Source organism: Mesorhizobium sp. M0848, assembly GCF_040319805.1.
In the GTDB taxonomy this organism is placed as follows: Bacteria; Pseudomonadota; Alphaproteobacteria; order Rhizobiales; family Rhizobiaceae; genus Mesorhizobium.
The window spans coordinates 57,077-169,003 of record NZ_JAMYOM010000017.1; the positions used below are offsets into that span (position 1 = coordinate 57,077).

At 63.3% G+C, this 111,927-nt stretch carries 96 protein-coding genes and 1 tRNA gene (1 of these 97 running past the window's edge); 46 read left to right on the forward strand and 51 right to left on the reverse strand.

Going from position 1 to position 111,927, the window contains the following annotated elements; genetic code table 11:
• The 7 genes from NKH95_RS20085 to NKH95_RS20115 form a co-directional block, all read right to left on the reverse strand.
• Positions 1 to 310, reverse strand: partial view of a hypothetical protein gene (locus NKH95_RS20085; RefSeq protein ID WP_023811594.1) — the 5' portion only. Its footprint begins 140 nt before the window's first position; the window shows 310 of its 450 coding nt (coding positions 1-310); it begins with the start codon at positions 308 to 310; its stop codon lies beyond the left edge, outside the window.
• A 13-nt stretch (positions 311 to 323) separates the two neighbouring features.
• Complete coding sequence (locus NKH95_RS20090; RefSeq protein ID WP_352612494.1) at positions 324 to 1,766, reverse strand: GMC oxidoreductase; 1,443 nt, start codon at positions 1,764 to 1,766, stop codon at positions 324 to 326.
• Between the two features lie 92 nt (positions 1,767 to 1,858).
• Positions 1,859 to 3,190: a UDP-glucose dehydrogenase family protein gene (locus NKH95_RS20095; RefSeq protein WP_127267657.1), complete on the reverse strand. Its 1,332-nt coding sequence runs from the start codon at positions 3,188 to 3,190 to the stop codon at positions 1,859 to 1,861.
• A 67-nt stretch (positions 3,191 to 3,257) separates the two neighbouring features.
• Positions 3,258 to 4,115, reverse strand: coding sequence for an endo-1,3-1,4-beta-glycanase ExoK (gene exoK, locus NKH95_RS20100; RefSeq protein ID WP_127289886.1), 858 nt, complete (start codon positions 4,113 to 4,115; stop codon positions 3,258 to 3,260).
• 148 nt (positions 4,116 to 4,263) lie between these two features.
• On the reverse strand, positions 4,264 to 4,659 hold the full coding sequence (locus NKH95_RS20105; protein ID WP_023811590.1) for a single stranded DNA-binding domain-containing protein: 396 nt from the start codon (positions 4,657 to 4,659) through the stop codon (positions 4,264 to 4,266).
• Between the two features lie 282 nt (positions 4,660 to 4,941).
• The gene (locus NKH95_RS20110) at positions 4,942 to 5,964 is read right to left on the reverse strand and encodes a glycosyltransferase family 2 protein (protein WP_023811589.1); all 1,023 of its coding nucleotides are present in this window, start codon (positions 5,962 to 5,964) and stop codon (positions 4,942 to 4,944) included.
• Between the two features lie 95 nt (positions 5,965 to 6,059).
• A complete protein-coding gene (locus NKH95_RS20115; RefSeq protein WP_352612492.1) occupies positions 6,060 to 7,190 on the reverse strand; it encodes a nucleotidyltransferase family protein in 1,131 nt (376 codons plus the stop codon).
• A 512-nt stretch (positions 7,191 to 7,702) separates the two neighbouring features.
• On the opposite strand from NKH95_RS20115, the gene NKH95_RS20120 reads away from it, so the two are divergent.
• From NKH95_RS20120 to NKH95_RS20145, 6 genes are all read left to right on the forward strand, one after another.
• Complete coding sequence (locus NKH95_RS20120) at positions 7,703 to 7,855, forward strand: lasso peptide (RefSeq protein ID WP_013891488.1); 153 nt, start codon at positions 7,703 to 7,705, stop codon at positions 7,853 to 7,855.
• Between the two features lie 136 nt (positions 7,856 to 7,991).
• Positions 7,992 to 8,291: a PqqD family protein gene (locus NKH95_RS20125; RefSeq protein ID WP_352439759.1), complete on the forward strand. Its 300-nt coding sequence runs from the start codon at positions 7,992 to 7,994 to the stop codon at positions 8,289 to 8,291.
• Positions 8,275 to 8,868: a lasso peptide biosynthesis B2 protein gene (locus NKH95_RS20130; protein WP_352439760.1), complete on the forward strand. Its 594-nt coding sequence runs from the start codon at positions 8,275 to 8,277 to the stop codon at positions 8,866 to 8,868. Before NKH95_RS20125 ends, NKH95_RS20130 begins: the two co-directional genes overlap by 17 nt.
• A complete protein-coding gene (locus tag NKH95_RS20135) occupies positions 8,865 to 10,787 on the forward strand; it encodes a lasso peptide isopeptide bond-forming cyclase (RefSeq protein ID WP_352439761.1) in 1,923 nt (640 codons plus the stop codon). The genes NKH95_RS20130 and NKH95_RS20135 overlap by 4 nt, the downstream gene beginning before the upstream one ends.
• The gene (locus NKH95_RS20140) at positions 10,784 to 11,770 is read left to right on the forward strand and encodes a phosphoenolpyruvate carboxykinase (ATP) (protein WP_352439762.1); all 987 of its coding nucleotides are present in this window, start codon (positions 10,784 to 10,786) and stop codon (positions 11,768 to 11,770) included. Before NKH95_RS20135 ends, NKH95_RS20140 begins: the two co-directional genes overlap by 4 nt.
• Before the next feature lie 8 nt (positions 11,771 to 11,778).
• The gene (locus tag NKH95_RS20145) at positions 11,779 to 13,620 is read left to right on the forward strand and encodes an ABC transporter ATP-binding protein (protein WP_352439763.1); all 1,842 of its coding nucleotides are present in this window, start codon (positions 11,779 to 11,781) and stop codon (positions 13,618 to 13,620) included.
• 97 nt (positions 13,621 to 13,717) lie between these two features.
• Here the strand turns inward: NKH95_RS20145 and NKH95_RS20150 are convergent, their stop codons facing one another.
• The gene (locus NKH95_RS20150; protein WP_023811582.1) at positions 13,718 to 13,993 is read right to left on the reverse strand and encodes an exopolysaccharide production repressor protein; all 276 of its coding nucleotides are present in this window, start codon (positions 13,991 to 13,993) and stop codon (positions 13,718 to 13,720) included.
• A 601-nt stretch (positions 13,994 to 14,594) separates the two neighbouring features.
• On the opposite strand from NKH95_RS20150, the gene NKH95_RS20155 reads away from it, so the two are divergent.
• Together NKH95_RS20155 and NKH95_RS20160 are read left to right on the forward strand one after the other, a co-directional pair.
• Positions 14,595 to 15,272 carry a sugar transferase gene (locus NKH95_RS20155; protein WP_023811581.1) on the forward strand — a complete coding sequence of 226 codons (678 nt, stop codon included), beginning with the start codon at positions 14,595 to 14,597 and terminating at the stop codon, positions 15,270 to 15,272.
• Positions 15,273 to 15,372: 100 nt separating this feature from the next.
• Positions 15,373 to 16,638 (forward strand): polysaccharide biosynthesis/export family protein, encoded by a 1,266-nt coding sequence (locus tag NKH95_RS20160; RefSeq protein ID WP_164892842.1) that lies wholly within the window; start codon positions 15,373 to 15,375, stop codon positions 16,636 to 16,638.
• A 355-nt stretch (positions 16,639 to 16,993) separates the two neighbouring features.
• On the opposite strand, the gene NKH95_RS20165 is transcribed toward NKH95_RS20160, so the two are convergent.
• From NKH95_RS20165 to NKH95_RS20185, 5 genes are all read right to left on the reverse strand, one after another.
• Entirely contained in the window at positions 16,994 to 18,307 is a 1,314-nt protein-coding gene (locus tag NKH95_RS20165) for an O-antigen ligase family protein (RefSeq protein ID WP_352892677.1), read from the reverse strand.
• A 201-nt stretch (positions 18,308 to 18,508) separates the two neighbouring features.
• Positions 18,509 to 19,336, reverse strand: coding sequence for an SDR family NAD(P)-dependent oxidoreductase (locus tag NKH95_RS20170; protein ID WP_352892678.1), 828 nt, complete (start codon positions 19,334 to 19,336; stop codon positions 18,509 to 18,511).
• Between the two features lie 57 nt (positions 19,337 to 19,393).
• Positions 19,394 to 19,888 (reverse strand): acetone carboxylase subunit gamma, encoded by a 495-nt coding sequence (locus tag NKH95_RS20175; protein ID WP_352892682.1) that lies wholly within the window; start codon positions 19,886 to 19,888, stop codon positions 19,394 to 19,396.
• Positions 19,885 to 22,089: a hydantoinase B/oxoprolinase family protein gene (locus NKH95_RS20180; RefSeq protein WP_352892683.1), complete on the reverse strand. Its 2,205-nt coding sequence runs from the start codon at positions 22,087 to 22,089 to the stop codon at positions 19,885 to 19,887. The genes NKH95_RS20175 and NKH95_RS20180 overlap by 4 nt, the downstream gene beginning before the upstream one ends.
• 13 nt (positions 22,090 to 22,102) lie before the next feature.
• Entirely contained in the window at positions 22,103 to 24,262 is a 2,160-nt protein-coding gene (locus NKH95_RS20185; RefSeq protein ID WP_023811575.1) for a hydantoinase/oxoprolinase family protein, read from the reverse strand.
• 112 nt (positions 24,263 to 24,374) lie between these two features.
• Between NKH95_RS20185 and NKH95_RS20190 the strand changes: the two genes are divergently transcribed.
• On the forward strand, positions 24,375 to 25,151 hold the full coding sequence (locus NKH95_RS20190) for a helix-turn-helix transcriptional regulator (RefSeq protein WP_352612477.1): 777 nt from the start codon (positions 24,375 to 24,377) through the stop codon (positions 25,149 to 25,151).
• Positions 25,152 to 25,200: 49 nt separating this feature from the next.
• Here NKH95_RS20190 and NKH95_RS20195 read toward each other — a convergent pair whose 3' ends face one another.
• Both NKH95_RS20195 and NKH95_RS20200 read right to left on the reverse strand, forming a co-directional pair.
• Entirely contained in the window at positions 25,201 to 25,500 is a 300-nt protein-coding gene (locus NKH95_RS20195) for a type II toxin-antitoxin system RelE/ParE family toxin (RefSeq protein WP_352794276.1), read from the reverse strand.
• The gene (locus NKH95_RS20200) at positions 25,497 to 25,778 is read right to left on the reverse strand and encodes a type II toxin-antitoxin system ParD family antitoxin (protein WP_023811572.1); all 282 of its coding nucleotides are present in this window, start codon (positions 25,776 to 25,778) and stop codon (positions 25,497 to 25,499) included. Before NKH95_RS20200 ends, NKH95_RS20195 begins: the two co-directional genes overlap by 4 nt.
• Before the next feature lie 279 nt (positions 25,779 to 26,057).
• Here NKH95_RS20200 and NKH95_RS20205 point away from each other — a divergent pair, with 279 nt between their 5' ends.
• From NKH95_RS20205 to NKH95_RS20215, 3 genes are all read left to right on the forward strand, one after another.
• Entirely contained in the window at positions 26,058 to 28,232 is a 2,175-nt protein-coding gene (locus NKH95_RS20205) for an alpha-ketoacid dehydrogenase subunit alpha/beta (RefSeq protein WP_352612475.1), read from the forward strand.
• An 84-nt stretch (positions 28,233 to 28,316) separates the two neighbouring features.
• Positions 28,317 to 29,879, forward strand: a complete 1,563-nt coding sequence (locus tag NKH95_RS20210) for an ABC transporter substrate-binding protein (protein ID WP_164892841.1) — start codon at positions 28,317 to 28,319, stop codon at positions 29,877 to 29,879.
• Positions 29,880 to 29,997: 118 nt separating this feature from the next.
• A complete protein-coding gene (locus NKH95_RS20215) occupies positions 29,998 to 31,227 on the forward strand; it encodes an aminotransferase class III-fold pyridoxal phosphate-dependent enzyme (RefSeq protein WP_352794275.1) in 1,230 nt (409 codons plus the stop codon).
• Between the two features lie 33 nt (positions 31,228 to 31,260).
• On the opposite strand, the gene NKH95_RS20220 is transcribed toward NKH95_RS20215, so the two are convergent.
• A complete protein-coding gene (locus NKH95_RS20220; protein ID WP_127289852.1) occupies positions 31,261 to 31,998 on the reverse strand; it encodes a GntR family transcriptional regulator in 738 nt (245 codons plus the stop codon).
• A 131-nt stretch (positions 31,999 to 32,129) separates the two neighbouring features.
• On the opposite strand from NKH95_RS20220, the gene otnK reads away from it, so the two are divergent.
• Together otnK and NKH95_RS20230 are read left to right on the forward strand one after the other, a co-directional pair.
• Positions 32,130 to 33,506, forward strand: a complete 1,377-nt coding sequence (gene otnK, locus NKH95_RS20225) for a 3-oxo-tetronate kinase (RefSeq protein ID WP_352612472.1) — start codon at positions 32,130 to 32,132, stop codon at positions 33,504 to 33,506.
• A complete protein-coding gene (locus tag NKH95_RS20230) occupies positions 33,506 to 34,144 on the forward strand; it encodes a class II aldolase/adducin family protein (protein ID WP_352551171.1) in 639 nt (212 codons plus the stop codon). Before otnK ends, NKH95_RS20230 begins: the two co-directional genes overlap by 1 nt.
• A 170-nt stretch (positions 34,145 to 34,314) precedes the next feature.
• On the opposite strand, the gene NKH95_RS20235 is transcribed toward NKH95_RS20230, so the two are convergent.
• The 5 genes from NKH95_RS20235 to NKH95_RS20255 are packed head-to-tail and all read right to left on the reverse strand — an operon-like array spanning position 34,315 to position 39,589.
• Positions 34,315 to 35,586 (reverse strand): CaiB/BaiF CoA transferase family protein, encoded by a 1,272-nt coding sequence (locus tag NKH95_RS20235; protein WP_352892687.1) that lies wholly within the window; start codon positions 35,584 to 35,586, stop codon positions 34,315 to 34,317.
• Positions 35,587 to 35,625: 39 nt separating this feature from the next.
• Entirely contained in the window at positions 35,626 to 36,657 is a 1,032-nt protein-coding gene (locus NKH95_RS20240; protein WP_352612468.1) for an ABC transporter ATP-binding protein, read from the reverse strand.
• Positions 36,654 to 37,730: an ABC transporter ATP-binding protein gene (locus tag NKH95_RS20245; RefSeq protein ID WP_352551177.1), complete on the reverse strand. Its 1,077-nt coding sequence runs from the start codon at positions 37,728 to 37,730 to the stop codon at positions 36,654 to 36,656. Before NKH95_RS20245 ends, NKH95_RS20240 begins: the two co-directional genes overlap by 4 nt.
• 3 nt (positions 37,731 to 37,733) lie before the next feature.
• The gene (locus NKH95_RS20250) at positions 37,734 to 38,576 is read right to left on the reverse strand and encodes an ABC transporter permease (protein ID WP_502895274.1); all 843 of its coding nucleotides are present in this window, start codon (positions 38,574 to 38,576) and stop codon (positions 37,734 to 37,736) included.
• Positions 38,576 to 39,589, reverse strand: a complete 1,014-nt coding sequence (locus NKH95_RS20255; RefSeq protein ID WP_128302838.1) for an ABC transporter permease — start codon at positions 39,587 to 39,589, stop codon at positions 38,576 to 38,578. Before NKH95_RS20255 ends, NKH95_RS20250 begins: the two co-directional genes overlap by 1 nt.
• Before the next feature lie 184 nt (positions 39,590 to 39,773).
• On the opposite strand from NKH95_RS20255, the gene NKH95_RS20260 reads away from it, so the two are divergent.
• The 5 genes from NKH95_RS20260 to NKH95_RS20280 all read left to right on the forward strand — a co-directional run bounded on the left by NKH95_RS20260 (position 39,774) and on the right by NKH95_RS20280 (position 45,948).
• Positions 39,774 to 40,583 (forward strand): IclR family transcriptional regulator, encoded by an 810-nt coding sequence (locus NKH95_RS20260; protein WP_352612466.1) that lies wholly within the window; start codon positions 39,774 to 39,776, stop codon positions 40,581 to 40,583.
• A 134-nt stretch (positions 40,584 to 40,717) separates the two neighbouring features.
• Positions 40,718 to 41,470, forward strand: a complete 753-nt coding sequence (locus NKH95_RS20265; RefSeq protein ID WP_352612464.1) for an SDR family NAD(P)-dependent oxidoreductase — start codon at positions 40,718 to 40,720, stop codon at positions 41,468 to 41,470.
• Positions 41,471 to 41,681: 211 nt separating this feature from the next.
• Positions 41,682 to 43,031, forward strand: coding sequence for a glucoamylase family protein (locus NKH95_RS20270; RefSeq protein ID WP_023811557.1), 1,350 nt, complete (start codon positions 41,682 to 41,684; stop codon positions 43,029 to 43,031).
• A complete protein-coding gene (locus NKH95_RS20275) occupies positions 43,021 to 44,553 on the forward strand; it encodes a mercuric reductase (protein WP_352892692.1) in 1,533 nt (510 codons plus the stop codon). Before NKH95_RS20270 ends, NKH95_RS20275 begins: the two co-directional genes overlap by 11 nt.
• Positions 44,554 to 44,883: 330 nt before the next feature.
• A complete protein-coding gene (locus NKH95_RS20280; protein WP_352892694.1) occupies positions 44,884 to 45,948 on the forward strand; it encodes a glycosyltransferase family 4 protein in 1,065 nt (354 codons plus the stop codon).
• Positions 45,949 to 46,048: 100 nt separating this feature from the next.
• On the opposite strand, the gene NKH95_RS20285 is transcribed toward NKH95_RS20280, so the two are convergent.
• The 3 genes from NKH95_RS20285 to NKH95_RS20295 all read right to left on the reverse strand — a co-directional run bounded on the left by NKH95_RS20285 (position 46,049) and on the right by NKH95_RS20295 (position 49,365).
• Complete coding sequence (locus NKH95_RS20285; protein ID WP_352439775.1) at positions 46,049 to 47,023, reverse strand: hypothetical protein; 975 nt, start codon at positions 47,021 to 47,023, stop codon at positions 46,049 to 46,051.
• A 235-nt stretch (positions 47,024 to 47,258) separates the two neighbouring features.
• A complete protein-coding gene (locus tag NKH95_RS20290; protein ID WP_352719537.1) occupies positions 47,259 to 47,834 on the reverse strand; it encodes a DUF1349 domain-containing protein in 576 nt (191 codons plus the stop codon).
• 91 nt (positions 47,835 to 47,925) lie between these two features.
• The gene (locus NKH95_RS20295) at positions 47,926 to 49,365 is read right to left on the reverse strand and encodes an aldehyde dehydrogenase family protein (RefSeq protein WP_352751718.1); all 1,440 of its coding nucleotides are present in this window, start codon (positions 49,363 to 49,365) and stop codon (positions 47,926 to 47,928) included.
• 268 nt (positions 49,366 to 49,633) lie between these two features.
• Here NKH95_RS20295 and NKH95_RS20300 point away from each other — a divergent pair, with 268 nt between their 5' ends.
• From NKH95_RS20300 to NKH95_RS20325, 6 genes are all read left to right on the forward strand, one after another.
• Entirely contained in the window at positions 49,634 to 50,293 is a 660-nt protein-coding gene (locus NKH95_RS20300; RefSeq protein ID WP_352751717.1) for a TetR/AcrR family transcriptional regulator, read from the forward strand.
• 212 nt (positions 50,294 to 50,505) lie between these two features.
• Positions 50,506 to 52,917: a GcvT family protein gene (locus tag NKH95_RS20305; RefSeq protein ID WP_352751715.1), complete on the forward strand. Its 2,412-nt coding sequence runs from the start codon at positions 50,506 to 50,508 to the stop codon at positions 52,915 to 52,917.
• Between the two features lie 82 nt (positions 52,918 to 52,999).
• The gene (locus NKH95_RS20310; protein WP_352892699.1) at positions 53,000 to 54,253 is read left to right on the forward strand and encodes a sarcosine oxidase subunit beta; all 1,254 of its coding nucleotides are present in this window, start codon (positions 53,000 to 53,002) and stop codon (positions 54,251 to 54,253) included.
• Between the two features lie 8 nt (positions 54,254 to 54,261).
• The gene (locus NKH95_RS20315; RefSeq protein ID WP_352751712.1) at positions 54,262 to 54,528 is read left to right on the forward strand and encodes a sarcosine oxidase subunit delta; all 267 of its coding nucleotides are present in this window, start codon (positions 54,262 to 54,264) and stop codon (positions 54,526 to 54,528) included.
• Positions 54,525 to 57,410 carry a sarcosine oxidase subunit alpha family protein gene (locus tag NKH95_RS20320; protein ID WP_352892703.1) on the forward strand — a complete coding sequence of 962 codons (2,886 nt, stop codon included), beginning with the start codon at positions 54,525 to 54,527 and terminating at the stop codon, positions 57,408 to 57,410. The genes NKH95_RS20315 and NKH95_RS20320 overlap by 4 nt, the downstream gene beginning before the upstream one ends.
• Positions 57,403 to 57,942, forward strand: a complete 540-nt coding sequence (locus NKH95_RS20325; RefSeq protein ID WP_352892705.1) for a hypothetical protein — start codon at positions 57,403 to 57,405, stop codon at positions 57,940 to 57,942. The genes NKH95_RS20320 and NKH95_RS20325 overlap by 8 nt, the downstream gene beginning before the upstream one ends.
• A gap of 11 nt (positions 57,943 to 57,953) precedes the next feature.
• Here the strand turns inward: NKH95_RS20325 and NKH95_RS20330 are convergent, their stop codons facing one another.
• The 15 genes from NKH95_RS20330 to NKH95_RS20400 form a co-directional block, all read right to left on the reverse strand.
• Positions 57,954 to 58,439, reverse strand: coding sequence for a hypothetical protein (locus NKH95_RS20330; RefSeq protein WP_023811545.1), 486 nt, complete (start codon positions 58,437 to 58,439; stop codon positions 57,954 to 57,956).
• Between the two features lie 116 nt (positions 58,440 to 58,555).
• Positions 58,556 to 59,116 carry an FMN reductase gene (gene msuE, locus NKH95_RS20335; protein WP_023811544.1) on the reverse strand — a complete coding sequence of 187 codons (561 nt, stop codon included), beginning with the start codon at positions 59,114 to 59,116 and terminating at the stop codon, positions 58,556 to 58,558.
• A 72-nt stretch (positions 59,117 to 59,188) separates the two neighbouring features.
• Entirely contained in the window at positions 59,189 to 60,436 is a 1,248-nt protein-coding gene (locus NKH95_RS20340; protein ID WP_352892709.1) for an SfnB family sulfur acquisition oxidoreductase, read from the reverse strand.
• Positions 60,437 to 60,460: 24 nt separating this feature from the next.
• Complete coding sequence (locus NKH95_RS20345; RefSeq protein ID WP_352892711.1) at positions 60,461 to 61,267, reverse strand: ABC transporter ATP-binding protein; 807 nt, start codon at positions 61,265 to 61,267, stop codon at positions 60,461 to 60,463.
• Between the two features lie 80 nt (positions 61,268 to 61,347).
• Positions 61,348 to 62,685, reverse strand: coding sequence for an ABC transporter substrate-binding protein (locus NKH95_RS20350; RefSeq protein WP_352797513.1), 1,338 nt, complete (start codon positions 62,683 to 62,685; stop codon positions 61,348 to 61,350).
• Between the two features lie 83 nt (positions 62,686 to 62,768).
• The gene (locus NKH95_RS20355; RefSeq protein ID WP_352892719.1) at positions 62,769 to 63,809 is read right to left on the reverse strand and encodes a branched-chain amino acid ABC transporter permease; all 1,041 of its coding nucleotides are present in this window, start codon (positions 63,807 to 63,809) and stop codon (positions 62,769 to 62,771) included.
• A 3-nt stretch (positions 63,810 to 63,812) separates the two neighbouring features.
• Positions 63,813 to 64,712 (reverse strand): branched-chain amino acid ABC transporter permease, encoded by a 900-nt coding sequence (locus NKH95_RS20360; protein WP_352892721.1) that lies wholly within the window; start codon positions 64,710 to 64,712, stop codon positions 63,813 to 63,815.
• Complete coding sequence (locus NKH95_RS20365) at positions 64,709 to 65,644, reverse strand: ABC transporter ATP-binding protein (RefSeq protein ID WP_023811539.1); 936 nt, start codon at positions 65,642 to 65,644, stop codon at positions 64,709 to 64,711. Before NKH95_RS20365 ends, NKH95_RS20360 begins: the two co-directional genes overlap by 4 nt.
• Before the next feature lie 114 nt (positions 65,645 to 65,758).
• The gene (sfnG, locus tag NKH95_RS20370; protein ID WP_352794261.1) at positions 65,759 to 66,862 is read right to left on the reverse strand and encodes a dimethylsulfone monooxygenase SfnG; all 1,104 of its coding nucleotides are present in this window, start codon (positions 66,860 to 66,862) and stop codon (positions 65,759 to 65,761) included.
• A gap of 165 nt (positions 66,863 to 67,027) precedes the next feature.
• Positions 67,028 to 68,488, reverse strand: coding sequence for an FAD/NAD(P)-binding protein (locus tag NKH95_RS20375; RefSeq protein WP_128302821.1), 1,461 nt, complete (start codon positions 68,486 to 68,488; stop codon positions 67,028 to 67,030).
• The gene (gene ssuD / locus NKH95_RS20380) at positions 68,485 to 69,657 is read right to left on the reverse strand and encodes an FMNH2-dependent alkanesulfonate monooxygenase (protein WP_128302820.1); all 1,173 of its coding nucleotides are present in this window, start codon (positions 69,655 to 69,657) and stop codon (positions 68,485 to 68,487) included. The genes NKH95_RS20375 and ssuD overlap by 4 nt, the downstream gene beginning before the upstream one ends.
• A 238-nt stretch (positions 69,658 to 69,895) precedes the next feature.
• Complete coding sequence (locus NKH95_RS20385) at positions 69,896 to 70,834, reverse strand: sugar ABC transporter substrate-binding protein (protein ID WP_128302819.1); 939 nt, start codon at positions 70,832 to 70,834, stop codon at positions 69,896 to 69,898.
• A gap of 13 nt (positions 70,835 to 70,847) precedes the next feature.
• Entirely contained in the window at positions 70,848 to 71,843 is a 996-nt protein-coding gene (locus NKH95_RS20390) for an ABC transporter permease (protein WP_127322263.1), read from the reverse strand.
• Positions 71,843 to 72,841 (reverse strand): ABC transporter permease, encoded by a 999-nt coding sequence (locus NKH95_RS20395; RefSeq protein WP_352439787.1) that lies wholly within the window; start codon positions 72,839 to 72,841, stop codon positions 71,843 to 71,845. Before NKH95_RS20395 ends, NKH95_RS20390 begins: the two co-directional genes overlap by 1 nt.
• Positions 72,838 to 74,340, reverse strand: a complete 1,503-nt coding sequence (locus NKH95_RS20400) for a sugar ABC transporter ATP-binding protein (protein ID WP_352892726.1) — start codon at positions 74,338 to 74,340, stop codon at positions 72,838 to 72,840. Before NKH95_RS20400 ends, NKH95_RS20395 begins: the two co-directional genes overlap by 4 nt.
• Before the next feature lie 338 nt (positions 74,341 to 74,678).
• On the opposite strand from NKH95_RS20400, the gene NKH95_RS20405 reads away from it, so the two are divergent.
• The 4 genes from NKH95_RS20405 (at position 74,679) to NKH95_RS20420 (ending at position 78,261) form a co-directional block, all read left to right on the forward strand.
• Positions 74,679 to 75,353 (forward strand): GntR family transcriptional regulator, encoded by a 675-nt coding sequence (locus NKH95_RS20405; protein WP_128302817.1) that lies wholly within the window; start codon positions 74,679 to 74,681, stop codon positions 75,351 to 75,353.
• 19 nt (positions 75,354 to 75,372) lie between these two features.
• The gene (locus NKH95_RS20410; protein WP_128302816.1) at positions 75,373 to 75,702 is read left to right on the forward strand and encodes an L-rhamnose mutarotase; all 330 of its coding nucleotides are present in this window, start codon (positions 75,373 to 75,375) and stop codon (positions 75,700 to 75,702) included.
• A 232-nt stretch (positions 75,703 to 75,934) separates the two neighbouring features.
• A complete protein-coding gene (locus NKH95_RS20415; RefSeq protein ID WP_352892731.1) occupies positions 75,935 to 77,446 on the forward strand; it encodes a UxaA family hydrolase in 1,512 nt (503 codons plus the stop codon).
• A 68-nt stretch (positions 77,447 to 77,514) separates the two neighbouring features.
• Positions 77,515 to 78,261, forward strand: a complete 747-nt coding sequence (locus tag NKH95_RS20420; RefSeq protein WP_023811528.1) for an SDR family NAD(P)-dependent oxidoreductase — start codon at positions 77,515 to 77,517, stop codon at positions 78,259 to 78,261.
• A gap of 14 nt (positions 78,262 to 78,275) precedes the next feature.
• On the opposite strand, the gene NKH95_RS20425 is transcribed toward NKH95_RS20420, so the two are convergent.
• The 6 genes from NKH95_RS20425 to NKH95_RS20450 all read right to left on the reverse strand — a co-directional run bounded on the left by NKH95_RS20425 (position 78,276) and on the right by NKH95_RS20450 (position 85,243).
• Positions 78,276 to 79,181, reverse strand: a complete 906-nt coding sequence (locus tag NKH95_RS20425; RefSeq protein ID WP_352673263.1) for a dihydrodipicolinate synthase family protein — start codon at positions 79,179 to 79,181, stop codon at positions 78,276 to 78,278.
• Positions 79,182 to 79,188: 7 nt separating this feature from the next.
• Complete coding sequence (gene araD, locus NKH95_RS20430) at positions 79,189 to 80,901, reverse strand: L-arabinonate dehydratase (RefSeq protein ID WP_352892734.1); 1,713 nt, start codon at positions 80,899 to 80,901, stop codon at positions 79,189 to 79,191.
• A gap of 14 nt (positions 80,902 to 80,915) precedes the next feature.
• Positions 80,916 to 81,695: an SDR family oxidoreductase gene (locus NKH95_RS20435; RefSeq protein ID WP_128302811.1), complete on the reverse strand. Its 780-nt coding sequence runs from the start codon at positions 81,693 to 81,695 to the stop codon at positions 80,916 to 80,918.
• A 15-nt stretch (positions 81,696 to 81,710) separates the two neighbouring features.
• Positions 81,711 to 82,661, reverse strand: a complete 951-nt coding sequence (gene araH, locus NKH95_RS20440; protein WP_352892737.1) for an L-arabinose ABC transporter permease AraH — start codon at positions 82,659 to 82,661, stop codon at positions 81,711 to 81,713.
• Positions 82,662 to 82,671: 10 nt separating this feature from the next.
• Positions 82,672 to 84,183: an L-arabinose ABC transporter ATP-binding protein AraG gene (araG, locus tag NKH95_RS20445; RefSeq protein ID WP_352892739.1), complete on the reverse strand. Its 1,512-nt coding sequence runs from the start codon at positions 84,181 to 84,183 to the stop codon at positions 82,672 to 82,674.
• A 70-nt stretch (positions 84,184 to 84,253) separates the two neighbouring features.
• The gene (locus tag NKH95_RS20450) at positions 84,254 to 85,243 is read right to left on the reverse strand and encodes an arabinose ABC transporter substrate-binding protein (protein WP_352892743.1); all 990 of its coding nucleotides are present in this window, start codon (positions 85,241 to 85,243) and stop codon (positions 84,254 to 84,256) included.
• A gap of 200 nt (positions 85,244 to 85,443) precedes the next feature.
• Between NKH95_RS20450 and NKH95_RS20455 the strand changes: the two genes are divergently transcribed.
• Positions 85,444 to 86,190: a FadR/GntR family transcriptional regulator gene (locus NKH95_RS20455; protein WP_352774471.1), complete on the forward strand. Its 747-nt coding sequence runs from the start codon at positions 85,444 to 85,446 to the stop codon at positions 86,188 to 86,190.
• Between the two features lie 8 nt (positions 86,191 to 86,198).
• On the forward strand, positions 86,199 to 87,347 hold the full coding sequence (gene dgoD / locus NKH95_RS20460; RefSeq protein WP_352892745.1) for a galactonate dehydratase: 1,149 nt from the start codon (positions 86,199 to 86,201) through the stop codon (positions 87,345 to 87,347).
• Between the two features lie 192 nt (positions 87,348 to 87,539).
• On the opposite strand, the gene NKH95_RS20465 is transcribed toward dgoD, so the two are convergent.
• Positions 87,540 to 87,615: transfer RNA gene (locus NKH95_RS20465), tRNA-Ala, on the reverse strand.
• Between the two features lie 173 nt (positions 87,616 to 87,788).
• Complete coding sequence (locus tag NKH95_RS20470; RefSeq protein WP_023811519.1) at positions 87,789 to 88,178, reverse strand: TIGR02300 family protein; 390 nt, start codon at positions 88,176 to 88,178, stop codon at positions 87,789 to 87,791.
• A 206-nt stretch (positions 88,179 to 88,384) separates the two neighbouring features.
• Here NKH95_RS20470 and aroA point away from each other — a divergent pair, with 206 nt between their 5' ends.
• From aroA to rpsA, 3 genes are all read left to right on the forward strand, one after another.
• Positions 88,385 to 89,743, forward strand: a complete 1,359-nt coding sequence (gene aroA / locus NKH95_RS20475; RefSeq protein ID WP_352892748.1) for a 3-phosphoshikimate 1-carboxyvinyltransferase — start codon at positions 88,385 to 88,387, stop codon at positions 89,741 to 89,743.
• 256 nt (positions 89,744 to 89,999) lie between these two features.
• Complete coding sequence (cmk, locus tag NKH95_RS20480) at positions 90,000 to 90,650, forward strand: (d)CMP kinase (RefSeq protein WP_352774466.1); 651 nt, start codon at positions 90,000 to 90,002, stop codon at positions 90,648 to 90,650.
• A gap of 209 nt (positions 90,651 to 90,859) precedes the next feature.
• The gene (rpsA, locus tag NKH95_RS20485; RefSeq protein ID WP_023811516.1) at positions 90,860 to 92,557 is read left to right on the forward strand and encodes a 30S ribosomal protein S1; all 1,698 of its coding nucleotides are present in this window, start codon (positions 90,860 to 90,862) and stop codon (positions 92,555 to 92,557) included.
• Between the two features lie 114 nt (positions 92,558 to 92,671).
• Here the strand turns inward: rpsA and NKH95_RS20490 are convergent, their stop codons facing one another.
• From NKH95_RS20490 to NKH95_RS20500, 3 genes are all read right to left on the reverse strand, one after another.
• Positions 92,672 to 93,379 carry an SDR family NAD(P)-dependent oxidoreductase gene (locus tag NKH95_RS20490; protein WP_352892752.1) on the reverse strand — a complete coding sequence of 236 codons (708 nt, stop codon included), beginning with the start codon at positions 93,377 to 93,379 and terminating at the stop codon, positions 92,672 to 92,674.
• 186 nt (positions 93,380 to 93,565) lie between these two features.
• On the reverse strand, positions 93,566 to 95,167 hold the full coding sequence (locus NKH95_RS20495) for a 5-guanidino-2-oxopentanoate decarboxylase (RefSeq protein WP_352892755.1): 1,602 nt from the start codon (positions 95,165 to 95,167) through the stop codon (positions 93,566 to 93,568).
• On the reverse strand, positions 95,164 to 96,012 hold the full coding sequence (locus NKH95_RS20500; protein ID WP_128302804.1) for a dimethylarginine dimethylaminohydrolase family protein: 849 nt from the start codon (positions 96,010 to 96,012) through the stop codon (positions 95,164 to 95,166). Before NKH95_RS20500 ends, NKH95_RS20495 begins: the two co-directional genes overlap by 4 nt.
• Before the next feature lie 244 nt (positions 96,013 to 96,256).
• Between NKH95_RS20500 and NKH95_RS20505 the strand changes: the two genes are divergently transcribed.
• The 8 genes from NKH95_RS20505 (at position 96,257) to NKH95_RS20540 (ending at position 103,026) form a co-directional block, all read left to right on the forward strand.
• Positions 96,257 to 97,072, forward strand: a complete 816-nt coding sequence (locus tag NKH95_RS20505; protein WP_023811512.1) for an ABC transporter ATP-binding protein — start codon at positions 96,257 to 96,259, stop codon at positions 97,070 to 97,072.
• Positions 97,073 to 97,126: 54 nt separating this feature from the next.
• Positions 97,127 to 97,927, forward strand: coding sequence for a transporter substrate-binding domain-containing protein (locus NKH95_RS20510; RefSeq protein WP_023811511.1), 801 nt, complete (start codon positions 97,127 to 97,129; stop codon positions 97,925 to 97,927).
• 202 nt (positions 97,928 to 98,129) lie between these two features.
• Positions 98,130 to 98,795, forward strand: coding sequence for an ABC transporter permease subunit (locus tag NKH95_RS20515; protein ID WP_032909264.1), 666 nt, complete (start codon positions 98,130 to 98,132; stop codon positions 98,793 to 98,795).
• On the forward strand, positions 98,795 to 99,604 hold the full coding sequence (locus NKH95_RS20520) for an ABC transporter permease (RefSeq protein ID WP_023811509.1): 810 nt from the start codon (positions 98,795 to 98,797) through the stop codon (positions 99,602 to 99,604). The genes NKH95_RS20515 and NKH95_RS20520 overlap by 1 nt, the downstream gene beginning before the upstream one ends.
• Positions 99,605 to 99,783: 179 nt before the next feature.
• Complete coding sequence (locus NKH95_RS20525) at positions 99,784 to 100,785, forward strand: Ldh family oxidoreductase (protein ID WP_164892839.1); 1,002 nt, start codon at positions 99,784 to 99,786, stop codon at positions 100,783 to 100,785.
• 240 nt (positions 100,786 to 101,025) lie between these two features.
• Positions 101,026 to 101,307 (forward strand): hypothetical protein, encoded by a 282-nt coding sequence (locus NKH95_RS20530; RefSeq protein WP_023811506.1) that lies wholly within the window; start codon positions 101,026 to 101,028, stop codon positions 101,305 to 101,307.
• Between the two features lie 195 nt (positions 101,308 to 101,502).
• A complete protein-coding gene (locus tag NKH95_RS20535; protein WP_023811505.1) occupies positions 101,503 to 101,955 on the forward strand; it encodes a DoxX family protein in 453 nt (150 codons plus the stop codon).
• 93 nt (positions 101,956 to 102,048) lie between these two features.
• On the forward strand, positions 102,049 to 103,026 hold the full coding sequence (locus tag NKH95_RS20540) for a complex I NDUFA9 subunit family protein (RefSeq protein ID WP_352892757.1): 978 nt from the start codon (positions 102,049 to 102,051) through the stop codon (positions 103,024 to 103,026).
• A 28-nt stretch (positions 103,027 to 103,054) separates the two neighbouring features.
• Here NKH95_RS20540 and NKH95_RS20545 read toward each other — a convergent pair whose 3' ends face one another.
• Positions 103,055 to 104,422, reverse strand: coding sequence for a cytochrome P450 (locus NKH95_RS20545; RefSeq protein ID WP_023811503.1), 1,368 nt, complete (start codon positions 104,420 to 104,422; stop codon positions 103,055 to 103,057).
• A gap of 177 nt (positions 104,423 to 104,599) precedes the next feature.
• Between NKH95_RS20545 and NKH95_RS20550 the strand changes: the two genes are divergently transcribed.
• From NKH95_RS20550 to NKH95_RS20565, 4 genes are all read left to right on the forward strand, one after another.
• Positions 104,600 to 105,169: an NADPH-dependent FMN reductase gene (locus tag NKH95_RS20550; RefSeq protein WP_023811502.1), complete on the forward strand. Its 570-nt coding sequence runs from the start codon at positions 104,600 to 104,602 to the stop codon at positions 105,167 to 105,169.
• 91 nt (positions 105,170 to 105,260) lie between these two features.
• The gene (locus NKH95_RS20555; protein ID WP_352439797.1) at positions 105,261 to 107,879 is read left to right on the forward strand and encodes a caspase family protein; all 2,619 of its coding nucleotides are present in this window, start codon (positions 105,261 to 105,263) and stop codon (positions 107,877 to 107,879) included.
• 161 nt (positions 107,880 to 108,040) lie between these two features.
• On the forward strand, positions 108,041 to 110,512 hold the full coding sequence (gyrB, locus tag NKH95_RS20560; protein WP_352892758.1) for a DNA topoisomerase (ATP-hydrolyzing) subunit B: 2,472 nt from the start codon (positions 108,041 to 108,043) through the stop codon (positions 110,510 to 110,512).
• A gap of 232 nt (positions 110,513 to 110,744) precedes the next feature.
• Complete coding sequence (locus NKH95_RS20565) at positions 110,745 to 111,662, forward strand: hypothetical protein (RefSeq protein ID WP_023811499.1); 918 nt, start codon at positions 110,745 to 110,747, stop codon at positions 111,660 to 111,662.
• The last annotated feature ends 265 nt before the right edge of the window (positions 111,663 to 111,927 follow it).

A 111,927-nucleotide genomic window follows, 5' to 3' on the forward strand; every position in this document is an offset into this window, starting at 1 on the left:
AATGCAGCAGATCTTCCCGCTTCCGCTGGGGCAGCAAGCGGCGCGCGGCCCCCAGTTTGAGCTCCTCCACCAAGGTGACGGCGTCACTCAGTTTTTCGCTCGGAAAGTTCCATGGATTCCTGTCGCGGAACGCCAGCACGAACTGCTGCAGATGCTCGATGCGGATGTTCAACTTGCCAAGGTATTTTTCCAGCGTGACGCGCACCAGATCCTCGTCCGAGAACGAGGAAACGGCGGCGTAGGCGACCCCTGTCGAAACCACTCCGCCAGCCATGACGGCCAGGGCCGAGCGTCTGGAAATCTCGATCATGCGATACCTCCTTTCACGCGATCCGGCTCGCCGCCCGCAAGGACAGCGCTGCCGCGGTCAGGCTCGGGTTGGCGCAGGAGCAGCTCGGATAGGTGCTGGTGCCGACGACGACCAGATTTCTGAGCTGGTGGTGGATCATGCCGCTGTCGATGACCGAATCAGCTGGGCCCGTACCCATCCTCAGCGTGCCCTGGACGTGCGATTCGCTCGGCCGGATGCCGCGATCGAAGAGCTTTTCGACCGGCAGCGGCGCCAGAAGGCCCGGCAATTTCTCCAGAGCGCGCGCCATGCCCTTCACCGCATAGTCCGATGGCGCCTTGAAGCTGACGAAGGCATTCTCATCCTCGTCAAGCGTGACGAAGTTCTCGGGATCGAGCAAGTCCTCGGTGACCACGACAAGCGGCAGCGCCTGGCGTAGCCGCCCTTTTTCGGCACGCATCCCATGCTGCCACCGGTTCTCGAAATAGACCAATGCCGCCGCATGCTCCGATCGGTGAGGACCATCATAGAGACCGAAATTCAGGCCTGTTGTGATGGTGCTGCCGTCGAAATTGTCGACGCCGTCTAGATAGACCTCGAAATTCCAGCCGTAGGATTCATGCAGGCCGCTGCCGACGAATTCGCCGCCCAGGCCGGATCGCAGCATGATCGCCGCGCTCTGGATGGCATTGGCGCCGAGAATGAAGAGATCGCCGCTGACCTGGTATTCCTTGCCGTCATGGCTGAACGTGACCGAACGGACAGCGCCGCCGACGTGATCGAGCCGGCGCACTTCCGCACCGAGGCAGACCGAAACGTCGGGATGCTCGAAGACGTGCATCAAGCCGTTGTTGACGGTGAATTTGGCGTCGACCGGACACAGCCAGCAACGCAGATTGGCACAGCATGAGGTGCGTTGCGATGTCGGCAGCCGCGCCCGCGCGGTTGGCATGACGAAGTGCTGGCCGGGCTGCGCCGCCTTCATCATCCTGTCCGGTGTCGACATGCGATGCGGCGGTTGCGGAAACGGCTTCGAGCGGGGCAGCATCGCCGCCATGTCGGGATCGCCGGAGATCGACATGATGTCTTCCGCGTCGCAATAGAACGGCTCGACGTCGTCATAGCTGATCGGCCAGTCATTGCCGATGCCGTAGGTGCTTTTCAGCCGGAAATCATTGGGATGAAATCTTGGCGTCTGCGCGAACCAGCAGTTCGTCCCGCCACCCAGTCCGATCGTGTAGTTCCACGGCTTGTTGGAATTGGTCTTGTAGGTCGTCTCGTCTTCGATGTCGGTGTTGACGTTCTGCTCGAGCTGCCATTCATGGGTGTTGTGGCGTCCCCACTCCAGCACCAGAATGCGCGCCTTTCGGCGCTTGGCGAACTCATGCAGGAAGAAGGCCGAACCGAAGCCGGAGCCGATCGCAACGAGATCGAAATGGTCCTTGGTGATTTGCCCCGGCTTTACGTCCAGCACCATCGGCTACAACTCCACACAGAAATACGCGCTCAGTCCCAGCGCCCGCAGGCCATGTGCGGACCGGTCTTGCATCCGTCTGCCAGGACCTGGTCTCATGCCGCCATTCTGCCGATCGAGTGATATTCGATGCCGTGGCGGGCGATGACCTTGGGGTCATAGAGGTTGCGGCCGTCGAAGATGACCGGCGTAATCAGCGCATCCTTCACCGCATCGAAGGAGGGCGCACGGAAGCTCTTCCATTCCGTGGCGATCAGCAGCGCATCGGCGCCGCGCAGCGCCGCCTCCTTGGTGCCGCACAGAAGCAGGTCGTCGCGCAGTCCGTAGATGGCCTGGCATTCCTGCATCGCCTCGGGATCATAAGCCTGCACATTGGCGCCGGCCTTCCAGAGCGCTTCCATCAGGACGCGCGCCGGCGCCTCACGCATGTCGTCGGTGTTGGGCTTGAAGGCCAAGCCCCAGAGCGCAAAGGTCTTGCCTTTGAGGTTGCCCTTGAAATAGCGGTCCACCTTGTCGAAGAGAACCGATTTCTGTGCGTTGTTGCGCTCCTCGACGGCGCGCAGCAGCTTGGCGTCGAACTTGACGCCTTCGGCGGTCTTGATCAGCGCCCGCACGTCCTTGGGGAAGCACGAGCCGCCATAACCCAGACCCGGATAGATGAAATGGTAGCCGATGCGGGGATCGCTGCCGATGCCCTTGCGGACCTCCTCGATGTCGGCGCCGAGCTGTTCGGCCAAATTGGCCATCTCGTTCATGAAGCTGATCTTGGTCGCCAGCATGCAGTTGGCGGCATATTTGGTGAATTCGGCGCTGCGCACGTCCATCACGATCATCTTCTCGTGGTTGCGGTTGAACGGCGCGTAGAGTTCGCGCATCACAGCCTCGGTGTCCTCGCTGTCGGTGCCGACGATGATGCGGTCCGGCTTCATGCAGTCGGCGACCGCGGACCCCTCCTTGAGGAACTCGGGATTCGAAGCGACATCGAAAGCCAGGTCCTCGCGGCCTCTTTTCTTCAACGTGTCGGCGATCCTAGCTTTCACCTTTTCGCAGGTGCCGACCGGCACCGTAGACTTGCCGACGACGATCTTGGGTTTGTCCATTTCGCGGCCGATGGTCTCGGCGACGGCCAGCACATATTTGAGGTCGGCCGAGCCGTCCTCGCCCGGCGGCGTGCCGACCGCGATCATCTGGATCTCGCCATGCCTGACCGCGGCGGCGGCATCGGTGGTGAACTTGATGCGGCCGGCAGCATGGTTTTCCTTAACGAGGTTTTCCAAACCGGGTTCGAAAATGGGAACCAGGCCCTGGTTGAGCCGCTCGACCTTGGCGGCGTCGATGTCGACGCACACGACCTGGTGCCCGACTTCGGCAAGGACCGCAGCCTGCACGAGGCCGACATAGCCAATTCCAAACACCGTCAAATTCATTCGGTTTCATTCCCATGCAAGGCAGCGGACCGTTTTCGGTCCCGCCGGTTCAAATCGACTTTCCCAACTACTTTACACTGCATGCCAGCGATTCCGGAAATTGACAGGGTTCGCCGAGCGCCGTGAAGGCAACCCGCTCGATCTGCAGGGAAAGCTTGCGGCCCGGATCCGCGAACGCTCCCATCCAACCCTTCATCGTATCGCTGCCCCAAAAACTGAAGAATATCTTCTGTGCATGGCTGGGCAGCTTCGCCGGGTCGGTAATCGTGTTCACCAGCTGGCCGTTGACGTACCATCGCAAGCTGTCCTTCTGCCAGACGAAGGCGTAGTCGTTGAAGGCGTTCTCCGTGCCGCCCGGCACGTCGACGAGCTTCTCGTTCTTGCCCTTGCCCGCGATATAGGCATTGACCTGCACCTTGGAGGTGTCCTTGGTCAGGACCTCGAAGTCGATCTCGTCCCAGGGCTGCTTGTCGCTGGGACCGATATAGGTGAAGAACGCCGCGTTGAGGCCGGAGCCGGTATCGGTCTTCAGCCGTGCCTCATAGGTGCCGTAGCCGAAGCGCTGCTTGGTCTGGATCTCGCCGCAGACGTAGTCGCGATCCTTCAACGTCTGCTTTTCGAAGCCGAGCGACAGCACATTATTCGACAGTCCGACCATGCCTTTCGACCAGGTGCAATTCTGATGGCTGCCGTTGTTCCAGCCGTCGGAAACATACCAGCGCGCACGATCGAAGCTTTTGAAATCATCGACGAAGGACGGCGATGTCGGAATGTCCTGGGCGTAGGAAGGGGTTGCCACGAAAGCGCCAAGAGCAGCCAGCAGCAACGCACCGAGCGACCCCAGCCGCCGCCGGGCGGCTTGCCCGGCCCGATATGAGAGAGACGGTGCGTCAATTGCTGTCGTAGGTTTCGGATTCGAATTCATACCAAACTCACCTTTGCGCTGTGTGTCCCCAACCCAAAGTCGACGTTCGAACCGCTCCTGAACGGGCCAACCTTGACCTCCCTTGTGACCCTCTCGATTGCTTCCCGCCCTGCATCAAATCTGTTGCAACAGTTCCGAGCCTTCACGTTCAACCTCTGCCTGCACCTGCCGGCCAGGCGAATTCCGCCGAGGTGGCCGAATCGGCATTCTCGTCGAAGACCATATCCAGCGAATGACGGAGCTCTTTCATCATGCCGTCCTGGCGCGACAGCGCCGCGATGCGGCGTTCGCAATTCAGGATCGACTGTGTCAGTGCGCTGACTTCCGAAGACCGCTTGTCGGAAGCTGAGCCGTTTTCCATGGCTTCGACCAGGAAGGCGGCGTTGGTCGACGTTGTCCGGTAGCGATTCTCAAGCCCGGTTCTCTCGGCCTCGATCTCGGCCGCAATCTGCTCGAACAGCTTTGCCAGACGATCAAGACGTGAAACATCGGCCTGCCGGTCGCGGGCCGGATCCCTTGATCTGAAACCGAATATCGAGGCCATGGACTCAGGTTCCTGTCATCGCCGGCTTGTGGGCCGGGCTTCTGGCCGATCCCCGCAGCCGGGGCTCAAAAACTCGTGTTGCGTTGTCCTGCTCCGGAGAGACATCAGACCAATCCGATCGGGGGCCAGTTCGGCTGGTCGTCCACTATGCTGCACCGCAACATAGACTGCCATCGTCGGAGCCGCGAGGCAACCACCCAATTCGTAAACTCATAAATCCGGCCGAAATGGTTTCCGTGATGACGTGCCGCGAGGACAAATTGCAAGCACCGGGGTCCGCTCTCAGCGTTCCTTGCCCATGCTGGTTCCGGCCATCAGAAAACGCCGCGGCGGGACATGTTTTTGGCTGGACATAAGGCCGACGCGACGAAACAGCGCCTCGAGCTTGTCGGAAGCCACGCCCTGGACGATGGGGACGAGGTTGGACAGGCTGGCGAAAGCGTAAGCCGCAGCCGATGCCAACCCCCGCTCAGCCTTGACGTCAAGGAAATTGCGCAGCCGATATTTGTCGCGCACGTGCCGTTCATGCCGCCTTAGCACCGCCTTCGAGCCTTCTGGCAGACTGTCTATCGCCAGCAGCGCCAGATCCGCATCGGCCAAACGCTTCAGGTCCTGGGTCTTGTGGCGGCCGCTCAGAGAATCGGCGCGGACGACGGCGCCGTAGCCGCAGGAGCGAATGACCTTGAACCGTGCCCCGCATGCGACCGCGCGGGCGTAGAGTTCATAGTCCTCGCCCAGCCGCAGGCTCTCGTCGTAGCTCAACCCGTGGCGGTCGAGGAAGGCACGGCTGATCACCGGCTTCAAAAAGCCCAGTTCGCCCCTCTGCACGCGGCGCCTGGAGATGTTGCCTTCGACGAAGCGCTCGAAATCGAGGAATTCCGGATCGGCGGCAAATTGCGGCGCGACGATTTTCGTCGCGTCGCCCGTCGCATCATCCCTGATCAGCATGATGTTGTCGGCTGCGAAATCCCAATCGGCGCCGGCAAACAGGTTGCGAAACCGGCCTTCGAGGAAGAAATCGTCGGCATCAAGAATGCTGATGAACGGCGATTTCGAGCCGGCGATGGCTGCGTTGCGGGCAAAGGAGGGGCCGCGATTGACATCGAGGCGCATCACGGAGAGCCGCCCGCTGCCATCATCGGCGGATCGTGCGACATCGGCGGTGTGGTCGGTGGAGGCATCATCGACAACGACGACCTCCGCCACTTCCGGTTCGCGCAACGCGGATGCGATGGCGACGGCGATTGTCGCTGCGGCGTTTTTTGCCGCGATGATCACGCAGACCTCGGATTTCGTCATCGACATGGATTTGCCTCTCGTACAGGTAATATCGATTTGCCCTCGCCCCGTACTCCTTCGATGCCCTACAGAATTGCCATCAGCACCCGATTTGCCTTCATTCAGCGACTCCCCGGCCGCTCGAAGATACGGCGGCTGATATCGGCGGACGCCGCCCAGCCGGCTTCGGCCAGATAGCGGACCGGCGCGCGGCCGCACAGTTCCCACAGCACCGTTCGCCGCTGTGGCCACCGCAGCGACGGCAGCCACGGCGCGATGACCATGCTGAGCAGATCCTCATTGCCGATGCGCGACAGGATCCTGGTCGCGCGCTGCGACAGCAGCGTGCCAGCACCGCCGAGTAGCACATCGGCGGCGCGCAGGCCAAGCAGCAGCGTGTCGTCCAAACCTTGCACGGTTGCGGCATCGAGCAAACGCTGCTGATCCGCCTCGTCGAGTCGGCCGGCGCTGGCGCTGATATCACAGACGTAGCCCGCGCAAGGTTCCCGGTTGAAAAGTGCCTTGGCAACGCTGATGCAGGACAAAAGCAAAGTATCGGCAACCGAGGTGAACGGCACCGTCGCACCGGCGATTTCGACCTGTCGTTTGCGCCGCAGGAACCCGTCCGCGTCGCGCGGGCTTGGCGAGCCGGGCTGCTGGAGGCGGTAGTGGAGATCTACCGTGGACGACCTCGGCCCGTCGTCCCGGGTCATGTGCTGTTCGCCGAGGAAGCGGACCCACCAGACGGAGTTCGACTTGCCTGATACCTCATAACCGATCTTGCGAAGGGCATCACGCGCCCTGACAAATCCGAGCGGCGAAACCAGAATGTCGACATCGCCGGACGGCTTCATGAAGTGGTCGTCGTAGAGAAGCTGCTGCTGGAACGGACCCTTCAGAAAAACAAAATCGATCTCGCTGGCGCGCAGCACATCATGGACCGCCATGGAATCCATGATGCAGGACGCGTTCATCGAAACCGTTCTCCTGCGGTAGGTGTCGAGCCATCGGAAAAGCTCAGGCGGCCTCTCAAGCGCGGGTGCGCGCGAAAGGGCCTTGAGGACAAAGGTGGCGACCTTGTTCAGCCTGGCGATGTCGGCAATTTTGGCACCGTCCAGATCACGCATCGAAATGTCGCCCGCGCCGGCGTGCGGCCCGGCAAAATAGAATCGCAGGCAGGCCTGCACGTAGGCCACCTCGTCGGCACAGCCGGCGGCGCGCAATCGTTCGTATGAGCCGTCAGGCAATGCCATTTAGCGCACAATCTCCAAAGAAAGCGGTTTGCGCGAACACTTATGCTGCATGTGCGAAGCAAACATCACCAAAAACCTCGGTGCCGTAAAGCCTTTCCTTTTGCAGTGCGAATTTTTGCAACCGAGCGCCTATCGAGATCGCGTCGGAAAGAAGTGAGAACCGCGGCTGAAATGTCCTTGTCAGGTCTTTTGCCGATCCCCGGCCGAATTTTCCAAACAGAAAATTCTTTCCATTAGCGACGCCTAAAAATAGGCACAAAGCAAACGACTTATGCAAGCAAAATCACATGCTTAAAGAATCAGCGCGGGCGCTGCCATCGTGCCCAAGGAATCGGCTAAAAAGTGACAAGTTTTAGGCATGGCCGCTCATGTCCTGACGCCAGCAACGTAATTGATTAACGGAAGGTAAAACAGTCTTGACTCATAAATGCTGCCGTGCAGCTATTGCATTGCAGCATAAAAGTGCTGACGGCACTCGACAGGCCGTTTCCAGTCCTAAATCGGAGAGTAAAATGGAACAGAATGTTGAAAAGCATGAATACGAGACACCAAGCCTGACGGTTCATGGTTCGATTGAGACCATCACCCAGGGTGGCGGCGGCAACACGGCGATCGACGCATCGTTCCCCGCGCACACGCCGATCGGCGACCTGACGTTCTCCTGAGACTTATAGCCGTTTCCAGAGTGACATTTCGGGACTCTGGATTCAAAAGCAGACGTAAGAGGGTCGGGGGGCCAGCCTCCCGACTTCTCCTGCGCCAACCGGAGATGTCGAAGCGTTTTGTCAGTGAGGTGCGGGGATGAACCATGATCTGGCCGACCACGATAGCGTGAGTGCGACCAAGGATGCCGTGGCTTGCGAGTTCGGCGATGGCTTGGCGCTGCTCAATCTCAAATCCAATGTCTACTACAGCCTGAATGGCGTCGGCGCCTTCATCTGGGACTTGATCCAGGAGCCCCGGTCGATCGGGGACATCCGCAGCGCCGTGCTTGCGCGCTATAATGTCGACCCGGTGCGCTGCCAGGCCGATGTCGACGCATTGCTGAAGGGCCTGGCCGAAAATGGGCTTGCGAGACGGCATCATGAGGCACTTGTCTAAGCCGACCCAGCACAAGGCGCTGGTTTGGCAGGCCATAGTTTCGCGGGCCCTGGTTTCGCGGGCCCTGGTTTCGCGGGCCCTGGTTTCGCGGGCCACGGCTTTACGGCAGGAACCCGCGAGGGAAACAGGCCTCAAGCAGTCGAAGCGCGGCGGAAGCCGGCACGGGCTGGTCAGGATTTTCTCCCTGAGCGGCTCGGAAATGATCTTCCTTGGCCATTGCCTGCTTGTGGTGGCGACAGTTCGGCTGGGGCTGACCCTGCTGTCCTACAATCGTGTACGCAGCCTGGTGACGCGGCTCGACGCGCGGCAGTGCGCCTCGATGGGCGAACTGCGGCGTGTCGCCTGGGGTGTTGCCGCCGCGGCCCGTTCCGTCCCTTACGCTACGTGCCTGACCCAGGCGCTCTCCGGCCAGTATATTCTCGCCCGCCAAGGCAATGAATCGACGATACGCATCGGCATCGAACGTGGTACGGGCGAGCAGTTGAAAGCACATGCCTGGCTGGTCAGCGACAACCATATCGTGCTTGGCGGATCGATCGACGGCTTCGCCCATCTCGTCGACCACGGCAGCCGATGAGCGGCGTCGCCGGAATCCTGCTGCGCGGAGCACACGCACCGGCGGTCGCGGCGGCAGACATTCAGCAAATGCTGGCGCGCATGCGCCATCGCGGTCCCGACGGCGGTTCATGGTGGCTGGACACCAGCATCGCCCTTGGCCACGCCTGGCTCAACACATCGGATGAGGTCGGTCCAGGCCCTTTGACGATGGCTGGCGGCCGGCTCGCCATCACCGCCGATTGCCGGCTGGACAACCGTGACGAGTTGCTGGCCAGGCTCGGTATCCGCGACCAGTCGGTGGCCGACGCGATCGTGCTGATGCGGGCCTATCTGCGTTGGGGCGAAGCCTGTCCGGAGCATCTGCAAGGCGATTTCGCGTTCGCCATCTGGGATGACGAGCGGCAATCGCTGTTTTGCGCGCGAGATCATTTTGGCGTCAAGCCGTTCTACTACCACGCGGCGGACCGGCGTTTTGCCTTTGCGTCCGAGATCGGGCCGATCCTGGGCGTCGAAGGTATCCGCGCGCGTGTCAGCGAGCGCCAGATCTCCGGTTTCCTGGCCGGGCTTCCCGACGACCCGCAGTCGACCCCCTACAGCGATATATTCAGCCTGCCGGCCCGCCACAGCCTGACCGTTACCGCGCAACAGGTGATGTTGCGTCGATACTGGCAGATCGAGCCGTCGGCGCGGCCCTTGCGGTCGGATGCATCGGAGGAATTCGCCCATCTGTTCTCGCAATCGGTGCGCAGCCGCATGCGAGGGACCTCGGCAGTCGGCGCAATGCTGAGCGGCGGCCTCGATTCCTCATCTATCGCCTGTGTCGCCGGCCTGCAGAATGCCGCTGCGCGCAGGCCGAAGCTGCCGACCTTCTCGCTGATTTTCGAGAGGGGCTCGCCGATGGACGAGCGGCCCTTCATCGATGCCGTTCTCGACCAGCAGAAGGTCGACGCGACGCTGATCCCGGTCGGCAACTATGCCCCATTCGCCGAATTCGAACGCGTGCTGGAAGAACAGGAAGGAACGTTCCTGGCGCCGGGCCTGACGCTCACCCGCGGTATCTACCGGACTGCCGGCGCCAAGGGCATCAAGGTGCTGCTGGACGGCCATGGCGGCGACGAGGTCGTTTCCCAAGGCCATGGTCACCTGCACGAGCTTGCGAATGGCGGCCGATGGATGGATCTGTGGCGCGAGGTCCGCAGCGCCTCCAATACCTATGGCGACAGCACGCTTGGCCTTTATCTCCAGTTCCTGACCCTCTACGGGCCGGCCTGGCGCATCGCCAAGCTGAGGCATCTGGCCAACCGTGCCCTGAACAGGATCCGCAAGCCCGCGCACGCGCAGCGCGCACGAAGCTGGCGCGACCTGATCAATCCGGACCTTGCCAAGCGCACCGAGCTTGTCGACCGGTTTCACCGGGCCGGCTATATGCCGCCCGGCGTTCAGGCCAGCGACGCCTTGAGCCATCGCTGGATCCTGTCGAACGGCTATGTCCCGCATGCCTTCGAGGTTCTCGACAAGGCCGCCGCCAATTTCGGCGTCGAGCCGCGATACCCATTCTGGGACAAGCCGCTGGTCGAGTTCTGCCTGGCATTGCCGGGCGAGGAGAAGCTGAGCCACGGCTTTGGTCGCTATGTGCTGCGTCGCGCCATGCAAGGCGTATTGCCGGAGGCGGTGCAGTGGCGGCGCGACAAGATCGACTTCACCGCCAATCTCGTCAACGGCATGCTGCGCAACCATCGCGACCTCCTGGAACAGCTGCTGGTCTCGGATGCGAACCGCATCGCGCCTTATGTCAATCTGCCGCAAGTGAGTGCTGCCTATGCGCGACTGCTGCGCCAGCCCGATCAGGCAGCCCCCCTGGATGTCCAGTATGTCTGGCGCTCGGCCTCGCTGTCGCTCTGGCTGCGGCAACTCCAGCACGGCGGGAGCCCCACGTGATGCCGCGCAACGAGCCGCTCGCTCTATACAATGATGATGCCTTTTCACATGGCCGGGCCATGCGAGAACGCCGCTTCTACCGCGCCTATGGTCTGACCATCGCGTCGGAGGTGATGTTGCCCGAACTGCAGCCGGCGCCGCCGGGGGCGGCGGATCTCGTGATCGCTGTCGGCGCGATCGACCTGCCAAAGCCGGCGCCCGAAGCCGCGACCGATTTTCGCTTCGAGCCGGACCGGCAATATCTGGCTTGGCATGCTGTCGGTGCGTTCCTGATCAGCGATGACTGCCGCATCGACATAGAACCGGCACCCGGCGTCGACGATGCGCTGCTCGCGTTTCCGCTGCTCGGTCCGGTCATGGCGCTGCTCTTGCACCGGCGCGGCCTGCTTGTCCTGCATGCCAGTGCCATCGCCGCAGCCGGCACGAGCGCCATCTTCATGGGTGACAAGGGAGCCGGCAAGTCGACGACGGCAAGCGCGATGATCCGGGCCGGGCATCGACTGCTTACCGATGACGTGGTGGCGCTGGACCTTGCCAATCCGAGTGAGCCAATGACCGTTCCGGGCTTTCCGCAGATCAAGCTGGCGGCCGACGCCGCTGCGGCGATCTCGCTCGGGGGAGCGGAAGTGCGGCCGCAAGTGCATCCGGCGATCGACAAAATGCAGCATCGCCTGAACGGTGACTTTTCAGGCGACAAGGTGCCGGCGACCAGGATCTATGTCCTCGAGCGCGGCGAAAGGGCTGACATCACGCCCTTGCCCGCCATTGCCGCCCTGCCGGCCATCATCAAATTCTCCTATGTGACGCGCTTCGGCCGTGCGGCGCTGCCCGACGACTTCGCGGCGGCGCATCTTCAGCAATGTTCATGGATTGCTAACCATATCGGCGTGTACCGGCTGGAAGTCCCGACGGGCCTGGACAGGATCGGCGAAGCCGTGGAGCTGATCGAAAAGGATCTGTCGGCTGGCAGCCGGCGGCCGTGAGCACAACCATGTCGAAGCCAATCCTTCGCCTGTCGCTGTTTCGAGAAATTGCCGCATTCGGCGCCGCCATTGCCCGGATCGGCGGCCGGCGAACATGGACGGCGCTGTTCTTCCTCATCCTCGGCAGCCTGACCGAGGGCATCTCCATCCTGCTGCTCATCCCGCTGCTGCATCTGGTCGGACGCGCCGACCAGGATTTCGCTGTTCGGCTGCCCAACAATGATTTCGTGCGCTGGCTGGTGCCTGACGGCACGCTGCAGCTGACGACCGTGCTTTGCGCGCTGGTCGGGCTTGTTGCAGCGCAGGCGGCGTTCAATCGCTTCAAGTCGGTCTACATGGCCAAATTGCTGTTCGATTTCGTCAACCGCGTTCGCATGAACCTGTTCGAAAGCATCGGCAAGGCGCGCTGGGGCGTTTTTACCCACATGCGCAGTTCCGATCTCGATCATGCCCTGACCGGCGACATCGACCGCGTCCAGGGCGCGGCGTTCTCACTGCTGATGCTGGTGCAGATCGCCGTTCTTCTGGCTGGCTATCTCCTGGTTTCCATGTTCATCTCGCCGGTCATGACGCTATTTGCCGTCGTCATCGGCATGCTGATGTTCGTGGCGCTGCGGCCCTTCCGGGCACGGGCCACTGCCTTCGGCCGTGTGCTGACCGCCAATCGCCAGGATCAGTACCGGACGGTCTCGGAATTTCTCGGCGGCATCAAGGTGGCCAAGAGCCTGAATGTCGAGGACAGCTATTTCGCGCAGCTGCGGTCGACGCTTGAAAGGATGAAGGCCGACAACATCGACTATGTGCGCAACAGCACCATCGGCACCGCGGTATTCCAGGTGGCGAGCGTGGTGGGCCTGAGCCTGTTCATCTATGTGGCTTTGGTCCGCTTCAACCTGTCGCTGGCCGAGATCGTCGTCCTGCTCCTGGTCTTCATGCGCATCGCGCCGCGCTTCATGGACATGCAGACGCAAGCCCAGCAAGTGCTGATCAACCTGCCCGCCTTTACGGCAATGCGCAGCCTGCAGGCACGTTTCGACGCCGAACGCGAACCAGGCCATACCGAGTTCGCCGACGCCGGGACACTCTCCCTCAATACGGGATTGAATATTCGCGGTGTCTCCTTCGCCTACGGAGATGCTGGCGCCAAGATGGTGGTGAGCGGCATCACCTTCGGCCTGCCGGCCGGCAAGGTCACCGCCCTGATCGGCCCGTCCGGATCGGGCAAGAGCACGATCGCCGATATGCTGCTTGGCCTGCTGGAGCCTACCACCGGCATGATGCTTGTCGACGGCGTCGAGATCGATGCCAGCAATCGCCGTCGCTGGCGCGACCAGGTGGCCTATGTGCCGCAGGACGTGTTCCTCCTGCACGACACGATCGCGGCGAACCTGCGCCTTGCCGCGCCACGGGCCAGCGATGGCGACCTGTGGGCCGCGCTGCATCAGGCGCACGCCGGCGAGTTTGTCGAACGGCTCGACCTCAGGCTCGAGACGGTGGTCGGCGATCGCGGCGTGCGGCTTTCGGGCGGCGAACGCCAGCGCATCGCGCTCGCACGCGCGCTGCTGCGCAAGCCGTCGCTGCTCATCCTGGACGAGGCGACCAGCGCGCTCGACTGGCAGAACCAGTCGCTGATCGTCAGGTCGATCGACGGATTGCGCGGCACGATGACGATCCTGACCATCGCGCACCGGCCGTCGATGATCGCCTTCGCCGACTGGGTGGTGGCGATGGAAAACGGCCGTATCGTCGAGGTCGGCCAATATCAGCGGCTGAAGGAAAAAACCGGCAGCCGGTTGTCGAGGATGCTGTCGGGGGAACAGTCAGAGAGCGAACCCGCCGATGTCGCGTGAGCCGGCGACCAAGACGCGCCGAAACGGATTCACGCGGCGCCTGGTCTCTTGTTTCGAAGCATGCCTCCAAACCGGGGGCAGGTTTGAGCAATCTGCATCAATGCAGGCCGCGCCTGGCACCGCCCAGCTTCTCGCTTTCGGCGACCTCTGGTGCGTTCAGTTTGCGCTCGGCGTCACGGGCTATGTCGGCAGGCGTCGGAGCGCTCCTGGCGATCATGGTGTAGATGAGCACGAAATAGCCGGCCTGAATGATCACGGCGCAGATGATGACGCGCACCAATATCGTGCCTATCGACGCACCGCCCAGCCAGGACCAGCCGACGACGATCGCCAGAGCGAAAATCATCCCGAGGATGAATTTTGGAAGTGCCATGCCCAACAGCCCATAAACCGGCTCGGGTATTTATCACGATTGCCCCACCCGAGCGCCGTCCCTTGTCATGTGGGCTTGTTAAGGTCGCCCACTCTCGACCGGTTGCTTCCGGCCTTTTCCACCTGTCGTCACCGTGACAGGTATAATTTGCAATTCTATTAAGGCGAGCAATAGGCGGCAAGGGCAACTTCGGATATTTTTGATCGAGCTTTTGCGATCGACTCTGCCATGCTGCAATGCACGCGACGGGAGCTAAGCCGATCTGCTCTCCTCGGCATTTTCAGTAAGATAGACAATATTAAGTAGTATTTTATACGGTTTTCACCATGCATTAGGGCAGGATAAAGCACTAGTTTGCAGCTTGCCTTGACAGATAGGTAGGTCTGCCTAAAAACGGCCCCACAAAGGCCCCTATTTTTTCGGCCGTGCCCATTTATTGTCACAAATGTGCTAAATACGCCGAAATTTGTGCATGACAAGCTTATTATTTAGTCAATTCATGACGTGACTATTTCAATGGGGTGGTAAATTGTGTGTTGCGCTGCAACATTTTTTTGGTATCGTGCGCTGAACCATTCGTTCAACGCATGGAGTTTACGGCATGAGGGACGTTGCCAAGTCGGCCACGGCGAGCTTTTCGCAGGCTGACATCGATTTTCCGCCACCGATCGGCGGCTTGCTCAAACGCAGCTTCGATATCGCCGGTTCACTGATTGGATTGATCGCACTCAGCCCGCTGTTTGTCATGATAGCGCTGCTGGTCAAGTTTTCCGACGGCGGCTCGATTTTCTACGGTCACAGGCGAATTGGACGCGGCGGGCGGATTTTTCCTTGCCTGAAGTTCCGCACCATGGTTCCGGACGGCGACAGGGTATTGGCAACCTATCTCGCCACCAACCCGGACGCCAACGCGGAATGGATCGCCACCCGCAAGCTGAAGAACGATCCGCGCGTTACCCGTGTCGGAGCAGTGCTGAGGAAACTCAGCCTCGACGAGCTGCCGCAGATCATCAACATCCTGCAGGGCGACATGAGCCTTGTCGGCCCTCGTCCGGTCGTGCGCGACGAGCTGGAGATCTATGGCACGTCCGCCGTCTATTACCTGAAATCCCGCCCGGGCCTGACTGGCCTGTGGCAAGTCAGCGGCCGCAACGATGTGTCCTATGACAGCCGCGTCGCCTTCGATCGCCACTATGTCGAGAACTGGTCGCTGTTCGAGGACGTTCGCATCATCATCAAGACCGTCCCGGCCGTCTGGATGTCGCGCGGTTCTTACTGACCGGCCGGTGGCCAATGCCAGACATTGGCATCGGCCATTCGACGCAAGCTCATCGGGCGATGGGGCTATAGCGGATCGGAACGTTGAGTTGAAAACAGATTTGTTCGAAGCCTTTCGCAGCGGCCCGGATTCCGGCCGGCTGCGGCGGGCGCGTTTGCTGGCCACATGCCTTGCCATGGCGCTCGTCGTCCCGCATATCGCCGCCGCCGGCGACTATCGCCTCGGCTCGCAAGACAAGCTCACCATCCGCGTCGCCGAATGGCAGACCGTCGAAGGCACATTTCGTGACTGGTCGGCGGTGAATGGCGAGTACACGGTCGGTCCATCCGGTACGCTGTCGGTGCCGTTCGCCGGCGAGTTGCCGGCATCCGGCAAGACCACGTCCGAAATCGCGGCGGCGATCGGCGAGGCTTTGCAGAAAAAGCTCGCTTTGTCAGACCGACCGGAAGCCTCGGTCGAGATGGCGCAGTTCAGGCCATTCTACATTTCGGGCGAAGTCCAGAACCCAGGTCAATTTCCTTATGTCCCAGACCTGACGGTGTTGAAGGCGATCAGCGTCGCGGGCGGCATCAGGCGCAACGCCGATTACGGCCCCCAGCTCGGCAAGGACCTTGTCACCGCCAAGGGCATGTTCGACATCTCCGACGACCAGCGCATTCGACTGATCGTCAGGCGCGCCCGCATCGATGCGGACATGGCCGGCAAGGCGAGTTTCGACGTGCCGAAGGAAGTCGAGGGCGATCCAAGGCTGCCAGCCATCGTCGCGGACGAGATGACGATCCTGACGGCCGACCAAAAGGCGTTGAAGCTGAAACTCGAGGCGCTCGACGATCTGAAAGGTGTCTTAGAGTCCGAGATCGAATCGCTGCAGAAGAAGATCGTCAATCAGCAGCAGCAGGTCGACCTGGCGCAGCAGCAACTCGCCAGTATCGGTCCGCTGGCGCAAAAGGGCCTGATCGCCAATGCCCGTCTGCTGGATTCGCGCCAGTCCGTGGCCGACCTGCAGGGCAAGATCCTGGACTACGAAACCGCCATCCTCACCGCCAAGCAGGCGATCAGCAAGGCGAAGCAGGATGCTATCGATGCCCAGAACACCTTGAGTTCAAGTCTCGCCACTGACCGGCAGCAGACCGAAGCCGACCTGAACGAGGCCGCGTTGAAGGTGAACATGCAGAAAGGCCTGATAGCCCAGGCCAGCGATCCCGCGATGGCGGCCGCTATAACAAACGATCAGCAACCTACCCTGCTCTATTCACTGGTGCGCAATCTCGATGGCAAGACCACCGAGATAGCCGCCAAGGAAGAAACCCCGGTGCTGCCTGGCGATGTGATCAAGGTCAAGCTGGCGCCGCTGGCCAGCCAGTAGACTTGCTAAGCGCTGAGCGGTTCATCATTTACAGAAATGCAGAACCGCTTCATACGCTCGTCGCCTTCTGTGAGCGGATGGTCCGCGGATATTCCCATTTGCACGTTCTGAGATTGGTTTTCGCGGCGCCGTAACTGGAAGTGCCGGCCGGACGCGCTGGCGCTTCTGGAGCACGGCTTTTGGACAGTAACAGCTGCGCGCCGGACGTCCTGGTCGCTCGGCGCACGCGAGTCTGACAATCCAGCGTTTCAGTCTATTTCGCGGAGGCATGGATTTCCCGCCTCGCGCCCGGCCTGCTTGAGCCTTCGATCAGGGGAATTTGTATTGACGCGACTTCAGGTCCCGAGACGATAGCTCACGCCTGATCGGCGACCGCCGGACGGCCGGCATGCCGAGGCCAGTCAGCCTCGCCCCCGGCCGCGTCAGCCGGCTCGGGACGCGGCGACCGCCGCCTGCGGGTAACGGGCAGCCGCGCCAGCTTGAAGAAGCTGAAATACATCAGGAAAGAACCCATGATGTAGGGGTTGAGAATCTCGACCTCGACGAAGGAGCGGATCAGCAGCAGCACCATCACGCCGAAAAGGATCACCGAGTCCGCCTGCCATGCCTTGAAGATCACCGCCGAGACGTGGCCGTAGAGCGTGCGCAGCATGATCAGCGACACCAGCGTCGCTCCGACGAAGCCGAGTTCGACGAGGGCCTCGATGTAGGTGTTGTGGAAGTGAAAGCCGGTGCGGGTGGTGATGTAGAATTCGTTCCACAGCCGCTCGGCTTCAGCGAAGCCCTGCACCCAATAGGCGGCATAGCCGACGCCGAGAATCGGCGATTTCTGCACCGTGTTCCAGCCTTGCTCCCAAAGATAGGTTCGCCCGGTGAGCGTCGAATCCTTGCCGAAGAGGCCGAGGACGAAGTCCATCAGCCCGAGATTCAAGGCGACGAAGGCCGTCACGACCAGCAGGCCGGCGCCGATCAGGAAGATGACCCGGCGATAGCGGCGTGACAGAAGTTTGCTCATCGCAAGAAGCGCCACCAGCGCCAGAACCGCGGGTATCGAGGCCATCGAGGTGGCGGAATGCGAGGCGACCAGTACATAGGCCGACAGCAGCACGACGGGCACCGCCAGTATGAAGCTCAGCCGGCCGCGTCTGTAGAATGCAAGGAAGACAACGCAGAAATAGATGCCAAGCGAGCCGACAAAGCCGATCTGATTCTTGGAGGCGAAGGCGCCGACGAAGTTCACGGTGCCGTCGAGGACATCCTCGGAATAATTCCCGACCTTCACAGAATAGAGAAGGACGACGAATATCCCGACCAGCGCCCCTATGGTCAACGTGCGCACGCTGACGGTGCGCGCAGCTATGTAGGCGCAGGCAATATGGGAAAAATACTGGACCGACGTCCTTGCGGTGACGCCGGGAGCCTGCGACCAGAAAACCGAGAAGCAGACATAGGCCGCAAACAGCAGCGGCAGCCAGGCGCTGGACAGATGTCGCAAAAACCGCCGGTAGTCGACCAGGATGAGCGGAAGCCAGACCGCATAGTAGGCCAGGATCAGCACCTGGCCGAAAATGACCGAATAGGAAAACGCCCAGATCGAGACGACTACGGCAAAGGCGCCATAGACCGAATTCTTCTCGGGATCGATCAGCAGGGACTTTGGAACCTTCATCTCAGAGTCCCGCCGACACGACCCAGGGCCGGCAAGCCATGAGCCGGCCGGAATCTTCGCAAATATGGGCCTGCAATAAACGGCGTCTCCATTGTGCAGTGCAATATAACCTATTGCGCCCGGCGCTCAATGGCAAATCCGGTCACCTTGTCTTACAGCGAGGCATCTGCGGAGAGATCGGCTGGTTGCGCGTCCGAGACGCTACCAAAGCGCTCCGCCGGTGATCTGGATGTTCTCCATGGTGATGCCCTTGGCGAGATCCGAGCACAGGAATACCGCCAGAGCCGCAATCTCCTGCGGCTGCAGCATGCGCTGCTGCGGGTTGCCTTTGGCGATCTCGGCCATCGCTTCCTCAGTGGTGCGCCCGTTGCCTTCGCGCTCGACGACCTGCGCCACATTGCGGCGCATCAGTTCGGTCTCGACCCAGGTCGGGCTGATCATGACACAGGTGACTCCATGCGCTGCCCCTTCCAGCGCCACGCAGCGTGTGAGGCCGAGAAGGCCGGCCTTGGACGCGCAGTAGGCTGGGTTGTCCTTCCAGCCGACCGAGGCGGCGGTTGAGCCGATGTTGACGATGCGGCCCCAGCCGCGTTCGATCATGCCCGGCAGTACCGCACGCGTGACGCGGAAGGCGCCCGTCAGGTTGGTATCGACGATCTTGTCCCATAACGCATCGGGATGACCGCAGACCGGCTGCTCCGCGGTCGTCCCAGCGGCATTGACCAGGATGTCGGCGGGGCCGATTGCCGCCTCGGCGTCAGCCGCGAACCGATTGGTGACGTCGCTGTCGCGCACGTCGAGATGAGCGGCGTGAACCCTCGTTCCGTGGGCGGCAAGGGCCGCATGCACGCGCTCGATTTCGTCCGCGCCGGGATAGTAAGCGGCGTCGGACCTGTCGGCGCCGGACGGCGCGATGTAGGAGCCGACGGCGACATTGGCGCCGGCTTCAGCCAAAGCCGTGGCAATGGCAAAGCCCATGCCCGAGAAACCGCCGGTGACGATGGCACTGCGGCCGGAAAGGTTCTTCATGGCGCACGGTCTCCGCTGCGTTCCGGACAGGCAATCAGGCCTGACCGGATTTGGCAATCACACCGGCGCAAGCGGTTTGCCCAGCCATTCGCGATAGAAGCCTTCGAGGTCGGGCTCGAAATCGTGGACTATGGGATAACCAGGTGCCGCCGCTTCCACCTCGTGCAGCGTGCCGCACTGCGGGCAGATGAACTCGCGGATTTCCATCCATTCGGGATCGGGGAGATCACTGTTGGGATAGATTTCGCGCAGCGCCTCCTCGGTGTTGCGCACGTTGATCGCAGCCTTGAGCTTCCAGTTCTTGCGATAGTCGCCGAAGGAGTGGCCGCATTCGCAGCGGGTTATCCGCTCATCGCCGCTCTGGCAGATGAACAGATGGTCCGAGACCGGCAGCAGGATCGGGTCCTTCCAGGCAACGCGATCCTGATAGACGGCAACCATCTTGAAGAAACGGTCATCGTCCTTGTAGGCACTCATGATCCGCCTTGTCTGTGGCCAGGGCAGCTTGCCTGCGGCCAGATCGCCCAGGACTTCCTTGCTGTACGAGGTCATGGTTTTGCTCCCGGCATGAAGATCGATCTGGCATCGACGTTCCAGAACTCGCTGAATTCGCTGGTGAAGCGCGGCGACAGCTTGATCGCGCTGGCGTACATTTTCTTCACCTCAGGCGCGAAGTCGGCTTTCTCGACACGGCCGCGCTCGGCCGCAATCCAATCCGCCACCGGAATCGCCTTGACCAGACGCTGCTTGCGCATGGCGGCTCGGCGCTCGACCGTGGCGTCGATATCGGCGATGGGATAACCGTCCTCATCGTCCTTAAGCACGATGCCGAACACCTGGTCCGCCGCTTGCCGGGTGAGAAAGCCGTTCTCGACGTCCCAGGCCGTCTTGATCGGATCGCGCTCCAGAACGTCGCCGTAACCGCCGCCGCCATTGTAGGAATGGCTGAAGATGTCGCCGGACTTGTGCGGCGAGGTGATGTAGGGGCCCTCGACCACGACATGGTCGCCACCGATGTTCCGCTCGTAGTCGGAGACATGCGGATCGATGCCGGGCGCATGCGCCAGCGGTTCGCCTTTTGCCGCGAGTTCGTGAATGTCTGAGTTGCGCACCGCGCGATGCTTCTGGCAGGTCGGCGCCGGATAACCGCCGCACATGCCGCCATTGTCGAACACGCGCGAAGAATGTTCGGAGGTGTGGAGCCGCAGATGCGACGTCTTGTTGATCAGCCAGGTCGAGACGAAGGAACAGCCGCCGCGATATTTGCCGGCACCGCCGGAGTTGGGCACGATCGAGCGGCCGATATAGACCATCGGCATCGACTGTTCCCAGACCTCGATGTTGCCCATGTCGGATTCCGGGTTCCAGCCGACATAGGCGGTGTCGAGACCATCCTTGATGGCCAGTGCGCCGGAACCGGCGGCGGCGCACTCGAAATGCGCCATGCCGAACGGCGTGCCGTACTGGCTTTCACCGCCCATCTCGATCATCGGGCTGTTGACCTGGCCGACGAAGGCCTCCTCGACATAGCCGCGGGCGATGAAGCCGCGCGACAGCAGGCGCTGGAAGACGCCATAGGCCGGCAGCAGCAAAGCCCATGAGGTGGCGGTGGCCACCATCTCATTGTCGGGATTGGTCCAGGTGCCGTGCGGCAGTTTCAGCTCGGTCGCCATCCAGGCGCCGTCATTGACCAGCCCTTCGAAATTCATGTGCTGGGTCAGCGTCACGAACATGCCGCCATCCATGCCGGCCGGCGTGCAGTTCATCGAATGGTAGCCCCAGGGCTGCGTGCCCTCGAAGTCCATGGTGATCTTGCCGTCGGTGGTGATCTCCATCTCGATCGGGATGTTGTAGAGCCAGTCGGGATCGCCGAGCAGCTGGAAGCCGGGCTTTCCCGCCGTGACGTGGCCGTAAAAAGTGTGGCCGCGATAGATGCCGGGGACGGTGAGCTGGCGGGTGCGGGCGAGCTGGGCGCGGCGGCCCTCCTCGATGAACTCCTTCGATACCTTCATCCAGTAGTCTAGGCCGATCTCCGAGATCAGCTGCTTGACGCTTTCGCGCATGTCGATGCAGGAGGCGACCTTGGCCTTTTCGTCCAGCACCCAGTAGATCGGCATGCGCAGATTGCGTTCGCAGCGGATGACGTAGTCGCGGCGGATCTCGTCATTCTCGCCGATTTTCTCGGCGCAGACGAACAGACCCTCGGTGAAGCGCTCCTGCGCGAGACACACGTCGCCGCCCGGCGTGATGCCGCCGGCTTCCAGCTCGTGGCAGACAGCGCCGGCCCAGCCGACCAGCGTGCCTTCATGGAAGATCGGCACGACGTCCATGACGTCGGGCACCTGCACGGTGCCTATGAAGGCATCGTTGTTGGCGAAGATGTCGCCTTCGCGGATGCGAGGGTTGTCCTCGTAGCCGTTTTTGATCATCCATTTGATGAAGCGGCTCATCGTATGGACATGCACCATGATGCCGTTGGAGAGCGCAATGGCGTCGCCCTCGGGCGTGTAGATGGCGACCACCATTTCGCCGACCTCTCGCACGCCGGGCGAAGCCGAGATGCGGCGGGCCATTTCGCGTGCCGAGACGCAATAGGCGCGCAGCTTGGTGTGCAGCGTCTCGAATTTCAGCGGATCCTGGTTGCGCAGCGTGAGTTCGGTGATGCCGTCATAGCAACCGGTCTCCTCCATCAGCCGCTCGGAATCGAGCAATCTTTCGCGAAGGCGCAGGGCCGAGGCAGGTTTGTCCAACATGGCGGTCGCCCTCTCAAGCGTGGGTGTAGTGCAGCAACGTCCATTCATCGACATGGACGCGGTCCTGCGGATGAACGACGAGCGTGGTGGCGGGATGTTCGATGATGGCCGGGCCGATGACTTCATGGCCGGGCTGCAAAAGGTCCATCTCGTAGAGATTGGCCTTGTGCCAGCGCCCACCGATATACGCCTCGCGCACACCCTTGTGGGCGGAAGCAGGATTGGAAGCGCCGAGGGGTCGCTTGAGCAGCACCGGCTTGACCTTGTCAGCGGTGGCGATCAGCCCGAGTTCGGTGATGGTGAAGCCGGCTTCGCCATAGCGCGACACGCGATGGTTGACCTTGGCATAGACGGCCTCGAACTCGTCGAGAACCCTGCGCATCTCGTCGGCCGAATCGACCTTGGCAAGTGGCGCCATGACCTCGACGTCCTCGAGCTGGCCGGTGTAGCGCATCATCAGGAACGGCACGGTCCTGATCTTCTCCCTGGCATGGCCGTCGGCGATCATCTCGTCGACCGCGGCCCTGGTCAGGTCGTCCCAGACAGTGGTGACCTTGGCGCCGAAGGCGGCCAGCGTAGCCTCGTCGGGACGTGACGTGATGTCGTGCTGCGTCGAGACGGAATGACGGCGCATGAAATCGGCCGTGGTGCAGCCGAAGGCGGAGAAGGCGGCCGCGAACTGGAAGGTGATGATGTCCTTGAAGCCGATGCCCCTGGAGCAGCCGGCCAGATGCAGAGGACCGGAGCCGCCATAGGACAGCAGCGTGAACTCCGAAGGATGAATGCCTTGGCCCGAGATGACGCGGCGCAGCGCGTTGTTGGCGTCGGATTCCAGCATGTCGATCATGCCTTCCGCGGCTTCCTCCAGTCCGACGCCCAATATGTCGGAGCATTTCTCCTGGAAGGCACGGCGCGCCTTTTCGACCTGCAGCACGACCTTGCCGCCGAGGAAGTAGTGCGGGTTGAGGCGACCGAGAATGGCGTCGCAATCGGCGATGGTCGGTTCGGTGCCGCCGCGATCGAAGCAGATCGGACCGGGATCCGAGCCAGCGCTTTCCGGCCCAAGCGAGACCTTCTTGGTCAGCGGATCGACCTTGAGGATCATGCCGGCGCCGGCGCCGATGGTGTCGAGATGCAGCGTCGGCACGTTGAGCTTGAAACGGTCCATCAGCGGCTCGTTCTCGATCCGCGTCTGGCCGCGCGTGATGACGCCCATGTCGAAGGAGGTACCGCCCATATCCGAGCAGATCAGCGAGTCGTTGCCGATCAGCTTGCCCACATAGGCAGCGCCCAGAATGCCGCCGATCGGGCCGGAGATCATGGTTTCATGCAGGCGCGGATGGTTGATCGAGGTCAGGCCGCCGAAGGAGAGCAGCGTCTGCACGCCATATTTGAAGCCGTATTTCTTCGAGACATCCTCGATGCCTTTGAGCTGCTTGCGGCCACGCGAGGTGGCGTAGGCTTCGATCAGCACCGAATTCAGCCGCGACTGTTCGCGAATAACCGGGCGAACCTCATGGCTGGTGTAGACGATGATGTCGGCGCCGGCCTTGTCGACCTCCGCGCGGCAGATCTCGGCGATGCGCTTCTCGTGCACCGGATTGACGTGCGAGAAGATGGTCATGATGCAGATCGCCTCGACCTGGTCGGCGATCAGTTTTTTCGCGGCGGCGGAGACCTCGTGTTCGTAGAGCGGCAGCACGATGTCGCCGAACTGGTCGATTCGCTCGGTGACGCCATGCGTGCGGCGGCGCGGCACCAGCGGATCGGGATGGTGATGGGTGACCGCATGCAGCCGGTCGGCGTAGGAATAGTCGGCCCAGGCCTGCAGTCCTCGGCCCATCAGGATCATGTCTTCCAGGCCCTTGGTGGTGATCAGGCCGAGCCTGCGGCCGGTGCGCGACAACAGTGTGTTGAGCATGCCGGTGCCGGAATAGAGCACGACGTTGACGCCGGAAAACAGTGATTCGAGCGAGATGCCCCAAGCATCCGCCGCATCCTCGGCAGACGCGAGAAAACCTTCGGCTTCGTTCTTCGGCGTGGTCGCCGACTTGCCGATCTTGAAGTGGCCGTCCTGATCGACAAGGATCGTGTCAGTCATGGTGCCGCCGGCGTCGATACCGATGACGATTGGATTGCCGACGATGGGGGCGGTGAGATTGGGTTGGGTCACGGTCGCCTCGGGATCTGGTCTAGGTTGACGCTAGGCTAGATTCGACAGGCGGCTTCGCGCCATATGCCTAAAGACATAATGACGGCTGGGCTGACATCGCCGAGAAAAGGGCATGCGCATGGACAATATCTGGGCGCCGCTCGCCAAAGCGATCGCCGCCACCGGCACCGACAGGCATGTCGACTGCCTGATCGACCTGATCGGCGCCGACATCGAGCACGACCTCGTCACGGTGACGCGCTATTCGGCGACGCAGACGCCGGAATTCGTCAAGCACCGGCGCTTCTCGGATGAAATGGTCCGGCGCTATCTCGACAACTACTACGTCTTCGACCCGTTCTATGCCTCGTGGCGGCGCGAGCGAAGGCTGGGCATCATGCCGCTGAAGCGGCTCGCCGACGACGAGGCCAAGCGCGGCCAGTACATTGCCGGCTTCCTGGCACAGTCGGAGATCTGCGACGAGGTCGGCATCATGCTGGCCGATGGCGGTGACTGGTGCCTCGGCATCTTCCTCGATCGCTCGACCGCTTCTTTCAAGGACAGCGAGATCGCCCTGCTGGACGAGCGGCTGCCGGTGTTCGAGGCGCTGCATGCGCTCGACATCAAGGCGCGCGGAACCGAATTCTCCCGCACATCGGCACCGACCAGCCCCGGCGCCTCGCCCCGGCAGGAGCCGACCATTCCGGCCAGCCTGTGGCCGGAGCTGTCGCTGCGCGAGCGGGAGCTGGTCCAGTTGATCCTCGCCGGCCACCCGACGGCGAACATCGCCGAGCGCCTCGGCATCACCGTCGGCACGGTCAAGAACCACCGCCGGCGTATCTACGAGAAGCGCGACATCACCACCGAGCGGGAATTGTTTTTGCAGTTCTTCCAGCATCTGGTCGACTGACAGCCGGGGTTCGGACAGCTAGGCGGTTTACGCTTTTTCCCGTTGCAGGTTAGAGCTCATCCTCCCAATTGGCGCCGCCACAGAACACACGGAAAATCACCACTTGGTCGGATTCCACTGTAAAGGTCACCGTTACACGGCGCTCAAAACCGACAACCCGAAGCCCCGGCCGCAGATCGTCACGGCGTGTTCCGCGCTCCGAGGCGTAGTCGAGACCCTGGCAGTAGGCTTCGATACGCTCGATATAGCGTATGGCCGTGACGTTGCCGGCGGCGATCTCGATGGTGTCGTATATCCATCTTAAGTCCGCTAGGGCTTCCGGCAACAGAACAATATGCCGGCGCTTCACACATCCCTCTTAAAGCGGGCGGCGTGGTGAGCGCGGATGTCGTCAAAAGCCTGGTTGGCTGGGATAACTCGGGAAGGGTCTGCCTTCCATCTGTCATAGGTCGGCACGACTTCCTCGCGCAGCCAACGCTCTACGGCCGCGTCGCGCTCTTGCAGGGCACGAAGCCCGGCGCGGATCACTTCACTGCTGGTCGCATAGGTTCCTGATTCAACGAGACGGTCGATGAAAGCAGCCTGCTCTGTTGGCAGGCTGAAGGTGCGCTTTTCGGTGGCAGCCATGATTTCTCCTATAATGTCGGTGTGATTATATCATACCAATATCGAATAGCGTTAGAAAATCTGTCGGGCGAAGAACCGACATGGGGCCTGCTAGCAGTCTCAAAATTCCTCTTGCGGAACCGCGCCGTCCCGGCTTAGTCTCTGCCTCTTCACAAAAATGAAATTTAATTCCATTTGTGTGCAAACCTTCTAGCCAGCATCGTGCCCCAGGAAAAATGAACGGCCTAATCGACTGAGACAATATTTGATATATCATCTACCAGAACGGAAATAGCTGACATGGTCCAGCAGACATCGATCCAGCCATCGGCGCCCTGGTTGCGGCTAGAGGTTGACGATTCGGACTGGAACGACGCCGAGGTTTCGGGCCTGGTGCGCTGGTACCACCAGATGCTGCTCATCCGCCGTTTCGAGGAAAAAGTGCTCGATCTCGCCAATGCGGGGCTGGTGCATGGTCCGGCGCATGCCAGCATCGGCCAGGAGGCGACGGCGGTCGGCGCCATGTCCGTGCTCGGCACCGGTGACCGCATCAACGGCACCCACCGCGCCCATCACCAGGTGCTGGCCAAGCTTGTCAACGCGCAGACGCCCGGCGGATTCGACCCGCTGCATGACGCTTTCAACCCGGACATGCAGGGCTCGGTGCGCGGCCTGATGGCCGAGATCATGGGCCTCAAGTCAGGCTATTGCGGCGGCCGTGGCGGCTCGATGCATATGCGCGACGATAGCTCAGGGATTCCTGGCACCAGCGCCATCATCGGTGGCAACCTGCCGCATGCGGCAGGCTACGCGCTGGCCGACAAGCTGCTCGGAACCGGCAACATCTCGGTCGCCTTCTTCGGCGACGGTACGATGATGGCAGGGCCGGCCTACGAGGCAATGAACATTGCCGCGCTCTACCGGCTGCCGGTGATCTTTTTCGCCGAAAACAATCTCTATGCCGTCTCGACGCACATCAATGAGCAGACGCGCGAGACGCGGCTGGCCTCGCGCGGACCTATGCTCGGCTTTCGCGGCATCGAATGCGACGGCATGGATGTGGTGGCGGTCCATCACGCCATGCGCGAGGCGCGCCGGACGATCGAGGAAGACGGCGGCCCGGTGCTGGTCGAGGCGCTCTGCTACCGCTTCCTGCATCAGAGCGGCGCCCGCCCGGGCAGCGAATTCGGCTACCGCACGCGGGCCGAAGAGGACGCCTGGAAAGCGCGCGACCCGCTTGCCACCATGGCGGCTCGCCTGAAGACGATGGGCATCCTGAACGATTCGGACCTCGGCACACTCGACCAGCGCGTCATGGAGGTGGTCAACACCGCTGCCGATTCGCTGACCGAAATGAGCGGCAACGCGCTGCGCATTCCTGATCATCTGTGGCCGGACCCAAGCGACGTCGACAACCAGATCCGCGGCGATCTTTCCGAACTGAAGAGCGAGCGCTTCCTCGAGATCGAGGACGTGCCGCCGGCCGAGACCAAGCCGGTCAAATTCATGGTTGCCGCGTCCGAGGTCATCGCTCGCGCCATGGAGCAGGATCCGCGCATCATCATCATGGGCGAGGACGTGCACCGGCTGCGCGGCGGCGTTTCGGGCGCCACAAAAGGTGCGCTGGAACGCTGGCCGGAGCGCGTGCTGGCGATGCCGATCGCCGAGAACGGTTTTGTCGGGGTGGCGCTGGGTGCGGCGCTTTGCGGCTTGCGGCCGATCGTCGAGATCATGTTCGGCGACTTCTGCCTGGTTGCCGCCGACCAGCTGTTCAACGCGGTCAGCAAGGTGCGTCACATGTTCGGCGGCGGTTTTCCGGTGCCCATCGTGGTCAGGGTGCGCGTCTCGCCGCACACCGGCTACGGCTCGCAGCATTCGGGTGATCCGTCCGGCCTGTTCGCCCTGTTTCCCGGCTGGCGCATCGTCGCGCCGACGACGCCCTTCGACTATATCGGCCTGATGAATTCAGCGTTGAAATGCGACGATCCGGTCGTCGTCATCGAGCATGTCGAACTGTTCCCGAGCGAAGGCCCTGTGCCTGCGGACGACCGCGACTATTGCGTGCGGCTCGGCAAGGCGAAGATAGTCAGGCCGGGCAGCGCCTGCACACTGCTCACCAGCGCCAGCATGGTTGCCGTCGCCAGACAGGTGGTCGAGGAGACCGGCGCCGATGCCGAGATCATCGACCTGCGCAGCCTCGACCCGACCGGGCTCGACTGGCCGCTGGTGGAAGCCTCGATCCGCAAGACCAACCGAGTGGCCGTCATCGAGCAGGTGCAGCGTGGGCTATCGCTTGGCGGACGACTGACACAGGAGATTCAGGATCGCGTGTTCGATTATCTCGATCACGAGATCCTGCATGTGACGGGAAGCCTTTCTGCTCCCGTCGTATCGGCCCCGCTCAACCGCGCCGCACTGGGCGGCGCTGAAAAGCTCAAGGCCGCGCTTCAATCCCTCACTGGCGTGGGCGGATAGAGCGAACGCATTGCCACAAAGATCCGACAAGAAAATGGGAGAACTGACATGACCATCCTACCGAGAAGCAAGACCAGAGCGACGATGCTGGCAGCCGTGCTGCTGGCCACCAGCGCCTTCTGGGCACCGGCCACGTTCGCGCAGGACAGCAAGCCGCTGGTCATCGCACGCAACATCGACCTCAACTCGCTCGACCCGCACCGCGCCTTCTGCGACACCTGCCAGATCTACAATTCCAGCGTCTATGAATCCCTGCTGACGCTCGACAAGGACAACAAGCTGATCCCACTGCTCGCCTCGAAGTGGGAAGGCAATGCCGACCAGAGCAGCTTCACCTTCACACTCGACCCGGCCGCCAAATTCTCGGACGGTTCGCCGGTTGAAGCCAAGGACGTCAAATGGTCCTGGGAGCGGCTGAAGAACCTCAAGGGCAGCGCCTCGTTCCTGATGGACAATGTCGCCTCGATCGAGACCCCGGACGCGCATACGGTGGTCGTCAAGATGGTCGCGCCGAGCTCCGAATTCCTCAACATCGCGGCGGCGCCCTACGCAGCGGTCGTCAACAGCAAGGTTGCTTCCGAAGCCGGCGCCAAGGCCGATGCGGAAGCCTCGACGACAGACAATGCCGAGGCCTGGTTCCTGGCGCATTCGGCCGGCAGCGCGCCGTTCGTGCTGAAATCCTATGAGCCCAATTCGGAGCTGCGGCTGGCACGCAACGACAAATACTGGCGCACGGCGCCGGCGCTGAGCGAAGTCGTCATCCGCCAGACCAAGGATGCGGTGGCGCAGGCGCAGATGCTGCAGAGCGGCACCGCCGACATCGCCATGCAGATCGACCCGGATACGGCCAAGACGATGACGGGCAGCGACGTGAAGATCGAGACCGTGCCGTCCTACAACTTCATCTATGTAGCGCTGTCGCCGGGCGCCAAGGCCAACAAGGTTCCGCTGACGCCCGAAGTGCGCGAGGCGATCTCGCTCGGCCTCGACCGTCCGAGCATCCTCGACTTCACCATCGGCTCCGAGGGCCAGTTGATCAGTGCGCCGATCCCGCTCGGCTTCCCCGGCGGTTCGGGCTTCGAGGCGCAGCCCTATGACGTCGCCAAGGCAAAGGAACTTCTGGCCAAGGCCGGACACGCCGACGGCTTCGAGATGGAAGCGGCGTTTCCCGGCATGAACGTCTACGGCGTCGACCTGTCGCTTCTGATGCAGAAGGTTCAGCAGGATCTGGCCAAGATCAACATCAAGCTCGATCTGCAGCCGATCCCCTTCGCCAACTGGCGCGAACGCGTCAATGGCGACGGCATCCCGATGACCGCGGTGTTCTACGCGCCGGACTATTACGGCACCTCGCAATACATCGATTATTTCGCCATGACCAAGGGCAGCCCGTGGGCACGCCGCGCCGGCGCGGAGCGCGACCCGTCGGTGCTCAACCCAAAGGAAGCGGATATCTACAAGGCAGCCCTCGCGGCGAGCGGCGACGAGGCTGCCAAGCTGTGGCACCAGGCCGGCGAGGAGATGATCAAGGACAGGATCATCCTGCCGCTGATCAGCCCGAACCTGATCCTGGCCTACAAGTCGGACGTCAAGGGCGTGCGCTACAGCGCCTGCTGCAACCTGCCGCTGGCGGAACTCAGCCACTGAGCGAAAGATGCGGGAGGCGGCCTGACGCCTCCCGTTTTCTCATCCTGGACGATCAGCAAATCCTGTTCTTCCAGCGCCAAACTCAATATATGATATATCAATGTACGGAGACCTCGCTATGCCTTCCCTGATCAACTCCAAGGACCAGTTGCTGCGCGAGCGTGCGGCCTCGGTCATTCCGGGCGGCATGTGGGGACACATGGCGACGCGCTATCTCGGCTCCGCCTATCCGCAGTTCTTCGAGCGCGCCGACGGCTGCCGGGTCTGGGACGTCGATGGGCGCGAATACATCGACCTGATGTGCAGTTGGGGGCCCAACATCCTCGGCCACCATCACCAGGCCGTCGAACAGGCAGCCGAGAAGCAACGTCGCCTGGGCGATGCGATGAACGGCCCGGGTGAAGTTCTGGTCGAGCTGGCGGAGTTGCTGGTCAAGACCGTCGCGCATGCCGACTGGGCAATGCTGCAGAAGAACGGCACCGACGCCACCACGGCCTGCGTGACAATCGCGCGTGCCGGCACCGGCCGGCGCAAGGTGCTGGTCGCGCGCGGCTCCTATCACGGCGCCGTGCCGTGGTGCACGCCTTCGCTCGCCGGCGTCACCGCCGAGGACCGCGCCCATCTCATCCATTTCGACTACAATGACGTTGCCGGCCTTGAGGCAGCCGTCGAGCAGGCCGGCAGCGATCTTGCCGCCGTCATCGTCACAGCTTTCCGCCACGACATCGCCCGAGATCAGGAATTGCCGACAGCCGCCTTCGCCAGACGGGCGCGCGAACTGACTACCGCCGCCGACGCGGCACTGATCGTCGACGATGTCAGGGCCGGCTTCCGCATCGACCTCGCCGGCAGCTGGGAGCCGCTCGGCGTACGGCCGGACCTTTCCGCCTTCTCGAAGGCTATCGCCAATGGTTATCCGCTGGCCGCCATCACCGGCACCGACCGGTTTCGCGAGGCCGCGACCAAGATCTATGTGACGGGTTCGTTCTGGTACGGCGCCGTCGCCATGGCCGCCGCGATCGCCACCATCAGCACGCTGCGCGATACCGACGCCATTGCCCGCATGACCGAAGCCGGCGACAGGCTGCGCTCAGGCCTCGACGCGGCAGCGAAGAAGCATGGCCTGTCGTTGCGCCAGACCGGTCCGGTGTCGATGCCGATGGTGCTGTTCGACGACGATGCCGAGTTCAAGCTGGCCAATGCCTTCTGCTCGGCCGCCTTGCGCGAAGGCGCCTATTTCCATCCCCGGCACAACATGTTCCTGAGCGCCGCGCACACCGCAAAAGACATAGATCTCGCCCTGCAGGCTGCCGATGCGGGCATGGCTGCCGCGGCGCAGGTGGCGTGACCGGCGCCGATGCGGTTCGGAGAAAAAGTTCGTTCAACCGGCGGCCGACACCAGTCGGCCGTTCTGCGCCGCGCGGCGCAGTTCCTCGGGCGTGACCGCACCGTCGTTCAGCCGCTCGAGCACCTTGACCAACAGGCGGCCGCCTTCGATCATGTCCTGCTGAATGCCCTTGCGCACGCCGTTCTCGTCACGGGCGCGCAGCGCGTCGAGAATATCGAGATGCCGGTGGCGGCCGTCATAGGTCGGCCTCGCGTGCGGGTATTGATAGTTCACCAGCGGTCCGTTGCGCAGCCAGATGCCCTCGATGATGGCCAGCAACTCCGGCATTTGCGCCGCCTGGTAGATCGAGTGATGGAATTCCCAATTGTCGCGGACGGCTTCGAACCAGCGGCCATTGTCCTCGTTGGCAATCAGCTTGTCATGCACCGCGGCCAGACGGTCGATCTCGCGCGGCTCGATGCGCGTCGTTGCCGCGGCACCCGCCATGCCTTCGAGATGCAGCCGGATGCTCCGCAGTTCCAGATACTGGGCCAGCGACAACTGGGCGACGGTGATCGAACGGCCCGCCTCCATCTCCAGGCCTTTTTCGCGCACCAGCTGCATCAGCGCCTCGCGCACTGGTGTCTCAGACACCTGAAGGCTGGCGGCGAGGTCGCGGATCTTGAAGCGATGGCCCGGCCAGAAACGGCCTTCCATCATGGCGCGGCGAAGCTCCTCGTAGACACGCGTCGTCAGATTGTCGCGCGCGATCGGCGCGATAGAAGCAGTCACATCCGCTCTCCGTTCTTGCAGTCGCGCAGGCGGCGCCTGCGTCGCGTGGGCTGTGTATATGATACCACGAATGGCCTGACCACCGACATGAGACAAGCCGCCCCGAAACCGGCAGACATGAGACGGGTAGCATGACCAGGTCGATGCCTTCCCTGCTGTTCGGCGCCATTGCCGACGATCTGACCGGCGGCACCGAGCTGGCGTCGATGCTGGTCGCGCGCGGCATTCCAACAGGATGCACGGTCGGACTGAGTGCGCCGATCCCATCAGGCAATCTTGCCCACGTGATCCTGCTGAAGACCCGCGTCATCGCGGCCAGCGATGCGGTGCGCCAGGTGCTGGAGGCCGCGGACCGGCTGGTTGCAGCGGGCGCGCGGCAGATCTTCTTCAAATACTGCGCTACCTTCGATTCCACGCCCGCCGGCAATATCGGCCCTTGCGCCGAGGCGCTGCTCGAGCGGCTTGGCGGCGGCGTCACGCTGTTCACCCCGGCGCTCTGCGAAACCGGCCGCACCGTTTATCAAGGGCATATGTTCGGTGGCGTCCAGTTGCTGGCAGAGTCGCCCAAGCGATTCGATCCGCTGACGCCGATGACCGATTCCAATCTGGTTCGCGTGCTGCAGACGCAGAGCAAGGGCAAGGCAGGGCTGGTGCCCTATCTCATTGTCGATGCCGGCGCCGTGGCGATCCGCAACGCCATACGAGAGCACAGTGCGCGCGGCGAGACGCTGCTGGTCACCGACACGGTCCGCGAGCGCGACCTGGCGGCGATCGCGGAAGCCGCCTTCGACCTGCCGCTGATGACCGGCAATTCCTCGGTCGCGGCGCATCTGCCGCCGGCCTGGCTGGCGCATGGGCTGGTGAATTCAGGCGACCTCGTTGCCGCCAGCCTGCCGGCCGTAAACGGCCCAGCGGCGGTGCTGGCCGGCAGCGTCGCCGATCGCACCATCGAACAGCTCGAGCGTTTTGCGCAGAACAATCCAATGCTGACGATCGATCTTGCCAGCGCCTTCGCCGGCGCCGATGTCATGGCCGAAGCGCGTGCCTTCGCCCAGCGGCATTTGCCCGGCACGATGATCGCCATTGCCACGACAGCGCCGCAAGCGACGGTCGAAGCGCTGCAGCAGGCGCACGGCCGCGATGTGGTGGCAGCAAGGGCGGAAGAGATCCTGGCCGGGATTGCACAGATTCTGGTGCGTGAACTCGGCGTCCGCCGGCTCGTCGTCGCCGGCGGCGAGACAGCCGGTTCGGTGGTCAAGGCGCTCGGCATCGACCGGATCGCCATGGGCGCCTATGAGGGCCCGGGACTGTCGCGCGCCATCGCCCACCTCCCCGACCTGCCATCCGATCCGCTGGCGCTGATGCTGAAATCGGGAAAGCTCGGCGGCCCGGATATTTTCGCCGACGTCCTGCAAGACATGACACGGGCGACCACCGTCGCGCCGGCGATCGATATATGGCCACCGGCAAAACCTGTCATGCGGCCAACCACAGGAAAGGCATCGTGATGGATACCGAGACTGCACGCGCCAGCCTGATCACCGCGACGCAGACGCTGGACGCTAGTGGGATGAATGTCGGCACCACCGGAAACATCAGCGTGCGCACGACAGCCGGCATGCTGATCACGCCGACGGGAATAGCCACGAGCGCCTTGCGGCCGGAGCAGATGGTGGCGATGCAGCTCGATGGAGCCTGGGACGGTGCGTTCAGGCCATCGAGCGAATGGGAAATGCACGCCGAGATCTACAAGGCCTTTCCCGAGGCCGGCGCCGTCGTCCATGCCCATCCCGACCATTGCGTGGCGCTATCGTGCCTGCGCGAGGGACTGCCGCTGTTCCATTACATGGTCGCGGGTTTCGGTGGCGATGATGTGCGCTGTTCGGACTATGCGCTGTTCGCGTCAAGCGACCTGGCCAAGGTTGCCGTCGTCGCGCTCAAGGACAGGTCGGCCTGCCTGCTCGCCAATCATGGCATGATCGCTTTCGGCGGCGATCTCGACATGGCGCTCATCCGCACCATCAAGCTCGAAACCTTGGCGCGGCAATATCTGCTGGCGCGCAGCGCCGGCACGCCGGTGCTCATCGAGGGCAGCGAACTCGCCGCCATTCGCGGGCGCTACAAGAGCTACGGCCAGCAGAAATAACCGGCCGAGCAATTCCAGGAAAAGTGTGAAGCGGTTTTCCCGGGAAAACCGCATAGCGCTTTCCCTTGGGAATAGCGCCAAAACAAGGAACGGCTCTTCGCGCTCTTGAAGTAGAGAACCACTCAGTCGATCCCACAAATGCGACGAGGGCTGTCACGCTCCGTGAAAGATCAGGCGGGGATCGGTTCGGCGGCAGGCGCATAGACGCTGACAGCCCCAGTGCCGACCAACTGGTAGATGGTCTCGGCGCTGTAGCCGAGCACGTCGGCCAGCACGGCAGCTGTGTCCTGGCCCAGCATCGGTGGCGCGGTGAAGTCGGCGGTCAACTGCGCGGCAAGTCCCTGCGCCGGGCGCACCATGGCGACGGAACCGAGATGCGGATGCGGCAAGGTCTGAACGAGGCCACGTTCGCGCACATTGGGACTATCGAAGACTTCCGGTATCGATTTTACCGTGCCGGCCGGCACGCTGGCGGCGGCACAGGCCGACATCCAGTGATCACGCGGCTTGGTCTTGAAGACGGCGGTGAGGTGCGGGATCAGCGCCTCGCGGTTGGTGGCGCGCGCCCCTGCCTTGATGAAGCGCGCATCCCCAGCCAGATGTGGCAGATCAACGACCTTCTCGCACAGCGCCGCGAACTGGCGGTCATTGCCGACCGCCAGCGCAAAGCTGCCATCGGAGGCTTGGAATATCTGATAGGGAACGACCGTCGGATGGGCATTGCCGTATCGGGCGACCTCTCGGCCGGTGTTGAGATAACCGCTGCCGACATTGATCAGCAGGCTGAGCGCGCAGTCGATCAGCGACAGGTCGAGGAACTGCCCCTTGCCGGTCGTCGTTCGCTCGAAAAGCGCTGCCAGGATCGACTGCGTGGCGACCATGCCGCAGACGATGTCGGTGATGGCGACGCCGACACGCATCGGCTCGCCATTGCTCTCGCCAGTGATGGCCATCAGGCCGCTTTCGGCCTGCATGACGAAATCATAGCCGGGCCGTCCGGCATCGGGGCCGGTCTGGCCGTAACCGGAGATCGAGCAATAGATCAGCCGTGGGTTTGAGGTACTGAGCTCCTTGAAACCAACGCCAAGGCGATCGGCGGTGCCGGAGCGGAAATTCTCGACGACGATGTCGGCCTTCGCCGCCAGCTCGCGCACGATGGCCAGCCCCTGCGGGCTCTTCATGTCGAGCACGATGCTCTGCTTGCCGCGATTGGCGCAGAGATAGTAGGTCGAGACACCCTTGTAGCTCGGCACCGACCACGCCCTGGTGTCATCGCCGCCGTCGATGTTCTCGATCTTCCAGACTTCGGCGCCGAGATCGGCCAAGCTCATCGTCGCCCACGGACCGGCCAGCACGCGCGAAAGATCGAGAACCTTGATGCCTTCGAGCGGCAGGCGCCCACGGCCCGCCGTGCTGGCATCGTCAGTTTGGGCTTCAGTCACGATAATATCCTTCGTGGGTACAGCAATCGTGAGGACCGGTCAGACAGCCTTTAAAGTGTTGACCGGCTCCGGGAAATGACAGGCGACCCGATGCGAACCGCCAGGCGGATCGAGCGGCGGTTCGACGGCAGCGCAGATCGCCTGCGCCTTGAAGCAGCGCGTGCGGAAGCGGCAGCCTGACGGCGGGTTGAGCGGGCTCGGCACGTCACCGGTCAGCACGATGCGCTCGCGCCTGCGCTCCTTCTCGGGATTGGCGAGCGGCACCGCCGACAGCAGCGCCTGCGTGTAGGGATGCAGCGCACTGGAATAGAGCTCGGCCGCGGGCGCGATCTCGACGATCTTGCCGAGATACATCACCGCGACCTGGTGCGAGATGTGGCGCACGACGGACAGATCATGGGCGATGAACAGATAGGAGGTGCCGAAGGATTGCTGAATATCCCTAAGCAAATTGAGCACGCCAGCCTGCACCGAAACGTCGAGCGCCGAAACCGGTTCGTCGAGGATCACCACTTGCGGGTTGAGGGCCAGCGCGCGGGCGATGACCACACGCTGGCGCTGGCCGCCGGACAGCTCGTGCGGATAGCGCTTGCCGTGATCGGGATTGAGCCGGACGAGTTCGAGCAGTTCGGCGACGCGCGCGCGGCGGTCGGCCGCCGACATGTCGCTCATGCGCAGCGGCTCGGCGATGTTGTCGGCGATGCGCATGCGCGGATGCAGCGACCCGTACGGATCCTGGAAGACCAGCTGGATGTAGCGCCGCATCAGGCGCATGTCTTCGTGATTGAGCGCGAGCAGGTTCTGGCCCCGGAACCAGCTTTCGCCGCTGGTCGGCTCGATCAGCCGCATCAGGCAGCGCCCGAGGGTCGACTTGCCGCAACCGGATTCACCGACGAGGCCCAGCGTTTCGCCGGGGGCTACGTCGAACGAGACATCAGCGACCGCACGGACATGGGCAACGGCACGGTCGAAGACGAGGCCGCCGCGAACCGGAAAGTCCTTGACGAGATGGCGTACCGAAAGCGCTGCCGCCGGCTTGGTTTCGACTTGAATTTGCTCCGCTGCGCTCATGGGCTCACGCTTCCATTGTCCAGGCTGGCCGCCACCAGCGCAGCGCTGTGGAAGGGCGGCAAGGTCGTCGCGAAATGGCAGGCCGAGAACCGGCCGCCAATATCGTGCAAAGGCGGATCCTCGGTCCGGCAGCGTGCCTCGGCATAGATGCAGCGCGGATGGAAGGCGCAGCCGCCCGGCAAGCGGCCAAGTGCGGGCGGCGAACCGTCGATCGAGAACAGCCGCTCGCGGCTTTCCTCGAGGTTGGGGATCGAGGCAATGAGGCCGCGCGTGTAGGGATGGCGCGGGTCGGCGAACAGCTCGGACACGCCAGCCTGTTCGACGACGCGGCCGGAATAGACGACCGCGACGCGGTCGGCATGACCGGCGACGACGCCGAGATCATGGGTAATCAGCACCAGGCCAAGGCCGAGCCGCTCCTGCAGCGAACGCAGCACCGACAGGATCTGCGCCTGCACCGTGACATCGAGCGCCGTGGTCGGTTCGTCGGCGATTAGCAAATCGGGATCGTTGGCGACGGCCATGGCTATGACCGCGCGCTGGCGCATGCCGCCGGAGAATTCATGCGGATACTGGTTCACCCGGCGCTCCGGCTGCGGGATCGCCACCAGATTGAGCAATTCCACCGCGCGCGCCATGGCCTGTTTGCGGGTGACGCGCTGATGCAGCCTGACCGCCTCGGCGATCTGGGCGCCGACAGTCATCACCGGGTTTAGCGAGGACAGCGGGTCCTGAAAAATCATGGCTATCCGCGCGCCCCTGATCTTGCGCATTTCGCGTGACGATTTGCCGACCAGTTCGTCGCCGTTGAAGCGGACCGAACCGGTGACCACCGCATTCTTCGACGTCAGGCCGAGCGCGGCGAGCATGCCAACGGACTTGCCCGAGCCGGACTCCCCGACAATGCCGACCACTTCGCCCTTGGCGACGTCGAGGTCGATGCCGCGCACCGCTTCGAACTGATCGCCTGCCCGTCGGAAGCCTACCCGCAGGCCGCGTATGGACAGCAGCGGCTCACCTCTGCCCGCCTTGTCGACTGCGCCCGGTGGCGCTGAAGATATCTGTGCGCTCATCGCTTAATCCGACCTTGGATCGAGAATGTCGCGCAAGCCGTCGCCGATGAAGTTGAAGCCGAGCACGATGGTGAGGATGGCGACGCCGGGACCGAAGGCGATCCACCATTGGTAGAAATGGACGGCGCCATCGGAGATCATCGACCCCCATTCAGGCGTCGGCGGCGTGGCGCCGAGCCCGATGAAGCTGAGCGACGCGGCAAGCAGCACGACCTGGCCGAGATCCATGGTCGCGCTGATCAGCACCGGGGTCCAGCAAAGCGGCAATATGTGCGTGAACAGCACGCGTCGAGGCCTGGCGCCGGCAGCGATCGCCGCCTCGACATGCTCGCGCTCCTTCACCTCCAGCACCTGCGCCCGCATCAGCCGGGCGTAGACCGGCCACCAGACCAGCACCATGGCGATGGCGGCATTGCCGAGGCCGGGGCCGAGCGACGCCGCGACGGCCATGGCCAGCAGCATCGGCGGAAAGGACAGAGTGACGTCGACAAGCCGCATAATCGCCGCGCCGGTCAGGCCGCCGACGAAGCCGGAAATGGCGCCGAGCAGCGAGCCGATGATCACAGCGGAGACGACGACCAGTACCGCGATAGGCAGCGAATGCGCGGCCCCGTGCAGAGTGCGGGCCAGCACATCGCGCCCGAGTGCGTCGGTGCCCAGCCAGTGCGCCCAGCTCGGCGGCTGCAGCCGGCGCGCCACCATTTCGAGCGGATCGAACTGCACGACCAGATTGGCGAACACGGTCATGAACAGCCAAAACAGGATGACGATCGTGCCGATGACCAAAGGCGCGGTCAGCCATTCGGGAACCGTCGAGGAGCGGGACTTGGTGACGACGACTGCCATCAGCTTAATCTCACCCGCGGATTGGCCACGACATAGAGTATGTCGGTGATGAGGTTGGTGACCAGGAAGGCGAGGCCGCCAACGATGGTAACGCCGATGATTGCCGGGAAGTCGAGCGCGCGCGCCGCCTCGACGGCATAGGAACCCATGCCCGGCCAGGAGAAGATGGTCTCGGTCAGCACCGCGCCGGTGATCAGATAGGCGAAGGAGTAGCCGATGACGGTCAAGGTCGGCACCATGGTGTTGCGCAGCGCGTGGACAATGACGACGCGGAATTCGCTCGCCCCCTTGGCGCGCGCGGTGAGCACGAACTCGCGGCTCATCACATCCAGCATGTTGGCGCGCACCAGCCGCGATATGGTGCCCGAAACCGTCCAGCCGAGCACGAAGGCCGGCAGAAGCAGGTGCCAGAGCGCGTCCTTGAGGACGGTCCAGTCGCCAGCCAGAAGCGAATCGATGGTCAGGAAGCCCGTGATGCCGGGCGGCAATGCCAGGCGGGCATCGACCCTGCCCGGCCCCGGCAGCCAGTTCAGCATGACGGAGAAGATGAACAACAGGCCGAGCCCCGACCAGAACACCGGCAGCGAAGAGCCGAACAAGGCGAACAGCCGCGCGCCATGGTCAATCAGGCTGTTGCGGAAATAGGCGGCTAGCACACCAAGCACAATGCCGAGCGTGGTGCCGAAGATCATCGCAGCGCAAACCAGTTCGAGCGTTGCCGGCAAGCGGTAGAGAATGTCGGTGCCGACATTGCGCTTGGTGATGAACGAGGTGCCAAGATCGCCGCTCAGCAGATTACTGAGATATATCATATAGCGTTCCGGCAAAGGACGATCGAGACCCCAGCGCGCCTTGGCGGCGGCCACCACTTCGGGGTTGCTCATCTGCTGTTCGGCGACAATCGCGGTCAGCGGATCGCCCTTGGTCACCGTGGTGATCAGGAAGGCAATGGTGACGATGCCGAGCACCAGAAACGGCATGGCGATAAGCCGGCGCAAAATATAGCGAGACACGTGGCTACCTTCACAAGGAGGGGCTTCGTAAGATGGCACAAGGCGCTTGGAGATGCCATCGAGGGAAGCATATTGACAGTGGGTGAAAGCGCCTGTCAATATAAATGGAATTTAATTTCACTTTTGAGACAGCGCCGGCGACACCGGCCCGACAGGCGGACGACGACGCCAGAAAGACCTCAGCGTGCGCAAGCGAGTCACCAGGGACGAGACGGAGCTTGAAGTCGAAGGCGCGCAGCTTTCGTCGTCGCTGGTGCGCGGGCTCGGCATCCTGCGCGCTTTCCGCCCGGGCGATGCCTCACTCGGCAATCAGGACATCATTGCCCGCACCGGCCTGCCCAAGGCCACGGTTTCCCGCATCACCTATACGCTAAGCGCGCTCGGCTATCTCCTCTACGACAAGGACCTTGGCCGCTACAGCCTGGGACCAGCCACCGTGGCGCTGGGTTATTCGGCACTGAGTTCCAGTGCGGTTGTCCACGTCGCCCGGCCGCTGATGCAGCCGCTGGCCGATTTGACGGGGGCGGCGGTGGCGCTCGGCACCCGCGACAGCCTCAACATGGTCTATCTCGCCAACTGCCGGTCGGAGAGCCTTGTCACGCTGCGCCTCAACCCGGGCTCCTATCTGCCGATCTGGAAGACATCGATGGGGCTGGCCTATGCGGCGGCACTTTCATCCGAGGAGCGTGCCAGCCTTGTGGGGGCTTTGCAGGAGGCCGAGCCGGACAGGGCGGCGATGATCGCGGCGGCGATCGACGATGCGATCGCCCAGTATGCCGACAAGGGCTATGTGACGTCGTTCGGCGCCTGGCACAGCTACATCCATGCAGTCGGCGTGCCGTTCCGTCCGAGTGACGGCTCGCCGCTGGTTGCCATCACCTGCGGCGGCATCGGCGAGATCATCACGGAAGAGCGCGCGCATGCCGAGATCGGACCGGCGCTGGTGGCGATGGTGAAGGCGCTGGGCAGAGAGCTCGAGGGACATGCCGGGTAACGGGATTGGCCCAGACGATCGGCCTCGCATGCCGGCTTGAACTTGCCTGATGGTGACCGCACAGTCGCCGTCGATGGTATGGCGGTCGCGCGTGGTTGGCGTCCATCGGGTTCAGGTGACGGGGGGAGAATCAGATGCCGATGAATTTTGCAGGACGGTTCAGCGGTCGAGCGGCGGTGATCACCGGCGGCGCATCGGGCATCGGTCTGGCAGTGGCTCAGAGGATTGTCGAAGAGGGCGGACGGGTTTCAGTCTGGGATCGCGATCCGGCTCAGATCGAACAGGCCAAGGCTACCCTTCCCGGCCTCCACGGTGTTGCCATCGACGTCGCCAATGCGGCCGGTGTGGAACGCGCCAAGCAGTCGGCGATCGAAGCGCTTGGTGGTGTCGACATCCTGGTCACCAGTGCGGCGATCACCGGACCCAACATGACGACCTGGAATTACTCGGTCGAAGATTGGCAGAAGGTCATCGACATCAACATCAATGGCGTCTTCTATTGCAACAAGGCGCTTGTCCCGCACATGCTCGAGCGCAACTATGGCCGCATCGTCAACATCGCTTCGATCGCCGGCAAGGAAGGCAATCCCAACGCTTCGGCCTACAGCACCTCGAAGGCCGCGGTGATCGGCCTGACCAAGTCGCTCGGTAAGGAGTTGGCCAAGACCAAGGTGACGGTCAATTGCGTCACACCGGCGGCCGTGCGCACCGCGATCTTCAGGCAGATGAGCCAGGAGCACATCGACTTCATGCTGTCCAAGATACCGATGGCGCGCTTCGGCGAGGTCGACGAGGTGGCGGCGCTGATCTGCTGGATCGCCTCGGAAGAGTGTTCGTTCACGACCGCCGCCGTGTTCGACGTTTCCGGCGGCCGCGCCACCTACTGAGGCAGGACGCATCTCAATTCCGCGTGACGACGCAACGAACTGGAGCGTAGGGGCGTATAGTCCAGACGTCGAATCGACGTTGACGCAACAAAGCTATGCGGGAAAGCTATGACGCGGCATGACAGTTCAGCATGCGTGATGACCTGCCGGCGCGGGGCAACTGGTTGGCGGTTGACGGACGCTGCAGCCATCCGGCGGGAGCTTGCTTCTTTTGCTTAGGGCCGAGCCTTGCGCGCTGTCCGACGACGAGCTTCTGGACCGCTATCAGCGCGCCGCCTTCGACTATTTCCTCGAGAACGTGAACCCCGAAAACGGATTGGTCGCCGACACCTCGCGGCCGAATTCGCCGGCCAGCATCGCTGTCGTCGGCTTCGCGCTGTCCAGCTATCCGGTCGGCGTCGAGCGCGGCTGGATGGCGCGCGATGCCGCCGCGAAGCTGACGCTGGCCGCGTTGCGTTTCTTCTCGGCCGGCTCGCAAGGCAATGGCGAGGAGGTCACCGGCCACAAGGGTTTCTACTACCATTTCCTCGACATGCGGACCGGCCTGCGCGTCTGGCGCTGCGAACTGTCGATGGTGGATACGGCATTGCTGATATCGGGCATGCTGGTGGCGGGCGCCTATTTCTCCGGTGATGATGACGAGGAAGCCGAAATCCGCCAACTGGCCGAGGCGCTCTACCGGCGCGTCGACTGGCGGTGGGCACAAGGCTCAAGCCCGACCTTGCGACAAGGCTGGAAGCCGAGGAGCGGCTTTCTCCACTATGGCTGGGAGGGCTACAACGAAGCCACGATCCTCTACGTCCTGTCGATGGCCTCGCCCGACAGCCCGACCTCGGACAACAGCTACGAGGGCTGGACGGCGACCTATCAGTGGGAGAACATTTACGGCTACGACGTGCTGTATGGCGGTCCGCTGTTCATGCACCAGTTCTCGCATGCCTGGATCGATTTCGCCGGCATCCGCGACGCCTTCATGCGCGAGAAGAACTCGGACTATTTCGAAAACAGCCGCCGCTCGACCTATCTGCATCGCGACTATGCACGCCACAACCCTTACGGCTATGGCGGCTACGACGAGAACCTTTGGGGTCTTTCGGCGGGCGACGGGCCAGGCGGTTTTCGCACCAGCGTGGAGCGACAGCGCCGGCGGTTTTCCGGCTATGCCGCGCGCGGCGCGCCGTTCGGGCCCGATGACGGGACGATCGCGCCTTGGTCCTATCCGGCATCACTGCCTTTCGCCCCGGAGATCTGCCTGGCGGCGTTGCGCCATCTCGGTGATCGCTACCCCGAGGTGATCGACAATTTCCGACTGCCGAGCGGTTTCAATCCGACATTGGCGAACCGACGTAAATTCGGGAGGCACGGCTGGGTGTCGGAAGGCCACTATGGGCTGGATCAAGGCATCGTGGTGATGATGATCGAGAACCATCGGTCAGGGTTGATCTGGAGACTGATGCGGTCAAATCAACACATCCGCAACGGCTTGCGCAAGGCCGGATTCAATGGCGGCTGGCTGTCTCAGCCGGCAAGCCCGGCGTCGGGTGGCGGCGATGTCGCGTGACCGGACCAGGGCTGCCGCCTTTCCTGTCGATCACAACGACATTGAGCTGATCAAGGGCGCCCATCCGCCGCACCGGAAGAACCCGCAGCCGGACGGTCCCTACAACCTCGTCGTCATCGGTGCCGGACCGGCTGGACTGACCGCCGCCTACGAAGCGGCCGGCCTCGGCGCAAAGGTCGCGCTCATCGAGCGCAACCTGATCGGCGGAACTTGCGTCAATGTCGGCTGCATCCCGTCGAAGTCGATCATCCGCACCGCAAGGCTTTATGCCGACATGCGCGACGCCGAGAATTTCGGCGGCGACATGCCGGACCGTCTTCACGTCAACTTTCAGCGCGCCATGACGCGGATGCGGCAGATCCGGCAGCGGATCAGCCGCGCCGATGCCGCCGATAGCCTGATTGCCGAAGGCATCGACCTTTATTTCGGTGAAGCGCGGTTTTCCGGAAGGGACGCTGTCACGGTCGCCGGACAAACCTTGCGTTTCAGAAAGGCGCTGATCGCGACAGGCGCGCGCCCGAGGCTGCCGACGATCTCGGGGCTTGCCGACGCCGGCTATCTCAGCAACGAGACCATGTTCGATCTCACGGAGTGCCCGAAGCGGCTTCTGGTCATCGGCGGCGGACCACTCGGTTGCGAAGCGGCGCAGGCCTTCTGCCTGCTGGGCGCGAAGGTCATCCAGGCGCAGCGCGAACCGATGTTCCTGCCCGGTGAGGAACGCGATGCCGCCCAAATTCTTTCGTACGCGCTGGCGCGCGAAGGTGTCGAGGTTCGCCTCAACACCGAGGTGGTGGCGGTACGAACGGAAGGCGGCAAGAAGCTCGCCGACCTGGTGTGCGACGACATCACGACAACGATTTCCGTCGACGAGATCATCACCGGCATCGACCGATCGCCCAATGTCGACGGTCTCGACCTGGAGAACGCCGGGGTGGCATATGATGCCGACGGCATCAAGGTGGACGATTATCTCCGAACCGCCAATCCACGCATCTATGCGGCGGGCGACGTCTGCCTCGCCTACAAATTCACCCATACCGCCGAGGCGACAGCCCGCATGGTCGTGCGCAATGCCCTGTTTCTCGGACGCAGGAAACTGAGCGAACTGGTCATTCCGTGGTGCACCTATACCGATCCGGAGATCGCCCATGTCGGCCTCTATCCGGCGGAGGCGCGCCAGAGCGGCATTCCGGTCAAGACCTATACGGTGCTGATGCACGATGTCGCCCGTGCGGTGATGGACGGCGAGGAGGAGGGTTTTGTCAAAATCCACGTCAGGGAGGGGTCCGACCGCATCCTGGGCGCCACGGTCGTCGCCAGCCATGCCGGCGAGATGATCAATGCGGTGTCGCTGGCGATCAAATCGGGCATGAGATTGCGGGCGCTGGCCGACGTCATCCATCCATTCCCGACGCAGGCGCAAGGCATCAAGATGGCCGGTGACGCCTATCGGCGGACAAGGCTCACCTCATCATGGAAGCATCTGGCGGGCCGCTGGTTGGCGTGGTCCAGGCGATGGTGACATTCGGCAGGGCGCGCAGCTGGTGCATCTGACATTCAGCGACGATGCGGCGCTTGACGAAAGCGGCGTTCGGCTGAACAAGTCGAAGCCGATTGTTGTGGTTTTGGGGCCGTCGCGCATGTCGTCTGGAATGAAGCCTCCGGCGCAAAGCCCAGAGCGTCCGCTTTGAAACCCGCGGACGCACAACCGCTCGACGCTGCCTCCGCGGCGAAAGCCGGGCGACGTGTGCTGGTTGTGTCCCACGATCCGGCCTTTCCGCCGATCTCCGGCGCGGATTTGCGGAACTACCGCAATGCTGAGTCTGCTGCGCAATTCGGCCCGGTCTGCCTGGTGTCTGTGCTGCCGCAGGCGACGGAAACAACCGATCCGTCGATCCGCACCGAAGCCTTGTCGATCAAGGGAGAGGCCCGCTCCGCTTCGATCGGGTGGTGGCGCATAAGGACGGAGCGTCGCATCTCGCGCGTCGCCTTGACGCGGCTGGAGGCACTGGTTCGGGACTTCCGCCCCGATACGGTGCTGATCGAGGGCATCGGCCTGTTCAAGCTGCTGCGGCCTTTGCGGGCATTGACGAAACATCTCATCCTCGACATGCACAACGTCGAGTCCGACTTGGCGGGGCAGTTGCGGCACGTCGATGTGAAGCGGCCTGCGGTGGCGACGATCAGCGCGGGCATCAGGCGTCTCGAGAGAAAAGCGATTGCCCTTGTCGACCGGGTCTGGGTCTGCTCGAGCCAGGATCGAGAGCGGTTGATGGCGCTTTCCCGGCATAAGTTGCCGATCGATGTCGTTCCAAACGGAATTCCGCACGCCGGGCACAGCCCCGAAACGCTGCCCGCCGAGCCCGGATCCGGCGAAAGCTTTCCGGTGATCCTGTTCGTCGGCCATCTCGGCTATCCGCCAAACGTCGACGCCGTCCAGAGATTAGCCGGCTCCATACTTACGCGCATCCGACTGGCCTTGCCGACCGCGACATTGATTCTCGCTGGGCGCAACCCGACAACGGCCGTGCAAGCGCTGGCAGGATTGCGGGGCGTGGAGCTTGTCGAAGACCCCGAAGACATGGCGCCGCTTCTTTCGAGAGCGCATCTCACCATCATCCCGCTTGCGGCAGGCGGCGGCACCCGCATCAAGATTTTGGAGGCGATGGCGTGGGGCGTGCCGGTGATCGCCACGCCTCTGGCGGCCGAGGGCCTGGATCTGGTCGACGGGGAGGAGCTGCTGCTGTCGGATACCGATGAAGGGCTTGCCGGAATGGCTGTCGGACTCTGCCTGGATGCCGACCGCAGGGCACGGCAGCGCATCCGCGCGCATCAAGCGGTTTGGGCAAGGTTCGGCCCAGAAGCCATCCGCAATGCTGTCCGCGGCGGGCTGGGGCTGGACGAGGCTGGCACATGATCCGTCCCTCCACCAGATATGGAGGAGCCACATCGTTCCACATCGCTTGCAGGAGCCCCGCTTCGCACCACGTCCAGCCGGAATTTCGTGGTCTGCCCTATCAGGATGCGTGCTGAAGCTCTTGCCGAATGGGGCCGAGATAGGTTTGCGGATGCAAGCGTCCCCAAACATGGCCCCGGTCGGTCAGATGCGCGACCTGCTCTATCCAGCGTCTCGGCGCATCGGGGTCCCTCACCTCATGCCAGTCGTCGACGATAATGACAGGCAGGCCCTGGTAGAGCGGGTCGAGCGGCGAGGTCCTGGTGACGACGATGCAGCCGAGATAAAACAGCTCCCATGTCCTATGGCAGTCCAGGCCATTGCCTTCGGTGGACAGCACGAGCGGGTATTGCGAGTATAGTTGCCAGATCGAGCGCTGGGAGACCCGTTTCGTCAGGAAATCGACATGCGGACATCCGCCCAGGGCATCAAGCAGTTCCCGGCGCTGCCTCGAGCCATTGCTGATGCTGAAATCAGAGAACAGCCTGGGCGGGCGGCGGTCCACATGATCCTGCCGGGCGCGTATGATTTCCAGTTGCTTCACAAGCCCTGCCGGCGTGGCAAGGGACCGAGGCGTGTGAAGATCGAGCCCGATCGGGAAAGGCTTCACTCTGGGGTGAGTGCCGTCACAATTCTGGCTGTACCAAGAGACCAGGAAAGGGTTGGCGAGAAGTTGGTCGACGGTGTCCTTCGCCAGATCCGACGGCACCGAAGCATCTCCGTCGGTCGTCAGCAGCGTGAACGGTGCCGTGATCGTCGGCAGCACGATCCTGACGAACGTGTCGAGGTCGCAGGTTTGCGCATCCCTGGACAAGGTGCTCAGGCGCAGCCAGACGATGCCATGCGCGCCGCTGTAATGTTGGCGGAAAAATGCCTCGCTCTGCGTCGATGCAGTTGGCGCGTTGCGATACCAGCGCGGCCCGGCGAAATCGCAGAAATGCCCGATGCCCTGCGACCACAGCACGGGCGGAACGTCAAGAAACCTTAGCGCCCTGGAATAGACGACTCTTTTGACAGCCCTTCGAAACCTGCCCATCGGCAACTCCTAGCGCGGATGCCAATAGCGTTGCAACGTACTGCCTGGCATATTCGCCTTGAGCCGAACCCGGGCTAAAAATTTCGAGCCGTCTGGCGGCGTCGCAACTGGCTGACGATCTCGCCGGCTGCAGTGCCGCGACCAACTCCCGGCACGGACAGAGGCACGCGGCGGTCTACAGACTTGATCGCGGCAAAGGTCGAAGTGCTTGCGGTTCAGCGCAAGACCGCACATCTCAATCGTGCAATTCCCGCGATATCGGCGGACCGAGGGAGAAATCGGAGAACGTTACCTCAAAGCCCTCGCGTTGCGGCGAACAGCACATCATGCCGATATCGACCGTCTTCGAGGTCGGGAAATAGGCAAGCCGCACAGGCTTCCAGTGGCCGTCGGAAGCATCGAGGTACTGGACGCGGATCGCCTCGGCGTGACGGGTGAACCGGATCCTGACGCCGTTCGGATCGGCATGAATGGCGACCAGCGACCAGTCTGACGTGTCGTTGGTGACGACAACGGAGAAATAGGCAAGGCCGTCGGTGTACTCGATACCGGCCTTGATCCAGTGCGTTTCGCTGAGCCGGACCATCAGCCCGGCCTGATCATAGAGGACTTCGTAGTCGCCTTTGACCGTGACTTCGGCGCTGAAATCGCCTTCGACCGGCCGGTGCAGGAAGTGGCCGTTGTCGCGCCAGAAACCGTAGAAGGTCTCGCGCCAGAAATCGGTCTCCTTACCGGTGCGCACACGAACGCTGTCGCCGTCGATAGAATGGTGCGGCGGCGGGTTAAGCCAGATCAGATCTTGCACTGTCATCCTTTCGCGCCGTCCAATCCAGATGTGCATGGCGGTGTTGCCGGCATGATCGGCAGTGACCGATCAGTCAGGCTGATCGGTCGACGGCCGATCAGCCTGCGAACGTATAGGCCGTCTTCACCGTGGTGTAGAACTCCGCCGCATAGTGGCCCTGCTCGCGCGGCCCATAGCTCGAACCCTTGCGGCCGCCGAAGGGAACATGGAAATCGACACCCGCCGTCGGCAGGTTGACCATCACCATTCCGGCCTCCGAATTGCGCTTGAAGTGCGTGGCATGCTTGAGGCTCGAGGTGCAGATGCCGGAGGTCAAGCCGAAGGGTGTGTCGTTGGCGACGGAAAGCGCCTCGTCATAGTCCTTGACGCGAATGACGCTGGCGACAGGTCCGAAAATCTCCTCGCGCGAACTGCGCATGGCATTGGTGGCCTCGGTCAGCAATGCCGGCTGCAGATAGAAGCCTGGCGTCTTGCGGTCGAGCCGCTCGCCGCCGAAGGCGAGCGTGGCACCTTCCCTGACGCCGATGGCGATATAGTCCTCGTCCTGCTTCAGCTGCGTCGCGTCGACGACAGGACCGATCTGGGTCTGCGCGTCGAGCGCATCGCCGATGACCAGTTTGCTCATGCGATCCTTGAGGGCATCGACGAAACGGTCATGGATGGCCTCAGTCACGATCAGCCTGGACGACGCGGTGCAGCGCTGGCCAGTCGAGAAGAAGGCGCCATTGAGCGCGCAATCGACGGCGATCGCAAGATCGGCATCGTCGAGCACGACCAGTGGGTTCTTGCCGCCCATTTCAAGCTGGAACTTGCGCATGTGTTCGATGCTTGCCGCGGCAACGCGCTTGCCGGTACCGACCGAGCCGGTGAAGCTGATGGCGTTGACGTCGGGACTGTCGAGCATCGCCTGACCGACGACCGAGCCCTTGCCCATGACGAGATTGAGCACGCCCTTTGGCAGGCCGGCGCGATGCAGGATGTCGACGATGGTCCAGGCGCTCTCGGGAACCAGTTCAGCCGGCTTGAAGACGACGGTGTTGCCGTGTGTCAGCGCCGGAGCGATCTTCCAGGCCGGAATGGCGATCGGAAAATTCCACGGCGTGATGATGCCAACCACGCCGACCGCCTCGCGCGTCATCTCCACGCCGACGCCCGGCCGCACGCTCGGCATGACCTCTCCGGTCAAACGCAACGTTTCGCCGGCAAAGAAATCGAATATCTGGGCGGCGCGAATGGTCTCGCCGATGCCTTCTGCCAGCGTCTTGCCTTCCTCACGCGCCAGGTTGCGGCCAATCTCGTCCTTGCGCGCCAGAATCTCGTCGGAGGCCTTTTTCAACACCGCGTGACGCGCCAGCGGACCGGAGCGGGACCAAGCCGGGAACGCTGCCTTGGCCGCGGCGATCGCCTGCTTGGCCTGTTCGACACCCGCCGAGGCATAATCGCCGACGATGTCACCGGTATCCGAGGGGTTGATGTTGCGCGAACCGGCGTTGCCGACCCACTCGCCATCGATGAGGTTCTTTCGAAACAGCGTCATATCGTATGTTCCTGCTTGTTGGCCGCGCGGGCATCTGTCTGAACTGGTATTTGCCAGACAATTGCCTCGCGGGAAAGCAAACAGTGAACCAGCAGCCGCGACAAAAATCCCCGCTTGCGCCGCGCGGATGGCGGGCGACGACAATGCCCCATCGAGCCTCGATGCAGCCAACAGCCACGATGCATCATTCGGCTTGGGGCCGATTTGGTCTGTACACAAATGTCCATAGCCTTGATTTGCCTGAGGCAGCGTGTCATGCGTCGTGTCGATGGCAGCTCTCGAAACGACGATTCAGCGCGCCGGCGCCACCGGGAATATCAAGGCCACTCGCGAAGACTGGCTGAAGCTTGCGCTTGAAACGTTGATCTCTGACGGTGTCGAACGCGTCCGCGTGCTGACGCTTGGACAGAAGCTCGATGTGTCGCGTTCCAGCTTCTACTGGTATTTCAAGAGCCGACAGGATCTGCTCGATCAATTGCTGGATTACTGGCGGCAGACCAACACCAGGTTCATCGTCGAACGGGCCAGGCGGCCTTCCGCGACCGTGATCCGCGGGGTGATGAGCATTTTCGAATGCTGGGTGGACGAAAAACTGTTCGATCCGCAGCTGGATTTCGCGATCAGGGCCTGGGCCCGCCGCTCGCCCGCCATCAGGCGCGCGCTCGACGAGGCCGACGAGGAGCGCGTCAACGCCATCCGCGACATGTTCATGCGCCACGGCTATGAGGAAGAAGACGCGTTCGTGCGAGCCCGTGTGCTGTATTTCATGCAGATCGGCTATTACTCGCTTGAGCTCAACGAGCCGATGAGCAGCCGCCTGCCTCACGTCGCCGGTTATCTGCGCAGCTTCACCGGCCAGGAGCCTCCGGAGGAGGATGTCGAAGACTTCTCGCGCTATGTCGAGAAAACGCTTTCGCGCAACCGATAGTACGGCCCGCTCGGCCCCCGCAGCTGGCGACTTCGCGGGCGCATCGGCCCAAATAGCAAGCACGTTTGCTGCCGACAGCAGCGGAGACGCCCCTCTGCCGCATCGGCGCAAAGCGGCGTCATGGACCGTTCATTCCGTCCTCCGCCAAGCTCTAGACACATATGTACAATACCGATAGGGTACGCCACACTGACTGGGTGGAGTGCGACAGGATGAAATCCCAATACAGGGCGATCGTCATCGGCGGCGGCGTGGTTGGAGCCTCGGTGCTCTATCACCTGGCGAAGTTCGGCTGGAGCGACGTCGCGCTTATCGAACGCGAGGTACTGACAGCGGGATCGAGCTGGCATGCGGCCGGCGGGTTCCATGCGCTGAACGCCGATCCCAACATCGCCGCCCTGCAGGCCTATACGATCGACCTGCTCTCCGAGGTCGAGAAGGAATCGGGCCAGAGCATCGGCATGCACATGACCGGCGGCATCTCGGTCGCCTCGGCGCCCGAGCGCTGGAAATGGCTCAAGGCCTCCTACCGCATCTTCCAGACCATGGGCATCGACGATGTCCACCTGGTCGGTGTCGATGAGATCAAGCAGCGCTGCCCGATCCTCAACACCGACGGCATGCTGGGAGGCCTCTATGCCGCGCGCGAGGGCCATATCGATCCCTCAGGCGTCGTGCACGCCTATGCCAAGGCAGCCAGGCTGCGCGGCGCCGACATCATCGAGCACAACCGGGTGCTGGAACTGAACCGCCGCGCCGATGGCGGCTGGGACGTGGTCACCGAGAAGGGCATGGTGATTGCCGAGCACGTCGTCAATGCCGGCGGACTGTGGGCCAAGCAGGTCGGCAGGATGGCCGGCATCGACCTGCCGGTATCGCCGATGGAACACCATTATCTCGTCACCGAGGCATTGCCCGAAATCCAGGCGCTGGACATGGAATTGCCGCTGATCGTCGATCTCGAAGGCTTCACCTACATGCGCCAGGAGCAGAAAGGCCTTCTGCTTGGTATCTATGAGGTCAACCACAAGCACTGGAACATGGACGGGGCGCCCTGGGACTACGGCATCGAACTGATCCAGGAAGATACCGACCGCATCGCCGACGAGCTGGCGCTCGGCTTCAGCCGTTACCCCTGCCTGGAGACAGCCGGCATCAAGCGCTGGGTAAACGGCGCCTTCACCTTCTCACCGGACGGCAATCCGCTGGTCGGCCCGGTGCGCGGCGTGCCCAATTACTGGGTGGCGTGCGGCGTCATGGCCGGTTTCCTGCAAGGCGGCGGCGTCGGCAAGTCGCTGGCCGAATGGATGATCCATGGCGAGCCGGAAGCCGACGTCTACGGCATGGACATCGCCCGCTATGGCGACTTCGCCTCCAACCGCGAATACATCAGGCAGACCACCGGGCAGTTCTATTCGCGCCGCTTCGTCATGAGCTATCCCAACGAGCAGCTGCCGGCGGGACGGCCCTTGAAGACAGCCGGCGCGCATGACGCGATGGATGCCGCCGGCGCGCGCTGGGGCAATTCATGGGGCATGGAAGTGCCGCTCTATTTCGCGCCGCAAGGTTTCGTCGAGACACCGACGCTGAAGCGCTCCAACGCCTTCGACATTGTCGCACAGGAATGCCGCAAAGTGCGCGAAGGTGTCGGCCTGCTCGATATATCAGCTTTCTCGCGCTACGAGATCACCGGTCCGCGGGCCGAGGCTTGGCTGGACCGGCTGCTTGCCTGTGCGCTGCCCAAGCCGGGACGCGCCAAGCTCGCGCCGATGCTGGGCGAAAACGGCAAACTCAAGGGCGACCTCACCGTCTTCAACTGGGGAGATGGCTCCTGGTGGATCATGGGATCCTACTATCTGCGCCAGTGGCATATGCGCTGGTTCGAGCAGCATATGAGCGAAGGCGTCACCGTCCGCGACATTTCGGACGCCATTGTTGGTTTCTCGCTCGCCGGACCCAATGCGCGAATGCTGCTCGAGCGGCTGACACACCAGGATGTCTCGCACGAGGCTTTCGGCTTCCTCGCCTGCAAGACATTGGATGTCGGCCTGGTGCGGGCCAAGGTCGGTCGGCTGTCGGTCATCGGCGAGCTCGGCTACGAGATCCATTGCCAGGCCAATGAGCACGCGGGCCTGCGCCGTGCGCTGCTTGCCGCAGGCAGCGATCTGGGCGTCACCGAATACGGCTTCGGCGCGGTCAATTCGCTGCGCCTCGAAAAGAGCTTTGGCATCTGGTCGCGCGAGTTCACGCAGGACTATACGCCTGATGAGACCGGGATGGACCGCTGGATCGCCTTCGACAAGGGCGATTTCATCGGGCGGGAGGCGGCCCTGAAAGAGCAGAAGGCTTCATCGAGGCGCACGCTGGTGACGCTCGAAATCGACGCGGCGGATGCCGATGCCAGTGGCTACGAGCCGGTCTGGAACAGAGGCAGGCTTGCCGGCTTCGTCACCTCCGGCGGCTATGGCCATACGGTCGGCAAGAGCCTCGCCATGGCGCTGGTCGAGCGCGAGGCGGCCGAGATCGATACGCAGTTGACAACCCACATCGTCGGCGTCGAAAGAGGTGCGCGCGTCATCGCTTCGTCGCCATACGATCCACTGGGCAAGGCGATGCGGGCATGACCGATCGAACCGGCGGCATCCGTGCAAAAGACCATGCAATGATCCACGTTCCCTTCAGAAAATCAGATCTGTCCGGCACGCCATGACCAGACGCTATTCCGCATTGTCGCTGTTCAAGGAGGGCCTGGCCGGCCAGACCGGCTGGAAGCCGGCCTGGCGCTCGCCCGAGCCGAAGCCAGCCTACGACGCGATCGTCATCGGCGGCGGCGGCCATGGGCTGGCGACGGCCTATTACCTGGCAAAGAACCACAACATCACCAGGGTCGCTGTGCTGGAAAAGGGCTGGATCGGCGGCGGCAACACCGGCCGCAACACCACCGTGGTGCGCTCCAACTACTATTACCCGGAAAGCGTTGAGATCTACGGGCTGGCGCACCGCCTTTACGAAGGGCTGGGCAAGGACCTGAACTACAATGTCATGCTGTCGCAGCGCGGCATGGTCAATCTGTGCCACTCGACCGTGGAGATGGAGATCGGGGCGCGCACCGTCAACGCTATGCAGATCAACGGCATCGATGCCGAATTGTTTTCTCCCGAGGATGTGCGCCGGGTGGCGCCGATCTACAATTTTTCGCCGGACGCGCGCTTCCCGGTGTTCGGCGGCATCTGGCAAGGCAGGGCCGGCACGGCGCGCCATGACGCCGTCGCCTGGGGCTACGCGCGGGCGGCGAGCCGGCTCGGCGTCGATATCATCCAGAACTGCGAGATCACTGATTTCATCATCGAAGGCGGCCGCTGTCGCGGCGTCCAGACTTCGCGTGGCGCGATCCGTGCCGAGCGCATCGGCATGGCGGTAGCCGGGCATTCTTCGGTGCTGGCGGCAAAGGCCGGCTTCCGGCTGCCGATCAATTCCTATGCGCTGCAAGCCTGCGTGTCCGAGCCGGTCAAGCCGATCCTCGACACGGTGGTGCTGTCGCCCGGCTGCGGCGTCTATGTCAGCCAGTCGGACAAGGGCGAGATCGTCATCGGCGGCGGCCTTGACCGCATCCCTTCCTATGCGCAGCGCGGCAATCTGCCGACGCTGGAGGGGGTGATTGCCGGCCTTTTGGAAATGTTTCCGATCTTCGGCCAGCTCAAGCTGATGCGGCAATGGGCCGGGATCGTCGATGTCGTGCCGGACTCCTCGCCGATCATCGGCGAATCGCCGCTGCCCGGCCTGTTTCTCAATTGCGGCTGGGGCACGGGCGGCTTCAAGGCCATTCCCGCCGGCGCAACGCTGCTTGCGAACCTGCTGGCGACCGGCAAGCACAACGACATCAGCCGCCCCTTCGACCTCGATCGCTTCGCCAGCGGGCGGCTGATCGACGAAGCGGCCGGCTCCGGCATCGCGCATTAGAGGCAATCATGCAGTTGTTCCCTTGCCCATTTTGCGGCCCGCGTGACGAGACCGAATTCCACTATGGCGGCGATGCCGGCAACATCAGGCCTGACGGTGCCGACGTGCCGATCGATCGCTGGGCTGAGTACCTCTATCTGCGCGGCAATCCGAAAGGCACGGCGCGCGAGATCTGGGTTCACATGATTTGCGGCGAGTTCTTCGTCATGGAGCGGGACACCATCACCCACAAGGTGCTGTCTTCGGCCGCTCTCGACGGGGAGCATGCCGCGTGACCGCCTCGCGTCTTGCCACCGGCGGCAGCGCTATCGACCGCTCGCGCCCGATCCGCTTCAGCTTCGACGGCGCCACCGTGCATGGCTTTGCCGGCGACACCATCGCCTCGGCGCTGCTGGCCGGCGACGTCGCGGTCGTCGGCCGCAGCTTCAAATATCACCGGCCGCGCGGCATCTGGGGTGCCGGCGTCGAGGAGCCGAACGCGCTGGTCGATCTCGGCGGCAGCGTGCCAGCGAAGCCCAACACGCGCGCCACGACCGAGCCGGCGCGCGACGGGCTGGTGGCGAAAAGCGTCAACGCCACGCCCAGCGCGCTGGCCGACCGCAACGCCTTTCTCGACCGTTTCGCACGCTTCATACCGGCGGCGTTCTACTACAAGACTTTCATGTGGCCGGACTGGCACAGGTTCGAGCCGCGCATCCGCGCCATGGCGGGATTGGGCACAGTCGACGCCGACTGGATCTCGCCGGGCACGGCGGACCAGATCAACCATCATTGCGATGTGCTGGTTGTAGGCGCGGGACCGGCAGGGCTGGCGGCGGCAAGGCTGGCGTCTGGTGCTGGCCTGACCGTCACACTGGTCGACGACCAGCATAGCCCCGGCGGATCGCTCGGCCATCGTGCCGCGGAGATCGACGGCAAGCCGGCGGCCGTATGGGTCAAGGAGACGATTGCCGAGCTTGCCGCTGGCGGTCACCTCATCCTGCCTTCGACCACCGCCTTCGGCATTTACGACCACAATCTGGTCGGGCTGAACCAGCGTCATCTCGACGGCCGGCCGGATACGCTGTGGCGGGTCAGGCCGCGCCAGATCGTGCTGGCGGCCGGCGCCATCGAGCGGCCGCTGCCCTTCGCCAACAACGACCTGCCGGGCATCCTATCGGCGGATGCGGCGCTCGCCTATCTCCGGCGCCACGCTGTGCTGGTCGGCCGCCGCATCGTCGTCGCCACCAGCAATGACAGCGCCTATGAGGTGGCGGGGGCGCTTGCCGAGGCCGGCGCCGAAGTCAGGCTTGTCGACATCCGGCGCGACGGCACGCCTGCCGCGCCGGCCAATGTCCGGCTGGCCAAAGGGCGTTCTCTCATATCCGCCAGCGGCAGGCTGCGCGTCGACGGCGTAACGCTCGACGACGGCACGAGGTTCGATGCCGATTGCGTCCTGATCTCGGGCGGCTGGACGCCGACCATCCATCTCTTCGGCCAAGCCAAGGGCAAGCTCGCCTGGAGCGAGGCGCGCGCGGCCTTTCTGCCGGGCGATCCGGTCGATAACATCGCGGTGGCAGGTGCGGCTGCCGGCGCGGTTTCCTTGTCGGAGGTGTTTGCTGGCGCCAGCACCGCCGTTGCATCGCTCGGCCAGACGAAGGCTCCCCTACCGCGGAGCACCGGACCGGAGGCGACGGGAGGCATTCTGGCGGCATGGCCGATGCCGGGCTCGAAGGGACGCATCTGGATCGACTATCAAAACGACGTGACGGTGAAGGACGTCGAGTTGGCAGCGCGCGAAAACTTCGTCTCGGTCGAACATCTGAAGCGCTACACCACGCTCGGCATGGCGACCGACCAGGGCAAGACCTCCAACCTGCCGGGCCTGGCGCTGATGGCAGGCATCACCGGCCGCACCGTGCCGGAGGTTGGCACCACTACATATCGGCCGCCGTTCACGCCGGTGCCGCTGGCAAGCTTTGCCGGCGCGCGCGTCGGCGAATTGATGGTGCCGGTGCGGCGGTTGCCACTGGAGAACGTCCACCGCGCTGCCGGCGCTGTCTTCCAGGAATATGGCGGCTGGCTGCGCCCGGCTCACTATGGCGGCGCGGCAGATGCGGAGCGTTCGATCGCGGACGAGGCGCGGCGCGCCCGTCAATCCGTGGCGCTGTTCGATGGTTCGACGCTCGGCAAGATCGAGGTGATCGGGCCGCAGGCGGCCGCATTCGTGGATTTCCTGTACTACAACACCATGTCGACGCTGAAGCCCGGCCGCTGCCGCTACGGCTTCATGCTGTCGGAGAACGGCGTGGTCTTCGACGACGGCGTTCTGGTGCGGCTGGACGAGCATCGCTTCGTCGTCTCGTGCTCGTCCTCGCATGTCGCTGCCGTTCACGCCCGGCTGGAGGAATGGCGTCAGGACCGTTTTGGGCGCGACGCCGTCTACATCCACAACGCCACATCAGACATGGCGACGCTGACCGTCTCGGGGCCAAACTCCCGAAAACTGCTCGAAACGCTTGGCCTCGGCCTCTCGCTCGACGATGCCGACCTGCCGCATATGGCGATCGCTCATGGCACCTATGCCGGCGACGAAGTCCGCATCGCCCGAGTCAGCTTCACCGGGGATCGGAGCTACGAAATCTCCATCCGGGCCGATCGCGCCGAGCCGTTATGGGCGCATCTGCGCGAGGCCGGCCAGGCGCTCGAGGCCGTCGACATCGGACTCGAGGCGCTGATGATCCTGCGGGCAGAGAAAGGCTTTATCGTCATTGGCAAGGACACTGACGGCACCACGTTGCCGCATGATCTCGGCGTCGACGGTCCGCGCGCCAAACGCCAGAGCGAGTTCGTCGGCCGCCGCTCGCTGTTCACCGAGGAGGCCTCGCGCGGAAACCGCATGCAGCTTGTCGGGCTGGCGGTGCCGCAAGGCGACGCGCCACTGCCGACCGGCGCGCATGGCATCAAACGGAGCGACGGCAGAGTGCACAGCCAGGGCTTTGTCACCTCGAGCTACCAGAGCCCGACGCTCGGCCGCCCGGTTGCGCTTGGGCTGATCGAGCGCGGCGCGACGCGGCACGGCGAGACGATCGACATCCAGCATCTCGGCAAGATCAGCAAGGCGACGATTACCGCCCCTTGCGCCTTCGACCCGGCAGGAGAGCGGCTGCATGCGTGATCTCGCGGAAAAATGGTCTGTTGCACCGGACTGGCAGTCGGCGGTGATCACGGCGACCGGCCTCGTGGTGCGCGCGATCTGCGGCCTCAATCAATTGCTGGTCAGCGGCGACCTCGACGCGTGGGCGCACGCTTCCAGCATCGGCGGGACTGGCGTGGGTGCTTTTGGTACCGCACAGGGCGACCGCTATGCGGCGCGGCTGGCACGCGACCGGTTGCTCGTCGTGTCGAAGAGCCCGCTCCCCATCGCCACGGGCTGGCATGCAGACGGGTTCGCGGCGACGGCGATCAGCGCCGGGTTGCAAATATTCGAGGCCGAGGGCACGGCGCTCGATGCTTTCATCGCGCGTGGAACGACGCTCGATCCCAGCCAGCCAAGTGCCAGTGCAGCGCTTTCCTTTGCCGGCATCAGCGCCGTCGTCTATCGCCATGACGGCAAGCTGCGCATCCATGTCGATCGCGGTCTTGCCGCCTATCTCTGGACATGGATGGAAACGGCGGCTGGCAACATCGCCACCGGATCAGCCGCTTAGCCGGCGGCACGTCAGAGCGTGAACGACCAGAACAGGCAGGCCAGCGTCGCGGCGGCAAAGACCACGAAGAACAGGCTGCGCAGCAGCACGTTGCGGCGCAGCTCGTTCATGACGAAGTGACAACCGACGATCGCCGCCGCAAACAGGAACCGCCAGTTCAGCAATGCCCACACGGCGCTGCCCTGCCCGAACGCCCATCTGGCGACAAGACAGCCGACGATGGTCGCAAACAGTGCAATCACGGTCCAGAAGAGGGCGTCGGCGGCATGGGTCAGGACGATGCCGGCCGCCCTGATCGGCAGGATCATCATCAGCATTGCGCTGAAGAAATAGACAGCGGCAATCGGGATGAACACGCCGGCGTCGGCGATGCCGTCAAGGCGCCTGACGCCGATGGCACCATAGGGATAGCCGTGCCTGGCGACAGCCAGGCTCAACGCCATGAGCAAGGCGGTCAGCACGGCGACCAATGCGAAGGATGTGAGGGCTTTGCTCATGACGTTCCTGTCCCAGACGAATCAGACAGGAACGTTTTTAGCGGGCAGTCGTAAATTGCGTAAGCGAGATCAATCATTACGCGAATTTCGATTGCGGCGTAATCCGCCGACGGCGTTTATTCGGCGGCGATCCTGCCTGCCGAGCGGTTGGCCAGCACGAAGCCGACCTCGTCGACCGCCTGCGCGGCACGCTTAAGGATCGCCTCGGAGTGTAGCACGCCGTCGGTGAAATCCTTGTCGGTGGCGTAGACGGCGGTGGGCAGCGCAAAGGCCTCGAAGAAGCCGAACAGCGGCCGCAGCTGATGTTCGACAATCAAGGCGTGGCGCTCGCCACCGCCGGTCGCCGTCAACACGATGGGCTTCCCCCGCAGCGCTGCCGGATCGATCAGGTCGAAGAAGTGCTTGAACAGGCCGGTATAGCTGCCCTTGTAGGTCGGCGAGCCGACGACGAGCACGTCGGCAGCGAGGACTTCGTCCAGGATCGCCCGGGCCTGGCTATCGAGGTCGCGGGCCCATCTTGCCGTGCCGAGCGACGGGCCGAGATCCTCGATATCATAAGTGGTCGCCGACAGGCTGTGGCTGGCGGCGATGTCCCTGGTGACCAGATCGACGAAGGCGCGCGTCTTTGACGGCCGGGTGATGTTGCCGGAAAAGCCGACGACTGTTGGATTTGACATGGCAGTGAACCTCTTGGGGTATAGTGGCCGAAAAATTTTGCTGTGGCGAGCCTCTCGCCCGCCGGTGAGAAATCAGCTCCAGGCGTGCAGCGGCGGGTTTTCGCCGTTGAGGAAATATTTGCCGAGGATCGAATATTTCCAGCGCACCGGATCGTGCAGCGTGTGCGTGCGCGCGTTGCGCCAATGCCGGTCGAGATTGTGTTCGGCCAGCGTTGAGCGGGTTCCCGCAAGTTCGAACAGCCTGTTGGTGGCGGCAATGGCGATCTCGGTCGACAGGATTTTTGCCTCGGCGGTGACGATCTGGGCGTGCGCCACCGTGTCGGCGGTCGGCTCGATCACCGCCCGGTCGATTGCCAGGCCGGCCTTTTCCAGCAGCGCCTGCGCCGCGTGCAGGCGCAGCGTCAGGTCGCCGATGGCCTGGATGGTGTAGGGATCGTCCCAGGCATTGTCGACGCCACTGTCGATCCAGGCTCGGCTCTTGGTCCTGACGAAATTGACCGTCTCGTCGATCGCTGCCTGGGCGATGCCGGTGTCGACCGCCACCTGGATGATCTGGAAGATGGCGCCGTCGGCGGTTGGCCTGTCAAAACCCTTGTAGCCGGGCACCAGATGCGTCTTCGGCACCTTGACGTTGTCGATGATGACGGTGCCGGACAGCGTCGTGCGCTGGCCGAAGCTCGACCAATCGTCGATGACGGTCAGGCCGGGCGCGCCGCGGTCGGCGATCGCATACCAGGCACGGCCTTGGTCATCGAGCGCCACGATCGGCACGAGATGAGCGAGCAGCGCGCCGGACGAATAGAATTTGCGACCATTGACGACGACATGGTCGCCGGCATCGGTGAAGCGGGTTTCGAAATCGGCGGCGCGTTTGGAGCCGAACTCGGAAAAGGCGTTGCCGAACCGCGTGCCTTTCAACGCTTCGGCAAACAGCAGCTTCTGCTGGTCCGCGTCGGACACGGTGCGGATGGCGGCGACGACGCCGAGATGGTTCTGGGCAATCTGGCCGATCGAGGAATCCGCCGCCGAGATGATCTCGATCACCTTCGCCAGCGTCGCATAGGACAATTCCGGCCCGCCGAATGCCTTGGGCACGTTGATCGACCACAGGCCGCTTTGCGAAAAGGCATCGAGTTCGGCAACCGGCCAGATCCGCTCGCGGTCGCGCCTTGAGGAGTCCTTGACGAATTCGGCGGCGAGCGCGTGGGCGATAGCAATCGCCTCGGCGGCGTCCTTGATGATGTGCGCTGGCGCGGTCGGTCTTGCGACTGCCGGCACGGCGGCGGAAGCCTGGTCGGTCTTGACGGTCGAAACGGTCATTTCACTGCTCCTTGGGATTTCATTTCAGGCAACGGCATGGAGATGGGCTGGTTTGGCGGCGGGCGAAGGCTGTTGCCCGGTTGTCGATTGACCGAGATAGAAGGCCCTGATGTCCTCGCGCTGGCGAAGCTCGGCGGCCGCACCAGTGAGAACGGAGACGCCGTTTTCGAGCACAGTGGCGTGGTCGGCATAACGGAGCGCCACCGCCGAATTCTGCTCGGCGACCAGGATCGACAGGCCGGTCTCGCGGTTCAGCTTTCTGAGCGTCTGGAAGATGTCCTGGACGATGAGCGGGGCGAGCCCCATCGACGGTTCGTCGAGGACCAGCAGACGCGGCCGCGACATCAGTGCCCGGCCGATGGCGGTCATCTGCTGTTCGCCGCCCGAAGTCAGGCCGGACAATGTCCGGCGCTTTTCCCGAAGCCTCGGGAAATAGCCGTAGATCCGCTCGAGATCTTCGTTGATCTCGGCGCGGCGGCCGCTGCGGCCAATGCCGCCGGCAACCAGATTTTCCTCGACGGTGAGGCTCTTGAAGCAGTGGCGGCCTTCCAGCACCTGGACCAGGCCGGCGCGCACGAGATCGCCCGGCTTGCGGCGCGAGACATCCGAGCCTTCATAGCGGATGGTGCCTGCATTGACCTGGCCACGCTCGGCCGGCAGCAAATTGGAGACGGCCTTGAGCGTCGTGGTCTTGCCGGCGCCATTGGCACCGAGCAATGCCAGTATCTGGCCGCGCCTGAGCTTGAAGCTGACGCCATGCAGCGCCGTGATGGCGTGATTGTAGGTGGCATGAACCGTATCCACGGCAAGAATGACGTCATCGTCCGGCATGGGGCTCTCATTTTGTGGTTCGATGAACCGAACAGGCTGGGCGCTGCGGAACCCTATCCGCTGCGCCCGGCTCTGCCTGATCAGTTGGTGGTCACTGCGTTGGCATCGTCGGCGGTGCGCAGCTTGATGCCCTTCTCGGCGGCGTAAGCCTCGGCGGACTTCTCGATGATCGGCCGCAGCAGCGCCCAGTCCGGCGCGATCCAGTCGGAGACGACGTTCCACTTCTTGCCGTCCCACTGCTGGAAGGTCACGTAGCCCTCGCCCTCGTGATTGTCCCAGCTGACATTGATCGAGTGGAACAGGTCCTTGGCGCCAAGCGCCTCGACCTTGGCCGGATTGAGCTTGAGGTGTTCGAAGCCCCAGCGGACCTCGTCGCCGGTCAGCGTGCGGTGGCCGAACTTCTCCTGCGCGACCCGGATCGCCTCGACATTGAGGATGCCGTTGACGATGCCGAGGTTGTGGTAGACCGAGCCGATGCGCGCCTTGTCTTCCAGGTTGCCCTTGCCGGCGCCATAGACCGTCTTCACGATCTCCTGCACCACCGGGTAGGAATTGCCGGAAGCCTGGGTGGTGATGGCGGTATAGCCCTTGGCGGCGTCGCCGGCCGGGATCACGTCCTCTTCCGAGTTCGACCAGACATTGCCGACGATGTGATCGACGGGAAAGCCAACCTTGACCGCCGTTTTCAGCGCCACCGGGTTCATCACGCCCCAGCCGCGCAGGACGACGAAATCCGGCTTGGCGCGGCGGATCGTCAGCCACTGCGACTGCTGCTCGTTGCCGGGATGCGGCACCTCGATCTGCTGCACGGTGAAGCCGTATTTCTGCGCCAGCAATTCATAGATCGGGATGGTTTCCTTGCCGTAAGGCGAGCCGTGATAGAGCACGACGATCTTCTTGCCCTTCAGCCTGTCGATGCCGCCTTCCTTGGATGCGATGTAGTTCACGATGCCTGACGTCTCGCTGTAGGGATTGAGCAGCAGCGGGAAGACGTAAGGGAAAACGCGTCCGTCGGTGGAATCGGTGCGGCCGTGGTTGACGGTGATCAGCGGCACCTTGTCGGCGGTGATGCGGTCGATCATGGCGTAGGCGATGCCGACCGAGAGCGGGTTCCAGGCAGCGGCACCGGCGTGGCTCTTCTGCCGCTCGTAGCATTCGACGCCGCGCTCGACCTCGTACTGGGTCTCGCATTCGTCCCAGGTCAGCTTGACGCCGTTGACGCCGCCGTCACGGATGTTGATGAGGTTGAGATAATCGATGAAGCCGCCGAAGAAGCCGGTGCCGCCGGCAGCATACGGCCCGACGCGATAGCTTTGCAGCGGGAAATACTGTTCGTCGGCGTGCGCGGCGGGTAAGGCCACCGACACGATCATCGCCGCAGACAGCGCCGCCGCCTTGATTGTGCTCAGGAAATTCATGGTTGAGGTACTCCCGGTATGGGCCGTCTTGGGTTCGGCCTCTGGTTCATTTTCAAACGTCGGTTCGGAGTGGATGAATGGGCTCAGGTCGGCTGCCAAGCGAACACGAGCCGTCTTCGGACCCTGTCCCACAGCGCCACCAGCCCGTCGGGTTCAAGGATCAGAAACAGGATGATGAGCGCGCCCAGCACGATGCGCTGGCTCATGTCGAGCACGCCCGAATCGAAGAGATCGCCAAGCAGGAAGCCGCCGAGGCGCGAAAGAGCGAGCGGGAAGACCACGATGAGGGCGGCGCCGAAAAATGCGCCGCGGATCGAAGCCAGGCCACCGATGATGATGATGAACAGTATCTGGAACGACCGGTCGAGGTCGAAGCCATCCGGCTCGACGGTCCGCAGATACGCGAAGGCCCAGATGACGCCGGCGACGCCGATGATGAAGGACGAGATGGCGAAGGCAAGCAGCTTGGTCTTCAGCACCGGGATGCCGATGATGCGGGCAGCGGTTTCATTGTCGCGGATGGCGATGAAGTTGCGCCCGGTCTGCGACGAGACCAGCCGATGGGCGAGGAAGGTCAGCACGGTGACGATGGTTAGCGCGAAGAGATAGCGGCCGATGGCGCCGTCGAGCGCGAAGCCTGAAATCGACAATCTCGGCGCGTCGATGACGCCGGAAGCCGAGTTGTTGGAGAACCAGCTGAACTTGGTCAGCGCCCATTGCACGAAGAACTGCGCGGCGAGCGTCGAAACCGCGAGGTAGAAGCCTTTGAGCCGCAGGCTAGGCAGGCCGAAGACGATGCCGATCGCGGCGGCGACGATGCCGGCCAGGAAAATGCTGCCGATCAGCGGCAGGCCTTCGACGCGCAGGTTGAAATTATAGGCGGCGAAGGCGCCCGCCGCCATGAAGGCAGCACTACCCAGCGAAACCTGGCCGGCATAGCCGGTCAGGATGTTCAAGCCCACGCCGGCGAGGCTGAGCGCCAGGAACGGCAGCAGGATGGCCTCGAACAGATAGCTCGAGCCGATCAGCGGCACGACGCCATAGGCGAAGGCGAGCAGCAACACGGGCACGACCCATTTCGGCAGCACCGGCGCGGACGAGAAATCGCTTGTTATGGCGGTCATGGCTCAGATCCTCTCGACGAGCTTCTGGCCGAACAGGCCGGAAGGACGGATCAGCAGGAAGGCCAGCGCGACGACATAGGCGAACCAGCTCTCTATGCCGCCGCCGAAATAGTCTCCGATATAGACCTCGGCGAGCTTCTCGCTGGCGCCGATCAGCAACCCGCCGACGATGGCACCGAGGATGGAATCGAAGCCGCCGAGCACCAGCACCGGCAGCGCCTTGAGCACCACCAGCGACAGCGAGAACTGCACACCGAGGCGCGCACCCCAGAGCAGTCCCGCCACCAGTGCGACAAGACCGGCAGCAGCCCAGACGGTGGCCCAGATCAGCGGCAGCCTGAGACCGACCGCGAGGCCCGCGAACTGATCGTCGGCGACGGCGCGAAAGGAGAGGCCGATGCGGGTGTAGCGGAAAAACAGCGACAGCAAGAGGACCATGCCGGCGGCAACCACTGCGGCAAAAATGTCGAACTGGCTGATCAGCACGCCGCCGATTTCCAGCGGCACGTCCTCGATGCCGAGATCGAGGCCGTGGACCTGCGTGCCCCAGATCAGCTGGGCGGCGCCCTCGATGATGTAGGACAGGCCGAGCGTCGCCATGAACAGTGTGATCGGCGGCTTGTTGGTCAGCGGCCGCAGCACCGTGCGCTCGATGGCGACACCCATGGCGACCATGATGGCGAAAGTGATCACCAGCGCCAGCGCGAACGGGATGCCGCGCTCGATAAGGCTGACGAAGGTGAGTGCCGCGAACAACAGCATCGCGCCTTGCGCGAAATTGAGCACGCCCGAGGTCTTGTAGATCAGCACGAAGCCGATCGCGACCAGCGAGTACATGACGCCGGAGAGCAGGCCGCCGACGAGCACTTCGATGAAGAACTGGTAGTCGAAATCGGCGATCATATGCCTGCCCCGTCCTCATTGTCCGAGGCGACGCCGAGGTAGGCATCGATGACGCGCTGGTCGTTCCTGACCTCGTCTGGCGTGGCGTCGGCGATCTTGCGGCCGTAGTCGAGAACGGCAATGCGGTCGGACAGGCCCATGACGACGCCGACATCGTGCTCGATCAACACCACGGTGGTGGCGAAACGATCGCGCGCGGCACGGACGAAAGCCGCCATCTCGCTCTTTTCGCTCGCGGTCATGCCGGCCATCGGCTCGTCGAGCAAAAGCAGGCGCGGCTGGGCGACCAGTGCGCGGGCCAGTTCGACACGCTTCTGCAGTCCGTAAGGCAAGGTGCCGACAAGACGGTCGCGAATGGCGGTGAGGTCGAGAAATTCGAGGATCTGTTCCGCGCGGCTGCGTGTTTCGCGCTGCTCGCCGCGCGAGCGGCCGATGCCGAGCACCTGGCCGGCAAAGTTGGAGCGAACCTTGTAGGCGAGGCCGGAAGCGACATTGTCGAGGACGCTGAGACCCTTGAACAGTGCAAGGTTCTGGAAGGTTCTGGCGACACCGAGGTGAGCCAACTGCTGCGTCGGCACCTGGGCATAGAAGGTGCCGTCGAGCCGGACGTGGCCGCGATCCGGCCGATAGACGCCGCTGATGACGTTGATCAGCGAGCTTTTGCCGGCGCCGTTCGGGCCGATGATGGCGCGAATTTCGCCTGGGTGAACCGACAGGTCGATATCGGCCAGTGCCACGACGCCGCCGAACGACAGGCCGATGCCCTGGAGCGAAAGCAGCGGAGCGGCGACACCAGCAACGGAGCCGATCGGCTCGCCGTCGTCTTCGGACTGCTGCTGCAGACGCGGGCTTGACGGCAGGCCGCGCGCAAAGACTTCCGGCGCATAGACCGAAGCGTCCATCACTCCGAGCGTATAACTGGGCAACGGCATTCCAATCGTCCTTGATTAGGCGCGCAAAACCTCATTGCCGCTCGACGGATCGAGCGCGCCGGCAACCTTCATGCGTGTACTGGCCGGACCGTGGCGGGCCAGGCTGCGGGATGGCTACTCCGCCGCCAGCGACGCCGCCGCCTCGGCGTTTTCCAGTTCGCGGACCAGCGGGATGACATGCTTGCCGAAATACTCGACCTCTTCCTGGAAGTGCAGGAAGCCGAGCAGGATGAGATCGGCGCCGGCGCGCTTCAGGTCGACGATGCGTTGAGCGACCTGCCTGGGGGTGCCGATCAGGTTCGAGCGGAAGCCGTCATTGTACTGGACCAGATCGTCGAAGGAGGATTTCGCCCAATTGCCCTCGCCTTCCGGCGAAGCCTTGCCGGCATTTTTCACCTCATGGCCAAAGGCGTTGACCGCCTCGGGGTTGGCCTTGGCAATGATTTCGGCGAGCACCGCCCTGGCCTCATCCTCTGTCTCGCGGACGACCGCGAAGGCGTTGACGCCAACCTTGACGGAATGGTTATTGGCCTTCGCCTTGGTCCTGAGGTCGTCGACCTGCTTGGCGACCTCGGCCGGCGTGTTGCCATTGGTGAAGTACCAGTCCGAGACCCGCGATGCCATGTCGCGCGCGGCGCGCGACGAGCCGCCCTGGAAGATTTCGGGCAGCGGCTGCGGCGGTTTCGGCTTCAGCGAATATTCGTTGAAGCGGTAGAAATCGCCACGGAAGGTGAAGCTGTCCTCGGTCCATATTCCGCGCAGCGCACGAATGAATTCCTCCGAGCGGCGATAGCGCTCGTCATGGTCGAGCCAATGCTCGCCGATGGCATGGAACTCGCCACGGAACCAGCCGGAGACGAGGTTGATCGCGACGCGGCCATTGGTGAGATAGCTGATGGTGGCGATCTGCTTGGCCGCCAGCGCCGGGTTCCACGGTCCGGGCAGGATCGCCGCGATGACCTTGAGCGTTGTGGTCGCCGCCAGCAGATCATGGCTGAACGCCACCGATTCATGCTGCTCGTCGGCGCCGTAGCCGGCGGTGAAGCGGATCTGGCTGAGTGCGTAATCAAAGCCGGACTTCTCGGCGATCTGCGCCAGCTTGCGATTGTACTCGGCCGAATGGTTGGTGCGCTGCTCGATGTTGGAGATCACAAGGCCGCCCGAAACATTCGGCACCCAGTAAGCAAACTTGATCGAGTCGGTCTCTGCGTGTGCCATGAACTGTCTCCCATTCAGGCCATCTCGTTGATCGATCCGACCGCAGCCGGTTTCGTCGGTATTTATTATGTTTATAGAATCTATATACAAAGAAGGATTTTCCGTTTTTGAGCCCCTCTTGGGACGGAAATACCAATTTTGCTCGGCCAACCCGGTTTGCCGGTGTCAGCTCATGACCGGACCCTGCGCGGCATTGGCGCCGATGGCCTGCGCTGACGGCAGCGTTACCAGCAGCTTGGCAATTTCAACCGCGACCGCCTGGGCATGGCGAGCGACTTCCGGCAGACCCATGAGCTCGCCGAAAGTCCCTCGTGCCAGCGGGCCGGCGACCAGGAGTGTCGCGACCGCCTCACCGTCCCGGCCGATCGCGCGGCTGTCGAGACCTGTCTCGATGCCAAGCCCATATTGGTCCGTCCTGATCAAGCCGGTTTCCGCCAGCGAGCTCAGCGCCGGGTTCAGCTGCAGCGCCTGCCCATGAGCCGGACCGGTGGTGTTGATGACGGCAGCGAAGCGCGCCGCCTCGATCCGGGTCTGCCCGCGCCGTTGAAAGCTGACAGCTAGGCTGCCGTCCTCATCGTTCGACGCGACAAGCCTGGCGGCAATGGTGTCGACTGTACCGGCGGCATGGCGCCGGTCGAGCACGGCGGCGACCTGCGGGGCGATCCTGAAACGATGCACGTCCCAGAACACGCGCAGCTGGCGGACCAGCCTTGCCCGCTCCGGCGGGGCAAGTGCGGCCCACAGCACCGGCCCCTGCAGGCGCAACTGGTCGAAGACCGACTGCCAGTTGACATTGGCCGCTCTTGCCGCTGCCAGCGTCGCGCGAATGGTCCTGAGCAGGCCGAGCGCCGTCGTCGCCGGCGCGGATGCAAAATCGCCAAAAGGCTCGCCCCTGACATCGGGGTGTCCGCGCGAGCGTAAGCCGCGGCGCGACAGCGTGAGGATGCGGCCACGATGGCCACGACGGTCAAGTTCGGCGACCATGTCGGCCGAGGTCAGCCCGGAGCCGACGATCAGCACCGAGGCGTCCGGCCCGATCCCGGCAAGCGCCGCGGCTGCGTATGGGTCGGCGATGAAACCCGGCGCTTCCGTCAGGTGGATCAACGCGGCTGGAATTGCAGGCTGCGGATGCGTTGCTGCTAGAACGACGATGTCGGAGGCGACCGGTCCGGCAGAGGTGTGCACGGTCCAGCCCGCGCCACTGGCATCGCGTGTCACGCGTGTGGCGGAACCTTCAACATGATGGACAAGGCCGGAATTGAGATGCGGCGCCAGATGCTCGGCAACATAGCGACCGAACACGCGCCGGCGCGGAAAAGCGTCGCCGTTCATCCAGATCGCATCCGGGTCGTGTTCGAGTTCTCCGCTGCCAGTCAACCAGCGTGCAAAATGCTGCGGGTCGTCGGGAGCCATGCTCATCCTGACCGCGGGAACATTGACCCGATGAGAGGGTTCCTCGCTGGAATAGGCAAGGCCACCGCCAATCAAGGGTCGCGGCTCGATCACGGAAATGGAAATGCGCTCCGGTCGAGGCATTTGCGCCAGGTGCCACGCCACCGCCGCACCGGAAAAGCCGCCGCCAATAATGGCGACGCGCAACCGCGAGGACGCAGGAAGCAAGTTCACGAGGCGCTGGCGAGCGACTTCGGCCGGTGGTCGCCGGCGATGGTTTCGCCGAACGGACCGGTGTTTACGGACGAGCCGGCTGCCTTGACCGGATGGTCGGTCGGCAGTTTCGGCAGCACCAGCTCGCCGAAGCGATAGGCTTCTTCGAGATGTGGATAGCCGGAAAGGATGAAGGTATCGATGCCGAGGCGCCGGTACTCGTCGATGCGCTCGGCGATCGTGTCGGGATCGCCGACAAGTGCGGTACCTGCGCCGCCGCGCACCAGGCCGACGCCGGCCCAGAGGTTGGGGGCGATCTCGAGCTTGGCGCGATTGCCGCCATGCAATGCGCTCATCCGCGCCTGGCCGACCGAATCCATGCGGGCAAAGACCTTCTGCGCCGAGGCGATCGTCGCGTCGTCGAGCCGGCTTATCAGCCTGTCGGCAGCGGCCCAGGCCTCCTCGGTGGTTTCGCGGGCGATGACATGCAGCCTAATGCCGAAGGAGAGCTTGCGGCCAGCCTTCTGCGCCAGTTCACGCATGCCGTCCAGCTTGCGCTCGACATCGGCTGGCGGCTCTCCCCAGGTCAAATATTTGTCGATCTCCTGCGCCGCCACCACGGACCCAGCGTCGGACGAGCCCCCGAAATACAATGGCGGATATGGCGTCTGCACCGGCGGAAACAGCAGCCGGCCGTCCTCGATGTGGAAATGCTTGCCCTCGTGCCCCACCGTCTCGCCGCTCAGCACCCGCTTGTAGATCTGCAAGAACTCCTGCGTCACCTCATAGCGTTCGGCATGCGACAGGAAGATGCCGTCGCCCTTGTTCTCCAGCGGATCGCCGCCGGTGACGACGTTGATCAGCAGGCGGCCATTGGAGATGCGATCCAGCGTCGCAGTCATGCGCGCGGCCAGCGTCGGCGACTGCAAACCGGGCCGCACGGCGACAAGGAAACGCAAGCGCTCGGTAATCGGCACAAGAGCCGATGCGATCACCCAGGAATCCTCGCACGAGCGGCCGGTCGGCAACAGCACGCCATAGTAGCCGAGCGTGTCGGCCGCCTTCGCCACTTGCGTCAGATACGGCAGATCGACCGATCTGCCACCCTCGGCCGTGCCGAGGTAGCGGCTGTCGCCATGCGTAGGCAGAAACCAGAGCACCTTGATGCGGTCTGGCACGACCCGGCTCATGGCCTTTCTCCCGCTGCCTGGCGAAGGCGGCCGGATATGCCTGCTTTGGTGAGTAGCTGATGCGAAAGAGTGGGCATGGCGTGGTCCTGTCCGGGTGGAAACCAGATCGCCAGTGCAGATTGCTTATTCCACAAACTCTGTAGAGTTAGTTTATTCCAATTCTGTCGCCGCTATTAGAATTTCTCTCTCTGGCAGGGAAAGGGGGCCGGCCCGAATACACGGGCCGGCCCCCTTCGTATCAGAACGCGGGTTCGACCGCGTTGACGTTGTCCTTGGTGACGACGGTCAGCGGGATGGGCAGCCGGTCCTTGACCTGCTTCCCGTCGATGATCTCGGCCATCGTGTTGATCGCCAGGCGGCCATCCTCGACGGGCGACTGGACGATGGTCGAGTACATCTCATTGGTGCGGATGGATTCGAACGCATCCTTCTGGCCATTGATGCCGACAATCGGCGGTGCGGCCTTGGAGGGGTTGGCCTCCTTCCATGCGTCGATGAAGCCGCGGGCCATCGTGTCGTCATTGGCGTAGACACCGCTGATCTGGTCGCCGAAGCGTGTGATCAGATCGCGGCTGACCACCAGTGCCTTTTGCTGGTCGAAGTCGGCATTGACCGTGTCGAGCACCTTGATGTCGGCATTGGTTTCCTTGAGACGGTCGGTGAAGCCGCTGACACGTCCGATCGTGGTGCCGTTGCCGGCCTGGCCGGCGATGATGACGACGGAGCCCTTGCCGCCGAGCGCCTTGCTCAGCGAGTCCGCCGCCAGCTTGCCTTCCTCATAGACATCAGGCCCGGTGAACGACTTGATGAACGGCTTGGCATCGTCGCTCATCGGCGAATTGATGAGGATCGCCGGAATGTTCGCCTGCTGCGCGCGCGCCAGTCCCGGTATGTAGGCCTGCGGGTCGAGCGGCCACAGGATGATGCCGTCGACCTTGCGCGCAACGCAGGTGTTGAGCTGCTCGGTGCCTTTCTGGACATCAAAATCCTGGCTGAGGCTCAGGATCTCGATGCCGAGTTCCGCGGCGCGCGCCTGAAGCGCCTTGTTGGCCGGCGTCGCATAGGCATGCGAATCCGCTGCCGTCACGTAGCAGACCGTCTTGGCGCTGGCCCAGCCCGTCGATGCCAGCACAGCCGCCATGGCGGCGACGTGAAGCATGCTTTTCTTGCCAATCATGTGTTCCTCCCAATCATGTGGTTCCTCCTTGAGTGATTGGATTGTCGCGAACGAGCGCCGGGCGCGTGCCCGGAGCCCTCCCCTTGGTGGTAACGGCCCGATCGAGCACGACGAGCAGGATCAGGATAAGCCCGGACACGACCTGCTGGACGTATGCGGGAACGGACTGGAACTCCATCGCGATGGTCAGCGAGCCGATTGTCAGCACGCCGCCGAGCGTGCCGAGCGCGGATCCCCTGCCGCCTTCGAGACGAGTTCCGCCGACAACGACCGCGGCAATGACGGCGACCGTCAATTCCGAGCCGAAGACGGGTGAGCCGGTGTTGGTGACGAGGCTCTGGAGAACCCCCGCCAGGCCGGCAAGCGTGCCGGCAAAGACAAAGCCGAGAAAGACGATACGGTCCGAGGCGATACCGCTTTCCTTGGCAGCCGCCGGGTTGGATCCCACCGCAAAGACGTTACGCCCAGGTATGGTGCGCGTCAGCCAGAAATGCAGCAGCACGATCAGGGCGATGAACAGCGCGCTGCGGAGGGTGAAGACATCGAGATAGATCTTGGCCAGCGCCAGGGAAAGCATGATGTCGGTTCCGGTCACCGGCTGGCTGTTGGTGATCCAGTGCGCGAGCGAGCGGAAGATGAGCATCGTCGCGAGCGTCAGCACGAGCGAATTCACCTTCAGGCCGACGACCAGCATGCCGTTGACGGCGCCTGCCAGGGTACCGACCAGGATGCCGACGATCGCGGCAGGGAGGATGCCGATCTCTCGCTGCAGGATGACCGATACGATGCCGGCCAGGGCAAACACCGCGCCACCGGAGAGGTCGATCTGGCCCGATATCAAAAGCACCGTCAGGCCGATCGCGATCAGGCCGATCGTCGCCGCCCGGTCGAGGCCGAGGCCGAGGGTCGATGCCGAGAGGTAGCCGGGGACCACCAGCGCGGAAATGACGAGCGTCAGACCGAGAATGACGATGACGCGATACTGCGAGACAAGCGAAAGAAAACGCATCACGACACGCCCCGCTTGCGCAGCGCCGCATCCATGCCGACGGCGCCGACGATCAGGATGCCGAGCACGAAACCCTGGATCGGCGTGCGCACACCGTCGAGCACCATGACGTTGGTCAGCAGTTGCACGAAGATGAGGCCGGCAATGGCCCGTGGCACCGATCCGAAGCCGCCGACGATCGACACGCCGCCGACCACCACCGCCGTGATGGCACTGAATTCGTAGCCGCCGCCGATGAGCGGCCGCGCGCTCTGCAGCGTCAGCCCGAGCAGGCCGCCGCTGATGCCGGAAGCGAGTGCTGTGATCACGAAGGCGCCAGCCTTCACGGCCTGCACCGGAACCGCACTTGCCTCGGCGGCGCTGTAATTGCCGCCGGTGGCAAGCGTCCATCTGCCCCAGAAGGAGCGGGACAGGACGAAATGGCCGACAAGAGCAATGACCAGGAAGATCAGCACCACGACCGGAATGCCGAACAGCCGGCCCTTGGCGAGTTCGGCGGAGGCGGGATTGCTGCCATAGACGATGACCCCGCCGACAGCCGCCTGGACGATGCCCAGTCCGATCGTGCCAATGCCGAGCGTGGCAATGATTGGATTGATGCCGACATATCCGACCAGGACCCCGTTGAGCAAGCCTATGAGGCCCGCGAGACCAACCGCCAGCACGAAGGCCGGCAGCGGTCCGATCATCGGCTGCAGCCCGAGCGACAGGATGGCGCCGCAGGCGATGGTGGCCGGCACCGACAGGTCGGCCAGGCCGCCGACCACGAGCACGAAGGTCATGCCGACGACGACGATGCCGACGATGGACATCGAGGTCAGGACGTTGAGCAAATTGCCTGATGTGAAGAAGGCGGGGCTGACGAAGGAGCCGTAGAGCATCACGGCGAGGATAGCGAAGGCCAGCCCCGCCTTCGACAGGACATCGACAAGCCTGCTGCCACGCGTAAAGCGGTCGTTGCGGTTCACGCCGCCGATCTCCATGGCAGCTTCGGTCACGCCGTCTCCTCCCCCGTGGCTAGCGCCATGATGCGCTCCTCGCTCAATTCGCTGCGCAGGAGAGGCTCGGAGGCATAGCCATCGCGCATCACCACCACGCGATCGCAGACGCCGAGGATTTCGGGCAGCTCCGACGAGATCATCACGACCGCCATGCCGCCGGCGACGAGTTGGCCGATGATGTGGTGGATCTCGGCCTTGGCGCCGACGTCGACGCCCCGCGTCGGCTCGTCGAGGATCAAGGCCGAAGGTTTGGCGGCAAGCCATTTGGCGATGACCGCCTTCTGCTGGTTACCGCCCGACAGAAGGCTGATGCGCCGTTCGCCGTCGGGCGGTGAAATCGAAAACTGCTTGACCGAGTCCGCGGCAAGCGAGTGATCGGCGCTGCGGCTGATGCGCCCGAAACGGCTCAGGCGGCGCAGTATGGGCAGGCTGATGTTTTCCCGGATCGACATTCCAGGCACGACGCCGTCGCCCTTGCGATCTTCCGGAACATAGGCAATGCCTGCCCTGACCGCCTGGGATGGCGAGTTGATCGAGACCTCGCGTCCGTTGACGCTGACCGAGCCCTCGACAAGCCGCGACAGGCCGAAGATTGCGCGGGCGACCTCGGTGCGGCCAGCGCCCACCAGCCCCGTCAAGCCCAGTATCTCGCCGGCGCGTACATCGAAGCTGACATTGCGGAAGCGCGTGCCGTCGCTGATGCGTTCGACGCGCAGCACCGACTTGCCGATCTCGGCCGGGCTTTTCGGGAAGACATTGCTGACTTCGCGACCGACCATCAGCCTGATCATGTGAGCGGCATTTATGCCTTCGATCGGACGCGTCTCGATCATTGAGCCGTCGCGCAGCACCGTCACCTCGTCGGCGATTTCGAGCACCTCCTTCAGCCGGTGGCTGATGTAGATGATGGCGATGCCGTCATCGCGCATCTTGCGCAGGATCCGGAACAGCGCCGCCGTCTCATGCTCGCTGAGGCTCGATGTCGGTTCGTCCAGGACGATGATCCTGGGCTGCGCCGCATAGGCCTTGGCGATCTCGACGAGCTGCTGCTGGCTGATCGACAGGTTGCCGAGCCGTTCACGCGGGTTGATGGCCGCTCCGAGCTCATCGAGGACGGCGGTCGCAGCCCGGATCATCTCGCCCTTGCGCAGAAAGATCCACTTGCCCGGCATGCGGCCGAGATAGACGTTTTCGGCGACGCTCAGGTCGGGGACCAGATTGATTTCCTGATGCACCATGCGGATGCCGAGCGCCTGGGCGTCGGCGGGCCGGCGCATGCGCACCTCGGCGCCGCCGACCCTGATTGTGCCGCTGCTGGGTGCGTAGGACCCGTTGAGCACTTTCATGAGCGTCGATTTGCCGGCGCCGTTCTCACCCACGACCGCATGAACCGTGCCGAATTTCACGGCGAAATTGACGTTGGACAGAGCCTTCACGCCCGGGAACGTCTTGCTGATGCCTCGCATGTCCAGGGCGCAATCGGCGGCGACAGTCATATCTGGCTAGGTTCCTCCTGGCGGGTGGCCGATCATCCTTGGTATCGGCCATCGATATGTTAGTATAATAGTCGCTTCAAACGCAATTCGACCCTCTTCGAACTGGCTTGAACGTCCGCGCTTTTGAACACGCGGCTCAGTCCAGGCTCTCGGTTGCGGATTGAATTTCTCGCCGCGGACGATGACTATTGCACTAATATAACAGTTCTGGCAAGCTGGATTCCGGCGGTCGTTATGGACATCAGGTGTCAACCGACCTCACCCTTGCATTGGGTGCATTCTAATTGACATTCTAATATAATCTGACCATTTCTGGTGAACGAAGACACGGATTTGCAATGGACCTGGATCCTTCGACGCTCAATCGGGCTCTTCCGCTCCGCGATCAGATCTATCACAAGATCCGCAACCTGATCGTCGTCGGGCAGTTGAAGCCGGGGGAGGTCATCAACGAGGTCGCCATCGCGGAGGCCCTGGGTGTGTCGCGCACCCCCGTTCGCGAAGCGGTCAAGCGCATCAGCGACGAGGGTCTGGTCAAGATCCTGGCGCAAACGGGCACCTATGTCGCTCCGATCAGCCGGGCCGACCTGGAAGAAGCCTATGTCATCCGGCGGGCACTGGAGATGGAGAGCGCCCGACGCGCGGCCGCCAAGTTCACACCGGCCGCCAGCGAATTGCTGGAAGACAACATGGCGGCGCACCGGCTCGCCATATCGCGAGGCAGATATGCCACCGCGATACAGCTCGACGATGTCTTTCACCGCACCATCGCCGAGATCTGCGGCCTGCCGATGATCTGGAGAGCCGTCGACATCTCAAAGGCACAGATGGATCGCGGCCGCTATCTCGCCATCCCCAAGCCGGGCTATGGCGAACAGACGATCGAGCAGCACGAGGCCATTTTCGACGCGCTGAAGCGCCACGACGCCGAGGGGGCGGCAAGGGCCATGGAACATCATCTCGAGACGTCGTTCCGCAACACGCTCGAAGTCGCCGCCGACCTTCTCGACTGAAACACCGCGAGCCACCGGCATGCAAAGAATGGGACTTTGTATCGGCGTGAAAGCCGAGGCGATCGCGGACTACAAGCGCGTCCACGCCGCCGTCTGGCCGGAAGTGCTCGACGTCATCAGTCGCGCCGACATCCGCAACTATTCGATCTTCCTGCGCGAACCGGAGAACCTTCTGTTCGCCTGCTGGGAGTATCACGGCAGCGACTTCGCCAGGGATGCGGCGCGGATGAGCGAGTCGCCGGCCATGCGCAAATGGTGGGAACTGTGCGACCCCATGCAGACGCCACTGCCGACGCGCGCCGACGGCGAATGGTGGGCGGCCATGGAAGCGGTCTTCCATCTCGATTGACCGTGTCCCGCGTGCGGCGGTCCGTTGTTTCATCCAGCCGTTTGCCGCCCTCAAACTGCGCCGCAAGGCGCACTCATTGCACGCTCACCTAACCGATCCGCCACTACGCCCCTGCAATCCAAGCCTTTCGCAACCGCACCTTGACCACTGACATTCTATTATATTAGTATTCTAAATCACTTTTGTCTCTCGACGCTCCTTGTCGGGGAGGCCTTCTTCAGAGTTTGGGTTCATGGCACGGTTCATCAAGCTGTCGGATATCGACAACATTCTTCTGGCGGTCGATCCGTTGAAGATCGGCGAAAAAGCCGGGGACGTGGCGGCCAGGGCACGCATACCGCGCGGGCACAAAATGGCCTTCCGCGACATCGGCTCGGACGAGCCGATCGTGAAATACGGCCAGACCATTGGTTTTGCGCGGGGATCCATCGTCGCCGGCGACTGGGTTCACGAGCACAATGTGTATCTGCGCAATTTCGAACGCGACTACGTCTTCGGCACCAATACCAGGCAAACCGAGGTCGTTGCCGAGGCCGAGCGCGCTACTTTCATGGGTTACCGCCGGCCGAGCGGCAAGGTGGGCACGCGCAACTTCATTGCCGTCCTGACCTCGGTGAACTGCTCTGCCAGCGTCGCCCGGTTCATCGCCGACGAGGTCAACCGGTCTGGCATCCTGCGCGACTATCCCAATGTCGACGGCATCATCGCACTCGTCCACGGCACTGGCTGCGGCATCGACACCAAGGGCCCCGCTTACGACCTGTTGAAACGGACGCAATGGGGCTTTGCCACCAACCCCAATGTCGGCGGCGTGCTGATGGTCGGACTCGGCTGCGAAGCGTTCCAGATCCCGCGCTGGATGCAGTCGTACAACATCGAGGAGAGCACGATTTTCCGCACGATGACCATCCAGGAAACCGGCGGCACGCGAAAGACGGTCGAGGCCGGGGTCCAGGCGATCGTCGACATGCTGCCAACGGTGAACGCCGCCGAAAGGACGCCGCAGCCGGCCTCCGAACTGGTGCTTGCACTGCAATGCGGCGGCTCGGACGGCTATTCCGGCATCAGCGCCAATCCTGCGCTCGGCGCGGCGGTGGACCTGCTTGTCGGGCAAGGCGGCACGGCCGTGCTCTCGGAGACGCCCGAGATCTATGGCGCCGAACATCTCCTCGCCTTGCGCGCCGAGAGCCGCGCGGTGGGTGAAAAGCTGATCGAGCGCATCCGCTGGTGGGAGGATTATACCGCCAGGCACGACATGGAGATGAACAACAACCCTTCGCCCGGCAACAAGCTGGGTGGGCTGACGACCATCCTGGAGAAATCGCTCGGCGCCTCCGCCAAGGGCGGCACCACCAATCTGCGCGCGGTGCTGGAATATGCCGAGCCGATCAACGAGCGCGGCCTCGTCTTCATGGATACGCCTGGCTACGATCCGGTCTCGGCCACCGGGCAGGTCGCCGGCGGCGCCAACATATTGTGCTTCACCACCGGCCGTGGTTCGGCCTTCGGCTGCAAGCCGACGCCCTCGATCAAACTCGCCTCCAACAGCTTCATCTTCGAGCAGATGCGCGAGGACATGGACATCAATTGCGGAGACATACTGGACGGCATCTCGCTGGCCGAGAAGGGCGAGGAGATCTTCGCCGAGATCCTGCGCGTCGCATCCGGCGGGCGCACCAGGTCCGAAGCGCTCGGCTATGGCGACAACGAGTTCGTGCCGTGGAGCCTTGGCGCGACCATGTAGCGATATCGCCCGCCTGCACAGGCCGGCGGGCGCCCACGAAAAATCTCAAACGGAAAGAACCGCTCGACATGAACAGCATCGATCTTGACGGCCAGCACGCTGTCGTCACCGGCGGCGCCCAGGGCCTCGGCTTCGCGATGGCCAGACGCTTCGTTGCCTCCGGCGCGACGGTCAGCTTGTGGGACCTCGATGAGGCACGTCTCGAGACCGCACGAGAAGAACTCGGCAGCGCCGCTTCGACAGAATTGGTGGATGTCGCCGACTGGGCGTCGGTGGATGCCGCGCGCGCCAGGACCGAAGAGCGCGCCGGCAAGATTTCCATTCTGGTCAATTCCGCCGGGATCGCGGGCCCGGCCGCCCCGCTCGACGTCTACGACATCGAGACGTGGAAGAAGGTCATCGACGTCAATGTGAACGGCACGTTCTACGTCAACCGGGCGGTGGTTCCGGGAATGAAGGAGCGCAATTACGGGCGCATCGTCAACATCGCCTCGGTCGCCGGCAAGGAGGGCAACCCCAACGCATCAGCCTATTCGGCCTCGAAGGCGGCGGTCATTGGCCTGACCAAGTCGCTCGGCAAGGAACTGGCGCAGTACGACATCGCGGTGAACTGCATCTCGCCAGCCACGGCGCAGACGCGCATTCTCGAACAGCTGACGCCGGAGCATATCGAATATATGCGCTCGCGCATTCCGCGCGGCCGCCTGCTGGAGGTCGACGAGGCCGCCGCCATGGTCGCCTGGCTCGTCTCCAAGGAGAACAGTTTTACAACCGCCTCTACATTCGACCTGTCTGGTGGGCGGACGACCTATTGAAAGGCAGTTGACGTTCAGCCAGGCAACCGACCGAGACCAATCGCAAAGCGCTCCACCATCGCGAGGCCAGGCTCGCTGGGCCGCATCGCCGGAGCCCGGTCGTGTATCGGGATGCCTGCGCGGGCGCCGAACAGCCGCTTGCCATAGCAGATCAAGTTTTCGATGCCTTGCATGACGAAGACCGCTGCCGGCAACATTCTTGCATATTCAGCCTCGGCCGTGGCTTCGCCTCCGGCGCGGAACGCATGATAGGCGCGCACGGCATAGTCGGCGCAATCCGGCGCCAGGATCATGCCGCGGCAACCGATGCGGAAATTGTCGATCAGTTCCAGGCCGCCACGCCCGTTGAAAACCGGTATCCGGCCATCGGTGCGCTCGATCAGCCCGGCGATGTCGGTAACCGGACCCTCGCCCTTGATCAGCCTAACGTTGGGATACAGCGTGACGAGGTCGCGGATTTCGTCTGATGAAAGGCCGCGCCCGAAAAACGCCGGCGCGTTCTGGATCACCACCGGCAGATCGGTCGCCTCGGCAACGCGGCCGAAGAACTTGATGTATTCCGGCGCACCATAGGACCCAACCGGCGGCGGCTGCAGGATCACCCAATCCGCTCCCACGCTTTCAGCATGGCGAACCTGTGCGACCTGCTCGGCCACCGAAGCGCCGAAGATGGTGAAAGCGAGTGGCACTTTTCCGTCGGTGTCTTCCGCCGTCCAGTCCATGATCGTCCGGCGCTCGGCCTCGGACAGCTTGGCGACTTCCGTCGCCAAGCCGAGCGCCGCCATGCCGTGCACGCCGCTCGCCAGGCAGATCTCGACCTGCCTGCGCATCGCCGCGCGGTCGAGTTTTTCGTTCTCATCAAAGAGCGCGTAGAGAATGGCGTGAATGCCGTGGAAATCATAAGGTTTGAATTTTGTCACGCGGACCTCAATGGCTTTCGCGTGGAATGGCGTGGCCACGGCATCCGACGAGAAAATCGAGGTCGGCGCCGCGATCCGCCTGCAGCACATGGTCGACGTAAAGACCCTGATAGCCGCCGCGCATAGCCGGCTGCGGCGGAGCCCAGGATGTCCGCCGCTTTGCGAGTTCCTGTTCTGACACGTCGAGATGCAGCTTCCTTGCTTCGACATCGAGCTCGATCATGTCGCCGCTCCTCACCAGCGCCAGCGGGCCGCCGACAGCGGCTTCGGGTGCGGCATGCAGCACGACGGTGCCGAAGGCGGTGCCCGACATGCGGGCATCGGAGATACGGATCATGTCGCGGACGCCTTGCTTCAACAGCTTCTGAGGCAGCGCCATGTTGCCGACCTCGGCCATCCCCGGATAGCCCTTGGGGCCGCAATTCTTCAGCACCATGATCGAGCCCTCGTCGATGTCCAGCAAGGGATCGTCGATGCGCGCCTTGTAGTCGTCAATGTCCTCGAAGACGACGGCGCGGCCGCGATGCTTCATGAGAGCTGGCGACGCGGCTGACGGTTTGATGATGGCGCCGTCGGGCGCCAGATTGCCGCGCAGCACCGCGATGCCGCCGTGCGATGTCAGCGCCTTGTCGCGCGGGCGGATCACCTCCGGATTGTAGTTTTGGGCGTCAGTGATGTTCTCGCGCACGCTCTTGCCGGTGACGGTCAGCGCATCGAGATCGAGCATGTCGGCGATCTCTTTCATGACGGCCGGAATGCCGCCGGCGTAGCAGAAATCCTCCATCAGGAAACGGCCTGACGGCATCAGGTCGAGGATGGTCGGCACGTCGCGGCCATATCGATCCCAATCATCCAGGGTCAGCTCGGTGCCGACGCGGCCGGCGATGGCCAGGAGATGCACGACCGCATTGGTGGAGCCGCCGATCGCGCCATTGACGCGGATGGCGTTGGCGAAAGCTTTTCTCGTGAGGATAGCCGACGGGCGCAGATCCTCATTGACCATCTCGACGATGCGCCGCCCCGTCATGCGGGCGATGCGGCTGCGGCGCGCGTCGACGGCGGGATAGGCGGCATTGCCTGGCAGCGCCAGGCCGAGCGCCTCGACCATCGAGGCCATGGTCGAGGCCGTTCCCATCGTCATGCAGTGGCCGGGCGAACGTGACATGGCGCTCTCGGCATTGGCGAAATCCTGTTCGCTCATCACGCCGGCGCGGACATCCTCGGAGAATTTCCACACATCAGTGCCTGAGCCGATCTCGCGGCCCTGGAAGCGGCCATTAAGCATCGGCCCGCCGGAGATAACGATCGACGGCAGGTCGCAGGAGGCTGCGCCCATCACCAGTGACGGTGTGGTCTTGTCGCAGCCGGCCATCAGCACCACGCCATCCATCGGGTTGCCGCGGATCGCCTCCTCGACATCCATCGAGGCAAGGTTGCGAAACAGCATCGCCGTCGGCCGCAGATTGGACTCGCCGCAGGAGAAGACCGGGAATTCCAGCGGCAGGCCGCCGGCCTCCAGGACGCCGGCCTTGATGTGCTCGATCAGGCCACGGAAATGCACGTGGCAAGGCGTGAATTCGGAGAAGGTGTTGCAGATGCCGATCACCGGGCGGCCGTCGAAGGCATCGTCGGGCAGGCCGTTGTTCTTCATCCAGCTGCGGTGGATGAAGGCATCCTTGCCCAGCCCGCCGAACCAATGCTGCGATCGTCTCTTGGTCATGGTCTTTCCGGCGTTCAGGCGGGATGCTGCAGCTGGCTCAGCCCGCCATCGACGACGAGCGTCGCCGCGTTCATGAACGGGCATTCGTCGGAGATCATGAACACCGCAGCCCGCGCGATCTCGCGCGCCGTGGCGATGCGGCCGCCGGGATGCAGCGCCATGGTGTTGGCGCGTGCTGCGGCCGGATCGGCAAAGCTGTTCCAGTAGTCGATCGCCTTCTGCGTCTCGACATAGCCCGGCGCCAGCGCGTTCACGCGCACGCCTTGCGCCGCATATTCGAGCGCCAGCGATTTGGTCAGGCCGAGCAGCGCGTGCTTGGCGACGGGATAGGGGAAGGTGTGCGGAATGATGGTGAAGCTGTGCGTCGAGGCGATGTTGAGGATGGCGCCGCCGCCGCTTGTAATCATGCCCGGCAGCACAGCCTTGCTGCAATTCCAGGCGCCCTTGACGTTGACGTCGAAATTGCGGTTCCACTCTTCCTCGGTCGCCTTGAGCGGCGTCGAGAACACATTGACCCCGGCATTGTTGATCAGCGCGTTGATGTGGCCGATTTCGTCGGTCGCTTGGCCGACGGCAGTGGCAATCGCGGCTCCGTCGCTGATGTCGGCTGCCGCATGCCCGACATGGCCGTGCGGCGCGGCAAGGCCGGCGACGGCCTTGTCCAGCAGTGCGCCGTCGCGGTCGACGAGGAACAGTCTTGCACCTTCGGCAAGGCAGGCCTCGGCGATGGCCAGCCCGATGCCTTGCGCGGCGCCGGTCAGGAAGATGCGTTTGCCGGAAAGGCGCTCAGCCATTTTTGTCCCTCCAGCTTAGCGCCGGCCCAGTGCCGACGAGCGCAGATTGTCGAGCAGCACGGCCAGCAGCAGGATCACGCCACGTACGATGTACTGGTAGAAGGCCGGGATGTTGAGCAGGTTCATGGCGTTTTCGGCGATGCCCATGATCAGCACGCCGACGATGACGCCCGACATGGTGGCGCGGCCGCCGGCAAGCGAAACACCGCCGAGCACGCAGGCCGAGATGACCGAGAGTTCGAGCCCGACCGCCGCGTTGGGCTGGCCGGAGGTGATGCGCGACGCCAGCAGGATGCCGGCGATGCCGCAGACGACGCCCTGCAGCGCAAAAATCCAGATGCGCGTCCGGTCGACATTGACGCCGGCAAGACGCGAGGCCTCCGGATTGCCGCCGATGGCCAGCGTGTTCTTGCCGAAGACGGTGCGGTTGAGGACGAAGCCGAAGATGCAAAACAGGATAGCGAGCACCCAGACCGGCGTCGGTATGCCGAGCAGTTTCGAGAGCGCCAGCTGATAGAAATCCGAGCTGTTGATGCCGACGGCACGGCCGTCGGACGCGATCAGCGCAAAGCCGCGCACGATCTGCATGGTGGCCAGCGTCGTGATCAGCGCGTTGATGCGGAATTTGGCGATGACGAGGCCGTTGATGAAGCCGACGAAAGCGCCGCAGGCGATTGCCGCCAGCAGGCCAAGCAGGATCGAGCCGGTGTAATTCGACGCCATCACAGCGACCATGCCGGCAAAGGCGACGATCGAACCGACCGACAGGTCGAAGTCGCGCGCGGCGAGGCAGAACATCATGGTGCAGGCGACGATGCCGACGGTGACCACCGACTGCAGCAGGCCGAGCATGTTGCGGTCCGTAAGGAAGTTCGGCACCAGAGCCGACACCAGCGCGAAGGCGACGACGAAGATGACGACGAGGCCCTGTTCGCCGAGCAGGATTTTTTTCAACTGGTCGGTCATGCCAAAGTCCTCAGGATGCGATCGCGTCGGGAGTTTTCTGATCGGGGAGAGCGGCGGCCAGGATCGCCCTTTCGGCGAACTGGTCGCGGGTGAGTTCGGCGCTGACGCGGCCACCGCACATCACCAGAATACGGTCGCAGATGCCCATCACTTCCGGCAGTTCGGACGAGACGACGACGATCGCCATGCCGTCCTGCGCAAGCTGGTAGAGCAATTCGTAGATTTCCGATTTGGCGCCGACATCGATGCCGCGCGTCGGTTCGTCGACGATGAGAACCCGCACCCCTTGTTCGGACAGCCAGCGGCCAAGGATGACCTTCTGCTGGTTGCCGCCGGAGAGATTGATGATGTCCTGCTTGCGCGACGGCGTGCGCACCTTGAGCTTCTTGATGAAGGTTTCGGCGGTGGCGATCTCGCTGGCGCGGTTGAGCACGCCGAAGCGCGTGTGATGGCGCCGCGACGAGATGTTGATGTTCTCCTCGACCGAGCGGCCCTGGATGATGCCGTCATGCTTGCGATCCTCCGAGCACAGCACGATGCCGGCCCGGATCGTACCACGCGGATCGGCGGCACGGACCAGCTTGCCGTCGACGGTGATGCTGCCGCCCGAGCGCGGATCGGCGCCATAGACCAGCCGCATCAGTTCCGAGCGCCCGGCGCCGATCAGGCCGAAGAAGCCGACGATCTCGCCTGCCCTCGCCTCGAAACTGGCCGGCGTCTTCAGTTTGGGGCCGCTGAGAGCGTCGACCTTCAGGCGGACATCGCCCGTTTTTCGTGCGCGAAAACCCCAGATATCCGAAATCTCGCGGCCGACCATCTCGGCGACGACCTGGTCGCGGGTGACGCCTTTCAGCGACGCATGGTGCGCCGCGAGCTTGCCGTCGCGCAGCACGGTCAGGCTGTCGCAGAGCCGGAACACTTCGTCGAGCCTGTGCGAGACATAGATGATGACCTTGCCTTCGCCGCGCAGGCGGTCGATCAGGGCAAACAGGATTTCGCTTTCGCGCGAGGAAAGCGACGAGGTCGGTTCGTCCAGCGCGATAACGCGTGCGTCGAGCATGACCGCCTTGGCGATCTCGACCATCTGGCGTTCGCCGATCGACAGCGTCTTGACCTTGCGTCGCATGTCGATGTCGATACCGGCCGATTTCAGCTTGGCGCCGACGTCGTCCATCATCCGGCGGCCGGCGATGATGCCGGCGTTGGCGGGGAAACGACCGAGGCTGAGGTTTTCGGCAACGGTGAGTTCAGGAACGAGTTGCAGTTCCTGATGAATGACAATGACGCCATTGTCGAAGGCATCCCGGGTCGAGGTATAGGCCTGAACCCTGCCGTCAATGCGGATCTCGCCCTCATCGGCATGCTGGTCGCCGGACAGGATCTTGATCAGGGTGGATTTGCCGGCGCCGTTCTCGCCCATCAGGCCATGCACGGCGCCTTTGTCGACACCGAACGAGACGTCCGACAGCGCCTTGACGCCCGGATAGGTCTTGGTGACGTGCGAGAAGTCAAGAAAGGACACGGGCAGCGATCCTCGTATGGAATGGCAAACAGGCGGCGGGATGAGCCGCCGCCTGTTTGTACAGGGAGGATTATTCGATGCCGAGGCCCTGGCGGACCTTCTGGTAGTCGTCGCGCTTGGCGAGTGCACCCGAGGTCAGGATCAGCTTCTCCGGTTCCTTGTTGTTGGCGACCCAGTCATACATGTTGAGCGCCGTCTCGTAGCCATGACGCTTCGGCGAGATGATCACGGTGCCGACGAAGCCGGTGGCCGTCGGCTTCTTAAACTCGTTGATCGCCGAATCGGCGCCGCCAATGCCAACACCGATCATGGCGTCCGCCGGAAGGCCAACGCTTTCGGCTGCACGCACGGCGCCGAGCACCGCCTCGTCGTTGAGACCGAAGGAGACCCACTTCTTGATGTCGGCATGGGCGTTGAGCACGACCGTCGCCGCATTGAGGGCAGCTTCCGTGTCGGTCTTGGCCTGCGGGGCGTCGAAAATGTTCCCGGCCTTGAAGCCGTTCGCCTTGAGCACCGAGATGGCGCCTTCGACGCGGTCGACGGCGGTCGGCAGTTGGTCATAGGAGACGCGGATGGCGCCGACCTCGTCGGCCTTCCAGCCGCGTGCCTTCATTTCGTCGACGATCGCCTGGCCGACGGCCTCGCCGATCTTGGTGGCCGAAATGCCCATATGCGGGACGTCTTCCAGCGCCTTGCCGTCGGCGCCGACCAGGCGGTCATCGACAGTCATCAGCTTGAGATTGTTGGCGGCGGCCTTGGCGACGATGCCGGGGCCAAGCTTCACGTCCGGTGTGCAGACGATGAAGCCCTGGGCGCCCTGGGCGCCGAGATTGTCGATCGCCGACATCAGCTTCTCACCGTCCTCGGCGCCGATCTTGACCAGGGTGAAGCCCTTCTCCTTGGCGGCCTGGTCGGCGAACTTCCATTCGTCCTGGAACCACGGCTCCTCGGGCTGCTTGACGATGAAACCGATCTTGGTGTCCTGAGCATATGCAGCGATGGTCGTGACGGACAGCACGGCAAGCGCGCCCGCGACGAGCGCGGTCTTCAAAAGTCGCATGATTACCTCCCAGCGATAGACCGGGCGCTCAGCCCGGATGCCGGAGTCTCTAATCCTTTTTATCATACTCGTCAATTGATCTGGTATGATAATTAATGTACATGCTCTGACCAGCAATCGCTGGCGCAATCAGTCCGCATCCGTTAATGGCGGATCGGTTGTGCGAAACCAGCGGTTCGCCGCCTTGGAGGAGGGCTGAGGTGACCGGGACTTTGAAGAAACCGCAAGGCGACACAGCCACTCGCCGCCCGCGCGTCATGCCCGATGTGACCAAGGCAATGGCCTCAGACATCTTTTCCGGGCGCTACCCGGCCGGATCCTCCTTGCCGACCGAAAACGAACTCGGCGTCGAATATGGTGTCAGCCGCACTGTCATCCGCGAGGCCCTGAAAGTGTTGGCGGCAAAGGGGCTGGTGCTGTCGCGGCCGCGCGTCGGCACGATCGTCTGCAACGAGGACGACTGGAACATCATCGACCCACAGGTGCTGGCCTGGCACGCGCCGCATGCACTGGACGACAAGCTGTTCGACGCCATTCTTGAAACGCGCCGGGCCATCGAGCCGCTGGTTGCCGAACTGGCTGCCACGCGCGCGACGCTGCAGGAGATCGCCGATCTGGAGGCCGCCTGGCGCGGCATGGCTGGCGCCGGCGAGGACCTCGCCGCCTTCTCGCGCAGCGACATCGCTTTCCACCAGATCGTCTATGCCGCGAGCCACAACCCGATCTTTCGCCAGATTGGCAATCTCATCGACACCGGGCTGAAATTCTCGCTCGAGGCCACGGCGGTGATTTCGCTCGACCGGCGCATGGAGGCCGTGGCGGCGCACCGCGAGGTGGTCGAAGCGCTGCGCATGCGCAATGCCGAGGCGGCGCGTGGGGCCGCAAACAAGATCCTCGACCTTGCGGCGCGCGACCTCGTCAGCGCCAAGAAACTCAAGAGCAACTGAGACTGCGCATGAAAATCATCTCGCTCACCACCTACATCGTTCCGCCGCGCTGGCTGTTCCTGAAGATCGAGACCGATGCCGGCGTCACCGGCTGGGGCGAGCCGGTCGTCGAGGGCCGGGCGCTGACCGTCGAGGCAGCGGTCAAGGAGCTTGGCGATTACCTCATCGGCAAGGATCCCCGCCTGATCGAGGACCACTGGACGGTGATGCACCGCGGCGGCTTCTACCGTGGCGGGCCGATCCTGATGAGCGCCATTGCGGGCATCGACCAGGCACTGTGGGATATCAAGGGCAAGGCGCTCGGCGTTCCCGTGCATGAGTTGCTCGGCGGCAAGCTGCGCGACACGATCAAGGTCTATTCCTGGATCGGAGGGGACCGGCCGGCCGAAGTGGCCGCTGGTGCGAAGGAAATGGTTGCACGCGGTTTCCTGGCGTTGAAGATGAACGGCACCGAGGAACTGCAGATCGTCGACAGCCATGACAAGATCGACGCCGCTGTCGAACGCGTCGCCATGGTGCGCGAGGCCGTCGGACCCAACATCGGCATCGCCGTCGATTTTCATGGCCGCGTCCACCGGCCGATGGCGCGCGCCCTGGTCAAGGAGCTCGAGCCCTACAGGCTGATGTTCATCGAGGAGCCGGTGCTCAGCGAAAACCGCGAGGCGCTGAAGGAGATCGCCGCGCTCGGCTCGACGCCGATCGCGCTCGGCGAGCGGCTCTACAGCCGCTGGGACTTCAAATCCGTGTTCGAGGAAGGTGTCGTCGACATCATCCAGCCTGATCTGTCGCATGCCGGTGGCATCACCGAATGCCGCAAGATCGCAGCGATGGCGGAAGCCTATGACGTCGCGGTGGCGCCGCACTGCCCGCTCGGGCCGATCGCGCTTGCCGCGTGCCTGCAGCTCGACGCGGTCAGCTACAACTGCTTCATCCAGGAGCAGAGCCTCGGCATCCACTACAACGCCGCCAACGACCTGCTCGACTATGCCGCCAACAAGGATGTCTTCCGCTACGAGGATGGTTATGTCGCCATTCCCGACGGCCCGGGCCTGGGTGTCGAGATCGACGAGGAGTACGTCAAGGAACGCGCCAGGGAAGGCCACCGCTGGCGCAACCCTGTCTGGCGCCACAAGGACGGCTCCTTCGCCGAGTGGTGATCGGGCCGGCTTCCAGTCTCTAAGCGCTCCATGAACAGTGAAGACTTTGTCCGGCGAACGGTTGCTCGCGAGAAATGGCTGGTTCGTTCCGTTTGATGGGGGCGCTTTCAGCGGCGTTGCCTGAACTGACCATCAAACGCAGATGACCGCAGTACGGCACATTCATCGGCTGCGAATTGCAGAGGGACTGTTTGGTGGAGCCAATCGGGATCGAACCGACGACCTCTTGAATGCCATTCAAGCGCTCTCCCAACTGAGCTATGGCCCCACTTCCGGCAGTCAACCGGCGCCGTTTCCGGCGAAGAGATCCGGCGCGGGTTGGAGACCGCGCCGTTAGTGCAGGCGGCTTCTAACCCCGCCCTTCTCAGATATCAAGCCTTCGAGAGCCGCTTTTTCTTCGCAGGCCGCGAAAGCCCACAAACGCCCGCTTTCAAGGCCCGATCAGACCTCGTCGTCGTCGTCGCCGACGCCGATCATGTCGGCAACGTCGTCATCTTCTTCCTCTTCGTCGGCGAGAAAGGTGTCATCCTCGTCGTCGCCGAGGTCGACGTCATCCTCGTCGTCGCCGAGATCCGGCAGGTCGTCGCCCTTGGCGTCCTCGTCGGCCTCTTCAAGCGAGACGACCTCAACGCCCTCTTCTTCCTCGGCGTCCACTTCCTTCTCGGCCACTTCCTCTTCCTCCTCGAGGGCGGCAATCTTGCCTTCCTCGAAATAGGAACGCGGATAGGTCTTGCCGGTGTAGGGCGAGACGATCGGGTCCTTGTTCAGGTCGTAGAATTTTCGGCCCGTCTCCGGGTCGATACGTTTTGTGCCAAGTTCGGTTTTTGCCACGGCAAGCCTCGTCAATAAAAGAGTGGTCCCCTTAACCACAGTTTGCAGCGCTGTCAAAGCGAAAAGCCGGCGTCACAAAACCATACGTTGAAAGGCGTCGCGTCAGTGACGACCATGGGGGATGACCATTTCGGCCCGCCGTGATACGAGACCGCCGCAACAAATGAAAAGCGCCGGCCTGCCGGCATTCCGTCCAGGGAAATTCCATGTCTCACGCCGCCGCGCCCAAGCCGGCCACCGCCCGCCAATCCCCAGCCCTTTCTGGTATCGCGCGCGTGCCGGGCGACAAGTCGATCTCGCACCGCTCCTTCATGTTCGGCGGCCTCGCCTCGGGCGAGACCCGCATCACCGGCCTGCTCGAAGGCGAGGACGTGATGCGCACAGGTGCTGCCATGAAGGCTATGGGCGCACATATCGAGAAGAACGGCGACGAGTGGGTGATCCGCGGCACAGGCAATGGCGCACTGCTGCAGCCGGAAGGCCCGCTCGATTTCGGCAATGCCGGCACCGGCTCGCGGCTGACCATGGGCCTTGTCGGCACCTATGACATGGAGACGACCTTCATCGGCGACGCCTCGCTGTCGGGCCGGCCGATGGGCCGCGTGCTGGAACCCTTGCGCCAGATGGGCGTGCAGGTGCTGAAGGCGACGCCGGGCGACCGCATGCCGATTACGCTGCATGGACCGAAGCACGCCGCCCCGATCACCTATCGCGTGCCGATGGCCTCGGCGCAGGTGAAGTCCGCGGTGCTGCTCGCCGGCCTCAACACGCCCGGCATCACCACGGTGATCGAACCGGTGATGACACGTGACCACACCGAAAAGATGCTGAAGGGTTTTGGCGCCAACCTGTCGGTTGAGACCGACGAGCGCGGCGTGCGCCACATCTTCATCGAAGGCCAGGGCAAGCTCACCGGCCAGACGATCGCCGTGCCGGGCGACCCGTCCTCGGCCGGCTTCCCGCTGGTGGCCGCACTGATCGTGCCGGGTTCGGACATTACAATCGAAAACGTATTGATGAACCCGACCCGCACCGGCCTGCTTTTGACGCTGCAGGACATGGGCGGCAAGATCGACATCCTCAACCCGCGCAATGCCGGCGGCGAAGACGTCGCCGATCTGCGCGTACGTTACTCCGAACTGAAAGGCGTCATCGTGCCACCCGAGCGGGCGCCGTCGATGATCGACGAGTATCCGGTGCTGGCGGTCGCGGCGAGCTTCGCCGAGGGCGAGACGCTGATGCAGGGGCTGGAGGAGCTGCGCGTCAAGGAATCAGACCGGCTGTCGGCCGTCGCCAACGGGCTGAAGCTCAACGGCGTTGATTGCACCGAGGGCGAGGCCTCGCTCGCCGTGCGCGGAAAACCGGGCGGCAAGGGGCTGGGTGGCCATCCGAACGGCCAGGACACGACCGTGCAGACCCATCTCGACCACCGCATCGCCATGAGTTTCTTGGTCATGGGGCTGGCGACGGAAAAGCCGGTGACGATCGATGACGCCGCGATGATTGCGACGAGCTTTCCGGAGTTCATGGGGCTGATGACGGGGCTGGGCGCGGAGATCGGGTGACGGTCGTGGCAACCAATAGCCTTGGCACGTTGGCGGGACAGCACCCCTCTCTGTCCTGCCGGACATCTCCCCCGCAAGGGGGGAGATTGGCGGCTTTGGCGCTCCATTCAATCCTGCAATATTGGCGATTGGCTAAGTCAGCGGTGATGGCTGATCTCCCCCCTTGCGGGGGAGATGTCCGGCAGGACAGAGGGGGGTGTGAAGAATCTCGGCGCCCGTCTTCTTCATCGCACCTGTCAATCGCAGCGGCCCGCCAATGACTCACACCTTCACCATCGCCATCGACGGCCCCGCAGGCGCCGGAAAAGGCACGCTGGCCCGGCGGCTCGCCGACCACTACCGGCTGAACCTGCTCGACACCGGTCTCACCTATCGCGCCGTCGCCTATGCGCTCATCCAGCACGCGCTGCCGCTCGACAATGTCTCGGCCGCCGAAACCGCGGCCCGCCAGGTCGATCTGGCGAAGCTCGACCGCGCGGTGCTGTCGGCGCATGCCGTCGGCGAGGCTGCCTCCAAGGTCGCGGTGTATCCGACGGTGCGGCGCATCCTCGTCGAAAAGCAGCGCGACTTCGCCAAGACGCCGCCGGGCGCGGTGCTCGACGGGCGCGACATCGGCACCGTTGTCTGCCCCGACGCCGACATCAAACTCTATGTGACAGCGAGCGCCGAGGTGCGGGCACAGCGCCGGCTGTCGGAGATCGAGAGCATCGGCGGGACCGCCGATTTCACCGAAATCCTCGCCGATATCGTGCGCCGCGACGAACGCGACATGAGTCGAGCGGACTCACCGTTGAAGCCGGCGGCCGACGCGCACTTGCTTGATACCAGCGAAATGGCTATAGAAGCCGCGTTTCTTGCAGCCATGGCGATCATAGACGACGTGCTGGCCAAAAGAGACAACGCCTGATCCGGGTTTTCCCTCGTATTTCCGTTGTCGGAGGCGAAGAAAATACCCATATCGGGCACGAACCAGCCTGCCAGCATTCTTCATGCGCCGGAATTGCCGTTTAAAGAGCGGCCCAGGGTTTTTGTAGCCCGGAACGCCGGTAGGCCAAACGCAACGCTAACCCACGGCGCCCGTCCCGCTTTTAGATGCGGGGCACTCCAGGAGAAACAATGTCAGCTGCAAATCCCACTCGCGACGATTTCGCGAGCCTGCTCGAAGAATCTTTTACCGCCGGCCATTCCGGCGAAGGTCAGGTCGTCAAGGGCATCATCACCGCCATTGAAAAAGACATGGCTATCATCGACGTCGGCCTCAAGGTCGAAGGCCGCGTGCCGCTGAAGGAATTCGGCGTCAAGGGCAAGGACACCACCCTCAAGGTCGGTGACACCGTCGAAGTCTATGTCGAGCGCATCGAAAACGCGCTTGGCGAAGCGATGCTTTCACGTGAAAAGGCCCGCCGCGAAGAGAGCTGGGTCCGTCTGGAAGAGAAGTTCACCAAGGGTGAGCGCGTCGAAGGCGTCATCTTCAACCAGGTCAAGGGCGGCTTCACCGTCGACCTCGACGGCGCCGTGGCCTTCCTGCCGCGCAGCCAGGTCGATATCCGCCCGATCCGCGACGTCTCCCCGCTGATGCACAACCCGCAGCCGTTCGAGATCCTCAAGATGGATCGCCGCCGCGGCAACATCGTGGTGTCGCGCCGTACCGTGCTTGAGGAGAGCCGCGCCGAACAGCGTTCGGAAATCGTGCAGAACCTCGAAGAAGGCCAGGTTGTCGAAGGCGTCGTCAAGAACATCACCGATTATGGTGCGTTCGTCGACCTCGGCGGCATCGACGGCCTGCTGCATGTCACCGACATGGCATGGCGCCGCGTCAACCATCCGACCGAAATCCTCAACATCGGTCAGACGGTCAAGGTGCAGATCATCCGCATCAACCAGGAAACCCACCGCATCTCGCTCGGCATGAAGCAGCTCGAGAGCGATCCGTGGTCCGAGATCGGCACCAAGTTCCCGATCGGCAAGAAGATCAAGGGTACCGTCACCAACATCACCGACTACGGCGCGTTCGTCGAGCTGGAGCCGGGCATCGAGGGTCTCATCCACGTTTCGGAAATGTCGTGGACGAAGAAGAACGTGCATCCCGGCAAGATCCTGTCGACGACCCAGGAAGTCGACGTGGTGGTGCTCGAGGTCGATCCGGCCAAGCGCCGCATCTCGCTCGGCCTCAAGCAGACGCTCGAGAATCCGTGGCAGGCTTTCGCCTCGAGCCATCCGGTCGGCAGCCAGGTCGAGGGCGAGGTCAAGAACAAGACCGAGTTCGGCCTGTTCATCGGCCTCGAAGGCGACGTGGACGGCATGGTGCACCTTTCCGACCTCGACTGGACGCGTCCGGGCGAGCAGGTCATCGAAGAGTACAATCGCGGCGACATGGTCAAGGCGCAGGTGCTCGACGTCGACATCGACAAGGAGCGCATCTCGCTCGGCATCAAGCAGCTGGCCAAGGATACGGTCGGCGAAGCGGCGACTTCAGGCGAACTGCGCAAGAACGCGGTCGTCACCTGTGAGGTCATCGGCGTCAAGGATGGCGGTCTGGAAGTGCGGCTGGTCGACAGCGGCATCGAGACCTTCATCAAGCGCTCCGATCTGAGCCGTGACCGCGACGAGCAGCGCCCCGAGCGCTTCACCGTCGGCCAGAAGGTCGACGCCCGCGTCATCGCCTTCGACAAGAAGACCCGCAAGCTGCAGGTCTCGATCAAGGCGCTGGAAATCGCTGAAGAGAAGGAAGCGGTCGCTCAGTACGGCTCGACCGACTCCGGCGCTTCGCTGGGCGACATCCTGGGTGCCGCGCTGAAGAAGCAGGGCAGCTAAGCCCTTCGCATCGCGAAGTCCTTCGCGAAGCGAAGTTCTTCACAGGCTCGAAAACAAAACCCCGCCGGAGCGATCCGGCGGGGTTTTTCTTTGACCGAGGTAAAGGTTGGAAGGTTACGCCCTGCCGTAAAGCGGCACCAGCGTACCACTCATCGCCTGGTTGGCCGGCGAGGCAAGGTAGGCGATGGCCTCGGCGGCGGCTTCGAGGCTGACCCATCTGGTGACATCGGCATCCGGCATATCGGCGCGGTTTGCCGGCGTATCAAGCGTCGACGGCGCCACCGCATTGACCAGGATGCCCCTGTGCTTCAGCTCCTCCGCCATCGCTACCGTCATCGCTGCCACAGCCGCCTTGCTGGCGGCGTAGGCGACCGAGCCGGCGCCCCTGCGAGGTTCCAATGCCGCCCGCGCGGCGATATTGACGATACGGCCCGCAGTGTCCGACGACAGCATCGAGCGGATCGCGGCGCGGCAGCACAGGAAGGCTGTGCGCGCATTGGTGTCCATCATCTCGGCAAAGGACGCCGACTCGATCTTTTCCACAGGTGCCGAGGTGAAGCCACCGGCCAGGTGGATCGAGCCCCACAGGCCTGGAACCTGGCTGTAGAAGGCCTCGACCTTGGCGGGGTCCGAGAGATCTACATTGTGCACCAGCTGGACACGATCATGCGTGGTGAAGGGGAAATGCGTAGGTGCGGCGGCATGGGCATTGGGCACATGGCAGATCGCGCCGTCACTCAGCAGTTTGCCGACAACCGCACCGCCGAGCGCGCCGGTCCCGCCGGTCACAACGATATGCTTGCCTTCTAGTGTTTCCGTCATCCTGGACCGCTCCTGTCATTTTTTTATGGTTGGGTCGTTTCCGTACCGCCGACGCAGAGCGTCGCGCCTTTCGGGCCATCACTCAATTGAAATCTCGACATGGCAGTTGTCGCGTCTTTGCATGCGTCCGCCCACCGTCAGCCGTAGGTCATGCCAGCCGGGACGGGAAACAAGCGCCACTGATATTCAGTCAACCGTGATTTCGATGACGCGCGGCAGTCCGGTGGCCCGGGCGCGTTTCAGCGCGTCCGCCAGAGCGTCGATATCGGCAAGCCGTTCGGCGCCGATGCCATAGGCCTCGGCCAGCTTGCAGAAATCCGGCGGCGCCGGCGATACGCCGACGGGCTCGACACCGACATCGAGCATGGAGGTTTCGATCTCGCGGTAGCCCCTGTTATTCCAGACGATGAAGATGACTGGCGCCCGCGCATCGAGCGCGGCGCCCAACTCCGGCAACGTGAACTGGAAGCCGCCGTCGCCGGTCACGCAGACAACCGGCGCATCGGGTATCGCAAGGGCCGCGCCAATCGCTGCCGGCGGGCCATAGCCGAGCGCGCCGAAGCCGGTGGCGGCGTTGAACCAGCCGCCGGGGCGATCATGGTCGTAATAGAGGTTGGCGGCATAGATCGGCTGTGTCGAATCGCCGACGATGAGTGCCCCCGGCAAAGCGTCGCGGATCATCTCGACGGCACGCACTTGCGCCTGCAGAGTCGGATTGAGCTCGGCAAAGGCCGCTTTTCGTGTAGCAGCGGCGCGCAACGAACCGCCCTCGCTTGCCCGGACATGGCCCGTTTCCAGAAGCAGCGCTTCGAGCGCCTCGGCGCAATCGGCCTGGATCGAAACGGTTGCCGGGCGGCGGGCAATCTGGTCCGCGCCGATATCGATGCGGATCAGATTGGCGGGCAGGACGAAGCCGCCATCGCTGTAGCCGTCATAGTCGGTCGGGCCGAATTCGGTGCCGGCGGCAATGACCAGATCGGCTTCGGCCATCAGCGCCCGTACTGTCTTCAGGCTGGGACTGGCCGGCACGCAAAGCGGATGACCATGCAGCAGGCCGCGCGCATTGGTGGTCTGGACGACCGGCGCTCCCAGCCGCTCGGCCAGACGCCGCAATGGCGCCCCGGCGCGTTTGGCGCCGCCGCCGACCAGGATCAGCGGGCGGCGCGCGGCAGCGATGAGTTTGGCCGCGCTGGCAATTGCGGCACCTTCCGGCGCGGGTGGCGTCACATTGCTCAGCATGGCAGCGATGCCATCCGCCGGCTTGACCATGACGTCGGTCGGGATCTCGATATGCACCGGGCCGGGCCGGGCCAATGAAAACAGGGCGAAGGCCTGCGCCAGAGCAGCGGGCAATTCGCTGGCCTCGGTGACGCGCTTCGAAAACAGCGCCACCTTCTCCATCATGCCGCGCTGATCCGGCAGTTCATGCAGATGGCCGAGGCCCTTGCCCAGCGTCGGCATGGCGTTGACGCCGGATATGACCAGCATCGGCACCGAATCAGCGCGTGCCTGCCCCATGGCGGTGATGGTGTTGGTCAGCCCCGGTCCGGTGATGACGAAGGCGACGCCCGGCCTGCCGCTGGCGCGCGCATAGCCATCGGCCATGAAGCCGGCGCCCTGTTCGTGACGCGGCGTGACGTGGCGGATCTTCGAGCGCGCCAGCCCGCGGTAGAGCTCGACCGTGTGGACGCCCGGAATCCCGAACACCGTGTCGACGCCATGCGCTTCGAGCAGCGAAATCAACGCCTCCCCGACCGTCGTCCCAGTGGTGGCCCCAGTGGCGATCATTGGCGCAGCACCGGGCGCGTCAGGCAGGTCGGACCGCCCTCGCAGGCGATGCAGAGCGCATCCGCATCGAAGGTGGCGACCGTGCAGCCGGCCGCTTCCATGGCGGCCGCCGTCCTGGGAAAGCCGGCAACGGCAATGATCTGGCGCGGCGCGGTCGGCAGCACATTGAGACTGAGCCCGCTGGAGGCGAAGAACTCGTCGGCATCGCCCTCGACCAGCTTGATGCCGCGCGCCCGCAGCATCTGGTAGAAGGCGGCCGGCAGCAAGGGCGCATAGACCAGCGCCAGATCGTCGGCGAGCGGGCTGATCACCGACATCAGATGCAGGCAGGCTTCCTCGCCGTGCCAGAGCGGCAGATCGAAACCGAAGACCGAAATGCCCTTAGGCGAGAGCAGGTTCGAAAGCTGCTGGATGCCGTCCTGGTTGGTGCGTACGCCACGACCGACGGCCAGCGTGGTTGCGTCGACCCAGACACAGTCGCCGCCTTCCACCTGGCCCGGATCGTCGATCCGGCCGAGAATGGGGATCCCCATGCGCTTGTAAGCTGCCTCGTGCAGACCGGGCTCGGCACGGCGCAGCGCCTTGCCCATCGAAAGGATAATCGCGCCATGATCGGTCATCAGCGACGGATCATGGGTGAAGACGGAATCGGCCAGCCCGTCATCGGCGTCCGTCAGCCATTCGATCTCGGCGCCGGAAGCCGCGACCATGCTGGTCAACTGCTCATGCTGGGCCGCCGCCTTCTGCGGATCGAACCCCGGACCATAGTGCCATTCCTGTGCCCTGGCATGACGCATGGCGCTCGTGGCGGACCGCATCAACACGCGTTTCAGGGGTCCGGCCATGGACTGCGACCCGTATGATTTGCCCACTACATTCTCCCTGAACGTCGGTTGGCGCCACTAACCACTACAGCAAGCTGTGATCAATAGTCCAAAAACCATGGTTGACGGAGGCAAGCGGAACGGTCCATCCTGAGCATGGGAACTCTGTCCAGTGACGGGTAATGGGTAAAAGATACCAGCAGCGACGAGCTCGAACGCTCCGCGGAGCGTGGAAGGAATGACGGCCATAAGCGCCGCATCCGGGATGACAGCGCAAAGCGCCGCACCCGCATTGAAACATACGGCGCAGGACGGCGCCGCCGAAGCCATCCATGTCGAGAACCTGCACAAGAGATTCGGTGAGCTGCATGTGCTGAAGGGCGTCTCGCTGTCGGCGCGCGACGGCGAGGTCATCGCCATCATCGGCGGCTCGGGCTCAGGCAAATCGACCCTGCTGCGCTGCATCAACTGCCTGGAAAACCCCACCAGCGGCATCATCCGCGTCAATGGCGAGGAGATCAAGCTCAAGGCCGACAGCCATGGCCACACGGTCCCGGCCGACCGCAAGCAGATCGAGCGCATCCGCTCCAAGCTTGGCATGGTGTTCCAGAACTTCAACCTGTGGAGCCACATGACGCTGATCGAAAACGTCATCGAGGTTCCCGTACATGTGCTTGGCATCAAGCGCGATGTTGCGATCGGCGAGGCCGAGAAACTGCTCGCCCGCGTCGGTCTGGCCGAAAAGCGCGACGTCTATCCGGCCTATCTGTCGGGCGGCCAGCAGCAGCGCGCGGCGATCGCCCGGGCGCTGGCCATCAATCCGCGCGTCATGCTGTTCGACGAGCCCACCTCGGCGCTCGATCCCGAGCTGGTCGGTGAGGTGCTGAAGGTGATCGGCGACCTGGCGCGCGAAGGCCGCACCATGGTGCTGGTCACCCACGAGATGAAGTTCGCCCGCGAGGTCGCGACGCATGTCGTCTATCTCTACAATGGATTGGTCGAGGAAGAAGGCCCGCCGGAGCAGATCTTCGGCGCGCCCAAATCCGAAAGGCTGAAGCAGTTCATCCGCAACATCGGCTAGGACAGGCCGGGACGGAAGAAAACCGGGAACCAACAACAAACTGGGAGTCGTGACATGAAGACTGTTCTGAAAACATTCGCCGCAGCGCTGCTGCTCGGCGTCGCCGCCATGGGCGTGGCCAAGGCCGATCCGGTCAAGATCGGCGTCGCCGCCGAGCCTTATCCGCCCTTCACCTCGCCCGATGCTTCGGGCAAGTGGGTCGGTTGGGAGATCGACTTCATCGATGCCGTCTGCGCCGAGGAGAAGCTCGATTGCGTCATTACCCCGGTCGCCTGGGACGGCATCATCCCGGCACTGACGACCAAGAAGATCGACCTCATCGTCTCCTCGATGTCGATCACCGCCGAACGCGCGAAGACGATCGATTTCTCGGACAAGTACTATAACACGCCGACCGCGATCATCGGCCCCAAGGACCAGAAATTCGGCTCCGCCCCGGACGACCTCAAGGGCAAGATCGTCGGCGTGCAGGTTTCGACGGTGCACGCTGTCTACGCCAAGAAGCACTTTGGCAGCACAGCCTCGGAGATCAAGGAATACCAGACCCAGGACGAGGCCAACAACGATCTGGCCGCCGGCCGCCTCGATGCGGTTCAGGCCGATTCCATCGCGCTTGGCGAGTTCCTGAAATCCGACCAGGGCAAGGCCTGCTGCGACTTGAAGGGGATGGTCGCTCCTGACGACGAAGTGCTCGGACCGGGCGTCGGCGCCGGCGTGCGCAAGGAAGACACCGAACTGAAGGGCAAAATCAACGCCGGCATCAAGGCGATCCGCGCCAACGGCAAATATGACGAGATCTCGAAGAAATACTTCGATTTCGACATTTACGGCGGTGGCGGCGCACAGTCGAACTGACGATCCTCGTATGAGCGGTGGGGCATGGCGCCAGCGCCATGCCCCCTGCTCGATCTTTCCCAGGCATGTTTGCCGCCGACGCAGCCGTCGGCGGTTGGCCAGCACTTCGGGGGCGACGCTGATCGACGCACTTCTTTCGGCCTCCGCGGCCGGCATCACCGAGCTTCTCTCGCCCTACCCGCCAGGCTGGGGCGGGGCTCTTTTGGTTGGGCTGCTCCATTCGATCGAGATCGCGCTGGGCGCCACGTGCCTCGGCCTTCTGATCGGCACCGGCGGCGCCTATGGCAAACTTTATGGCGGGCCGGTGGTGCGCGATCTCCTGGCGGTCTACACCACCATCGTGCGCGCGGTGCCCGAACTGGTGCTGATCCTGCTGCTCTATTACGCCGGAACCGACCTGATCAATCAGGCGCTGACGGCCATGGGCTATCAGCGCGTCGACGTGAGTGGCCTTGCCGCCGGCATCGCCGTGCTCGGCTTTGTCCAGGGCGCCTATTCGACAGAGGTGATACGCGGCGCGATCCTGGCCATTCCGCAGGGCCAGATCGAGGCCGCCCGCGCCTATGGAATGTCTCCGGGCCTGATGTTGCGGCGCATCACCTTGCCGTCAATGCTGCCCTTCGCCATACCGGGCCTCGCCAATCTCTGGCTGATCGCCACCAAGGACACCGCGCTGCTGGCGGTCGTCGGTTTCTACGAACTGGCGCTGGCGACGCGGCAGGCGGCGGGCGTCACCAAAGCCTATTTCACCTTCTTTTTCGCGGCGGGCGTGCTCTATCTGCTGCTGTCGCTGGTCTCCAATCTCATCATCGGCCGGGTCGAGGCATGGTCGCGGCGCGGCATGCCTTCGCTCAAGGAGGCGCGCTGATGGCCAACGAGGCCGCCATCATCAATGTCGTCGCGCGAACGTCGCTGTGGCTGCAGCCGCACCGCATCGTGCTGATCCTGATCGCACTCGGCCTGGTTCTGTCGGCCGCCTTTTTCATGCGCTGGGACTGGCTGCCGCAATATTATGAAATGGGCTTGATCGGCATCTGGCGGTCGCTGTGGATCCTGGCCGTCACCTGCGTCCTGGGCTTCCTGCTGGCCGTGCCGCTAGGGCTGGCGCAAGCCGCCGGCTCATTCTGGTTCGCCGCGCCCGCCAAGGTGTTCTGCACGGTGATCCGGGGCACGCCGCTGCTGATCCAGCTATGGCTGCTTTACTACGGCCTGGGCTCGCTGTTCCCGCAATATCCCTGGATCCGCGAATCCTGGATGTGGCCATATCTGCGGCAAGCCTGGCCCTATGGCGTGCTGGCGTTGACCCTGTCGTTCGCCGGCTATGAGGGCGAGGTGATGCGCGGCGCCTTTGCGGGCGTGCCGAAGGGGCAACTCGAAGCCGCCCGCGCGTTCGGCATGAGCCGCTGGAAGGCGTTCCGGCGCATCTGGCTGCCGCAAGCCATCTATCGGGCGTTGCCGACGCTGACCGGGGAGACCGTGCTGCAGTTGAAATCGACGCCGCTGGTGGCGACGATCAGCGTCATCGACATCTTCGCCGTTTCGTCCAAGGTGCGGCAGGACACCTATCTCACCTATGAACCCCTGCTGCTGCTGGCGCTGATCTACATGATGATCACCGGTATTCTGGTCTTTGCGTTCAGCAGGATAGAAGCGCGGATCCCCAACAAGATTGGTTAGAGGGGAGTAGGGGAGTAGGGGAGTAGGGGAGTAGGGGAGTAGGGGAGTAGGGGAGTAGGGGAGTAGGGGAGTATCCGGCTACTATCCACATTCACATTTCCATCCCCATTCGCTATTCACTGCTCACTGTCCCCTACTCCCGTACTCCCCTATTCCCTTACTCCCCTAGGACGGCCATGATGCAACTCAGTCTCGACCAGGCAAAAGGACTGTGCCGGATGGCGGCACTTGGCGCCGGCGCCAATGAGGAAGCGGCACAATCGCTCGCTGCTTCGATCATATCAGCCGAGGCCGAAGGGCTTTCCTCGGTCGGTCTGTCGCATTTCATCGACTATCTTGAGGCGCTGGAAGCCGGACGCATCGACGGCAATGCCGATCCGGTGATCACCCGGCCGGCGCTTGCGGTCTATCTCTCCGATGCACGCGGCGGGCTGGCGCATACCGGCTTCGACCGCACCATCGACGACCTCGCCAAGGCGGCAAAGCTGTTCGGTGTCGCCATCTTCTCGCAGAAGAACGCCTATACATGCGGCGCGCTCGGCTATTTCACCGGAAGGCTGGCAGCACTTGGACTGGTGTCGTTCGCCGCCACCAACGGCCCGGCCGTGCTTGCCGGCTCGGGCTCGGTCAAGCCGGTCTATTGCACCAACCCGATGTCGTTTGCCGCACCCGCCGCCGACGGCGCGCCGCTGGTCATCGACCAGTCGTCAAGCGCCACCGCCTTCGTCAACATCCGCAAAGCGGCCGAAGAGGGCAAGACAATCCCGGAAGGCTGGGCGCTGGACGCCAGCGGCAACCCGACCACCGATCCGGCCGCCGCCATGAAGGGCGCCATGCTTGCCTTCGGCGGCCAGCGCGGTGCCAACATCGCGTTGATGGTCGAAGTGCTGGCAGCCGGCCTGTCAGGCGCCAACTGGTCGCTCGACGCGCCATGGTTCAGCGGCGGGCCGGACAGTCCCGGCACCGGCCTGTTCGTGCTTGCCGTCGAGCCCAAGCTGCTCGATCCGGATTTCGAGCAGCGAATGAAGGACCAACTCGACCGGCTGCGGCGGCGCTTCGGCGTGCACGTGCCGGGCCGCGCCCGTGCAGAGGCGGCAGAGAAGGCGCAAGCGCGGGGCATCACCGCATCCAAGGCGGTGGTGCAGCGCATTTCCGAATTCGCCGCACGCTACTCTTCCTGAATAATAATTAAATATCAATTGGTTATCTGAAATCAGCCCGCCCCAGGCGCGGTGCGGTGCGATTTTCTTTGCGCGCCGCTGAACCTTTCCGCGCCTTGCTGCGACACAGCTTTGTCCAGGGCAAGGCGAGCTTGCCCGATCCACACCGGGGGAAGCAGCAAACCGAAATCGAAAGCCTGCATCACGCGATGGCCGGTCCTTCGCGCCTCGGAAACTCAACCCAAATCAAAGGAAATTGTCATGACCAACACCAAGATCACCATGCTGACCGCCGTCCTTCTGCTCGGCTCGTTCATGGGTGCCACACAGGCAGCCACCTTGAAGGCCGCGCCGGCCAAGCCGTCCAGCCCGGGTGTCATCACTGCCCCGAGCGGCGGGGCCACCGAAGATCACTACTGCAAGAACGGCCATGCAAAATTCGCCAATTGCAGCGCCGATTTCGTCGCCGCCTGCAAGAAGGTTGGTGGCACCATGTCGGATGTTCAGGGCTGGGGTGGGCGTACTTGCTTCACGCCCTCCTGATACCGTCTCAGGTCAGGCCGCTCCGTCGGCACCTGACTTCACATGGACGTCGCCCGGAAAACCCCGCTTCTGCGGGGTTTTCTGCGTTTGGCCGCGCAATGTTAAAACATTCGTAGTTTGGTCAACTTTTGTTTATTTGACTTCGTCCGACCTGATCGGCCGTTTGCGCTGATCAAGCAAAACAGAGGAGCTACAATGTCGGCAAGCACGGACAATCCCCGCAACGCCCTTATCATTCCGGCCCTTGGCAGGGTTTACGCCGCTCTGCACGATGGTGCCGAAACGGTTCTTCGCGTCGTCGCCGGTGGGTTTCTAGCCATCCACGGTTCGCAGAAGATCACCAATCCTTTCGGCGCCGCCGAGATGGTCGAGGGTCTCGGCTTTTATCCGGGTGCGTTGTGGTCCTTGCTTTTGGCCTGCACTGAATTCTTCGGCGGCATCTTCATCGCCATCGGGTTTTTGACGCGGCCGGCCGCCTTTGCCGGCCTGTTCGTGCTGCTGGTCACGGTCTGGTTCCACTGGGTTACGATGGACCAGGGTTATTCGGGCGCGGAGAAGTCGCTGCTGTGGGCGGCGATCCTGCTCTTCTTCGTCATTCGCGGCGGCAACCGCCATTCGGTCGACGCCCGTATCGGCAAAGCGTTCTGACAGGCTGATAGCGACGACGCGTCGCCCTTTGCCTTTGGCACGAAACGGATTATGAAACGGCTTCAGCCAAGCTTGCGAGCGCCGGAGCCAGCCATGACCGAAATCCTGCAGACCCCAAAGCTCGTCGTCGTCTTTGGCGGGTCAGGCTTTGTCGGGCGCCATGTCGTGCGTGCGCTGGCCAAGCGCGGCTATCGCATCCGGATCGCCTGCCGGCGGCCCGATCTTGCCGGCCATTTGCAGCCGCTTGGCAATGTCGGCCAGATCCAGCCGGTCCAGGCCAATGTGCGCGTGCGTTGGTCGGTAGACCGCGCCGTGCAAGGCGCCGACCATGTCGTCAATCTGGTCGCCATCCTGCATGAGAGCGGCCGGCAGAAATTCTCCGCCGTGCACGAATTCGGCGCCCGCGCAGTGGCCGAGGCCGCGCGCTCGGTCGGCGCCGGCCTGACCCACATTTCTGCGCTTGGCGCCGATCTGGACTCCGAATCGGACTACGCGCGCACCAAGGCGCTTGGCGAAAAGGCTGTGCTGGAGACGATCAAGGACGCCGTGATCTTCCGGCCGTCGATCAATTTCGGACCCGAAGACGGCTTCTTCAATCGCTTCGCCAACATGGCGCGCTATTCGCCGGTGCTGCCGCTGATCGGCGGCGGCCAGACCAAGTTCCAGCCGGTCTATGTCGGCGACGTTGCCGAAGCGGTGGCGCGCTCGGTCGACGGCAAGGTGGATGGCGGCCATATCTATGAACTCGGCGGGCCGAAGGTGCTCACCTTCAAGGAATGCATGGAAGAGCTGCTCGAGGTGATCGAGCGCAAGCGCCTGCTGGTGCCGGTGCCGTGGTGGGTGGCCAACATCCAGGCCTCGATCCTCGGCCTCTTGCCCAATCCGCTGCTGACCAAGGACCAGGTGATGCAGCTGCGCGAACACAACATCGTTTCGGACGCGGCCGCCAAGGCCAACCGGACGCTTGCGGGGCTCGGCATCCAGCCGCAATCGATCGCGACGATCCTGCCCAGCTATCTCTGGCGCTACCGCGCCGCCGGCCAGTTCCAGCAGCGCAAGCCTGCAGCATAGTCGTTACAGCTACCTGAAGGGGTCACGCCTATCTTGGCGTCACCCGCATCGGCAGACCGCCTTGTGGCTGCGTGGTGAGTTTCTGCACCGGCCAAGGCTTGGTTTCGGCGGTGGTGTCGAAGCGGAAGCGCGACAGCATGATCGCCAGCGCGATGATCGCCTCCTGCATGGCGAAGCTGGCGCCGATGCAGACGCGAGGACCGGCGCCAAACGGCAGATACTGGAAGCGGTCGATCTTTTCGCGATTTCCCGGGTGGAAGCGCTCCGGCAGGAAGGCATCCGGCCGGTCCCAAAGCTTCCTGTGGCGATGCACGACCCATGGCATCACCAGCACGGCGGCATGCTTGGGGATATGAAGATCCTTCCACATTTCCGGTTCGATCGGCTCGCGGTTGATCGACGGCGCCGGCGGATAGAGCCGGAGCGCCTCGTCGAAGGCGGCGCGGGTGAACGGCATGGCATCGAGCCATTTCGTCGGATCGGGCTCGCGCGCCAGCACCTGGTCAATCTCCTGCTCGACCCGGTTGCGCTCCCACGGTGATTCCGCCAGGCAATACAGCGTCCAGCCCAAAGCCCGCGCGGTCGTCTCATGGCCGGCGCCGATGAAGGTGATGATGTTGTCCTCGACCTCGGCCCGTGTCAGTCCGTCGGGTCCCTCGGCCTTGAGCAGCAGTGTCAGGAAATCCTGCGGCACGGCATCAGGGTCGCGCTTGAATTTCGCTTCGCGCATCGTGACCGTGTCGGTGACGATCTTGCGGAAATAGGCCATGGTCTTGCGGCCGCGGATGCGGGTCAGCCTCGGCAGCCAGTCGGGCGCGCGCAACAGATCGAGCGGATCGACGCGGCCCATGGTCTCGAACAGGCGGTCGATCTCGTTGGCGAAACTGCCCGGCTCGCCCGATATCTCGCCGGAAAATAGCGTCTCGGCCAGGATGTCGTAGGTGAGCAGCGTCATGTCATGAGCGATGTCGGACGTGCCGCCGTCTTCATAGCGGGTGACGAAGTCCAGCGTGCGTCTCAGCATCGGCTGGGCGAAGCCGAAGATGTGGCGCGGCGTGAACACCGGCGCCATCGCCTTGCGCGACCGCTTCCAGACCTCGCCCTCGGCGGTCAGCAGGCCGTCGCGCAGGATCGGCCGCAGGATCTTCTGGCGCACCGTCGCCATCTTGTAGTTCCTGGCGTTGTCGACCAGCACATGGCGGATCAGGCCGGGATCGTTGGCGACGATCAGATGTCCGCCAACGCCATTGGCCGAAATCCAAGGCTCGTTGTAGGTGTGTTCACCCCACAATTCGAGCGGGTTGCGGTAGACGATGCGGATCATCTCCAGCGTCGAGGGCGGCGTCGTGCGCGGCTTCGGCGCCGGGGGAATGAAGGGGGCGGGCTGGATGTCCATGCTGTGCTCCGCTGATGACCCAATGTAGTGGGCCGCAAAGCAGGCGTCCATGTGACCGTACGGCAAGGCCCTGCTCTCCGGAACGTGACCGGTTACCGTGAGGTGCCTTCTTGTTGCCCCGAGCGGCATGCCCTAGGTGGCAGTCACCAATGGATACCGCTATCGCAGGAGCCCAGCTTGAAGCACCAGTTGAACATCATCATCGGCAGCACGCGGCCAGGCCGCGCAGGGCCGGTTTTTGCCAAGTGGCTGGAGACGTTCGCGCGCGAGCATGGAAAATTCGAGCCGGTACTGACCGACATCGACACGTTCAAGCTTCCGGTGCTGGACGAACCGCACCATCCAAGACTCGGCAATTACCAGAACGACCATACCAAGGCCTGGTCAAAAGCGATCGATGCCGCCGATGCCTTCGTCTTCGTGGCGCCGGAATACAATTATTTCGTGGCGCCGGCGATCGTCAACGCGATCGATTATCTCTCGCGTGAATGGAAGTACAAGCCTGCCGCCATTTTCAGCTATGGCGGCGTCTCCGGCGGCCTGCGCGCGGCGCAAGCGCTGAAGCCGCTGCTGACCTCGGTGGGTGTCATGCCGATCTCGGAAGGCGTCGCCCTGCCGATGTATCAGAAACTGCTCGACGAGAACGGCGCTTTCAACGCCGGCGAACAGGTGCAGGGCGGAGCCAAAACCATGCTCGACGAGCTGTTGCGCTGGAGCGAGGCTTTGAAGCCTATGCGGGCTGCCTGAAAACGCTGGTCTTCCGCAAAAAGCCCGGCTTGCTCATGGCATAAAGAGGTGGAATGTTCGCGCAAAGGGACAAGCCGGGGGGCGGTTCGACTTGCGTTTGCTTTTTGCCTTGCTGCTGATGCTCATGACCACCGCCACCGCGGCGGCTGAGCGGCGCGTGGCCTTGATCATCGCCGACGACGACTACCGCCTGATCCGGCCGCTTGCCAACCCGGTTCATGACGGCGAGGCGATGGGAGCGGTGCTGAAGAAGCTCGGCTTCGAGGTCGTCCTCGAAACCAACCGCGACCTGCGGCGCATGCGCCGCGCGCTCGACGATTTTCGCCAGGATGCCAAAGGCGCCGACGTGGCGCTGGTCTACTTCTCCGGCCACGGCGTGGAAATCTCGGGCGATAACCGGCTGCTGCCGGTCGATGCCGACCCCTCTTCGCTCGATGCGCTGGAGAAGACCAGCTTGCCTCTGGAGGAGGTGCGCAAGACCGTGGCCGCCACCGCCAAGGTCGGCCTGATCATGCTCGACGCCTGCCGGAGCGATCCGTTTTCGGGCACGGTGGGTGACGGGCGCGGTGCGACGTCGCTGGTCAAGGATGTCGTGGAAAATGTCCGGCCGGGGCTTGGTCGGACTGGCCGCGCCGAAAACATCCTGTTCGCTTTCTCGGCAGCACCCGGCGAGACGGCGGCCGACGGAACCGGCCAGAACTCGCCATTCACCACGGCGCTGACCAAATATCTCGGCACCAGCGGGCTCGAAATCCGCTCGGTGCTGACGCTGGTGCAGCAGGAGGTCTACGATTTGTCGCGGGGCAAACAGCTGCCTTACGTCGAGAGCGGCCTGCCGAAGCTGTTCTTTGCCGCGGCCGCCATGGAACAATTGCCGGAGCGCGAGCGCCTGTTGCTTGCCATGGCCGACGTGACGCCGGAAATGCGCGGTGAGGTCGAGCAGGTTGCCAGCGATGCCGACATGCCGCTGGCGCCTCTCTACGGCGTGCTGATCAGCTCCGACGCCAGCCACCTTTCGGCGGACAGCCTGAATGCCCGGTTGCGCGAGGCGGCGGACGCCTTCGTCAAGGTGCGCGGCGAAATGAGGACGCTGGCCTCCGATGATCCGCAGGTGACGGAGCTGCGCCGGCAGGCCGAGGAGCAGCTTTCGCTCGGCGCCTTCGATGGGGCTCGCGCCATCCTCGCAAAGGCCGCCGACATCGACAATGTTTCGCGCAACGCCTTGAAGGCCAATTTCGTCGGCCGCACGCTGTCCGAGGCGGCGACGCGTTTCCTGTCCGGCGGTGCGGCGCGCGCCGACCTCGACTACGCCACGGCCATCAACGATTATGAATCGGTCCTGGCTCTTTACCGCGAGGCCGGGCAGACCGATCTGACCCTGGACCAGGCCGACCGCCAGATCCGCACGCTGGACGAACTCGGCAAGCTCTACACCCTTGTCGGCAACACCGATGCGGCAGGCCGCGCCTTTGCAGCGCTGGTATCCAATCTCGAGCTGCGTTCGGCCCGGGAAACCGACCCGAGCGTCAAGCGCGATTTTGCCGTCAGCCACATCAAGCTCGGCAACGTCAAGCTGGCGCAAGGGGACCTGCCGGAAGCGCTGGAAAACTATCGGACCGCCAGAACCATGCTCAGGGATTTGACCGCTGCCGAACCCGATCGGCTGCCATGGTTCGGGGACTTCGCCATGGTCGACGACAAGATCGGCAACGTGCTGGTGACGCAAGGCGATCTGGCCAGCGCCGCACAAGTCTACCAGGAAAGCCTGTCGATCAAGAAGCAACTTGCCGATAATGAACCGGAGCGCGCCGAGCTGCAGCGCGACCTGACCATCACCTATGACGAGATCGGCGGCCTTGCCCGGGTCATGGGGCGACTGGACAACGCCCAGATGGCCTACGAGGAGAGCCTGAAGGTCCGATTGGCGCTGGCCGAGAAGAAGCCGTGGGACGCCGAGCGGCAACGCGATGTCTCCGTCAGCCATGATACGATCGGCGACCTCAAGCGCGAGCGCGGCGATGCGGCGGGCGCACTCGCGTCCTATAAAGCGGGCCATGCGATCGTCGAACAATTGGTGGGCCGCGACCCCGACAACAGTGAGCTGAAGCGCGACCTGTCGGTCGGCAACGCAAAGATCGGCAATGCGCTGAGCGATCAAGAGGACTGGCCGGCAGCCCTCGCCGCCTACAGGCAAGCCCTCTCGATAGCCGGCGTGCTGGCGGCCAGTGACCCTGCCAACGCCGACTGGCAACGCGACCTCTCGGTCAGCTTGGAAAAAGTAGCGGGCATTCGGGCGATACAGGGCGACCGCGCTGGAGCGCTCAAGGCCTATACAGACAGTTTCGCCATCGCCGACCGGCTGGCCAAGCTCGACCCTGCCAATGCCGACTGGCAACGCGACCTGTCGATCACTCTGTCCGAGATCGGCATGCTCAAGGCCAAGCATCGCGACGTCAAAGGCGCGCGGCAGGCTTTCCAGGACAGTCTCGACATCCGCCAGCAGCTCGCCCGGTCCGACCCAAACAACGCCACCTGGCAGCGCGACCTGGTGGTGGCCATGATCGACTACGCTCAGGTCGCCAAGAACCCCAAGGCCGTGCTTTCCCAGGCGCTGGACATGACGCTGGAGCTCGACCGCAGCGGGCGGCTGGCGCCGCGATATAAGTTCATGATCAAGTTTCTCAGGGACCGGCTGGCCAAAGTGAAATAGGGCCTGACGGGAGGCTGTCATGGACAGCCGGCTCATTCCCCGTGAAATGCCTGCAAACCTTGGAAAAACCGCCTTTTGCGCCTATATCTAGTGCATATCAGAGGCGCGATTCGAAGCGGGTTTTTCGCGCCGTGCAAGCGGCATCCAGACAACAGGTTTTCATGAGCGATCAGATCGACAACAACAACGGCGCTGAAGCCGAATACGGCGCCGATTCCATCAAGGTTTTGAAGGGGTTGGATGCTGTCCGCAAACGCCCCGGAATGTATATCGGCGATACCGACGACGGTTCGGGCCTGCATCACATGGTCTATGAAGTGGTCGACAACGCCATCGACGAGGCGCTGGCCGGTCACGCCGATCTCGTCACCGTGACGCTCAACCCCGATGGTTCGGTCACCGTGATCGACAATGGCCGCGGAATTCCAACCGATATCCACACCGGAGAAGGCATTTCGGCGGTCGAAGTGATCATGACGCAGCTGCATGCCGGCGGCAAGTTCGACCAGAATTCCTACAAGGTCTCGGGCGGCCTGCATGGCGTCGGCGTCTCGGTGGTCAACGCGCTGTCGGCGTGGCTGAAGCTGAAAATCCGCCGCAACGGCCAGATCTTCGAGATGAGTTTCACGCATGGCAATGCCGACGCGCCGCTGAAGGCCACCGGCAGCTATGAGCAGGACAAGCAGCCGGGCACCTATGAGGGCCGCAGCGGCAGCCAGATCACCTTCTTCCCGTCGGCCGAGACCTTCACCATGGTCGAGTTCGACTTCGGCACGCTGGAACACCGGCTGCGCGAGCTTGCCTTCCTCAATTCCGGCGTGCGCATCATTTTGACCGATGCCCGTCACGCCGATGTCGTGCGCCATGAACTGCACTATGACGGAGGCCTCGAAGAATTCGTCAAATATCTCGATCGGGTCAAGAAACCGCTGATCGACAAGCCGATCGCCATCAAGGCGGAGCGCGACGGGATCACCGTCGAAGTGGCGATGTGGTGGAACGACAGCTACCACGAGAACGTGCTGGCCTTCACCAACAACATCCCGCAGCGCGATGGCGGCACGCATCTGGCCGGCTTTCGCGGCGCGCTGACGCGCCAGATCACCGGCTATGGCGAATCGTCGGGCCTGACCAAGAAGGAAAAGGTCTCGCTGATCGGCGACGATTGCCGCGAAGGCCTGACGGCGGTGCTTTCAGTCAAGGTTCCAGATCCGAAATTCTCCTCGCAGACCAAGGACAAGCTGGTCTCGTCGGAGGTCCGTCCTGTCGTCGAAGGCCTGGTCAACGAAGCGCTCGGCACCTGGCTTGAAGAACATCCGAGCGAAGGCAAGGTGGTCGTCGACAAGGTGATCCAGGCCGCGGCGGCGCGTGAAGCGGCGCGCAAGGCGCGCGATATCACCCGCAAGAGCTCGCTCGGCGTCACTTCCCTGCCCGGCAAGCTGGCCGACTGCCAGGAACGCGACCCGGCGAAGTCCGAAATCTTCATCGTCGAGGGTGACTCCGCCGGCGGCTCGGCCAAGGGCGGCCGTTCGCGCCAGAATCAGGCCATTCTTCCGCTGCGCGGCAAGATCCTCAATGTCGAGCGGGCCCGCTTCGACCGCATGCTCGGCTCCGACATGATCGGCACGTTGATCACGGCGCTCGGGACCTCGATCGGCAAGGACGAGTTCAACGCCGACAAGCTGCGCTACCACAAGATCATCCTGATGACCGACGCCGATGTCGACGGCGCCCATATCAGAACCTTGCTGCTGACCTTCTTCTTCCGGCAGATGCCGGAGCTGATCGAGCGCGGCCATCTCTACATCGCCCAGCCGCCGCTCTACAAAGTGACGCGCGGCAAGAGCTCGCAATACATCAAGGACGAGAGCGCGTTCGAGGAGTTCCTGATCGGCTCGGGACTGGAGGAAGCATCGCTTACCCTCGGCTCGGGCGAGGTTCGCATCGGACAGGACCTGCGCGGAGCCATCGACGACGCGCTGGCGGTGCGCCAGCTGATCAACGGCCTGCACACGCGCTACAACAGAGGCGTCGTCGAGCAGGCGGCGATCGCCGGCGGGCTCAACCCGGACGTGTTCACCGATCTCGGCCGCGCCAACGACATGGCGGAGCGGATTGCAAAACGCCTCGACATCATCGCCGAGGACACCGAGCGCGGCTGGACCGGCCGCATGTCGACCTCGAATGAAGGCGTCGGCGGCTATGTGTTCGAGCGCACGGTGCGCAGCGTCAAGGAATACGCGCATCTCGACCTGGCGCTGATCAATTCGGCCGACGCACGCCAGCTCGACCGCTACGCACAGCGCCTCAGCGAGGTCTACGGGTCGCCGCCGGTGCTGCGCCGCAAAGATGTCTCCGAAACCATCTCGGGGCCGCTGGCGATGCTCAACGCGGTCTTTGCGACCGGCCGCAAGGGCCTGACGATGCAACGCTACAAGGGTCTCGGCGAGATGAACGCCGAACAGCTGTGGGAAACCACGCTCGATCCGAACGTGCGCTCGCTGCTGCAAGTCAAGGTCAATGACGCGACCGATGCGGATTCGCTGTTTTCGCGGCTGATGGGCGATGAGGTCGAACCCAGGCGCGAGTTCATCCAGGACAACGCGCTGTCGGTCGCCAATCTGGACATCTGATCTGGACATCAAATCCGAATTGGCGCGCTGCGGCGCGCCAATGTTCCGCTGGCGGCAAGAAAATCATTTTACAACGCGCCGGAACGGAAGTTCCCTTGGAACATTGTGACAACATCGATTCACAATATTCTAACAGGAGGCCTCCATGGGACGTGGCATTTTGCTCTGGTTGCTCGGCATTCCGATTCCGATCATCATTCTGATCATGCTGTTCGTACGATAGGGGGCTTCCATGCAGTCCACCCTGTCGGCGGTCGATGTTTCCGCCTCAACCGAGTCCTCCTCCACCGCCGTCAGCTGGGGACCGATCATCGCCGGAGCCTTCGCGGCCTCGACATTGACCCTCATCCTCATGCTGCTCGGTTCGGGGCTGGGATTGAGCATGGTGTCGCCATGGTCGGGATCGGGCGCATCTGTGACCACTTTCGCGGCGTCCACCGCGATCTGGCTTGTCATCGTGCAATGGCTGTCCTCCGGCGTCGGCGGCTATCTTGCCGGACGCCTGCGCACCAAATGGGTCGGCATCCACACCGATGAAGTCTATTTCCGGGACACCGCACACGGCTTTCTTGCCTGGGCGCTGGCCACGTTGCTCGTCGTCGGCGTGCTTGGCTCCGCGCTTTCCGCTGCGATAGGCTCAGGCGTGCAGGCGGTGTCCACCATCGCGTCTGGCGCGGCCATGGGCGCATCGGCGGGAGCTTCGGCCAATGCCGACAGCACATCGGCAGACAATGCGACCTCCTACCTGGTGGATTCGCTGTTCCGTCCGGCTGATCCGGGCAGGCTGGCTGCCGCCAATCCGGACAGCGATGCGGCTGCGGTCGGTCAGGCTTCGCGCATCCTGATCGCCGGTGCAGCGGCAGGCGAGGTTTCCGCAGACGACAAAACGTATCTGTCGCAGCTGGTCGCCGTCCGCACAGGGCTTTCTGAAGCAGACGCCAGGACCCGGGTGGATGCCGTCCTCGCCAAGGCTCAGGACGCCAAAGTCAAGGCGCAGCAGGCCGCCGACACCGCCAGGAAGGCCAGTGCGACGTTTGCCCTGCTTGGTGCGCTCTCGCTGGCCATCGGCGCCTTTATCGCCAGTGCCGCCGCGGCCCTCGGAGGCAGGCAGCGCGACGATGAGGAAGCGGTTTTTATCGCCAACCGCTGAACTGCACTTGCAACAAAGCCACTCCGGCCCGCCCGGAGTGGCTTTGCTTTGAATTGTCGCACAGCGTTGCCTCGACCCCGTTCGCTGAAGTCCGTTCCTATTTTCGGGGAGGAATCGTCGGTGCTTCGGCTTGGCTCGGCTCCAGTTTGCGACCGAGGTCGACCGCGTCGCGCAGCACGGCTAGAGCGTTTCATATTTTGACGGAAGCGTAGCCTGCGTTTTCGAAGTAGTTCTTGCATTCGGCTGCCTCGATGGTTTCGACGAG

Coding starts and splice junctions, on each gene's coding strand:
- NKH95_RS20540 (WP_352892757.1), top strand. CDS start 102,049: ATGACCGAAATCCTGCAGACCCCAAAGCTCGTCGTCGTCTTTGGCGGG.
- NKH95_RS20410 (WP_128302816.1), top strand. CDS start 75,373: ATGCAAAGAATGGGACTTTGTATCGGCGTGAAAGCCGAGGCGATCGCG.
- NKH95_RS20415 (WP_352892731.1), top strand. CDS start 75,935: ATGGCACGGTTCATCAAGCTGTCGGATATCGACAACATTCTTCTGGCG.
- NKH95_RS20450 (WP_352892743.1), bottom strand. CDS start 85,243: ATGCGACTTTTGAAGACCGCGCTCGTCGCGGGCGCGCTTGCCGTGCTG.
- NKH95_RS20310 (WP_352892699.1), top strand. CDS start 53,000: ATGACCAGACGCTATTCCGCATTGTCGCTGTTCAAGGAGGGCCTGGCC.
- dgoD (WP_352892745.1), top strand. CDS start 86,199: ATGAAAATCATCTCGCTCACCACCTACATCGTTCCGCCGCGCTGGCTG.
- NKH95_RS20210 (WP_164892841.1), top strand. CDS start 28,317: ATGCTGGCAGCCGTGCTGCTGGCCACCAGCGCCTTCTGGGCACCGGCC.
- NKH95_RS20240 (WP_352612468.1), bottom strand. CDS start 36,657: ATGAGCGCAGCGGAGCAAATTCAAGTCGAAACCAAGCCGGCGGCAGCG.
- NKH95_RS20315 (WP_352751712.1), top strand. CDS start 54,262: ATGCAGTTGTTCCCTTGCCCATTTTGCGGCCCGCGTGACGAGACCGAA.
- NKH95_RS20265 (WP_352612464.1), top strand. CDS start 40,718: ATGCCGATGAATTTTGCAGGACGGTTCAGCGGTCGAGCGGCGGTGATC.
- aroA (WP_352892748.1), top strand. CDS start 88,385: ATGTCTCACGCCGCCGCGCCCAAGCCGGCCACCGCCCGCCAATCCCCA.
- NKH95_RS20545 (WP_023811503.1), bottom strand. CDS start 104,422: ATGGACATCCAGCCCGCCCCCTTCATTCCCCCGGCGCCGAAGCCGCGC.
- NKH95_RS20285 (WP_352439775.1), bottom strand. CDS start 47,023: ATGGGCAGGTTTCGAAGGGCTGTCAAAAGAGTCGTCTATTCCAGGGCG.
- NKH95_RS20305 (WP_352751715.1), top strand. CDS start 50,506: ATGAAATCCCAATACAGGGCGATCGTCATCGGCGGCGGCGTGGTTGGA.
- NKH95_RS20145 (WP_352439763.1), top strand. CDS start 11,779: ATGTCGAAGCCAATCCTTCGCCTGTCGCTGTTTCGAGAAATTGCCGCA.
- sfnG (WP_352794261.1), bottom strand. CDS start 66,862: ATGGCACACGCAGAGACCGACTCGATCAAGTTTGCTTACTGGGTGCCG.
- gyrB (WP_352892758.1), top strand. CDS start 108,041: ATGAGCGATCAGATCGACAACAACAACGGCGCTGAAGCCGAATACGGC.
- NKH95_RS20420 (WP_023811528.1), top strand. CDS start 77,515: ATGAACAGCATCGATCTTGACGGCCAGCACGCTGTCGTCACCGGCGGC.
- NKH95_RS20325 (WP_352892705.1), top strand. CDS start 57,403: ATGCGTGATCTCGCGGAAAAATGGTCTGTTGCACCGGACTGGCAGTCG.
- araD (WP_352892734.1), bottom strand. CDS start 80,901: ATGACCAAGAGACGATCGCAGCATTGGTTCGGCGGGCTGGGCAAGGAT.
- ssuD (WP_128302820.1), bottom strand. CDS start 69,657: ATGAGCCGGGTCGTGCCAGACCGCATCAAGGTGCTCTGGTTTCTGCCT.
- NKH95_RS20130 (WP_352439760.1), top strand. CDS start 8,275: ATGAGGCACTTGTCTAAGCCGACCCAGCACAAGGCGCTGGTTTGGCAG.
- NKH95_RS20105 (WP_023811590.1), bottom strand. CDS start 4,659: ATGGCCTCGATATTCGGTTTCAGATCAAGGGATCCGGCCCGCGACCGG.
- msuE (WP_023811544.1), bottom strand. CDS start 59,116: ATGTCAAATCCAACAGTCGTCGGCTTTTCCGGCAACATCACCCGGCCG.
- NKH95_RS20510 (WP_023811511.1), top strand. CDS start 97,127: ATGAAGACTGTTCTGAAAACATTCGCCGCAGCGCTGCTGCTCGGCGTC.
- NKH95_RS20385 (WP_128302819.1), bottom strand. CDS start 70,834: ATGATTGGCAAGAAAAGCATGCTTCACGTCGCCGCCATGGCGGCTGTG.
- NKH95_RS20125 (WP_352439759.1), top strand. CDS start 7,992: ATGAACCATGATCTGGCCGACCACGATAGCGTGAGTGCGACCAAGGAT.
- NKH95_RS20150 (WP_023811582.1), bottom strand. CDS start 13,993: ATGGCACTTCCAAAATTCATCCTCGGGATGATTTTCGCTCTGGCGATC.
- NKH95_RS20435 (WP_128302811.1), bottom strand. CDS start 81,695: ATGGCTGAGCGCCTTTCCGGCAAACGCATCTTCCTGACCGGCGCCGCG.
- NKH95_RS20170 (WP_352892678.1), bottom strand. CDS start 19,336: ATGAAGAACCTTTCCGGCCGCAGTGCCATCGTCACCGGCGGTTTCTCG.
- exoK (WP_127289886.1), bottom strand. CDS start 4,115: ATGAATTCGAATCCGAAACCTACGACAGCAATTGACGCACCGTCTCTC.
- NKH95_RS20155 (WP_023811581.1), top strand. CDS start 14,595: ATGAGGGACGTTGCCAAGTCGGCCACGGCGAGCTTTTCGCAGGCTGAC.
- NKH95_RS20200 (WP_023811572.1), bottom strand. CDS start 25,778: ATGGCTGCCACCGAAAAGCGCACCTTCAGCCTGCCAACAGAGCAGGCT.
- NKH95_RS20355 (WP_352892719.1), bottom strand. CDS start 63,809: ATGACCGCCATAACAAGCGATTTCTCGTCCGCGCCGGTGCTGCCGAAA.
- NKH95_RS20350 (WP_352797513.1), bottom strand. CDS start 62,685: ATGAATTTCCTGAGCACAATCAAGGCGGCGGCGCTGTCTGCGGCGATG.
- NKH95_RS20525 (WP_164892839.1), top strand. CDS start 99,784: ATGCAACTCAGTCTCGACCAGGCAAAAGGACTGTGCCGGATGGCGGCA.
- NKH95_RS20495 (WP_352892755.1), bottom strand. CDS start 95,167: ATGATCGCCACTGGGGCCACCACTGGGACGACGGTCGGGGAGGCGTTG.
- NKH95_RS20490 (WP_352892752.1), bottom strand. CDS start 93,379: ATGACGGAAACACTAGAAGGCAAGCATATCGTTGTGACCGGCGGGACC.
- NKH95_RS20135 (WP_352439761.1), top strand. CDS start 8,865: ATGAGCGGCGTCGCCGGAATCCTGCTGCGCGGAGCACACGCACCGGCG.
- NKH95_RS20120 (WP_013891488.1), top strand. CDS start 7,703: ATGGAACAGAATGTTGAAAAGCATGAATACGAGACACCAAGCCTGACG.
- NKH95_RS20250 (WP_502895274.1), bottom strand. CDS start 38,576: ATGGCAGTCGTCGTCACCAAGTCCCGCTCCTCGACGGTTCCCGAATGG.
- NKH95_RS20520 (WP_023811509.1), top strand. CDS start 98,795: ATGGCCAACGAGGCCGCCATCATCAATGTCGTCGCGCGAACGTCGCTG.
- NKH95_RS20330 (WP_023811545.1), bottom strand. CDS start 58,439: ATGAGCAAAGCCCTCACATCCTTCGCATTGGTCGCCGTGCTGACCGCC.
- NKH95_RS20175 (WP_352892682.1), bottom strand. CDS start 19,888: ATGACCTCGTACAGCAAGGAAGTCCTGGGCGATCTGGCCGCAGGCAAG.
- NKH95_RS20165 (WP_352892677.1), bottom strand. CDS start 18,307: ATGAAGGTTCCAAAGTCCCTGCTGATCGATCCCGAGAAGAATTCGGTC.
- NKH95_RS20500 (WP_128302804.1), bottom strand. CDS start 96,012: ATGGCCGGACCCCTGAAACGCGTGTTGATGCGGTCCGCCACGAGCGCC.
- cmk (WP_352774466.1), top strand. CDS start 90,000: ATGACTCACACCTTCACCATCGCCATCGACGGCCCCGCAGGCGCCGGA.
- NKH95_RS20215 (WP_352794275.1), top strand. CDS start 29,998: ATGCCTTCCCTGATCAACTCCAAGGACCAGTTGCTGCGCGAGCGTGCG.
- NKH95_RS20530 (WP_023811506.1), top strand. CDS start 101,026: ATGACCAACACCAAGATCACCATGCTGACCGCCGTCCTTCTGCTCGGC.
- NKH95_RS20535 (WP_023811505.1), top strand. CDS start 101,503: ATGTCGGCAAGCACGGACAATCCCCGCAACGCCCTTATCATTCCGGCC.
- otnK (WP_352612472.1), top strand. CDS start 32,130: ATGACCAGGTCGATGCCTTCCCTGCTGTTCGGCGCCATTGCCGACGAT.
- NKH95_RS20180 (WP_352892683.1), bottom strand. CDS start 22,089: ATGTTGGACAAACCTGCCTCGGCCCTGCGCCTTCGCGAAAGATTGCTC.
- NKH95_RS20360 (WP_352892721.1), bottom strand. CDS start 64,712: ATGATCGCCGATTTCGACTACCAGTTCTTCATCGAAGTGCTCGTCGGC.
- NKH95_RS20275 (WP_352892692.1), top strand. CDS start 43,021: ATGTCGCGTGACCGGACCAGGGCTGCCGCCTTTCCTGTCGATCACAAC.
- NKH95_RS20345 (WP_352892711.1), bottom strand. CDS start 61,267: ATGCCGGACGATGACGTCATTCTTGCCGTGGATACGGTTCATGCCACC.
- NKH95_RS20245 (WP_352551177.1), bottom strand. CDS start 37,730: ATGAGCGCACAGATATCTTCAGCGCCACCGGGCGCAGTCGACAAGGCG.
- NKH95_RS20295 (WP_352751718.1), bottom strand. CDS start 49,365: ATGACGCTGTTTCGAAAGAACCTCATCGATGGCGAGTGGGTCGGCAAC.
- NKH95_RS20340 (WP_352892709.1), bottom strand. CDS start 60,436: ATGACCGTTTCGACCGTCAAGACCGACCAGGCTTCCGCCGCCGTGCCG.
- NKH95_RS20390 (WP_127322263.1), bottom strand. CDS start 71,843: ATGCGTTTTCTTTCGCTTGTCTCGCAGTATCGCGTCATCGTCATTCTC.
- NKH95_RS20110 (WP_023811589.1), bottom strand. CDS start 5,964: ATGTCGATGACGAAATCCGAGGTCTGCGTGATCATCGCGGCAAAAAAC.
- NKH95_RS20300 (WP_352751717.1), top strand. CDS start 49,634: ATGGCAGCTCTCGAAACGACGATTCAGCGCGCCGGCGCCACCGGGAAT.
- araH (WP_352892737.1), bottom strand. CDS start 82,661: ATGACCGACCAGTTGAAAAAAATCCTGCTCGGCGAACAGGGCCTCGTC.
- NKH95_RS20205 (WP_352612475.1), top strand. CDS start 26,058: ATGGTCCAGCAGACATCGATCCAGCCATCGGCGCCCTGGTTGCGGCTA.
- NKH95_RS20405 (WP_128302817.1), top strand. CDS start 74,679: ATGGACCTGGATCCTTCGACGCTCAATCGGGCTCTTCCGCTCCGCGAT.
- NKH95_RS20505 (WP_023811512.1), top strand. CDS start 96,257: ATGACAGCGCAAAGCGCCGCACCCGCATTGAAACATACGGCGCAGGAC.
- NKH95_RS20290 (WP_352719537.1), bottom strand. CDS start 47,834: ATGACAGTGCAAGATCTGATCTGGCTTAACCCGCCGCCGCACCATTCT.
- NKH95_RS20115 (WP_352612492.1), bottom strand. CDS start 7,190: ATGGCATTGCCTGACGGCTCATACGAACGATTGCGCGCCGCCGGCTGT.
- NKH95_RS20095 (WP_127267657.1), bottom strand. CDS start 3,190: ATGAATTTGACGGTGTTTGGAATTGGCTATGTCGGCCTCGTGCAGGCT.
- NKH95_RS20400 (WP_352892726.1), bottom strand. CDS start 74,340: ATGACTGTCGCCGCCGATTGCGCCCTGGACATGCGAGGCATCAGCAAG.
- NKH95_RS20565 (WP_023811499.1), top strand. CDS start 110,745: ATGCAGTCCACCCTGTCGGCGGTCGATGTTTCCGCCTCAACCGAGTCC.
- NKH95_RS20365 (WP_023811539.1), bottom strand. CDS start 65,644: ATGCCGTTGCCCAGTTATACGCTCGGAGTGATGGACGCTTCGGTCTAT.
- NKH95_RS20230 (WP_352551171.1), top strand. CDS start 33,506: ATGGATACCGAGACTGCACGCGCCAGCCTGATCACCGCGACGCAGACG.
- rpsA (WP_023811516.1), top strand. CDS start 90,860: ATGTCAGCTGCAAATCCCACTCGCGACGATTTCGCGAGCCTGCTCGAA.
- NKH95_RS20190 (WP_352612477.1), top strand. CDS start 24,375: ATGCGCATGGACAATATCTGGGCGCCGCTCGCCAAAGCGATCGCCGCC.
- NKH95_RS20090 (WP_352612494.1), bottom strand. CDS start 1,766: ATGGTGCTGGACGTAAAGCCGGGGCAAATCACCAAGGACCATTTCGAT.